95 protein-coding genes and 2 pseudogenes (1 of these 97 running past the window's edge) are annotated in these 115,343 nt (G+C 70.7%); 54 read left to right on the top strand and 43 right to left on the bottom strand.

Annotated elements, in window-relative coordinates; genetic code table 11:
* Window positions 1-794 carry the 3' end of a hypothetical protein gene (locus tag AB0I04_RS33865; protein WP_360893842.1) on the top strand. The gene continues 964 nt to the left of window position 1, outside the view, so 794 of the gene's 1,758 nt are visible here — the last part of the coding sequence; its start codon lies beyond the left edge, outside the window; it ends in the stop codon at window positions 792-794.
* 263 nt (window positions 795-1,057) lie between these two features.
* Here the strand turns inward: AB0I04_RS33865 and AB0I04_RS33860 are convergent, their stop codons facing one another.
* The 16 genes from AB0I04_RS33860 to uraD form a co-directional block, all read right to left on the bottom strand.
* On the bottom strand, window positions 1,058-1,831 hold the full coding sequence (locus AB0I04_RS33860; RefSeq protein WP_360893839.1) for an urease accessory protein UreD: 774 nt from the start codon (window positions 1,829-1,831) through the stop codon (window positions 1,058-1,060).
* Entirely contained in the window at window positions 1,828-2,481 is a 654-nt protein-coding gene (gene ureG, locus AB0I04_RS33855; protein ID WP_360893836.1) for an urease accessory protein UreG, read from the bottom strand. Before ureG ends, AB0I04_RS33860 begins: the two co-directional genes overlap by 4 nt.
* A 26-nt stretch (window positions 2,482-2,507) precedes the next feature.
* On the bottom strand, window positions 2,508-3,215 hold the full coding sequence (locus tag AB0I04_RS33850) for an urease accessory UreF family protein (RefSeq protein ID WP_360893833.1): 708 nt from the start codon (window positions 3,213-3,215) through the stop codon (window positions 2,508-2,510).
* A complete protein-coding gene (locus AB0I04_RS33845; protein WP_360893830.1) occupies window positions 3,215-4,912 on the bottom strand; it encodes an urease subunit alpha in 1,698 nt (565 codons plus the stop codon). Before AB0I04_RS33845 ends, AB0I04_RS33850 begins: the two co-directional genes overlap by 1 nt.
* Window positions 4,905-5,207, bottom strand: a complete 303-nt coding sequence (locus AB0I04_RS33840) for an urease subunit beta (protein ID WP_360893828.1) — start codon at window positions 5,205-5,207, stop codon at window positions 4,905-4,907. Before AB0I04_RS33840 ends, AB0I04_RS33845 begins: the two co-directional genes overlap by 8 nt.
* Window positions 5,208-5,262: 55 nt before the next feature.
* The gene (locus AB0I04_RS33835; RefSeq protein WP_360893825.1) at window positions 5,263-5,565 is read right to left on the bottom strand and encodes an urease subunit gamma; all 303 of its coding nucleotides are present in this window, start codon (window positions 5,563-5,565) and stop codon (window positions 5,263-5,265) included.
* Window positions 5,566-5,652: 87 nt separating this feature from the next.
* Complete coding sequence (gene alc, locus AB0I04_RS33830) at window positions 5,653-6,690, bottom strand: allantoicase (RefSeq protein ID WP_360893823.1); 1,038 nt, start codon at window positions 6,688-6,690, stop codon at window positions 5,653-5,655.
* 3 nt (window positions 6,691-6,693) lie between these two features.
* Window positions 6,694-8,028: an allantoinase AllB gene (allB, locus tag AB0I04_RS33825; RefSeq protein WP_360893820.1), complete on the bottom strand. Its 1,335-nt coding sequence runs from the start codon at window positions 8,026-8,028 to the stop codon at window positions 6,694-6,696.
* Complete coding sequence (locus tag AB0I04_RS33820) at window positions 8,025-8,408, bottom strand: gamma-glutamylcyclotransferase (RefSeq protein ID WP_360893817.1); 384 nt, start codon at window positions 8,406-8,408, stop codon at window positions 8,025-8,027. Before AB0I04_RS33820 ends, allB begins: the two co-directional genes overlap by 4 nt.
* On the bottom strand, window positions 8,399-10,708 hold the full coding sequence (locus AB0I04_RS33815) for a molybdopterin cofactor-binding domain-containing protein (protein ID WP_360893814.1): 2,310 nt from the start codon (window positions 10,706-10,708) through the stop codon (window positions 8,399-8,401). The genes AB0I04_RS33820 and AB0I04_RS33815 overlap by 10 nt, the downstream gene beginning before the upstream one ends.
* Window positions 10,705-12,066 (bottom strand): 8-oxoguanine deaminase, encoded by a 1,362-nt coding sequence (locus tag AB0I04_RS33810; RefSeq protein ID WP_360893811.1) that lies wholly within the window; start codon window positions 12,064-12,066, stop codon window positions 10,705-10,707. The genes AB0I04_RS33815 and AB0I04_RS33810 overlap by 4 nt, the downstream gene beginning before the upstream one ends.
* Window positions 12,063-12,536 carry a (2Fe-2S)-binding protein gene (locus AB0I04_RS33805; RefSeq protein ID WP_360893808.1) on the bottom strand — a complete coding sequence of 158 codons (474 nt, stop codon included), beginning with the start codon at window positions 12,534-12,536 and terminating at the stop codon, window positions 12,063-12,065. The genes AB0I04_RS33810 and AB0I04_RS33805 overlap by 4 nt, the downstream gene beginning before the upstream one ends.
* On the bottom strand, window positions 12,527-13,396 hold the full coding sequence (locus tag AB0I04_RS33800; protein ID WP_360893806.1) for a xanthine dehydrogenase family protein subunit M: 870 nt from the start codon (window positions 13,394-13,396) through the stop codon (window positions 12,527-12,529). Before AB0I04_RS33800 ends, AB0I04_RS33805 begins: the two co-directional genes overlap by 10 nt.
* Window positions 13,397-13,398: 2 nt before the next feature.
* A complete protein-coding gene (gene pucL, locus AB0I04_RS33795) occupies window positions 13,399-14,280 on the bottom strand; it encodes a factor-independent urate hydroxylase (protein ID WP_360893803.1) in 882 nt (293 codons plus the stop codon).
* Between the two features lie 2 nt (window positions 14,281-14,282).
* Window positions 14,283-14,594 (bottom strand): hydroxyisourate hydrolase, encoded by a 312-nt coding sequence (gene uraH / locus AB0I04_RS33790; protein WP_360893800.1) that lies wholly within the window; start codon window positions 14,592-14,594, stop codon window positions 14,283-14,285.
* 1 nt (window position 14,595) lies between these two features.
* Complete coding sequence (uraD, locus tag AB0I04_RS33785; RefSeq protein ID WP_360893797.1) at window positions 14,596-15,108, bottom strand: 2-oxo-4-hydroxy-4-carboxy-5-ureidoimidazoline decarboxylase; 513 nt, start codon at window positions 15,106-15,108, stop codon at window positions 14,596-14,598.
* Between the two features lie 193 nt (window positions 15,109-15,301).
* Between uraD and AB0I04_RS33780 the strand changes: the two genes are divergently transcribed.
* On the top strand, window positions 15,302-16,816 hold the full coding sequence (locus AB0I04_RS33780) for a PucR family transcriptional regulator ligand-binding domain-containing protein (RefSeq protein ID WP_360893794.1): 1,515 nt from the start codon (window positions 15,302-15,304) through the stop codon (window positions 16,814-16,816).
* A 29-nt stretch (window positions 16,817-16,845) separates the two neighbouring features.
* On the opposite strand, the gene AB0I04_RS33775 is transcribed toward AB0I04_RS33780, so the two are convergent.
* Window positions 16,846-17,724 (bottom strand): aspartate/glutamate racemase family protein, encoded by an 879-nt coding sequence (locus AB0I04_RS33775; protein WP_360893791.1) that lies wholly within the window; start codon window positions 17,722-17,724, stop codon window positions 16,846-16,848.
* A 234-nt stretch (window positions 17,725-17,958) separates the two neighbouring features.
* Between AB0I04_RS33775 and AB0I04_RS33770 the strand changes: the two genes are divergently transcribed.
* From AB0I04_RS33770 to AB0I04_RS33760, 3 genes are all read left to right on the top strand, one after another.
* Window positions 17,959-18,867, top strand: coding sequence for a LysR family transcriptional regulator (locus AB0I04_RS33770; protein ID WP_360893788.1), 909 nt, complete (start codon window positions 17,959-17,961; stop codon window positions 18,865-18,867).
* Between the two features lie 251 nt (window positions 18,868-19,118).
* Window positions 19,119-20,600, top strand: a complete 1,482-nt coding sequence (locus AB0I04_RS33765) for an MFS transporter (protein ID WP_360893785.1) — start codon at window positions 19,119-19,121, stop codon at window positions 20,598-20,600.
* A 51-nt stretch (window positions 20,601-20,651) separates the two neighbouring features.
* Window positions 20,652-21,149, top strand: coding sequence for a DUF3830 family protein (locus AB0I04_RS33760; protein ID WP_360893782.1), 498 nt, complete (start codon window positions 20,652-20,654; stop codon window positions 21,147-21,149).
* A gap of 63 nt (window positions 21,150-21,212) precedes the next feature.
* Here the strand turns inward: AB0I04_RS33760 and AB0I04_RS33755 are convergent, their stop codons facing one another.
* Together AB0I04_RS33755 and AB0I04_RS33750 are read right to left on the bottom strand one after the other, a co-directional pair.
* Window positions 21,213-22,682: an amidase gene (locus AB0I04_RS33755; protein WP_360893779.1), complete on the bottom strand. Its 1,470-nt coding sequence runs from the start codon at window positions 22,680-22,682 to the stop codon at window positions 21,213-21,215.
* The gene (locus tag AB0I04_RS33750; RefSeq protein ID WP_360893776.1) at window positions 22,682-23,686 is read right to left on the bottom strand and encodes a D-2-hydroxyacid dehydrogenase; all 1,005 of its coding nucleotides are present in this window, start codon (window positions 23,684-23,686) and stop codon (window positions 22,682-22,684) included. The genes AB0I04_RS33755 and AB0I04_RS33750 overlap by 1 nt, the downstream gene beginning before the upstream one ends.
* Window positions 23,687-23,944: 258 nt before the next feature.
* Between AB0I04_RS33750 and AB0I04_RS33745 the strand changes: the two genes are divergently transcribed.
* Together AB0I04_RS33745 and AB0I04_RS33740 are read left to right on the top strand one after the other, a co-directional pair.
* Window positions 23,945-24,709: a maleate cis-trans isomerase gene (locus AB0I04_RS33745; protein ID WP_360893774.1), complete on the top strand. Its 765-nt coding sequence runs from the start codon at window positions 23,945-23,947 to the stop codon at window positions 24,707-24,709.
* A gap of 18 nt (window positions 24,710-24,727) precedes the next feature.
* On the top strand, window positions 24,728-25,438 hold the full coding sequence (locus AB0I04_RS33740; protein ID WP_360893771.1) for a GntR family transcriptional regulator: 711 nt from the start codon (window positions 24,728-24,730) through the stop codon (window positions 25,436-25,438).
* An 84-nt stretch (window positions 25,439-25,522) separates the two neighbouring features.
* Here AB0I04_RS33740 and AB0I04_RS33735 read toward each other — a convergent pair whose 3' ends face one another.
* Window positions 25,523-26,737 (bottom strand): ROK family transcriptional regulator, encoded by a 1,215-nt coding sequence (locus AB0I04_RS33735; protein ID WP_360893769.1) that lies wholly within the window; start codon window positions 26,735-26,737, stop codon window positions 25,523-25,525.
* 242 nt (window positions 26,738-26,979) lie between these two features.
* Here AB0I04_RS33735 and AB0I04_RS33730 point away from each other — a divergent pair, with 242 nt between their 5' ends.
* The 3 genes from AB0I04_RS33730 (at window position 26,980) to AB0I04_RS33720 (ending at window position 35,546) form a co-directional block, all read left to right on the top strand.
* The gene (locus AB0I04_RS33730; protein ID WP_360893766.1) at window positions 26,980-30,606 is read left to right on the top strand and encodes a glycoside hydrolase family 3 C-terminal domain-containing protein; all 3,627 of its coding nucleotides are present in this window, start codon (window positions 26,980-26,982) and stop codon (window positions 30,604-30,606) included.
* Window positions 30,607-30,754: 148 nt separating this feature from the next.
* Complete coding sequence (locus AB0I04_RS33725; RefSeq protein WP_360893763.1) at window positions 30,755-33,865, top strand: GH92 family glycosyl hydrolase; 3,111 nt, start codon at window positions 30,755-30,757, stop codon at window positions 33,863-33,865.
* Window positions 33,866-33,881: 16 nt separating this feature from the next.
* Window positions 33,882-35,546, top strand: a complete 1,665-nt coding sequence (locus tag AB0I04_RS33720) for a hypothetical protein (RefSeq protein ID WP_360893761.1) — start codon at window positions 33,882-33,884, stop codon at window positions 35,544-35,546.
* 63 nt (window positions 35,547-35,609) lie between these two features.
* Here AB0I04_RS33720 and AB0I04_RS33715 read toward each other — a convergent pair whose 3' ends face one another.
* Window positions 35,610-39,209, bottom strand: a complete 3,600-nt coding sequence (locus AB0I04_RS33715) for a discoidin domain-containing protein (RefSeq protein WP_360893758.1) — start codon at window positions 39,207-39,209, stop codon at window positions 35,610-35,612.
* A 514-nt stretch (window positions 39,210-39,723) separates the two neighbouring features.
* On the opposite strand from AB0I04_RS33715, the gene AB0I04_RS33710 reads away from it, so the two are divergent.
* Window positions 39,724-40,923: an ROK family transcriptional regulator gene (locus AB0I04_RS33710; protein WP_360893756.1), complete on the top strand. Its 1,200-nt coding sequence runs from the start codon at window positions 39,724-39,726 to the stop codon at window positions 40,921-40,923.
* A 68-nt stretch (window positions 40,924-40,991) separates the two neighbouring features.
* Here AB0I04_RS33710 and AB0I04_RS33705 read toward each other — a convergent pair whose 3' ends face one another.
* The 6 genes from AB0I04_RS33705 to AB0I04_RS33680 all read right to left on the bottom strand — a co-directional run bounded on the left by AB0I04_RS33705 (window position 40,992) and on the right by AB0I04_RS33680 (window position 46,200).
* On the bottom strand, window positions 40,992-42,176 hold the full coding sequence (locus AB0I04_RS33705; RefSeq protein ID WP_360893753.1) for a glycoside hydrolase family 64 protein: 1,185 nt from the start codon (window positions 42,174-42,176) through the stop codon (window positions 40,992-40,994).
* Window positions 42,177-42,441: 265 nt separating this feature from the next.
* Window positions 42,442-43,419, bottom strand: a complete 978-nt coding sequence (locus tag AB0I04_RS33700) for an SDR family oxidoreductase (RefSeq protein ID WP_360893750.1) — start codon at window positions 43,417-43,419, stop codon at window positions 42,442-42,444.
* Between the two features lie 73 nt (window positions 43,420-43,492).
* The gene (locus AB0I04_RS33695) at window positions 43,493-44,140 is read right to left on the bottom strand and encodes a Rieske (2Fe-2S) protein (RefSeq protein WP_360893748.1); all 648 of its coding nucleotides are present in this window, start codon (window positions 44,138-44,140) and stop codon (window positions 43,493-43,495) included.
* A 3-nt stretch (window positions 44,141-44,143) separates the two neighbouring features.
* Window positions 44,144-44,746, bottom strand: a complete 603-nt coding sequence (locus tag AB0I04_RS33690; RefSeq protein ID WP_360893745.1) for an RNA polymerase sigma factor — start codon at window positions 44,744-44,746, stop codon at window positions 44,144-44,146.
* A 45-nt stretch (window positions 44,747-44,791) separates the two neighbouring features.
* Window positions 44,792-45,745 carry a metallophosphoesterase gene (locus AB0I04_RS33685; protein WP_360893742.1) on the bottom strand — a complete coding sequence of 318 codons (954 nt, stop codon included), beginning with the start codon at window positions 45,743-45,745 and terminating at the stop codon, window positions 44,792-44,794.
* Window positions 45,742-46,200: a plastocyanin/azurin family copper-binding protein gene (locus AB0I04_RS33680; RefSeq protein WP_360893739.1), complete on the bottom strand. Its 459-nt coding sequence runs from the start codon at window positions 46,198-46,200 to the stop codon at window positions 45,742-45,744. The genes AB0I04_RS33685 and AB0I04_RS33680 overlap by 4 nt, the downstream gene beginning before the upstream one ends.
* Before the next feature lie 249 nt (window positions 46,201-46,449).
* Between AB0I04_RS33680 and AB0I04_RS33675 the strand changes: the two are divergent.
* Both AB0I04_RS33675 and AB0I04_RS33670 read left to right on the top strand, forming a co-directional pair.
* A pseudogene (locus AB0I04_RS33675) lies at window positions 46,450-46,623 on the top strand (DUF5999 family protein); the annotation flags it as partial.
* A 92-nt stretch (window positions 46,624-46,715) separates the two neighbouring features.
* A complete protein-coding gene (locus tag AB0I04_RS33670) occupies window positions 46,716-48,650 on the top strand; it encodes a glycoside hydrolase family 15 protein (protein ID WP_360893736.1) in 1,935 nt (644 codons plus the stop codon).
* A gap of 316 nt (window positions 48,651-48,966) precedes the next feature.
* Here the strand turns inward: AB0I04_RS33670 and AB0I04_RS33665 are convergent, their stop codons facing one another.
* Together AB0I04_RS33665 and AB0I04_RS33660 are read right to left on the bottom strand one after the other, a co-directional pair.
* Complete coding sequence (locus tag AB0I04_RS33665) at window positions 48,967-49,095, bottom strand: zinc ribbon domain-containing protein (protein ID WP_360893733.1); 129 nt, start codon at window positions 49,093-49,095, stop codon at window positions 48,967-48,969.
* Window positions 49,092-49,511, bottom strand: a complete 420-nt coding sequence (locus tag AB0I04_RS33660; protein WP_360893731.1) for a transposase — start codon at window positions 49,509-49,511, stop codon at window positions 49,092-49,094. The genes AB0I04_RS33665 and AB0I04_RS33660 overlap by 4 nt, the downstream gene beginning before the upstream one ends.
* Here AB0I04_RS33660 and AB0I04_RS33655 point away from each other — a divergent pair.
* The 13 genes and pseudogenes from AB0I04_RS33655 to AB0I04_RS33595 all read left to right on the top strand — a co-directional run bounded on the left by AB0I04_RS33655 (window position 49,394) and on the right by AB0I04_RS33595 (window position 59,218).
* Window positions 49,394-49,738, top strand: coding sequence for a HEAT repeat domain-containing protein (locus AB0I04_RS33655; RefSeq protein WP_360893868.1), 345 nt, complete (start codon window positions 49,394-49,396; stop codon window positions 49,736-49,738). The genes AB0I04_RS33660 and AB0I04_RS33655 overlap by 118 nt on opposite strands.
* Before the next feature lie 137 nt (window positions 49,739-49,875).
* Window positions 49,876-51,057, top strand: a complete 1,182-nt coding sequence (locus tag AB0I04_RS33650; RefSeq protein WP_360893728.1) for a cytochrome P450 — start codon at window positions 49,876-49,878, stop codon at window positions 51,055-51,057.
* A 38-nt stretch (window positions 51,058-51,095) separates the two neighbouring features.
* Window positions 51,096-53,369 carry an FdhF/YdeP family oxidoreductase gene (locus AB0I04_RS33645; protein WP_360893724.1) on the top strand — a complete coding sequence of 758 codons (2,274 nt, stop codon included), beginning with the start codon at window positions 51,096-51,098 and terminating at the stop codon, window positions 53,367-53,369.
* A 202-nt stretch (window positions 53,370-53,571) separates the two neighbouring features.
* A complete protein-coding gene (locus tag AB0I04_RS33640; RefSeq protein ID WP_360893721.1) occupies window positions 53,572-54,198 on the top strand; it encodes a hypothetical protein in 627 nt (208 codons plus the stop codon).
* A gap of 5 nt (window positions 54,199-54,203) precedes the next feature.
* On the top strand, window positions 54,204-55,442 hold the full coding sequence (locus tag AB0I04_RS33635; protein ID WP_360893718.1) for an SRPBCC family protein: 1,239 nt from the start codon (window positions 54,204-54,206) through the stop codon (window positions 55,440-55,442).
* A 58-nt stretch (window positions 55,443-55,500) separates the two neighbouring features.
* Window positions 55,501-55,677: pseudogene (gene gvpJ / locus AB0I04_RS33630) on the top strand (gas vesicle protein GvpJ); the annotation flags it as partial.
* Between the two features lie 187 nt (window positions 55,678-55,864).
* Window positions 55,865-56,650 (top strand): GvpL/GvpF family gas vesicle protein, encoded by a 786-nt coding sequence (locus AB0I04_RS33625; protein WP_360893716.1) that lies wholly within the window; start codon window positions 55,865-55,867, stop codon window positions 56,648-56,650.
* 4 nt (window positions 56,651-56,654) lie between these two features.
* Complete coding sequence (locus AB0I04_RS33620; protein ID WP_360893714.1) at window positions 56,655-56,897, top strand: gas vesicle protein GvpG; 243 nt, start codon at window positions 56,655-56,657, stop codon at window positions 56,895-56,897.
* A 34-nt stretch (window positions 56,898-56,931) separates the two neighbouring features.
* Window positions 56,932-57,339 (top strand): gas vesicle protein GvpO, encoded by a 408-nt coding sequence (gvpO, locus tag AB0I04_RS33615; protein ID WP_360893711.1) that lies wholly within the window; start codon window positions 56,932-56,934, stop codon window positions 57,337-57,339.
* Window positions 57,336-57,815 (top strand): gas vesicle protein, encoded by a 480-nt coding sequence (locus AB0I04_RS33610; protein ID WP_360893708.1) that lies wholly within the window; start codon window positions 57,336-57,338, stop codon window positions 57,813-57,815. The genes gvpO and AB0I04_RS33610 overlap by 4 nt, the downstream gene beginning before the upstream one ends.
* Complete coding sequence (locus AB0I04_RS33605; protein WP_360893705.1) at window positions 57,808-58,599, top strand: GvpL/GvpF family gas vesicle protein; 792 nt, start codon at window positions 57,808-57,810, stop codon at window positions 58,597-58,599. The genes AB0I04_RS33610 and AB0I04_RS33605 overlap by 8 nt, the downstream gene beginning before the upstream one ends.
* A complete protein-coding gene (locus tag AB0I04_RS33600; RefSeq protein ID WP_360893702.1) occupies window positions 58,596-58,883 on the top strand; it encodes a gas vesicle protein in 288 nt (95 codons plus the stop codon). Before AB0I04_RS33605 ends, AB0I04_RS33600 begins: the two co-directional genes overlap by 4 nt.
* Window positions 58,880-59,218, top strand: a complete 339-nt coding sequence (locus tag AB0I04_RS33595) for a gas vesicle protein K (RefSeq protein WP_360893699.1) — start codon at window positions 58,880-58,882, stop codon at window positions 59,216-59,218. The genes AB0I04_RS33600 and AB0I04_RS33595 overlap by 4 nt, the downstream gene beginning before the upstream one ends.
* Before the next feature lie 92 nt (window positions 59,219-59,310).
* Here the strand turns inward: AB0I04_RS33595 and AB0I04_RS33590 are convergent, their stop codons facing one another.
* From AB0I04_RS33590 to AB0I04_RS33575, 4 genes are all read right to left on the bottom strand, one after another.
* Window positions 59,311-60,099 carry an SDR family oxidoreductase gene (locus tag AB0I04_RS33590; RefSeq protein WP_360893865.1) on the bottom strand — a complete coding sequence of 263 codons (789 nt, stop codon included), beginning with the start codon at window positions 60,097-60,099 and terminating at the stop codon, window positions 59,311-59,313.
* Window positions 60,100-60,104: 5 nt separating this feature from the next.
* Entirely contained in the window at window positions 60,105-61,028 is a 924-nt protein-coding gene (locus AB0I04_RS33585; RefSeq protein WP_360893696.1) for a hypothetical protein, read from the bottom strand.
* Window positions 61,029-61,148: 120 nt separating this feature from the next.
* Window positions 61,149-62,162 (bottom strand): LacI family DNA-binding transcriptional regulator, encoded by a 1,014-nt coding sequence (locus AB0I04_RS33580; protein ID WP_360893693.1) that lies wholly within the window; start codon window positions 62,160-62,162, stop codon window positions 61,149-61,151.
* Between the two features lie 177 nt (window positions 62,163-62,339).
* A complete protein-coding gene (locus tag AB0I04_RS33575; RefSeq protein WP_360893690.1) occupies window positions 62,340-64,835 on the bottom strand; it encodes a LuxR C-terminal-related transcriptional regulator in 2,496 nt (831 codons plus the stop codon).
* A 205-nt stretch (window positions 64,836-65,040) separates the two neighbouring features.
* Here AB0I04_RS33575 and AB0I04_RS33570 point away from each other — a divergent pair, with 205 nt between their 5' ends.
* The gene (locus tag AB0I04_RS33570) at window positions 65,041-67,425 is read left to right on the top strand and encodes a xanthine dehydrogenase family protein molybdopterin-binding subunit (RefSeq protein ID WP_360893688.1); all 2,385 of its coding nucleotides are present in this window, start codon (window positions 65,041-65,043) and stop codon (window positions 67,423-67,425) included.
* Window positions 67,426-67,429: 4 nt separating this feature from the next.
* Here the strand turns inward: AB0I04_RS33570 and AB0I04_RS33565 are convergent, their stop codons facing one another.
* Window positions 67,430-68,815 carry a cytochrome P450 gene (locus AB0I04_RS33565; protein ID WP_360893685.1) on the bottom strand — a complete coding sequence of 462 codons (1,386 nt, stop codon included), beginning with the start codon at window positions 68,813-68,815 and terminating at the stop codon, window positions 67,430-67,432.
* A gap of 233 nt (window positions 68,816-69,048) precedes the next feature.
* Between AB0I04_RS33565 and AB0I04_RS33560 the strand changes: the two genes are divergently transcribed.
* Together AB0I04_RS33560 and AB0I04_RS33555 are read left to right on the top strand one after the other, a co-directional pair.
* On the top strand, window positions 69,049-69,909 hold the full coding sequence (locus tag AB0I04_RS33560) for a haloalkane dehalogenase (protein ID WP_360893682.1): 861 nt from the start codon (window positions 69,049-69,051) through the stop codon (window positions 69,907-69,909).
* Window positions 69,910-70,118: 209 nt separating this feature from the next.
* The gene (locus AB0I04_RS33555; RefSeq protein ID WP_360893679.1) at window positions 70,119-71,720 is read left to right on the top strand and encodes an FAD-dependent oxidoreductase; all 1,602 of its coding nucleotides are present in this window, start codon (window positions 70,119-70,121) and stop codon (window positions 71,718-71,720) included.
* Here AB0I04_RS33555 and AB0I04_RS33550 read toward each other — a convergent pair.
* The 3 genes from AB0I04_RS33550 to AB0I04_RS33540 form a co-directional block, all read right to left on the bottom strand.
* The gene (locus tag AB0I04_RS33550; protein ID WP_360893677.1) at window positions 71,714-72,985 is read right to left on the bottom strand and encodes an MFS transporter; all 1,272 of its coding nucleotides are present in this window, start codon (window positions 72,983-72,985) and stop codon (window positions 71,714-71,716) included. The two genes, AB0I04_RS33555 and AB0I04_RS33550, sit on opposite strands and share 7 nt — an antisense overlap.
* Window positions 72,982-74,346, bottom strand: a complete 1,365-nt coding sequence (locus AB0I04_RS33545; RefSeq protein ID WP_360893674.1) for an MBL fold metallo-hydrolase — start codon at window positions 74,344-74,346, stop codon at window positions 72,982-72,984. Before AB0I04_RS33545 ends, AB0I04_RS33550 begins: the two co-directional genes overlap by 4 nt.
* 121 nt (window positions 74,347-74,467) lie before the next feature.
* Window positions 74,468-77,821, bottom strand: coding sequence for a hypothetical protein (locus AB0I04_RS33540; protein ID WP_360893671.1), 3,354 nt, complete (start codon window positions 77,819-77,821; stop codon window positions 74,468-74,470).
* A 142-nt stretch (window positions 77,822-77,963) separates the two neighbouring features.
* Here AB0I04_RS33540 and AB0I04_RS33535 point away from each other — a divergent pair, with 142 nt between their 5' ends.
* Entirely contained in the window at window positions 77,964-80,291 is a 2,328-nt protein-coding gene (locus tag AB0I04_RS33535) for a LuxR C-terminal-related transcriptional regulator (RefSeq protein WP_360893668.1), read from the top strand.
* A gap of 139 nt (window positions 80,292-80,430) precedes the next feature.
* Window positions 80,431-81,198, top strand: a complete 768-nt coding sequence (locus tag AB0I04_RS33530) for an NYN domain-containing protein (protein ID WP_360893665.1) — start codon at window positions 80,431-80,433, stop codon at window positions 81,196-81,198.
* Window positions 81,199-81,225: 27 nt separating this feature from the next.
* Here the strand turns inward: AB0I04_RS33530 and AB0I04_RS33525 are convergent, their stop codons facing one another.
* Window positions 81,226-81,576 (bottom strand): DUF3054 domain-containing protein, encoded by a 351-nt coding sequence (locus tag AB0I04_RS33525; RefSeq protein WP_360893662.1) that lies wholly within the window; start codon window positions 81,574-81,576, stop codon window positions 81,226-81,228.
* A gap of 412 nt (window positions 81,577-81,988) precedes the next feature.
* Here AB0I04_RS33525 and AB0I04_RS33520 point away from each other — a divergent pair, with 412 nt between their 5' ends.
* Window positions 81,989-83,293 (top strand): cation:proton antiporter, encoded by a 1,305-nt coding sequence (locus AB0I04_RS33520; protein ID WP_360893659.1) that lies wholly within the window; start codon window positions 81,989-81,991, stop codon window positions 83,291-83,293.
* A 113-nt stretch (window positions 83,294-83,406) separates the two neighbouring features.
* Here AB0I04_RS33520 and AB0I04_RS33515 read toward each other — a convergent pair whose 3' ends face one another.
* From AB0I04_RS33515 to AB0I04_RS33505, 3 genes are read right to left on the bottom strand one after another with little or no spacing between them, the layout of a single operon-like run.
* Window positions 83,407-83,817, bottom strand: coding sequence for a VOC family protein (locus tag AB0I04_RS33515; protein WP_360893656.1), 411 nt, complete (start codon window positions 83,815-83,817; stop codon window positions 83,407-83,409).
* The gene (locus tag AB0I04_RS33510; protein ID WP_360893653.1) at window positions 83,814-84,470 is read right to left on the bottom strand and encodes a hypothetical protein; all 657 of its coding nucleotides are present in this window, start codon (window positions 84,468-84,470) and stop codon (window positions 83,814-83,816) included. The genes AB0I04_RS33515 and AB0I04_RS33510 overlap by 4 nt, the downstream gene beginning before the upstream one ends.
* Complete coding sequence (locus tag AB0I04_RS33505) at window positions 84,467-85,786, bottom strand: amino acid permease (protein ID WP_360893650.1); 1,320 nt, start codon at window positions 85,784-85,786, stop codon at window positions 84,467-84,469. The genes AB0I04_RS33510 and AB0I04_RS33505 overlap by 4 nt, the downstream gene beginning before the upstream one ends.
* 1,078 nt (window positions 85,787-86,864) lie before the next feature.
* On the opposite strand from AB0I04_RS33505, the gene AB0I04_RS33500 reads away from it, so the two are divergent.
* The 16 genes from AB0I04_RS33500 to AB0I04_RS33425 all read left to right on the top strand — a co-directional run bounded on the left by AB0I04_RS33500 (window position 86,865) and on the right by AB0I04_RS33425 (window position 106,003).
* On the top strand, window positions 86,865-87,803 hold the full coding sequence (locus AB0I04_RS33500; protein WP_360893647.1) for a ParB N-terminal domain-containing protein: 939 nt from the start codon (window positions 86,865-86,867) through the stop codon (window positions 87,801-87,803).
* A gap of 95 nt (window positions 87,804-87,898) precedes the next feature.
* Complete coding sequence (gene pepN / locus AB0I04_RS33495; protein ID WP_360893644.1) at window positions 87,899-90,409, top strand: aminopeptidase N; 2,511 nt, start codon at window positions 87,899-87,901, stop codon at window positions 90,407-90,409.
* A gap of 25 nt (window positions 90,410-90,434) precedes the next feature.
* Entirely contained in the window at window positions 90,435-91,448 is a 1,014-nt protein-coding gene (locus tag AB0I04_RS33490; RefSeq protein WP_360893641.1) for an FAD-dependent oxidoreductase, read from the top strand.
* A 232-nt stretch (window positions 91,449-91,680) separates the two neighbouring features.
* Window positions 91,681-92,712 (top strand): 3-oxoacyl-[acyl-carrier-protein] synthase III C-terminal domain-containing protein, encoded by a 1,032-nt coding sequence (locus AB0I04_RS33485; protein WP_360893638.1) that lies wholly within the window; start codon window positions 91,681-91,683, stop codon window positions 92,710-92,712.
* A gap of 17 nt (window positions 92,713-92,729) precedes the next feature.
* Window positions 92,730-94,553: an HAD-IIIC family phosphatase gene (locus tag AB0I04_RS33480; protein ID WP_360893635.1), complete on the top strand. Its 1,824-nt coding sequence runs from the start codon at window positions 92,730-92,732 to the stop codon at window positions 94,551-94,553.
* 1 nt (window position 94,554) lies between these two features.
* A complete protein-coding gene (locus tag AB0I04_RS33475; RefSeq protein ID WP_360893632.1) occupies window positions 94,555-94,818 on the top strand; it encodes an acyl carrier protein in 264 nt (87 codons plus the stop codon).
* Window positions 94,819-94,996: 178 nt separating this feature from the next.
* A complete protein-coding gene (locus AB0I04_RS33470; protein WP_360893629.1) occupies window positions 94,997-96,283 on the top strand; it encodes a SidA/IucD/PvdA family monooxygenase in 1,287 nt (428 codons plus the stop codon).
* A gap of 24 nt (window positions 96,284-96,307) precedes the next feature.
* Complete coding sequence (locus AB0I04_RS33465) at window positions 96,308-96,673, top strand: cupin domain-containing protein (protein WP_360893626.1); 366 nt, start codon at window positions 96,308-96,310, stop codon at window positions 96,671-96,673.
* Window positions 96,670-98,265 (top strand): class I tRNA ligase family protein, encoded by a 1,596-nt coding sequence (locus AB0I04_RS33460; protein WP_360893624.1) that lies wholly within the window; start codon window positions 96,670-96,672, stop codon window positions 98,263-98,265. The genes AB0I04_RS33465 and AB0I04_RS33460 overlap by 4 nt, the downstream gene beginning before the upstream one ends.
* A 31-nt stretch (window positions 98,266-98,296) precedes the next feature.
* Window positions 98,297-99,541 carry an ATP-grasp domain-containing protein gene (locus AB0I04_RS33455; RefSeq protein ID WP_360893621.1) on the top strand — a complete coding sequence of 415 codons (1,245 nt, stop codon included), beginning with the start codon at window positions 98,297-98,299 and terminating at the stop codon, window positions 99,539-99,541.
* A 28-nt stretch (window positions 99,542-99,569) separates the two neighbouring features.
* Window positions 99,570-100,421, top strand: coding sequence for a dimethylargininase (gene ddaH / locus AB0I04_RS33450; protein ID WP_360893862.1), 852 nt, complete (start codon window positions 99,570-99,572; stop codon window positions 100,419-100,421).
* Between the two features lie 11 nt (window positions 100,422-100,432).
* Window positions 100,433-100,759, top strand: coding sequence for a hypothetical protein (locus AB0I04_RS33445; RefSeq protein WP_360893618.1), 327 nt, complete (start codon window positions 100,433-100,435; stop codon window positions 100,757-100,759).
* Window positions 100,760-100,772: 13 nt separating this feature from the next.
* On the top strand, window positions 100,773-102,578 hold the full coding sequence (locus AB0I04_RS33440; protein ID WP_360893615.1) for an ABC transporter substrate-binding protein: 1,806 nt from the start codon (window positions 100,773-100,775) through the stop codon (window positions 102,576-102,578).
* 40 nt (window positions 102,579-102,618) lie between these two features.
* Entirely contained in the window at window positions 102,619-103,860 is a 1,242-nt protein-coding gene (locus tag AB0I04_RS33435; RefSeq protein ID WP_360893612.1) for an ATP-grasp domain-containing protein, read from the top strand.
* Window positions 103,857-105,089 carry an MFS transporter gene (locus tag AB0I04_RS33430; RefSeq protein ID WP_360893609.1) on the top strand — a complete coding sequence of 411 codons (1,233 nt, stop codon included), beginning with the start codon at window positions 103,857-103,859 and terminating at the stop codon, window positions 105,087-105,089. The genes AB0I04_RS33435 and AB0I04_RS33430 overlap by 4 nt, the downstream gene beginning before the upstream one ends.
* Before the next feature lie 23 nt (window positions 105,090-105,112).
* The gene (locus AB0I04_RS33425) at window positions 105,113-106,003 is read left to right on the top strand and encodes a TIGR03621 family F420-dependent LLM class oxidoreductase (protein ID WP_360893606.1); all 891 of its coding nucleotides are present in this window, start codon (window positions 105,113-105,115) and stop codon (window positions 106,001-106,003) included.
* A 64-nt stretch (window positions 106,004-106,067) separates the two neighbouring features.
* Here the strand turns inward: AB0I04_RS33425 and AB0I04_RS33420 are convergent, their stop codons facing one another.
* Window positions 106,068-106,415, bottom strand: a complete 348-nt coding sequence (locus AB0I04_RS33420) for a hypothetical protein (protein WP_360893603.1) — start codon at window positions 106,413-106,415, stop codon at window positions 106,068-106,070.
* Entirely contained in the window at window positions 106,405-107,607 is a 1,203-nt protein-coding gene (locus AB0I04_RS33415; RefSeq protein WP_360893600.1) for an amidohydrolase family protein, read from the bottom strand. The genes AB0I04_RS33420 and AB0I04_RS33415 overlap by 11 nt, the downstream gene beginning before the upstream one ends.
* Window positions 107,608-107,930: 323 nt before the next feature.
* On the opposite strand from AB0I04_RS33415, the gene AB0I04_RS33410 reads away from it, so the two are divergent.
* From AB0I04_RS33410 to AB0I04_RS33385, 6 genes are all read left to right on the top strand, one after another.
* Window positions 107,931-108,983 carry a LacI family DNA-binding transcriptional regulator gene (locus AB0I04_RS33410; RefSeq protein WP_360893597.1) on the top strand — a complete coding sequence of 351 codons (1,053 nt, stop codon included), beginning with the start codon at window positions 107,931-107,933 and terminating at the stop codon, window positions 108,981-108,983.
* 225 nt (window positions 108,984-109,208) lie between these two features.
* Window positions 109,209-110,162, top strand: a complete 954-nt coding sequence (iolC, locus tag AB0I04_RS33405; RefSeq protein ID WP_360893594.1) for a 5-dehydro-2-deoxygluconokinase — start codon at window positions 109,209-109,211, stop codon at window positions 110,160-110,162.
* Window positions 110,155-111,024, top strand: coding sequence for an aldolase (locus AB0I04_RS33400; RefSeq protein WP_360893591.1), 870 nt, complete (start codon window positions 110,155-110,157; stop codon window positions 111,022-111,024). Before iolC ends, AB0I04_RS33400 begins: the two co-directional genes overlap by 8 nt.
* Window positions 111,021-111,860 (top strand): 5-deoxy-glucuronate isomerase, encoded by an 840-nt coding sequence (gene iolB, locus AB0I04_RS33395; protein ID WP_360893588.1) that lies wholly within the window; start codon window positions 111,021-111,023, stop codon window positions 111,858-111,860. The genes AB0I04_RS33400 and iolB overlap by 4 nt, the downstream gene beginning before the upstream one ends.
* The gene (gene iolD / locus AB0I04_RS33390; RefSeq protein ID WP_360893585.1) at window positions 111,857-113,713 is read left to right on the top strand and encodes a 3D-(3,5/4)-trihydroxycyclohexane-1,2-dione acylhydrolase (decyclizing); all 1,857 of its coding nucleotides are present in this window, start codon (window positions 111,857-111,859) and stop codon (window positions 113,711-113,713) included. Before iolB ends, iolD begins: the two co-directional genes overlap by 4 nt.
* A gap of 8 nt (window positions 113,714-113,721) precedes the next feature.
* Window positions 113,722-115,215 (top strand): CoA-acylating methylmalonate-semialdehyde dehydrogenase, encoded by a 1,494-nt coding sequence (locus AB0I04_RS33385; RefSeq protein WP_360893582.1) that lies wholly within the window; start codon window positions 113,722-113,724, stop codon window positions 115,213-115,215.
* Window positions 115,216-115,343: the final 128 nt, after the last annotated feature.

Genomic DNA, 115,343 nt, shown 5'->3' with positions numbered 1-115,343 from the left:
CCGGTTTTCGCACCTTCGCCGCACCCGTCGCGCTGGGCTTGGCCACCTTCTTCGTCGTGCTGTCCCAGATCAAGATCAATACGACCAACGCCTACTCCGGATCGCTGTCCTGGTCCAACTTCTTCTCCCGGCTGCTGCACTGGCATCCCGGCCGGGTGGTATGGATCTTCCTCAACGTCGGCGTCGCACTCGCGCTCATGGAAGGCGGGGTCTTCGGCTTCCTGAACACGGTCCTCGGCTTCTACTCCAACGTGGCCATCGCCTGGATCGGCGCGGTCGTCGCCGACCTGATGATCAACAAGCCGCTGAAGCTCAGCCCGTCCTACATCGAGTTCAAACGAGCCCACCTGTACAACTTCAACCCCGTCGGCTTCGGCTCCATGCTCGTCGCCTCGGCCGTCTCCATCCTGGCGTACTTCAACGCCTTCGGACCGTACGGCAAGGCTTTCTCCCCCTTCATCGCCCTGGGCATCGCGATGGTCCTCTCTCCGGTTCTCGCCGTGGCGACGAAGGGCCGGTACTACATCGCCCGAACCGACGACCTGCCCGAGCCGCTCTTCGTCGACGGACTGCCCTCCGCGGCCACCCTCACCTGCACCGTCTGCCAAGAGGTCTTCGAACGTCCCGACATCGCCGGGTGCCCATTCCACTCAGGGACCATCTGCTCGCTCTGCTGCAGCCTGGAGAAGAACTGCCACGACCAGTGCAAGAGCAGGAGCGCGGGACCCGTGGACGTCGCCATGCCCACCGTCAGCGCAAGAAGCGCACCGACCCAAGACGAGCAGAAGGACTGAGCGCGGCCACCGGCGATTCCCCCCACCCGCCGCAGCCCCGGCGTCCCGGTCGGTGCACACCATTCGCCGACCGGGACGCTCGCGCTCGACCTGGAACTCACCCGCCACGGCGGAAGCGGCCACCTCGACCACCTAATCCGCCCATACCATCGGCCGCTCGCGGAGTGGGACGCCACGCACCGCGCTCCTCGGGACGCCCGGCAGATGCCCGCCCGCGCTCCTCGCGCAAGTCGGCGTCCGCCGGGCCGACCGGAGGGCTCGCGTCAGGTGAGGAGGCGGCGGCCCCGTTCCAATCGCTCTCGCAGCCGTACGGTGTCGGCGGCCATGGCCGTCACCAGGACGCCGGGGCCGGCGAGCGGCAGCACGGCCAGCCCTTCGTCGGCGTACGGCTCCGCGGTGACGCCGGTGATCAGCAGGGTGCCGACGGCCCCCGCGTCGCCGAGCACGGCGCCGCTCGTGGCGTCCTCGTCGATCCGCAACTCGTGGCGGAGCAGCGGCTCCGCGCCGACCGTGACATCGAACCGGCCGACATAGCGGCCGGCGGGCTCACCGTGGCGGCCCAGCACGATCTCCTCCCGCCACACCAGTTCCGAGCCTTCGGCGAGCGTCACCTCCGCACGCGCCTGGTGGTCGCAGCCGGCCGCGGCGATCACGGGTTCGGGACTGAAGACGAGCCGCGCTCCGGCCGCGACGTCGGCCCGTACGACCAAGCGTGACGCTCCCGCGTTTCGGCGTCCCGGCAGGACGAGCGTTGCCGCCGCCGAGCGGACGTCGAGCCGCGCGCCTGGACCGACGTCGATGGTCAGCTCCAGGTCGTCGCCCCCGAGCGGCCCCGCCCCCGCACCGACCAGATAGACCGACTCGCCGGACTCGCGCAGTGCGAGCGGACCGTCAGAGCGCAGCCGCGTGATGCGGGTCCGCCCGCCGGGGCCGCGCTCGGCGCGCACGGCCGCGCGCGCCGCGAAACCGGTGCGGCCACCCGTGTTCCGCCCGGCGTCCGTGAGAGCGGTCGCGTGGCCTCCCGTGGCCAGAGTCACGCGGGTGCGTGTTCGGCGAGGGTGGAGCGGACCCAGGCGGTCACCTCCGGAACGTCCGGGCGTTCTCGCAGCGAGGTGAAGGCGATCGGCAGGCCGGCCCGCACGCGTTCGGCGTCGCGTGCCATGACGGTCAGGTCGGCGCCGACCAACGCCGCGAGGTCGGTCTTGTTGATCACCAGCAGGTCAGCGGTGGTGACCCCCGGGCCGCCCTTGCGGGGAACCTTGTCGCCGCCGGACACGTCGAGGACGAAGATCTGCCGGTCGACCAGCCCGCGGCTGAACGTCGCGGTGAGATTGTCACCACCGCTCTCCACGATCACCAGGTCGAGGGGACCGTGCCGGTCCTCCAGCGCCTCGACGGCGTCGAGGTTGGCGGAGATGTCGTCACGGATCGCCGTGTGCGGGCAGCAGCCGGTCCGGACGGCCGCGATCCGGTCGTCGTCCAGCACGCCGTTCCGGCGCAGGAAGTCGGCGTCCTCGGTCGTGTAGATGTCGTTCGTGACGACGGCCAGCGCGACCTCGTCGCGGAGCAGGCGGCACAGCGCGGCGACCAGGGCGGTCTTGCCGCTGCCGACGGGGCCTCCGATGCCGAGCCGCAGGGCACGGTGCGACTGCGGCTCGTGCGGGTCGTGGCTGTGGTCCAGTCCCACGGGGCCTCCGATCTCAGTGTCCAGTCTCAGGATTCGAACAGGCGAAGTTCGGCCTGCTGGTGAAGCTCGGCGAACACGTCCAGCGCGGGCGCGGAGGCCGCGGGCAGGTCACCGGCGCGTACGCCCTCGGCCGCCTCCGCCGCGACGGCGTCGATCCGTCCGGCGAGGCCCGCGAGCACCCGGTGCACGCCCAGGGGGTCGAGCCCGAGCAGGCGGACCGCCGCCGAGGCCGGACCGGTCACCGATCCGTACGCCGCGATCTGCGCCGCCCGTTCCGGAGCGCCGCCCGCGGCGGCGACCGCGGCGCCGAGCGCGACCGGATGGTGCGGGCTGCCGGACGCCGCGGCCAGGCTCTCCAGCACGGGACCGGGCCAGGTGGCGCGGGCGACGCGCAGCAGCGCCCGCCCCTGCGCCCGCGAGGCCCGCCGCTGCGCGGGCGACGGCGTGCGCGCGTCCGCCTCGGCGTCGAGCCGGGCCCAGCCGGCGAGGTCACTCGGCGACGTTTCCGCAGGTGGCGTGCGGGCGCCGGCTCCGGGCCGTGCGTGCGCGCAGGCGGCCGCCGCCAGGCTCGCCGTGACGAGTCCCGTGGTCGCGAGTCGGCCGCGCAGGAAGTCGGCGAGTGTGGCCAGATCGTGGACGACGCCGGTCGCGGCGGCCGTCTCGAGGCCGCCCGAGTGCGCGTGCCCGCCCGCGGGGAGCCGGGAGTCGGCGAGCAGCAGCAGCGCGGCGTCCATCAGAACAGGAAGTACCGCTGGGCCATGGGCAGTTCGGAGGCGGGCGCGGGCTCGACCTCGTCCCCGTCGATGCTCACCGTGAACGTGTCCGGGTCGACCTTGATCTCCGGCAGCGCGTCGTTCAGTGGCATGTCCGCCTTTGCCAGCCGCCGGGTGTCCTTGACCGCGACCAGGCGCCGCTTCACGTCGAGGCGTTCGGCGAGGCCGTCGTCCAGCGCGGCGGGGGCGACGAAGTGCACCGAGGTGGCCGGGGCCGCGGTGGCGCCCCACATCGGGCGGGGGAACACCGGCTGCGGCGTCGGGATGGAGGCGTTCGCGTCGCCCATCTGTCCCCAGGCGATCATGCCGCCCTTGAGCACGACGTGCGGCCGCACGCCGAAGAACGCCGGATCCCACAGCACCAGGTCGGCGAGCTTGCCCACCTCGACCGAGCCGATCTCCGCGTCGAGACCGTGCGCGATCGCCGGGCAGATCGTGTACTTGGCGACGTAACGACGGGCGCGCAGGTTGTCGTCCAGGCCGCCCCGGTGGCCCTTCATCACGTGCGCGGTCTGCCAGGTGCGGATGACGGTCTCGCCGATCCGGCCCATGGCCTGGGAGTCCGAGCCGATCATCGAAATCGCGCCGATGTCGTGCAGGACGTCCTCGGCCGCCATCGTGGTCGGGCGGATCCGCGACTCGGCGAACGCGAGGTCCTCCGGCACCGACGGATTCAGGTGATGGCAGACCATGAGCATGTCGAGGTGCTCGTCGAGCGTGTTGACCGTGTGCGGCCGGGTCGGGTTGGTCGAGGACGGCAGGACGTTCGGGTACCCGGCGACCGTGATGATGTCCGGCGCGTGCCCGCCGCCCGCGCCCTCGGTGTGGTACGCGTGGATGGACCGGCCGCCGACGGCGTTCAGCGTCGACTCGACGTAACCGGCCTCGTTGAGGGTGTCGGAGTGCAGGGCCACCTGGACGCCCGAGGCGTCGGCGACGCGCAGGCACACGTCGATCGCGGCCGGGGTCGATCCCCAGTCCTCGTGCAGTTTGAAACCGGACGCGCCGCCGCGCAGCGCCTCCCACATGCCCTCCTCGGACACCGTGTTGCCCTTGGCGAGCAGCGCCACGTTGACCGGGTAGGGATCCATCGCCTCCAGCATCCGGGCCAGGTTCCAGGCGCCGGGGGTCACCGTCGTCGCCTTGGTGCCCTCGGCCGGGCCGGTGCCGCCGCCGATGAGCGTGGTGACACCGGCGCCGAGCGCCTCGTCGACGAGTTGCGGGCAGATCAGGTGGACGTGCGAGTCGACCGCCCCCGCCGTGAGGATTCTGCCGTTGCCGGCCAGGATCTCGGTGGACGGGCCGATCACCAGGCTGGGATGGACACCGTCCATCGTGTCCGGGTTGCCGGCCTTGCCGAGCGCGACGATCCGCCCGTCGCGCACACCCACGTCGGCCTTGACCACGCCCCAGTGGTCCAGCACCACGACTCCGGTGATCACCAGGTCGGGCGCCCCGTCGGCGCGCGTCGCCATGCCCTGGCCCATGGACTCGCGGATCACCTTGCCGCCGCCGAAGACCGCCTCGTCGCCCGCCCCCACACCCCGGGACAGATCCTCGGTGACCTCGATGAACAGGTCGGTGTCGGCCAGGCGCACGCGGTCGCCGGCGGTCGGTCCGTACAGCTGGGCGTAGCGGGAGCGCGAGATGTCAGTCATGGCGCAGCCCCGGTACGACCGCGCGCCCGGCGAAGGGCACCAGCGACACCTCGCGGGCGATCCCCGGCTCGAACCGCACTGCGGTGCCCGCGGGCACGTCGAGCCGGTGGCCGCGCGCGGCCTCCCGGTCGAAGTCGAGCGCGTCGTTGGCCTGCGCGAAGTGATAGTGCGAGCCGACCTGCACCGGCCGGTCTCCGGTGTTGACGACCGTGAGCGTCGTACGTGGACGGCCCGGGTTCAGCTCCACCCGGCCCTCTCCGGCCACGATCTCGCCCGGGACGGATCCGGCGCTCATTCGAACCTCCCTCTGGCGGAACCCGCGTGGCCTCCCCGCCTCGGGCGAGGGGGCGTCACGGGATCGGCCGGTGGACGGTGACGAGCTTGGTGCCGTCGGGGAAGGTCGCCTCGACCTGTACGGAGTCGAGCATCTCCGGAATCCCCTCCATGACGTCCTCGCGGGTGAGCACGGTGCGCCCGGTCTCCATGAGCTCGGCGACGCTCCGCCCGTCGCGGGCGCCCTCCAGGACATAGGAGGCGATGACCGCGGTCGCCTCGGGATGGTTGAGCCGCAACCCGCGGGCGCGCCGGTCGCGGGCGAGGCCGGCCGCCACGTGGATCAGCAGCCGCTCCTGCTCGTGTGGGCTGATCAGCACAGGTGGACGCTACCTCTCGCTCGAGCCCGTGGGAACGGGCCGGTCATGGATGTAACAGGAACTTCACGTGAGCCGGCCGCCGCGGAGTCAGGCATCGAAGGCGTCCCAGCGGTCGCGCAGGGCCCGTTCGCCGTCGGCCGTCAGCTCACCCCAGACACGGAGCCGGCCCACGCCGCCGTCGGGGTAGATGTCGAGCCGTACGTGCGTCACCTCGGCCGGTGGGGCGGTGGAGTCGAGCCGGAAGTGGTGGCGGCCGTCCGGCTGGATCCGGGTGGGCGGCAGGAGAGGGGCCCACTCCTCCGACACCCGGGTGTCCCGGCCGGAGAGCGCCGCCCAGCCTGGGGCGTTGTACTTGAGATGGGTGGTGTCGATCTCGACCAGCCTCGGCCTGCCGGGGGCGGCCAGTTCCACCGTGACCCAGTCGTTGCCGTCGTCGCGCCGCCGCGCGGTTTCCCAGCCCTCGCCCTGGTGGCGTGGCAGGCCTGGGGCCAGGATGTTCTCCGGCGCGGAGTAGAACAGGTTCGAGCAGTCCGTGACGCGTGCGCCGTTCTCCAGCGAGGCCAGGTCCACCGTCAGGCCGGTCAGCAGCCGCGGATCCGGGACGACCTCGCCGTGCACGCGAAGCCGCGCGACACCGCCGTCCGGGAAGATGTTCAGGCGGACATGGGTGAACCGCCGCGCTGCCAGGACCGCGAACCGGTGCTCTGCGTCCCCGGTCAGCGGGCTCTGCGGCACGATCTCCACCCAGGCACGGGCGGCCAGTTCCTCGGCCGACGGATGGCCCTCCGCCGCGCAGGCCTCGACCGAGGCGTAGGCCGGGAAGTTCCCCCGGAACCAGGCGGTGTCGATGACGACCCCCCGGATCACGCCGGGCAGCCCGAGCCGGACCAGGGCCCAGTCGTGGCCGCGGTCGTCGACCTCCAGCCCGAGCGCGGACGGCCGCCGCCGGGCGGTCTCCCAGCCGTCGTAGACCTGGCCCTTCCGGCCAAAGGTCTCCGCCTGATGCCTGGCCGCCCAGGGGTTGATCAGGTTCTCCCGTTCCGCGAAGGACTCGTCGCTCGCGGCGAGGACGGAGCCGCCAAGGTTCCGGACCGCCAGATCCGGCAACGAGGTGAAATCGGCCATCGATCAACTCTCCGCAACTGCGGAGGGTCTCCGCAGGAGGCGCCCGCGAGGCGTGTCGCCCACGACCTCGCCGCGCAGCCAGGTGGCCCGCACGACGCCGGTGAGCTCGCGGCCCGCGTAGGGCGTGACGTGGTGACGGGTCCGTAGCGCCGCCGGGTCGACGGTGAACGTCTCGTCCGTGGCGAAGGCCACGAGGTCGGCGTCGTTGCCGACCGCGATGGCGCCCTTGCCCGGGACGCCCGCCAGCGCCGCCGGCGCGGCCGACATCCACCGCACCACGTCCGCGAGGTCGTGACCGCGGCGGCGCGCCTCGGTCCAGACGGCGGGCAGGCCGAGCTGAAGGGAGGAGATTCCGCCCCAGGCGTTGTCGAACCCGCCGCGCTTGAGTTCGGGCGGGCAGGGCGAGTGGTCCGTCACGACGCAGTCGACCACTCCGGCGGCGAGGCCCTGCCAGAGCCCGTCCCGGTTGGCGGCGTCGCGGATCGGCGGGCAGCACTTGAAGTGGGTGGCTTCCGGCCGGATTTCGGCGGCCGACAGGGTCAGGTAGTGCGGGCAGGTCTCGACGGTGATCCGCACGCCTCGAGCCCGTGCCCGGGCCAGCGGCTCGAGGCAGTCGGCGGCCGACAGGTGCAGGATGTGCGCCCGTACCCCCGTCGTCTCGGCCAGCCGGATCACCTGCTCGACGGCCTTGTGCTCCGCGCTCGGCGGCCGCGCGGCCAAGAAGGCGTCATAACCGCCGTCGGCCGGTGCCGTCAGTGCGCCCGGGTCCTCGGCGTGCACGATGACCAGGCCCTGGAAGGCCCCGATCTCGGTGAACGCCTTCTCCATCTCGTCGTACGACAGCGGAGGGAACTCCGGCACGCCGGAGTCGGCGGTGAAGCACTTGAAGCCGAAGACCCCGCCGTGGTGCAGGGCCCGCAGCTCCCGCGTGTTGCCGGGGACCGCGCCACCCCAGAAGCCGACGTCCACGTAGCACTGGCCGGACGCCGCCTCCTTCTTGGCGGTCAGCGCCGTGGCGGTGGTCACGGGTGGAAGCGAGTTGAGCGGCATGTCCACGATGGTGGTCACTCCGCCGGCCGCGGCGGCGCGGGTCGCCGTGGCGAAGCCCTCCCACTCCGTACGGCCCGGCTCGTTGACGTGGACGTGCGTGTCGACGAGTCCCGGGAGCAGCGCGATGTCGCCGAGGTCCACCCGGGTACCGGCAGGGGGAGCGTCGTCGTGGTCGCCGATCGCGGCGATCCTGCCGTCCCGAACGGCCACGGCCGCGGGCCGCTCTCCTTCGGGCAGCAGCGTGCGGCGCGAGCGCACGACCAGCTCGAAGACGGAGTCCGGGCTCATGGGGACCTCGTTCTCCGGTAGGCGGACCAGTCGCCGTGTTCGGTGATGTCGAACAGTTCGGGGAAGGACGTCGGCGGGCGGCGGAGAACCATGGCCAGGGACGACGTGCCGTCGACCAACTCGATCACGCCCAGTTCCAGCTCGGGCGGCTCGGCCGGCAGCAGACGGTCGCGCAGCACGTCCATCGGCACGTCGTAGACCTCGCCCGCGATGCGGGCCCCGCCGTGCGCGACCGGAAGAAGGGCGGGGAACCGGTCGGCGACCGAGTAGAAGCGGTATCGGGGTGCGGTCGTGGTCGCGGCGGCCAGCGGCGCGCCGTCCAGGAGGTGATGCAGCGGCCCGCCGCGCATCGCCCCGCCGTTGAGGAACATCAGCGGCATATGTGCTCCGGTCGGATCGGCACCTGGGTGAGCGCGCTTCCGGTGGCGTCGCGGACGGCCGCGACGATGGCAGGCGTGGAGGAGAGCGTGGGCGGTTCTCCCGCGCCTCGCAGTCCGTACGGGGCGGCCGGGTCGGGACTCTCGAGGATGTCCAGCCGCATGGGCGGCATGTCGAGGATCGTGGGGATGAGGTAGTCGGTGAAGGACGGGTTCCGGACGAGGCCGTCCTGGACGACGATCTCCTCCATCAGCGCCAGACCGAGGCCCTGCGCGGAGCCGCCATGGATCTGGCCTTCCAGCGAGAGCCGATTCATGATCTTTCCGACGTCCTGGACGGCGGCCAGCTCCACCACCTTGACCAGGCCGAGCTCCACGTCGACGTCGACCACGGCGCGGTGCACGCAGAGCGCGAGCTGGACATGGGTGTCGCCCTGTCCGGTGACGGGGTCCATGGCGACGGTGGGCCGGTGGTGGTATTCGCGGGTCTGCTCGACGACCCGATCACCGAGGACGTCGGCGATCTCGGCCAGCGCACCCGCCGACGCCGACACGACCTTTCCGCCGATGAGCGACAGATCGCCGAGGGCCGTACCGAGGTGTTCCCGGGCCAGCGCGAGGACGACCGCGCGGACCGCCTCGCAGGCCGCCTTCACCGCCCCACCGGTCATGTAGGACTGGCGCGAGGCGGAGGAGGAGCCGGCGTCGCCGATCCGGTCGTCGGCGGGCCGCACGGTCACCCGGTCGACGCCCAGCTCGGTACGGGCGATCTGCTCCTGCAGCGTGACCAGGCCCTGGCCGACCTCGGCGGCGGCGGTGTGCACCACCGCCGTCGCCTCGCCGCCGACGACCTCCAGCCGCACCCGGGCGGTCGAGTAGTCGTCGAAGCCCTCGGAGAAACAGATGTTCTTGATGCCCACGCCGTAGCCGATACCGCGGGCCACGCCCTCGCCGTGGGTGGTCTGCGAGACGCCGCCCGGCAGGTCACGCAGGTCGGTGGTGCCCGACGGCGCGGGCAGTGGCATGGCCTCCAGCCGGGTGAGCATCTCCTTCAGCGGGGCGGGCGAGTCGATGACCTGGCCGGTGGCCAGCTTGGACCCCTGGCCGGCGGCGTTGATCCGGCGGATCTCCACCGGCCCGACGCCGCAGGCCTCGCCCAGCCGGTCCATCATCGACTCATAGGCGAAGCAGGCCTGCACCGCGCCGAAACCCCGCATCGCGCCGCACGGGGGGTTGTTCGTGTAGACGCCGTACGCGTCGATCTCGAGATTGGGGATCTCGTACGGTCCGACGCCGAGGGAGGCCGCGTTCGCCACCACCGCGAGCGTGGAGGAGGTGTAGGCGCCGCCGTCGAGGACGATCTCGGCGGCGACGTAGAGGATCCTGCCGTCGCGGGTCGCGCCGTACTCGTAGCGCATCAGCGCGGGGTGCCGGTGCACGTGGCCGAAGAACGATTCGTAACGGTTGTAGACGATTTTGACTGGCCGGCCGGTGTGCAGCGCCAGCATGCCGGCGTGGATCTGCATCGACAGGTCCTCGCGGCCCCCGAACGCGCCGCCGACGCCGGCCACCGTCATCCGGACCTTCTCGTCGGGCAGACCGAGGCAGGGCGCGATCTGCCGGAGGTCGTTGTGCAGCCACTGGGTGGCGACGAACAGGTCGATCCCGCCGTCCTCACCCGGCACCGCCAGGCCGGACTCCGGCCCGAGGAACGCCTGGTCCTGGATGCCGACGGAGAAGTCACCGGACACGACGACCTCCGCCCGCGCACGGGCGGAGGCCACGTCTCCCACCCGGACCGGCTGGTGGCGGGCGATGCCGCCGCGGTTCTGGACTTTGAGCCGGTCCGGGTCGGCGATGACGGCGCGGGCGTCGGTGATCGGTTCCAGGACCTCCCACTCGATCCTGATCTGCTCCGTCGCGTGCCGGGCCGTCTCGGGGTGGTCGGCGGCGACGACCGCGATCGGCTCGCCCTGGTGGCGGACCTCGCCGATGGCGAGCACGGGCTGGTCGGAGTGCTCCAGCCCGTACATTTTGCGCCCGGGCACGTCCTCGTGTGTGAGGACCGCCTCGACGCCGGGCACCGCGAGCGCGGGGCCGATGTCGATCGATCGGATCCTGGCGCGAGCGTGCGGGCTGCGCAGCGTTACGCCGAACAGCATCCCGTCGATCCACAGGTCGGAGGCGTAGGCGAACTCGCCCGTGACCTTGAGCGTGCCGTCGGGCCGGAGCACGCTCTCGCCCACCCCGCCGCGGCCGGGGGCGACGACGTCCTTCTCCCCGCGTGCCGGAATCGTCGTCACAGGACCTCCTTCGCCAGTTCCATCAGGCGGCGGCCCGCGGCGGCGCCCGCCTCGGCGATCTCTTGCTGCGGCGCGGAGACGAGCACGTCGTCGGCCACCACCGTCCGGCCGCCCACCAGCAGCCTGGCCAGCGGCGGGGACTGGCCGTGGACGAGCGCGACCATCGGGTCGCAGACCGCCGCGTGGAAGCCGTCCACCCGCCAGACGGCGACGTCGGCGAGCTTGCCGACCTCCAGGGAGCCGATCTCGTTCTGCCTGCCGAGGAGCCGGGCGCCGCCGAGAGTGCCGAGTTCCAGGGCCTGCCGGGCGGTCAGCGCGCTCGGGCCGTACCGGGCCCGCTGGAGGTACACGGCCTGCCGGAGCTCGCCGACCATGGGGACCATCTCGGCCGACGCCGCGCCGTCCACTCCCAGGCCGACCGGGACGCCGGCGCCGAGCAGGTCGCGGACACGGGCGATGCCGGCGCCCAGCCGCGCGTTGGAACTGGGGCAGTGTGCCGTACCGGTGCCCGTGTCCGCCATCGTGGCGATGTCGAAGTCGCTCAGGTGGACGGTGTGCGCGAACCACACGTCGTCGCCGAGCCAGCCGACCTGCTCCATGTACTCCACCGGAGTGCGGTTCAGCTGCTCGCGGCAGTACTCCTCCTCGTCGAGGGTCTCGGCGAGGTGGGTGTGCAGCCGTACACCCTTGGCCCGCGCCAGGCCGGCCGACTCGACCAGCAGGTCCTTGCTGACGGAGAACGGAGAGCAGGGGGCCACCGCGATCCGCAGCATGGAGGAGAACGAGTCGTCGTGGTAGGCGTCGATCGCGGCGGCGGTGGCCTCGAGGATGTCGTCGAGACTCTCCACCACCTCGTCCGGCGGCAGTCCGCCGTCCGATCGACCGCGGTCCATCGAGCCCCGGCAGGGATGGAAGCGGACGCCGATGCGCCGGGCGGCGTCGATCTCAGCGGCGAACAGGTCGCCGCGCCCCTTGGGGAAGATGTAATGGTGGTCGGTGGTGGTCGTGGCGCCCGACCTGGCCAGCCAGCCGAGCCCGGCGGCGGCCGCTCCGCTCACCACCTCGGCGTCCATCCGCGCCCAGATCGGATAGAGCGTCACCAGCCAGTCGAACAGCGTGTCGTCCTTGGCCAGACCCTGAGAGGCCCACTGGTAGAGGTGATGGTGGGTGTTGACCAGCCCCGGGGTGACCAAGCAGCCCCGGGCGTCGATCCGCTCCGCCCGGTCCGCGCCGGCGACGATCGGCGCCGGGCCGGCTCCGATCGCGGTGATCCGGTCGCCTTCGATCACCAGATGGCCGTCGGGGATCTCGGCGCCGACGACCGGCGCGAGGTAGGCGCCCTCGATGATGACGGTCATCGGTCGGCGGCCTTCAGCTCGGCCGCACGGCGTACGGCGTCCAGGATCTTCTCGTAGCCCGTACAGCGGCACAGGTTGCCGGCGAGCGCCTCGCGGATCTCCGCGTCGGAAGGGTCGGGCACCCGCGTGATCAGGTCGTCGGCCTGAACGAGCAGGCCCGGGGTGCAGAAGCCGCACTGCACGGCTCCGCACTCCACGAACGCCCGCTGGACGGGCGTGAGCCCGTCGGCCGAGGCCAGGCCCTCCACGGTCCGCACCTCCCGGCCCTGCGCCTGCCCCGCGGCGACGAGGCACGCACAGACCGGAACACCATCGAGGTAGACCGTGCAGGAGCCGCACTCGCCCTGCTCACAGGCGTTCTTGGCGCCGGGCAGGCCCAGGCGCTCGCGGAGCACGAACAGAAGGCTCTCGCCCTCCCACACGTCGTCGGCGACCTGTTCCCGGTCGTTGACGCTGAATCTCACGCGCACTCCAGGGCTCCCTTCCGGTGGTCGTGCCACGCCCAGGTCAGGGTCCGGCGCGCCATGACGCCCAGCGCGTGCCGGCGGTATTCGGCCGTGCCGCGCACGTCGTCGATCGGGTTCGCCGCCGCGCCGACCAACTCGCCGAAGCGCTCGGCGACCGCCTCGTCCAGGTCGCCGTCCCAGTCCGCCTCACCGGCCAGGAACTCCTCCGCCGCGTACGCGCGGAGCGGGGTCGGAGCGGCGGAGCCGACTCCGGTGCCGACGCGCCGCTCGCCCGGGAAGAGCGCGATGGAGAACGAGCAGACCGCGATCACCATCGCGTTGCGGGTGCCGATCTTGGAGAAGTACTGCGGGCCCGCCACCGGCGGCAGCCGGAACGCGCGGATCAGTTCGTCGGGCCGCAGCGCGTTACGCTTGACGCCCAGGTAGAACTCGGTTGCCGGAATCGTCCGGACGCCCCGGGCCGCCGATTCGACCTCGTACACCGCGTCCGCCGCCAGCAGCGGCGGATGCGCGTCGCCGGCCGGAGACGCCGCGCCGAGGTTGCCGCCGACCGTGCCGCGGTTGCGGATCTGCGGCGAACCGACCGTACGGGCGGCCTGCGCGAGACCGGGCAGCCGGTCGGCCAGCTCGGTGATCAGCCGGGCGTACGAAACGCCGGCTCCGACGCGCACGGACCCGTCGCGCAGCGTCTCCCAGGTCGCGAGCTCGCCGACCGGGCCGAGGTCGAGAAGCGCCGCGGGACGGTGCACGCCGAAGTTCAGCTCGACCATCACGTCGGTGCCGCCCTGGATGGGCAGGGCCTCCGGGCGCTCGGCCTTGGCGGCGAGCGCCTCCTCCCAGCTCGTGGGGCGCAGGAAGTCCATGCTCACTCCCAGGCGAATCCGGCGTCGGGTGCGTCGTCGGCGAGGACGGCGCCTTCGATCAGGCCGTACGGGCGGTCGGCCGCGAAGAACACCTCTTGCGGGTTGTCCAGGCCGAAGGGCTCCAGATCGACCGTGAAATGGTGCTTGTTCGGCATCGCGAGGCGGATCTCGCAGATCTCCTCGCGGGCGTTCAGGACCCGGCATCCCATCGCGTACAGCGTCTGCTGAAGCGAGAGGCTGTGGGTCCCGGCGAACGCGTCGAGCATGGCCCGGCGCGCCCGCTCGTACGACGTGCCGAAGGCGTCGTGCTCGGCCCGATGCCGCCACGCGGCGCTGACCTCGGTGGCCAGGACCCGGTCGTGGGTCGGCTGGAGGGTGGTGTACTCGTCCTCGATGAAGCCGTGGAACTCCGAGCCGGTGGAGTTGAGGACGGTCAGTCCCTTCAGCCCGGACACGATCGTGGCCTGGCGCGACGGCCCGTCGTGGTGCACGACGCAGGTGCGGATCTCGCGGCCGGACCGGACGAAGGAGTGCTGCCCCTGGTCCGTCGCCTCCTCCGCCCGGATCCGGTCCCAGAAGTACTCCTCGACCTCGACCCGCGCGTGGTGGACGGTCGGCTGCGAGTCGACGAAGTGCCGCGCCAGTAGCAGCGCGAACTCCTCGATTTCGGTGATGCCGTATTTTCTGGCGAAGGCGAAGATCGTGTTCTTCTGGCTGTCGGTCGGCAGGACCGCCGCGTTGTCGCCGTTCAGGTGGGCCGCGTCCATGTCCCCCGAGAGGGAGACGCTGACGTTGCAGTCCTTGATGTGGTGGACGCCGCCGTCCCTCGTGACCCGAACGACCCGCGTTTCGGCCTTGCCGTACCTGTTCGGACCGAGCAGCACGGCTAGCTCCCCCGGTAGGTGGAGTAGGCGAACGGGCTGAGCAGCAGGGGAATGTGGTGGTGCCGCTCGGGCTCGCTGATCGTGAAGGCGACCGCGACCTCGGGATAGAAGGCGGAGATCCGCTCCGTCTCGAAGATCAGCCGGTGGACGCCCGCGCCGGGGGCGGGCCAGTCCCCGAACCGCCCGTCGGCGTCGGTACGGCCTGCGGCCACCGGCTTCCAGGATCCGTCGGCCGCGCGGCTCTCCAGCCGTACGGGCACGCCCTCGGCGGGCCGTCCGACCGCGGCGTCCAGGACGTGAGTGGACAGGGACATCTCAGCGGGCTCCTTCCGTGACGAGCCTGGCGAGACGAAGATCGACGATCTTGGCCAGCTCGGTGCGGACGACGCGGCGCTCGGTCTCGACGTCGTGGTCCAGTCGGGCCTGCAGCTCGGCGAGCAGCTCGGCGGCGCTCCGCCCGGTGGCGCAGATCAGGAAGACATGGCCGAAACGTTCCTCGTACGCAAGGTTACTCTCGGCCATCGCTCGCCGGATCTCCGCGGCGGCCGCATCCATCCCGGACTGCTCACCGCGGGACCATCGGGCCTCGCGCCCGGCTCCGCCCGGCCGGTCCCCGATCCGGGGATGGGCGGCCAGCGCCTCGAGGACGTCGTCCCAGCCCAGCCCGGCCAGGGCGCGGGCCGAGGCGGCCCGCAGGGCGGCCAGATCGCCGTGGTGCCCCGCCGCGACCGCGCGGGCCCATCGGCGGGAGGCGCAGCAGGCCAGCAGCTCCGCTTCGGACGGCGCTCGCGTAGACTCATCCGGCCTCCCTTGATCGGACCGTGCCACCACCGCGCCTCCTCACCCGTTCGCCCATTTCCGGCAAGTACACATAGGCCGGATGGGGTAGGTCGAGACGCAGGACCTCCGAACAGTGACCGCCGGCCTCTGCGGTGTTCCGTAGGTTCCTCCAAACTCGGCCGTTCCGCCGCGACACCGCCCGGTGTCCACTGACCGGAGACGATCGACGAAGGGAGCCTTCATGCGGCTGCGGAGTCTCCTGGCCATCCCCGATCTGCGGCTGGAACTCGTCACCGGACACGGTGAGCTCGACCGGACGATCCGCTGGGTGGTCACCACCGACCTGAAGGACCCCGGCCGCTACCTGAGCGGCGGTGAGCTGGTCCTGTCCGGCCTCGTGTGGCGGGTCCGTCCCAGCGACACCGAGATCTTCGTGCGGGCCCTCACCAAGGCCCGGGTCTCCGCGCTGGCGGCCGGGGACGCCCAGTTCCACACCATTCCCGCCGACCTGATCGATACCTGCCGCCGTCGCGGCCTGCCGCTGTTCCGGGTGCCGGAGGACGTCGCCTTCGCCAGCGTGACCGAGCAGGTCATGCGACGTCTGTCCACCGCCCGCGCCGCCGACCTGACCGCCGTGCTCGGCCGTCACCGCCGCCTGGTCGAGGGCGTCACCGAGGGCTCCGGCCTCGGTCCTCTTCTCGATCTCATCGGCCGTGACCTGGGCATGCGCTGCTGGGTGCTGGCACCTCCCGGCCGACTGGTCGCCGGCTCCCACGACCTGCCCGACGCCTTTTCACCCGCCGATCTGGTCCGCGCCTTCCTCACCGCCCCTCGCCTGCCGGTCCCGCTCCCGGGCCGGGATCTCTCGATCCTTCCCGTCGCCGGGGACACCACGTCACGCGTCGCCGATTGGCTCCTCGTCTGCGAGGGTGACTGGACCGAGTGGTCCGCCGAACGCCAGGCCCTGATCTCCGAGCTGACCGCGATCGTGGCCATCGAGCGGGCCCGCTCGGACGATCGCCTGAGCGCCGGGAGCCGTCTGGCCCAGGAACTCGTACGTCTCGTCGTGGCCGATGCCGCCACCACCGAGATCCTTCCCCGCCTGGAACTGGCCGGGCTCGACCCCGCCGCCGTCATCGCCGTGGCCGCGAGCGCCGAGCGCGCACCGCGCCCGGACGAGCTCTGCCGCCTGCTCCGCGAGATCCTTCCCATCGGGTCCGCCGTGGGACTCGTCGATGACGAGGCGGTCGCGCTCGTCCCGGCCGCCGGGCCCGACCTCGCCGGAGAGATCCGGCAGGCGCTCCTGGTCCTGGCCCCCGGGCTCACCGACGGCGGCCTGGCGGTGGGTGTTTCCAAGGCCACCACCGCAGAGGGACTGCGCGGCGCCGTCAAGGAGGCTCGCCACGCCCGCTCGCTGGCTGCGGACGGCACCGACCCGGTCCGGGTCGTCGGCCCCGGCGAACTCGCCACCCACGCCCTGCTGCTGGCGAATGTTCCCGACGACGCGCGGACCATGTTCAGGGATCGCGTGCTCGGACCGCTGCGCGCCTACGACGAGGCGCACCGCACCGACCTGATCCGCACGCTGGAGGTCTTCCTTCAGGTCTCCGGCTCCTGGACCAGATGCGCCGACCAGATGCACCTCCACGTCAACTCGGTGCGGTACCGCATCCAGCGCATCGAGGAACTCACCGGCCGTGACCTCGCCTGTCTCGAAGACCGTGTCGACCTTTTCCTGGCCCTCCGCCTCCGCTGAACGGAAGCAGGCCGCGGTCGTGGATGTGCTCAGTTGAGGAGCGGGTCATCGGGTGGGGGAGGCGGGTCCAGAGCCTCGAGCATCTCCCCGTCGCCGAGGGCCTGGCCTGCCAGCGCGACCTCGGGGAACGTCTGGCCGGTGGGCAGCTGCGTCACAGGGCCGATCCCGAGGCGGGCGGCCGGGTCGATCAGCGTCTGATCCGGCCCGACCGCCGATACGTTCATGCGCCGGAGTGCGGCCCACATCGTCACCTGGTTGGCGGAGAGCACCGGACGTTGCAACTCGGCCTCCAGGTGCGGGATCACGTCGTAGGTGGGGAGATTCGTGCAGCTGATGAACAGCGCGTCGGCGGCGCCGACCATCGCCTGGCGAGCCATCTCCGTGACGTCGCGATACGGGACCTTCCATATCTCCCGGGTCAGGCCGAGGTAAGCCCGCCCGGTCACCGCGACGCCTGCCTCGCCGAGAAAGTCCTCCAGTGAGTCGGTCACCGATTTGGTGTACGGGGTGACGATCGCGATATTGCGCGCACCGATCTCCGCCAGCGCTTCGAGGAGCGCGCCCGAGGTGGTCACCGCGGGTAGCTCCGCGGCCTCGCTCATCGCCGCGGACATCGCCCGTTCGCCCGCCGTCCCGCCGACGAAGCTGCCGGAGGTGCACGCGTAGGCGACCACCTCGGGCCGCACCGCGTGGAGCGCGCGGACGGCCTCACGCAGCGTCTCGTGCTCGCTGACGATCCGCGCCATGTCGAGGCTGACCTCGACCGGGACGAACGGCGTGCGCGTCAGATACAGCGACGTGTCGTCCGGTACCCATCGCCACAGCTCGCGGTCGAGCGCGAAGTCGAACGGCGCGACGATGCCGATGCCGCGCTGCGGGATCGGACCGCCGAGAAAGGTGAGCTGCAAGAGGACCCCCTTAGGGGCGAAGGGTGCAGGGCGAGATCAAATGTTGCTGACTGTCGACAATCTTCTACCGTCAGGGCGCACGGCAAGGCGTACGGCCGGAAGTGGTCGAAGCGAGAAACACGAGGCCAGCAGGGTGAGCCGCCGGTAAGAGCTCGGGTGTCACGGGATCAGTCTGCGATGCGGCCCGTCGTCGCACCAGCAAGATTTTCCAAGGTCTGGCATTAGCATCCCTACATGTTCGAGGTGCGTCGGCTCAGGCTGCTTTGGGAGTTGGCCGCGCACGGGACGATCGCAGCGGTGGCCGAGGCCTGCGCGCTGTCTCCGTCGGCCGTGTCGCAGCAGTTGTCGTTGCTGGAGCGGGAGGTGCGCACCCCGCTCCTCATCCGGGATGGCAGACGCCTGGTACTGACCGAGGCGGCCCGCATACTCGTCGCGCATACCGAGCGCGTCCTGGCCGAGCTGGAACAGGCGCGCGCGGAGGTGGCGGCGCTCGACCACAACGTGCGGGGGACGGTGGGGTTGGTCGCCTTCCCGAGCGCGGCGGGCGTGCTCGCCGCGCCGGCCATCGCCGAGTGCCAGACGACCTATCCGGATCTGCGCGTCCTGCTCGGCGAAGAGGAACCCGAGCAGAGCGTGGCGGGCCTCCGGGCCCGCCGAATCGACGTCGCACTGGTGTACGAGTACAACGTCCTGCCACGGCTGCATGACGCCGGTATCGAGCTGCAGCCACTACTGCACGAGCCCCTGCTGCTTGCCCTGCCGCCGAGACGCGCCACCCAGATGGGGGACGGTGGTTCCGGCAGCCTCGAAGGGCTCAGCCAGGAGCGCTGGATCGCGCCGGGCAGCGACAGCGCGCTGCGGGCCGTGCTGGTGCGGGCCTGTAACGCCGCGGGGTTCGATCCTCAGCTGGACTACATCAGTGACGACTACCGGGTGATCATGGCGCTCGTGCAGGCCGGAGTCGGGGTGTCACTGATCCCTCGTCTCGCGGCGGAACAGCTGGCCGCCGAGGTGCGTCTGCAGCCGGTCACCGACCTGCGTCTGAGCCGCACCGTGTCGGTGGCCGTGCGGTCGGGTAGCGGCGGCGACCCGGCGATCGCAGCGCTCGTCCGCGCGCTGCGTCGCGTGGCCGGGTGCGAGTGAGCGCCCATCGGCGCGCGCGTCCGTTGCGTGGGCGCATTGGTGGGAGATTCCGCTCGGTAACCGCTGTGCTACTTGCCAAATGATCGTCAAGCTGTTCTCATATCCGGATCGTGTCGACATTCGATTGTCGACAAGAGGGCAGTCGGCTGCGGCGGGGCTCCGGCTGCTGCTTGTCCGGCCTGTCGTAAATCAACGACATCGGATGTGGGCAGCTGACGTTTCTGGACAGACAGGCGGAAGGGATCACCGCGATGGAGCCCCACCAGAAGCCCGACAGCCCTGCTGCATCACACAGCGCAGCCTCCGCACACTCGGGCGTCGAGGATCCCGAGCAGACGCCCAGAGCGTCCCCCGTAGTCGACAAGAAGCTGCTGCGCCGCGTCGTCGCCGCTTCCGCGATGGGCAACGCCATCGAGTGGTTCGACTACGGCATCTACGGCTACCTGGCCAGCTACGTGGGGAAGGCATTCTTTCCGGCGCATGACTCCACGACCCGTCTGCTGTCGACCTTCGGCGTTCTGGCGATCTCATTCGCGATCCGCCCGTTCGGCGGGATGTTCTTCGGGCCGCTCGGCGACCGGCTCGGGCGGCAGCGCGTGCTCGTGCTGACGCTCACCCTGATGTCGCTGTCCACCTTCGTGATCGGCGTCCTGCCCACCTACGCCGTGATCGGCGTCTGGTCTCCCATCCTGCTGATCCTGGCGCGGCTGCTCCAGGGATTCTCCACCGGCGGTGAGTACGGCGGTGCCGCCACCTTCATGGCGGAGTACGCGCCGGACGACAAGCGCGGCTTCTACGGAAGCTTCCTGGAGTTCGGCACCCTCATCGGCCTGAGCGTCGGCGCGTCGATGGCCACGCTGATGTCGACGCTCTTCAGCGACGCGACCGTCTCCTCCTGGGCCTGGCGGGTGCCGTTCCTGATCGCGCTGCCGCTGGGCGGGATCGGCCTTTACCTGCGGACACGGCTGGAGGACACCCCGATCTTCGAGGAACTGGCCGCCCGCGGCGAGACCTCGAGGGCGCCCTTCCGGGAGACCCTCAGGTACTGGCGGCCGATCCTCATCCTGATGGGCTTCGTGCTGCTGCTGAACGTCACCGACTACGGCATCCTCACCTACATGCCGACCTACCTGAAGGACGTGCTGGGTCTCAGCGAGGTGGCCGGCGACGCGATCCCGCTGGCCGTGATGGTCGGCATGATGGTGGTGATCGCGCCGATCGGGGCGCTCTCCGACCGGATCGGGCGCAAGCCGATCATTCTCACCTCGTGCATCGGCTCGATCCTGCTGTCGGTGCCGCTGGTGGCGCTGATGGGCGTCAAGAACATGGCCGCGACCGTGGCCGGCCTCATGCTGCTGGCGTTGCTCCTGGTCCTGCTGCTGGCCTCCATCGCCTCCACCCTGCCGGCGCTCTTCCCGACGCACGTCCGGTACGGTGCCTTCGCGATCGGTTACAACCTCAGCACCTCGCTGTTCGGCGGAACGACTCCGCTGGTCGTCACCGCACTGATCACCGCCATGCACAACGACCTGGTGCCCGGCTTCTACATGTCGCTCGCCGCCCTCATCGCTCTCGTTCCGCTCCTGCTTATGCCGGAGACGGCCGGGCATTCACTCCGCGGACGCCGTGACCCGGCCGCGACCGAGGCGGCCTCGGGCATCTTCGAGGATGGACGCGGCGTGGTGCCGAACCCGACCGTGGGACTGGCCGGATCCGAAGCCGCCGGCGGCTGACGACGAGACCGTCCCACCAAGCCGAATCGCCGAACGATCGGAGGATCGACAGTGGATCGCTACATCGAGATCACGCTTGAGAAGCGCGGCGTGAGCTGCGTCGCGAAGCTGCTGGACGACAGGGCCCCGCGTACCTGCGAGGCGGTCTGGAACGCCCTGCCCCTGGGCAAGGACGTCTTCCACGGCAAGTACGCCCGCAACGAGATCTACACGCTGGTGCCGGCGTTCGCCGAGGTCGAGCCGGGCACCGAGAACCCAACGATCACCCCGATTCCCGGCGACGTCGCCTACTTCTCCTTCGCCAACTGGCAGCTGAACACCAGCTCGCACGGCTATTCGCAGGGAGGCCGTCCGCAGGAGCACGAGAGCATCGTCGACCTCGCGTTGTTCTACGAGCGCAACAATCTGCTGCTCAACCCGGACACCGGCTTCGTACCCGGCAACATCTTCGCCACCATCACCGAAGGCCTGGACCGGATCGCCGAGGCGGCGCAGGATCTGTGGCTGTCCGGTGTGATCGGGGAGTCCCTGACCTTCAAGCGCGCCTGACCGGTTCCCTCCGGAAGTGGGGCCGGGTGAACGCCCGGCCCCGCCCCTTTCCGCCCTGCTCGATCAGCCGTGCGGCCGGACCGGGCCCGCGGATACGACGCCATCGCTCACCAGCGCCTCGAAGAGAGTGTGGGAGGCGCGCAGCACCAGCGCGTCCTGGTGCCGGGCGGCGACCAGTTGCACACCTACCGGAAGTCCCTCCGCGGTCGTTCCACAGGGCACGCTGGCCGCGGGCTGCTGGGTGAGGTTGAAGGGGTAGGTGAACGGTGTCCAACCGGTCCAGCGCTCGAGACCGCTGCCCTCAGGGACCTCCCGGCCGGCTTCGAAGGCGGGTATCGGCAGGGTCGGGGTCACCAAAAGGTCATGGCGTTCGTGGAACGCGCCCATCCGCCGGCCCAGCGCCATGCGCTCGTCCACCGCGCCGAGGTAGTCGAGGGCGCTCATGGCCGCTCCCTGCCGGCATACCTCCCGCAGCGCGGGGTCGAGCCGCTCCGACTGCTCGGCCGTCAGGTGCTCGACCACCTTGGCCGCGCCGGAGAACCACAGGGTGTGGTAGGCCTGCACCGGATCGGCGAATCCGGGGTCCACCTCCTCGACGTGCGCACCCGACTCGGCGAGAAGCGCGACCGCCCGTCGCACCCGGGCGGCCACCTGCGGATCCACCGGCGTGCCCACCAGGGTCGGGCTGTAGGCGACGCGCAGGCCGCGCACCCCGTCGGCCCCAGGGGCGATCTCGGACCGGAAGCTGCCCGTGTACGGTGCGAGAGCCGACCAGTCGCGGCTGTCGGCGCCACAGATCACGTCCATCATGAGGGCCGCGTCCGCCACGGTACGGGTCATCGGCCCGGCGTGGGCCAGCGTGCCGAACGGGCTCGCCGGGTAGAGCGGGATCCTGCCGTAAGTGGGCTTGAGGCCGAAGATGCCGCAGAACGCGGCGGGGATGCGCACCGAGCCGCCGCCGTCGGTGCCCACCGACAGCGGGGCCAGGCCCAGCGCGACGGCCGCCGCACTGCCCCCGCTGGATCCTCCGGAGGTGCGCGAGGGATCCCACGGATTACGCGTCACTCCGGTCAGTGGGTTGTCGGTGACTCCCTTCCAGCCGAATTCCGGAGTCGTCGTCTTGCCGACGAAGACCGCGCCGTGCTCGCGCAGCCGGGCCACGCTCGGCGCGTCCTCGTCCCAGTCGCGGTCGGGGTCCACGCTCAGCGAGCCGCGCAGCGTCGGCCGGCCCTTGGTGAGGAACAGGTCCTTGATGGAGACCGGAACACCGTCGAGCAGTCCCTGTGGTTCACCTCGGCGCCAGCGCTCCTGCGCTTCCCGCGCCTGCGCGCGCGCCGTGTCACCGTCGACCAGGCAGAAGGCGTTCACCAGGGGATCGAGCCGTTCGATGCGGTCGAGCACGGCATCGACCACCTCGACGGGGGACAGGCTCCGGTTCGCGTACGCCGTGACCAGCTCTGTCGCGGTGTACGCACAGAGTTCGTCGGCGCCGGTGCCCTCCGTTGCGGTTCTGCCGTCGTCGAGCTCGGTCATCAGATGCCCTCCTCGATCTTCGGGGTGTCCGCCGTGGCCACGGGCACGTATCCCAGCTTCTTGTCCACGATGTTGTGCAGGGGCCGACCGGTCACCCAGCGCTCGAAGTTGCTCAGGAAGACCTCGGCGAGATCTTCCAGCCAGCCGTGCGTGTCAGCCGACATGTGCGGGGAGACGAGCAGCCCGGGGGTCTGCCACAGCGGGCTGTCGCCGGGCAGCGGCTCCTCCCGGAACACGTCCAGGGCCGCCCCTCCCAGCCGGCCCTCGCGCAGCGCCGCCACCAGGTCGTCCTCGACGACCAGCGGGCCGCGGCCGACGTTGATGAAGCGTGCGCCCCGCTTCATCCGGCCGAACGCCGCGGCGTCGAACATGTCGGTCGTCTCGTCGGTCAGCGGCGCGGCACTGACCACCCAGTCCGCCTCCGGAAGCAGCCGGGGCAACTCGGCGAAGCCATGGACGCGGCCGAAGTCCGGATCGGCCTCACGGGCGGTGCGTGCCACGAGTGCCGTTCGCAGGCCGAGCGCGGACAGCAGGTGAGCCGTGGCGCGCCCGATGGGGCCGCCGCCCACCACCACGGCACAGGTGCCGGCCACCCGTTCCGTCTCCCGATGCCGCCAGACGCGCGAGCGTTGCAGGTCGTACGTGCCGGCCAGATCCTTGGCCATGGCCAGTACGAGGCCGGCCACGTACTCGGCGATCGGCCGCTCGAAGACCCCACGGGAATTGGTGATCGTGGCGTCCGAGTCGATCAGCGCGGGGAACATCAGGCGATCCACACCGGCGCTGGCGGTGTGCACCCACCGTGGTCCGCCGTGGTCCGGCCAGGCCTCGGGCAGAGCATCGGTCAGGAAGTCCCACACCAAGAGGACGTCGGCCTCCGCCAGTGCCTCCCGCAGGCCCTTCTGCGTGACCTGCCGTAGCCGGGCCGCCTGACCTATACGTTCCAGGAGCGGTGGTCTGTCGTCCCCGAGAACCACGACGACAGGGGGTCCGGTCTCGCTCATCAGGCGCCCTTCAGATCGCTGCGACGTGCTGGGGTCCCGAATGCCCGGGCAGGGAGCCTTCCGGGCATCCGAAAACGCCGCCTCGTCATGGTGTTGACACGCTAGGTACCCGTTCCTACTGTTGTCAACAATCTACATATTGATGCCGAGGTGGTTCGGCACGCGCCACTCTCCTCGGCCACGGCCCGACTTATTGCCGAATGTCAACAGGCTGCAAGGCGACTTAGACTGTCCCCTGCTTCGAAAGGGCGCTGACGCATGACTGACCGGACCGCGACGGTGGGATTCCTTTACCCGGGATATTCCGCGGAGGACGACTACCCGCTGCTGGAGAGCAAGGTCGCGGGCGGGGTCCGGCTTCCCCTCGTTCATACGGACATCGGGGAGGACGCCCACCGTGTGGACGCTCTGCTGGAGATGGGGGCGATCCACCGGTTGGCCGACCGGGTGGGACGGCTCAAGGAACACGATGTCGACGCGGTGGTGTGGGCCTGCACCAGCGCCAGTTTCATCTACGGATGGGACGGCGCACGGCGGCAGATCGAGGAGCTCTCGCGGGTGAGCGGCCTGCCGGCGTCCAGCACCTCTTTCGCCTTCGCTCACGCGGTGCGGGCACTGGGCGTGCGCCGCCTCGCGGTGGGCGCCACCTATCCCGAGGACGTCGCGGCCTATTTCGTCCGCTTCCTCGAGGCCTCGGGTGCCGAAGTCATCCAGGTCTCCGGCCGGGGCATCATCACCGCGGCGGAGGTGGGCACGCTCGGGCGCGAGCAGGTGCTCGAGTTGGCGCGTTCGAACGATCACCCCGACGCCGATGCCGTGCTTCTTCCCGATACCGCGCTGCACACCGCCGCATGGCTCGACGAGCTGGAAGAGGCCGTTGGCAAGCCGGTCTTGACGGCGAATCAGGTCAGCGTGTGGGAGGGCCTTCGGTTGGCGGGCGACACCCGGCCGCGGGATGGGCTCGGCTCCCTTTTTCGAAGCACCCACATCACCGCTCCTGTGGGAACTGAGGAGCGGCCTTGACGAAGGAACGAACGCACCATGGCGGAATCGAGAACGCTGCGGCCGCTCAAACGAGAACCGGCGGTGACCATCATCGCTTCTCGGCTGACCGACGCGATCATGGACGGCACGCTTCCACCGGGCGTTCAGCTCGGTGAGGCGGAGCTGGCCGCGCAGCTCGGCGTCAGCCGCGGCCCGTTGCGCGAGGCCATGCAACGCCTCGTGCAACAGGGCATCGCCCGTAGTGTGCCTCACCGTGGTGTGTTCGTCATGACCCTGAACGAAGACGATGTACGCGACATCTACCTCGCCCGGACGGCCATCGAGTCCGCCGCCTGCCGTCTGGTGCTGCAGCAGAATCCGCAACGTACCGCCGACCGTCTGGCCAAGGTGCACCGCGCCATGGCCACCGCTGCTCGCAAGGGAGACCCGGCCGCCCTCAGCGCGGCCGACATGGAGCTGCACCAGGTGCTCGTCGAGGAGTCGGGCAGCGTCCGGCTGAAGCGGATGGCGGAGACCTTGTTCGTCGAGACCCGGATGTGCATGACCGCGCTGGCGGGGGAATACCCGATGCCGGTGGAGCTGGTCGAGGAGCACGCCGCGATCATCGAGGCCCTGCGCGCGGGCGACGAGGCGCGGCTGTACGCCCTGCTGGACGAGCACATGCAGGACGCCGTCCGTCGCCTGACCGGTCACGGCCAGATCACCGATCCGTCCGGACCGATCGCGGCGGCCGACCGGACGGCCTGACGGGGGCCTTGGGTCAGGCCGCCATCGACGGCGATGCTCCCACCCGAGTCTCAATCGACGGCCCACCCTGTGCCGTGGGCTGGTTCACCGGGCGAGGGCGGCGGTGAGGAGGCGAGGGGCGTCGGCGAGGACCATGCCGGCGGCACCGAGGACCTCGGCGTGGTCGCCGAGTTGCCCGCTGGTGATCTGGACGGCTTCGGCGGCCGGGGCGAGCGCGTAGCGGCGGATGGCACGGGTGATCGGCTCGATGAGCCGTTCGCCGGCACGGGCGAGGTCGCCGCCGACCACGATGAGCTCCGGATTGAGCATGGTGACGAGGTTGGCGAGGACGCGGCCGATCTCTTCGGCCGCGTCCTGCAGCGCGTGAACGGCGCCCCGGTCGCCGGCCTTGATGAGGGGGAGCAGGTCGGAGACGGCGACCGGGTACCCCCAGCTGTTCTCCAGGAGACGGGCGATGGCGACCGGGCTGGCGACGGTCTCCAGGCAGCCGCGGTTGCCGCAGCGGCAGACGCGCCCGTCCGGGGCTGACCGGATGTGGCCGATCTCGCCGGCGAGCCCGCCGGAGCCGTGCAGCGGCTGGCCGCCGGAGATGATTCCGGCGCCGATCCCGGCGGACAGCCGGATGTAGATCATGTCCTCGACGTTGCGGCCGGCGCCGTATCTGCGTTCTGCCAGGGCACCCGCGTTGGCGTCGTTGGCCAGTTGCGTGGGCAGGCCGGTGCGCCGCTGAAGCTCGGCGCCGGGCTGCACGCCGACCCAGCCGGGCATGATGCCGTGGGCTTCCAGGACGCCGCTGGGGACGCGGACGGGAGCGGCGATGTCGACGCCGAGGCCGAGCACGCGCTCTTGGTCGATGTTCCGTTCCCGCAGTGCTCGCTGGATCAGGTCGGCGGTCAGGTCGAGTGTTTCGCCGGGGGCGCGGTCGACGTCGGTGACCACGGCGTCGTTCCAGATGGGGGCGCCGTTCAGGTCGCACAGCGCCACCCGGACGTGCTGGTGGCCGATATCGGCGCCGATGGCGTACGCCGCGGGCGCGCGCAGGGTCAGGGACTGCGCGGGGCGGCCGGTGGGCCGTGTCTGGCCGTCCGGTTCGCTCTCCTCGGCCAGATCGGCCGCGAGCAGGTCCGCGACGAGCGAGGAGACGGTGGCCCGGGACAGGCCGGTGATCTGGACGAGTTCGGAGCGGCTCGTGCTGTCGGTGTCGAACAAGGCCTGCAGCACCCGGAGCCGGCCCACCTCCCGCAGGTTCAGTGGGGTGTCGATCGCTGACTCCTCGTCTCGGATTTCGTTCGGATTCAACCTAATGGAGCCGTCCTCAGCCGGACCTTGCGCTGACTTGTGCTTAATGTCATCGTAACTATGCCCATGTCAGATAACCATCCCGCAATGTACGCCTAAACCTGGCATCGCAGGGCGGTCTTGTACGTACGGGGGATTCGATCTGGTCCGGTCGGGGGCTCGACCCGCGAAGGGAGGACGCAGCGCCGTCGGCAGCGGCGCGTGTTTCACCTCCGTCAACTTCATGATCAGGGAGCCTCCTGATGGCACGACGCCCCTCCCCGCGGCGGCGCTCCTTCCTCGCCGCACTGTGCTCGTTCGCCTGCGCGCTCGGTCTGGCCGGTGTCTCGGCCTCGCCGGCGCACGCGGACACGACGCCGATCTACCTGGACCCCCACTACTCCTTCGAGGAACGCGCCGCGGACCTGGTGTCGCGGATGACGCTGGACGAGAAGGCCGCCCAGCTGCACACCAACGACGCACCAGCCATCCCGCGGCTGGGGGTGCAGCGGTACACCTACTGGAACGAGGGCCAGCACGGGGTGAACACGCTGGGCGCCGACACCGACCACGGCTCGGCCTCGGGTGGGGTGCACGCCACGTCCTTTCCGACCAACTTCGCCTCCTCGATGTCGTGGGACCCGCGGCTGATCTACGCCGAGACGACGGCGATCTCCGACGAGGCACGCGGCTTCTTGGACAAGTCGCTGTGGGGCGTCGGGCAGAACAACCTCGGGCCGGACAAGAACGACTACGGCTCGCTGACGTACTGGGCGCCGACGGTCAACCTGGATCGGGACCCGCGGTGGGGCCGGACCGATGAGGCGTTCGGGGAGGACCCCTACTTCGCCGGGCAGCTGGCCGGCGCGTTCGTCAACGGCTACCAAGGTCAGAGCCAGAGCGGTAAGTCCACGACCGGCTATCTGAAGGTCGCCGCGACGGCCAAGCACTACGCGCTGAACAACACCGAGAACAACCGCACCGGGATCAGCTCCGACACCGACGACCGGACGCTGCGGGAGTACTACACCGCCCAGTTCCGTGACCTGATCGAGAAGGACCATGTTTCGGGGCTGATGAGCTCCTACAACGCCATCAACGGCACCCCGGCGGTCGCGAACACCTACACCGTGAACCAGCTCGCCCAGCGGACGTACGGGTTCAACGGCTACATCACCTCCGACTGCGGCGCCGTCGGCACGACCTGGCGGCTGCCGTACGGCGGCCACGACTGGGCGCCGCCGGGCTGGACCACGGACCACAAGGACAACCCGACCTGGACGAATACCGCGACCGGGACCACGCTGTCCGGTCAGGCGGGCGGGCAGGCGTACGCGCTGCGCGCCGGGACCAATGTCAACTGCACCGGTGACGAGGCCACCGCGCAGAACATCCGCGACGCGATCGACGCCGGCGCGCTGAGCGAGGGTGTCGTGGACACCGCGCTGGTGCACTTGTTCACCGTCCGGATGCGGACCGGGGAGTTCGACTCGCCGGACCGGGTCAAGTACACCAGGATCACCAAGGATGTCATTCAGAGCCCCGAGCACCAGGCCCTGGCCGCCAAGGTCGCCGACAACTCGCTCGTCCTGCTCAAGAACGATGACGTACCGAGCACGAAGAACCCCCTCCTGCCGCTGAACGCCTCGAAGCTGGACAAGGTCGTGATCCTCGGCGACCAGGCGAACACGGTGAACCTGGGCAACTACTCGGGCGAGCCGACGCTGCAGGTCAGCGCGGTCAAGGGCATCACCGACGCGGTCAAGGCCGCCAACCCGGGCGCCTCGATCGTCTTCGACGACGCCAAGACCTCGACCACGGCCACCACCCCGGCGGTGCTCGGCGACCAGACCAAGGCCGACATCAAGAGCGCCGATCTGGTCATCGTGTTCGTGGGCACCGACCACGGAGTGGCCGATGAGGGCAAGGACCGGACCACGCTCGCGATCCCGGGCAACTACCACTCACTGATCGACCAGGCCACCGCGCTGGGCAACGGCAAGATGGCGCTGGTGATGCAGGCGGGCGGCCCGGTCAAGATCGACGATGTCGCCGCGAAGTTCCCCGCGATCGTCTTCAGCGGGTTCAACGGCGAGAGTCAGGGCACGGCGCTGGCCGATGTGCTGACGGGCAGGCAGAACCCGAGCGGGCACCTGAACTTCACCTGGTACAAGGACGACTCCCAGCTGCCGGCCATGTCCAACTACAACATCACGCCGGCGGGCACCGGCGGGATCGGCCGTACCTACCGGTACTTCACCGGTACCCCCACCTACCCCTTCGGCTACGGCAAGAGCTACACCGGCTTCGCCTACTCCCACATCCGGGCGAACACCGGCTCGGTGAACGCGAACGGCAAGGTCACCGTCCGGTTCGACGTAAAGAACACCGGCCACGTCGCCGGCGCCACGGTCGCTCAGCTGTACGCCGCGACCCCGTTCAGCGTCCCGGGCGTCGAGATGCCCAGGAAGCGGCTGGTGGGCTTCAAGAAGACCGCGGTGCTGCGGCCCGGTGCCACCGAGCACGTCTCCCTCACGGTCAACGTCGCCGACCTGTCGGTGTGGGACGCCAAGGCGATGCGTTCGTTCGTACCGGATGGCACCTATCGGTTCCAGGTCGGGGCCGACTCGGCCGACATCGCCGCCTCCTCGTCGGTGCAGGTCACCGGGCGGATCACCCCGAAGGTCCAGTACGTCACCGTCCAGCCCGAGGCGGTCCAGTACAAGGTCGGCGACACCCTCGACCTGACCGGCAAGAACCAGTGGATCAAGGACGACACCGACCACTCGAAGGAGCAGCGCAACCTGGCCGTGACCGCCGACAACATCGTCGAGGCCGTCAACAACGACCAGTCCTTCGTCGACCTGACCCACGCGAACGTCCACTACGGCAGCAGCGACCCGCACGTGGCCACGGTCGATCACGCCGGACACGTCAAGGTGGTCGGTTCCGGCGTCACGACCCTCACCGCGAAGGTGGGCGGCGTCACCGGCTCGGCCGTCATCAGCGCCAAGTACCCCTTCTCGGTCACCGCGCCCTCGACCGTCGAACCGGGCGGCTCCATCACCGCCACGACCGCGTTCACCAACTCCGGCCCGAACGCGCTGAGCGACGTGACGGTGGCGCTGTCCACGCCGAACGGCTGGACCGCGGAGGCCACCTCGCCCGCCACGTTCGCGCAGGTCGCGGCCGGTCAGACGGTCAAGACCACCTGGACGGTCAAGGTCCCGGCCGACGCGGCGCGCAACGGCTACGACCTGCAGGCCAAGGTCACCTACACCGCCCAGGGCGGCCAGGGCAGCGGCGCCGCGGCCACCAACGTCGGAATCCCCTACGCGTCGCTGGCCGCCGCCTACAACAACATCGGGATCACCGATGACGGTAACCCGTCGGCGGGCACCCTCGACGGCGGCGAGTTCAGCCTGTCGGCCCAGGCCCTCGCGGGCGTGGGCATCACGCCGGGCGGCAAGGTCGACCACGGCGGGTTCACCTTCACCTGGCCGGACGTCCCGGCGGGCAAGGCGGACAACGTCCTCTCCAGCGGGCAGGCGTTCGACTACTCCGGATCGGGCGCGAACCTCGCCTTCCTGGGGACGGCCAACAACGGCACCGCCTCGGGCAGCGGAGTGATCACCTACACCGACGGCACCACCCAGCCGTTCTCGATCAGCTTCCCCGACTGGTGGTCCAGCGGCGGAGACACGGTCGCCACCCTTCCCTACATCAACAGCAAGAACAGCGGGCGAAGGGACCAGACCGTCCACCTCTACATGGCCACCGTCAAGCTGCAGGCCGGCAAGAAGGTCCAGTTCGTGACCCTCCCCAACGTCAGCCAGGGCGGAAGCGGCGCCAACGCGCTGCACGTCTTCGCCCTCGCCACCGACGGATAGCGGCCAGGGGCCGGGCGGTCGGCACCACCCCCCGACCGCCCGGCGCGGTCACCAGCGCGCCCGCTGATGACAACGCTGTCGTCCTTCGTTGCTCCATTTCGCGCACTCCGCCCCGGGCGAGTGACGCGGCCGAAGACCAGGGAGGCTCGTGGTGCAGCCACGAAACGGGATCGTGGCGATCGGACTGGCGGCGTGCGTGCTGGGCGCCCCGTCCGCGGTCGCCGCCATGCCCGCGCGATCCGCACCGGCCACGCCGGTGTCCGATCCGACCGACTACGTCAATCCGTTCATCGGCACCAAGAAGGGCGTCGACTGGGAGAACACGTTCCCCGGCGCGACGGCGCCGTTCGGGATGGTGCAGTTCGGCCCCGACACGCCGTCCGGACCGACCGGCTACTCGTACACCGACGACGCCATCAAGGGCTTCAGCCTCACGCACTTCTCGGGTGGCTGCTCGTCGTTCGGCGACATCCCGATCCTGCCCGTGACCGGCGCGGTCGGGACCGACCCGGCCGCCCGCACCGAGCACTTCTCGCACCAGGACGAGCACGCCGCGCCCGGTTCGTACTCCGTGCGGCTCACCGACTCGAACGTCCAGGCCGACCTGGGCGCGACCGCCCGGACGGGGATCGCCTCCTTCCACTATCCGGCCGGCAGCCAGGCCCAGGTGCTGGTCAAGTCGGGCACCAGCCTCGGCGGTGACCTGGCCGCCGACGTGAAGGTGGTGAACGACCACGAACTGGCCGGCACCGCCACGGCGCACGGGCTGTGCAACAACGACAAGTACACGGTGTACTTCGACCTCACGTTCAACCGGCCGTTCACCGCGCACGGCACGTGGCAGGGCGGCACGGTCACGCCCGGCTCGTCGAGCGCGACCGGCTCGGGTTCGGGCGCCTACCTGACCTTCGACACGTCCGCCGACAGCACGGTGACCGCCAAGATCGGCCTGTCGTACGTGAGCACGGACGGCGCGGCGAAGAACGCGGCGGCCGAGGTACCCGGCTGGAACGCCGGGCAGGTGCGGGCCGCCACGCGCAGGGCATGGCGCACCCTGCTGCGCAAGGTCGCCGTCGGGGGCGCGTCCGCCGACGAGCTCACCGTCTTCTACACCTCGCTGTACCGGAGCTTCCAGGCGCCGAGCGTGTTCAACGACGTGGACGGCCGCTACATCGGCTTCGACGGCGTCATCCACCGGGTGCCCGCCGGGCACACGCAGTACGAGATGTTCTCCGACTGGGACATCTACCGGTCGCTGGCGCCGCTGCAGGCGATGCTGTACCCCGACCGTGCCGGAGACATGGCGAACTCCCTGCTTCGCGACGCGCAGCAGCAGGGCGGCTGGTGGCCGAAGTGGCCGGCGCAGAACATGACCGGCAACGTGATGAACGGCGACAACGGCGTACCGCTGTTCGCCCAGTACGTCGCGTTCGGCGCCCGTGGTGTGGACGTCGCCGGCGCGCTGCCCATCATGAAGAAGGCCGCGACCAAGTCGCAGAAGGTCGGCTGGGGCTGGGTGGAACGGCCGGGCGTGGAGGACTACGTCCGGCTCGGCTACGCACCCAACAACGCCGCCTCCCAGGGCGACCACGGGTTGCAGGGCGCCTCGGAGACCCTCGAGTGGGCGATCGACGACTTCGCCATCTCCCGGCTCGCCGAGGCGGTCGGCGACCGTACGACCGCGACCGAGTACGCCAAGCGCGGCCAGAACTGGCAGAACATCTTCGACCCGAGCACCGGCTACCTGCGGCCGCGCGACGACCACGGCTCCTTCCCGGCCGGTCCCGGCTTCCAGAGACCACCGGCCGGGGTCTTCGGCCAGGACGGCTACGACGAAGGCAACGCGGCGCAGTACAACTGGCTGGTCCCGCAGGACCTCGCCGGCCTCGTCACCGCGATGGGCGGCAAGGACAAGGTGATTCCGCGGCTGGACGACTTCTTCAGCAAGTTGAACGTCGGTGGCAACGACCCGTACGACTGGGCGGGCAACGAGATCGACACCGCCGCGCCGTGGGTGTACGACTACGTCGGGCAGCCGTGGAAGACCCAGGAGGTCACCCGGCGCTTCGAGACCGAACTCTTCACGACCGCGCCGGACGGGCTCCCCGGCAACGACGATCTCGGCGCGCTGTCCTCCGAATACGTGTGGGCGGCGCTCGGCATGATGCCGGCCACCCCCGGCACCCCGGCCCTGGCGCTCAACAGCCCGCTGGTGAAACGCGCCGTGATCAGCCTGGGCACCGGCCGGAAGATCACCATCAACGCGCTGAAGGCCGCCGACGACGCGCCGTACGTCACCGGCATGCAGCTGAACGGCCGGCCGCACGAGTCCACCGGCCTGCCCGCGTCGTTCGCCACGAGCGGCGGCGCGCTGGACATCGACCTGTCCACCCGGCCCGACACCCACTGGGCCACCGGCGACGAGGCCGCGCCCCCGTCCTACCGGGCCCATGAGGTACCGGCGGTCGGCTACGTCACCCCGACCGGCACCCAGGTGATCCGCGGCGGCACCGGCCTGCCGGCCACCGTCGGCGTCTCCACGCTCGCCGGGCACGCCGGCCAGGTCCGCTGGACGGCCGCCTCCGACGTCGCCGGGGTGAGCGTGACCCCGTCGTCGGGCACCTTGGACCTCACCCACGCCGACACCGTCCACGTGCCCGTCACGATCGCCGTCGCCCAAGGCACGGCGTCCGGCTACCACCCGGTGAAGGTCTCCTTCCACACCGCCGGCGGGCAGGCGCTGCCTGGCGGCGCGGTCGTGGTGACCGTACCGGCGGACGACGGCGCCGCGACCGCCTGCGACACGCTCGGCACCACCGACACCGAGTGCGGGCTGCGGTTGCGCGACAACGGCGACGGCCACACCGCGCCCGTCACCGTCGGCGGTCGCTCCGGACGCTCCACGACCGACGGTTCCCCCTACGAGTACTTCGACGTCGACAACACCATCGTCCCCGGCGGCCACTACACGGTGAAGGTGACGATCGACTATTACGACCACGGCACCGGCGATTGGAGCCTGCAGTACGACTCCACCGACGGCGCCTACAAGCAGAGCGCCCCCGTCGCCAAGACCGGCACCGACACGTGGAAGACCGCGACGTTCACCGTCGACGATGCCGCCTTCGGCAACCGCGAGAACGCCGGGAGCGACTTCCGGCTGGCCAACGGCGGCGACACCGGCACCATCGGGCGGGTCCACGTCACCGTCACGGGCGACAACGTCCTCGCCCTCCACCTCTGCCCTGACGACAAGTGACCTGAACGGAGCCACCATGGAACTGTCCCGCCGCACCTTCATCCGCGGCTTCGCCGTCGGTGGGTCGGCCGCCCTCGGCCTGGCCGCGCTCGGCCTCGAGGCGAGACCTGCCTCCGCCGCCGGCGCCGCCGCCAGCGGGCCCGGCGACGTGGTCGGCAAGATCACCGTCGGTTATCAGGGGTGGTTCGCCTGCGCGGGCGACGGGGCCCCGATCAACGGCTGGTGGCACTGGAGCCAGAACTGGGGCCAGGCACCCTCGCCGACCAACAACGCCATCAAGGCGTGGCCGGACATGCGCGAGTACGCCAACGCGTGCCCGACCGCGTACGCGAACCTCAACGGAGGCGGGGCCGCCACCCTCTTCTCCTCCTACGACCAGCAGACCGTCGACACCCACTTCGCGTGGATGAAGCAGTACGGCTGCGACACCGCCGCCCTGCAGCGGTTCAACCCCAACGGCGGCGAGGGCGCCACGCGCGACGCGATGGCGCAGAAGGTGCGCAGCGCCGCCGAGTCGCACGGCGTGAAGTTCTACATCATGTACGACGTCACCGGCTGGACGGACATGCAGTCGGAGATCAGGACCGACTGGACGAACAAGATGTCCGCGTACACGGCCTCGTCCGCGTACGCGCGCCAGAACGGCAAGCCGGTCGTGTGCATCTGGGGCTTCGGCCTGAACGACGGCAACCATCCCTGGAGCGCGTCGGCCTGCCTCGACGTCGTCAACTGGTTCAAGGGCCAAGGCTGTTACGTCATCGGCGGGGTCGCGCGCGAATGGCACGTCGGCGGCATCGGCGCCCGCTCGGGGTACGACGACGTCTACCTGGCGATGAACATGGTCAGCCCCTGGATGGTCGGCGCGATCGGCAGCGCCGCCGAATCCGACAACGCCTACAACACCTACACCGTGCCCGACCAGGCGTACTGCAACGCCCACGGCATCGACTACCAGCCGTGCGTGCTGCCCGGGGACGTGTCCGCGCCGCAGCAGCGCGCGCACGGCGACTTCATGTGGCGCCAGTTCTACAACATGGTCCGGGCCGGGGTACAGGGCATCTACATCTCCATGTTCGATGAGTACGGCGAGGGCAACCAGATCGCCAAGACCGCCGAGAACGCGTCCATGGTCCCGTCCGGTTCCGGCCTGTACGCACTGGACGAGGACGGCACGGCCTGCTCGTCGGACTACTACCTGCGGCTCACCGGCGACGGCGGCCGGATGCTCAAGGGCCAGATCGCCTTGACCGCCACCCGGCCCACCCAGCCCGTCGTCACCGGCGGCACCAAGGTCATCAGCCTGCGCTCCCGCGCCAACAGTGACTACGTCACCGCGGAGAACGCCGGTGCCTCCCCGCTGATCGCGAACCGCACGTCGATCGGCCCGTGGGAGCAGTTCGACATGGTCGACGCGGGCGGCGGCAACATCGCGCTGCGCGCCCACGCCAACGCCCAGTACGTCTGCGCCGACAACGCGGGCGCCTCCCCGCTGATCGCCAATCGCACATCGGTCGGCCAATGGGAGACATTCCGGCTGATCAACAACGCGGACGGCACCGTCAGCCTGCTCGCGCTGGCCAACAACATGTACGTCACGGCGGAGAACGCCGGGTCCTCCGCGCTCATCGCGAACCGCACGTCGATCGGCCCGTGGGAGCAGTTCGATCTGATCACGAACTGACGGAGCGTCCGACGCGAACGCGCCCCCGGCCGGGACCCGGCCGGGGGCGCGATTCCGTTTCTGCTACGGCTGGACGTTGATCGTGAAGGTGGACGTCGTGTTCCTGATGTCGACGGCGTTGTCGCTCATCTTGAGGTTGTGGAAGGTGACCGAGCCGACCGCCGGGCCCTGGCCGGGCTCGGGCAGCTCATTCGCCCAGAGACCGAACCCCGACTTGGCGTCATAGGCGTCGCCGCTCTTGTGCGCACCCGTGATGGTGACGTTGGTGAGCACGGTGTCGGCGACCGGGTTCAGCGGCGCCCCGTTGACGTAGTCGGTCTGGAACATGATCCCTGAGTACGTCGGGTCGATGATGTCGACGTCACTGACCCGGATCGCCCGGAACTGCTTCGAGGCCGAGAACATCCAGATCGCGGGGAAGGTCTGCGCGCCCCAGAAGTGGCCGCCGGCCCGCACGATCGAGATGTTGCCGAAGGTGGTGGGGTCCGGTCCGAAGTCCTCCATCGGATAGCCGAAGTCCAGCGAGCTGATCGTGATGCCGGAGTAGGTCAACGTGTCGGCGATGTAGATGTTCTTGACGGTGTTGTCCTGCCCGCCGTACACCGCGACGCCCGCCGCACGCCACGGCAGGATCGCCGTGAGGTTCTGGAAGGTGTTGTTCTTCTCGCCGGTGCCGCCGGAGTCGGTCGCGGCGAACAGCGCGAAGCTGTCGTCGCCGGTCGCGCGGGCCTCGTCGTTGGACACCAGGTTGTCCGAGCTGCCGTTGGTCATGTTGATGCCGTCGGCGAACGTGTCCCGGATCCGCGAATTGGTGATCGTCATGTGGTCGGTGTTGTTGCCCCAGTACATGCAGACCATGTGCTCGACCCAGAGGTTGTCGATCGTGTCGTTCGCGACGTTCTGGAGGTCGAACACCTTGCCCGGCCCGTCGATCCGCGACGTGTAGTTGCCGAAGTAGGCGAAGCCGGAGAAGGCCGAGCCGTTCGCCGTCGCGTCCGCCCGGATCCCGATGTCGGTGTTCTCCTGGCCGGTGGGCGCCTGGAACTGGGTGTACCACGGGCCGGCGCCGATCATCTTGATCGCCTTGCCGTACACCTGGAGCTTGCCGGACGTGTCGTACGTGCCCGCGGGCAGGTACACGCCGACCAGGGTGGAGTCCTGTCGCACCTTGTCCAGCGCGTTCTGCACGTCCTGCTGGGTGAAGCCGGCCGGCACCGCGTACTTGGCCGGGTCGGGGTTGGCGATGGGGGAGACCTGCTCGGTGTTGATGAAGTCGATCGAGTAGTAGGCCGCCGTGTTGGCCGCGTCCTTCTGCAGCCTGATCTTGTGCCCGGCCGGTACGGTCGTGCCGAGCATGACGTGCGCCTCGTCGTAGATGTGCCGCGGCGAGGAGTCCGGCGAGTTGCCCGGGCTCGTCTCGCTGCCGTAGAGCCACGCGAAGTGCGAGGTCAGGTCGATGGCCTTGAGGAACGTCCCGTCGACGTAGACGTCCAGCGTCGAGTTGATCCCGCCGCCGCCCGAGGCGTCGGGGATGGCGAACCGGGTCACGAGCGTGTTGGTGCTCGCCCTGGTGGTGAACTCCACGCTGCTGCCGGTGGTGGCCAGCTTCACCGCGCGGCGGCCGGACGCCTCACCGGCCAGGTCGCCGATCGTACGGTTCGGCCCGACGGTCGTCGCTCCGCCGGCCAGGACGCCGTCCTCGGCCTCGTACATGTCGTACGGCATGTTCGCGCCGCGTCCGACGAAGAACGGTGTGCTGCTGGTGTTGTTGCCCTGTTTGACCGGCAGTTCGTTCGTGTCATTGGCCAGCACGACCTTGACGGTGTACTTGCCGTTCACCGCCGTCCACGAGCCGAGGTCCACAGGCACCGCGGTGGCGCCCGCGGCGAGGGTCCCGCTGACCGAGCCGGTGAACGTCTTCACGGTCGCGTTGTTCGCGTCGAGGAGTGTGAGGGTGATGCCGTGCGACCCGGAGCCGGAGGCCACGGTGCCCTGGTTCTTCACCGTGACGCCGAACGCCACGGTGTCGCCACTCGAGGGGTTGCCGGGTGTCCAGGTCACCGACGACGCGATCAGGTCGGAGCTGGCGACCGGCGCCACCGTCAGCGACGTCGGATTGGTGTAGGAGTTGTTGTCCTCATTCAGCTCCAGGACGTTGTCGGCCTCGTCGACCTTGCCGCTGAGCTGGTAGGTCCCCGCGTCACGGGTCCCCGCCGACGCGGTCACCGTCGTCGAGGCCCCGGCTGCGAGGGCGCCCACGTCCGCGGTGCCGGCCTTCTGCCCGGCCAGGTAGAAGTTGACGTTGGTCGGGTCGGAGGCCGCCGTCCCGATGTTCTTCACCGTCGCGGTGAGCGAGACGGCGTCGGTCTCGGTCGGCGACGCCGGGCTCCAGGACATGCCGCTGATCGTCAGGTCGGGTGCGGGGGCCGGGGTGCCGATGACCTGGAGTTCGGCGACCTGACCGCCGGTGGCGCCGGAGTTGGCGGTGAACTTCAGCTGCACCTCGGCGGCCGTGGTGGTCACCGGGATCGTCACCGTGTTGCCGGACGCCGGGTCGAAGGTGTACGTCTTGGCCGCGACGACGCTGGTGAAGTCGCCGGAGTGCTTCGGCCGGGCGAGCACCTCGATGGTCTGGGTGCGCCGGCTCCAGGAGGCGTCCGGGTTGAGCTTGACGACGACGGAGCTGATGTCGGCCTTCACCCGAAGGTTCACCGCGAGGGTGTTCGGGTAGCTGTTCGCGGCCGCCTCCCAGTACGTGCCGACGTTGTCGTCGTTCGCGTTCGTCTCCACGAAGTCGAAGATGTGGGACGAGGCCGTGATCGGCTTACCGGCCGCGAGGTTGGTGCCGGTGCCGCCGCTGCCCGTACGGGTGACCGAGCCGCTGTCGGGTGACTGGTTGCCGGCGGCGTCCCTCGCCCGGACGAAGTAGGTGACGGTCGCGGTGGCCGGCTGGGTGTCGGTGTAGGTCAGCACGTTCCCCGCGACGCTGCCGCGCAGTGCGCCGTTGGCGTACACGTCGTAACCGGTCACGCCCACGTTGTCCGTGGCGGCGTTCCAGGTCAGCCTGATCTGACCGGAGCCGGGCTCGGTGTAGGCGAGGTTCGTCGGCGCGGTCGGCGGCTGCTGGTCGCCGGTGCTCGGTCCGTACACCTCGAACTCCGACACCTGCCCGGCCGGCCAGCCGGTGTTGGCGGTGATGTTCAGGCGCAGATACCGCGTGACGACGGTGTCGAACCCGATCGTCACCGTGTTGTTGCTCGCGGGGTCGAACGTGTGACCCGCCGAGCCGACGATGTCGGTGTAGTTCGTGCCGTTGGTGCTGCCCTGGACCGCGAAGGTCTCGGTCCGGGTGCCCCAGTTGGCGGTCGGCAGCTTCAGCACGACCTTGTCCGTGCTGACCGCCGCGCCGAGGTCGATCTGGATCCACTGCGGGAAGGCGTTGTTGGCACTCTCCCAGTAGGTCGACTGGTTCCCGTCGTTGGCGTTGGCAGGGGTGTACACGTCGGTGTAGCTGCTGGCGGAGACGGTCTTTCCCGCCGCCAGGTTGGGGCCGTCCGCGGCGGACGCGGGCGATGCCAACCCGAGGACGGCGGACGCGGAGGTGAGGAGGCTGATGACAGCGCTTCCGGCGAGGAACCGCAGCCGTGCGTGCTTCGGTCTCATTGCGCCTCTCGTTTCGAACAGCGCCGCCCCGAAGGGCGGGCGCCTGGGCGGGGGCCACATGCCAAGGCGGGACATGTGGGGGGCACAACATCGAGACTAAATTTCCTGACAATTCATTGCAAGAAGAGAGCAGGATGCCGAAATCGCGCTCAGGTGAAGGCGACCCGGAGTGAACCGGACCGATAAGCCGGGTATCCCACAACAAAGAATTTCGTGGAGATCATCAAGGACGGCACCTGGCCGGAATGATGCGCCACGACCGCTCGCCTGACGCGGCGCCCCTGCCGGCCGGCGTCACCACGCCGGTCCACAGTATTGATCGATCTCGGACGAAGTGTGGGGTCGTCCGGCGTCAGGCGGGCCAGATAGGGGAGAGTTACGCTGATTTTGCGCCTTAAATAAAGTCTTGATCAGCCATCTAGCCTGGGGTTTCGTCAATCGCGGCTGCTAGTCTGAGCTCTGGGAATGCCGAGCCGAGGAGCCAGCGATCGATACCCCACTGAACCTTCGCGAGGTGGGGCGGCTCCGGGTTCTCGAGGCGCTTCACCACGTGGGCCAGTCGAGCCGTTCCGAGCTCACCAGACTCACCGGACTGTCCCGGGCGACCGTCTCTTCGATCGTCACCGACCTGCTGTCCGCGGGCCTGATCAGGGAGGGCGCGGACACGGCGGATCCGCGGACCCGGCCCACCGGACGGCCGGCGCAGTCGTTGACGCTCATTCCCTCCGCCGCCTTCGCGGTCGCGGCCGACATCGGCCATCACCATGTCCGTGTCGCCGTATGTGATCTTCACGGAAACCCGATCTGGGACACCGCCGTGGGCAACGACACCGACCGGGCCCCCAGCGAGACCCTCGACCTCACCGCCGACCTGATCCATCAGGCCCTCCGCGAGAAGGGCATCGCCATCGCCGACGTGCTGGGGCTGGGCGTCGACATCGCCGTTCCGGTTCGTGCCGCCGACGGCGTCCTGGAAGCGCACGGCATCATGCCGGGCTGGGTCGGGCTGCGGCCGGGCCGTGAGCTGGAACAACGGACCGGCCTGACCACCTGGATCGCCAACGACGCCGACGCCGGCGCCCTCGCCGAGCGTCTCTACGGCGCCGGGCGTGGCACGTCCGACATGATCTATATCCGGCTCTCCACCGGCATCGGCGCGGGAATCCTCAGCGGCGGGCGACCGCTGACCGGCGCCGGGGGTCTGGCCGGCGAATTCGGCCACATCCTCGCCGACCCACGCGGTCCGATCTGCCGATGCGGAAACCGCGGATGCCTGGAGACCGTGGCAGGCTCGGCCGCCATCGCCAGGCTCCTGGAGCACAGCTGGGGCCGCCGCGTCACGGTGCCCGATCTCCTGCGGTTGATCGACGAGGGCGAGAAGGGGGCCGTCCGAGCGCTGGAGGACGCGGCCGAACGCGTCGGCTTCGTCCTGGCCAACCTCGTCACCGTGCTGAACCCCGAATTCATCGTCGTCGGCGGTGATCTCGCGGCCGCCGGCCCGAAACTGTTCGAGCCGATGGAGCGGGCGATCCGGCGCTACGCCCTGGCGCCCGCCGCCGAGGACGTCACTGTCGTCCCGGGCGAACTCGGTGACCAGGCCGAGGTGCGAGGTGCCGCCGGCATGGTCCTCGCCCACGCCCCCCGGATACTCGCCGGCCGACGCGTCGCCGCGGAACGCGGCGACGACCGTCACGACCCGATCGGCGCCGACTGAGGCTCCAGATCGGAGACCGGCCGGGAAAGGCCGCCGCCGACTGCCCGGCGGCGACCCTTCCTATCGGCTCAGCCGAGCGGGTCCAGCGTCAGGTATGCCGTCGCCGGGTTGGAATCGTTGACGAGCGACTCGAAGTTGCCCACGTCGTCGAAGGCGAACGCGTACGCCTTGCCGTCCTGCATCTGGGCGTGGATCTTGCGCGCGTAGTGGTTGGTCACCACGTCCTGGTAGAAGTCCGCGGCGTTGGTGTCCGGTTGGGTGGTGCTGGTGAGCAGGGTGCTGCGGTTGAAGCCCGCGCACAGGGTCCGGGAGATCGGGCCGCGGACCTGGTCGTTGGGCGCGTCGAGCAGCTTGTAGCAGCCGAAGATGCTGTCCGAGTCGGGCTTCTGGAAGCTGGTGACGACCTGGCCGGCGCCGTTGGTGAAGTTCATGACGTTGCCGGAGACGCGGCCGTAGTACCGGACGCCGGGCTGGTCGGCGAACGGCTGCACGGTGAGGGTGGCCGAGCCGTACTTGGACCAGACTCGGTTGACGTAGTCGTTCATCACGCTCGCCGGCAACGCGCCGGCGGCGATCCCGTGGCCGGGCGCGATGGCCCGGAGGATGTTGCCGCTCGGGTCGCGCTGGATCAGGTTGGCCCAGCCGCCGGGCTGTCCGGTGAGAGCCTTGAAGAAGCCCTGGTAGCCGCCGGACTTGAGGTGGCCGGTGTTGCGCACCGTCCCGCTCGTGTTCTTGAGACCGACGGCGTACGGCGCGGAGAACATGTCGACCTGCGTGCTGTTGATCCACAGGCCGGAGTCGTTCAGCGTGTACTCGCTCCAGTTGAACAGGATGTTGCGGTTCGGATCGGTCGGGTTGTTGACGTCCGGCTGGACCAGTCCACCGGTCGTCACGAAGAACTTGAGCTTCTGGCCGTAGGAGAAGTACACGCGTCCGGAGAACTTGGGCAGCCGGATGGTGATCGACTGGCCGTTCGCGGGTCCCGGGATCGACGCGTCGGGCGCGGGCGTCGGCGGCGTACCGCCCGCCGGCCACGCGTGGAACCCGCCACCGGAGTCCGCCCATCCCTGCTGACCGGTCGCCAGGTTGGTGCCCAGCACATAGAGGTAGACGGCGTCCGTCCGGCCGGAGTTGTTCGCCACCTGGAGCGGAACGGTCGCGGCGGTGACGGTGGCCTCCGCCGCGGGCGTGACAGTGCTCGAGCCGCCTGCCACGAGCATGGCTGCGATCAGCAGTCCATGCAGTTTGCGCATCCTCATGTTCCTCTTCTCTCGTCTGGAGAGCAGTAAGAAGCAGTCCCGGCATGCGATTCGCTGCCTCGCGGGCTGATGGCCTCCGCGGTCGGCCTCAGATTCGGTTCGTCCGCGAGCGATCGAACCTTTCCCTCGTGAGAGCGCTTTCAGAATGGCTTCTTTACTATTTCCCGTCAATAGCAAAGTTGGTTTTCTGTTAGCTCCTCCGCCTTGCGAGGCACCACCTGGACACCGCTCGCTACGGACGGGGACTCTGAGACGGGCCCTAGGTCAGGCCGCCGTCGACGGCGATGCTCTGGCCGGTGACCCATCGTGCGTCATCGGAGGCGAGGAACCCGACGACATCGGCGACATCCTCGGGCCGGCCGATCCGGCCCATCGGAATCCTTCGGGCGATCTCCTCGGTGGGGAGGCCCAGAGTCGCCCTCAGCCCGTCGGTGTCGGTCAATCCGGCCAGCACGCTGTTGACGGTGATGCGCCGAGCGGCGACCTCGCGGGCGAACGTGCGCACCAGCTGCTCGCCGGCCGCCTTGCTCGCCGAATACAGCGCGGGTGGGTTGCTCGTCCGAGTGAGCGACGAGGAAATGAACACGATCCGGCCATTGTCCCGTAGCCGGGTCGCGGCCTCCCGGAGCGCCATGAATGTGGCGCGGGCATTGGCGCTGAACGTACGGTCATAATCGTCATCGTCGGCCTCGGCGATGGTGCTGTAAGCGGCTCCGTAGGCGTTGTGCACGAACACGTCGAGTCCACCGTAATGCTGTTCGGCGGCCTGGAAGAGCGTACGCAACTGCGCTGGATCGGTCACGTCCGCCTGCACGACGGTGGCCCGCTCGCCGGACTTCTCGATGGCCGAGGCGACATCTTTCGCGGCGTCGAAGTCGTTCTTGTAGTTGATGATCACGTGCATTCCGTCCGCGGCCAGTCGCGAGGCTATGGCTCGGCCGATCCCTCGCGAGCTCCCCGTGACCACGGCGACCTTGTGCGTCATGACGCCTCCCCGATAGTTTGAACTATTTATGATATGTGAACCATACATCATTTGATCGACGAGCGAATCCGGGGGAGACCAGAACGGTCCGGCGAAGGAGCCGGTCATGGAGGCACTGCTGGTCGCACCCGAGGAGATCGCCGCGAGCCACCTCCTGGACGCCGAAGCCAGCGCTCGGGTCAGCACCGGGAATTTTGCGCATCGCGCCGCGCTCATCACGCGACACGCCCGCGAACCCGTCTTCAGGCTCACGGGCCGGCCGGAACCCACGGATGACAGTGCGGGCCTGGCGCCTCACTCGTCACCACGGTGGCGGCTCGGCCCGTCAGGCGGAGGAGACGTACACCTGGACGATTCCGGCCGCCACTCGTACGGCGAGCCGGGGCAGAGCCGGAATCGGTGCGGGAAGCCGGTGGTGGAGGACGGCGCCGTCGAGCGCGAAGAGCGCCTGATGGCAGGGGCAGCGCAGCCGTGCGCCGCCTTCCAGATGCAGGCGGCATCCCTGGTGCGTGCACACGCCGGATATCGCGCGCAGCCGGCCGCCGTCGCGGGTCACGAAGCCGGTGGTACTGCCGGCGTCGAAGGAACGCACCGCGCCCTCCGCCAGGTCGGCGGCGGCGACCACGGGGTGCCACCTGCCGCTGTCGGGGATCATCGTCCCGTCACCCGCCGGCGTCCCACCATGGGTGAGCGCGCGGTCGACCGACACTCCCACCACGGCGCCGCTCGCGGCGACCGCGCCGCCCAGGACCAGGCGGCGCCCGACCGGCATCGGCGCTCGCGCGATCTCCGGCTCCGCCAGGCGACGGTGCAGGTCGGCGACGAACTCCTCGCGCGGCGCGTCCGACCCCGGGCGCGCGGCACGTAGCTCGATGGCGAGGCGGAGCGCGTCGGCGTCCGCCTCGTCGACCGGGAAGGTACGCGGGCGGCGGCCCTTGAGCAGATCCTCGACGTAACGCCGTAGACCCTTCATGGGTCACCTCCCCGTCCTGTCGTCCCGTTGATCCTCTCGCAGAACCTCGGCTGCGAGCCTGAGCGCACGATGCTGGAGGACCTTCGCGTTGCCGACGCTGACTCCCAGCTCCCGTGCCGCCTCACGGATCGAGTAGGACCGGAGGAACCGCAGTTCGAGGACGCGCCGGTAGCGGTCGGGCAGCGCCGCGAGGATCCTGGCCACGCGTTCGGGCGAACGACCGTCCTCGGGCGGCCGGCCGAAGTCGGCCGCCACGCGTTCGATGTCGATGGCGGTGATCTCGTGCCCGAGCGTCCGGCGCCAATGCGCGGCCAGCACGGAACGCGCGGTCGCCAGCAGGTACGCGCGGACCTCGCCCACGCTGGCGGAGGTCCGCAGCGGGCGCAGGGCGGCGAGGAAGACCTCGGCGGTGAGGTCTTCCGCGTCCGGCCGGTTACCGACCTTGGAGAACATCAGCCGGTAGATGCGCTGCACATTGTCCAGGTAGATGGCCTCCCAGCCGGTATAGGCCTCACCCTCCACCAGCCGGAGCGGCTTCCGGGGCTCAGAAGAAGTCTCGGCATCCGGCCCCGGGCGCTCGCGTCGGCCCGGGATCCAGCGATCCATGACCAGCCCCCTTCACCATTTTCACATGGCGGTGCGGCCGGGACCTCAGCCGAGTTTCTCGTCGCGGATCGCCAGGGCATGCCGACCTCGTACGTAGCCGACCTCGCGGATGCCGAGGGCGTGCCGCAGTTTGCCGGCCGGCAGGGTGACCGGAGCAGGCGCCGGACCGACCCCGGGACGTGGCAGCGGGTAGGCGGTGGTCGTGGCGCTGTGGAAGGTGACGTTGCCCTCGGTCTTGGTGAACAACTGGTGGATGTGGCCGTTGAGGCAGGTCACGGACGCGAAGCGGCGCAGGAGGCTCAGTGCCTGTACCGAGTCGTCGGTCGCCCAGCCCCAGTTCGGGTACAGCGCGAACATCGGGATGTGGCTGAACACGACGATCGGTGTGTCGCTCGACAGGCCGGCCACGTCCTTGCGGATGAAATCGAGCTGCTCGGTGCCGAGATGGCCGAGCTTGCTCATGTGAAGCGTGTTCACCAGCGCGATGAAGTGCACGCCGCGCACGTCGAAGCTGTACCAGCCGTCCCCGCGGGCACCGACGCCGAAGACCCGGCGGTATTTCTGGCCCGCGTCGTCGATGGAGTCGTGCTCGCCCGGCACCGTGAAGACGTGACCCGTCTTCAACCCCGTCATCATCTGCTTGACCTGGTCGAACTGGCCCGGTGTGGCCAGGTGGGTCAGATCCCCGGTATGGATGACGAAGTCCGGCCGGTGCTCCAGCGCGTCGATCCGGTGGAGCGCGTCGGAGAACGAGTCGGCGACGTCGGTGTTCGCCGGTCCGTGGAAGCCGATGTGGCTGTCGCTGATCTGCGCGAACCGCACCGTGGCGTTCGAGGGCAGCGTGTCGCTCGAGTCGGCGACACGGCTGACCACCTCACCGGCGGCGACCGCGAGGACGACCGCGCCGCCGAACCACGCGCTGTGCCGGAGCAGCTGACGTCGGGTCATGCCGGCCGGGTCGTTCTGGTCTTCGGGCGGTGTCATGTTCGGCGCGTTCATGGCCGCACCACCACCGTTCCGCGCATGAACGGGTGGATCGTGCAGGAGTACGGGTAGCTGCCGGGCTTGGTGAACGTGAACCGGAACGTCTTCCCGGATGCCAGTGTCGAGGAGCGGAACGCGCCACCGTCGGCCGTCACCGTGTGCGGTTCCTCGTCCTGATTCGTCCAGGTCACCGTGGTGCCGACCTTGACGGACACCGACGCGGGCCCGAACGCGAAGCTCTTGATCGACACCGCGTTCGCGGCGACGGGAGCGCCGCGTGGCGCGGCGCCGGAGCCACCGGGCATCTTCATCCCGGGCATCGCGTTGCCGGGCGCCTTTGGCCGCGGGGCGGGCTGAGAGCCGCCGGCCGCCGGCCCCCAGCCGCAGGCGGCCTGCACGGCCAGCCCGCCGATGGCCACGAGCACCGCGGGCCGGCGTCGCCCGCGCGCGAAGTATGTGTACAGGTTCATCTGTCGTCCCATCCGTTCCGCCGGGGCGGACGTCGTTGCGTAGCCGCTGTTCGCGGACCTTTGACCACAGATAGGACCGGGGGTTACACCGTGATCTCCGAATACCTGCCGTAACCTCCGCGCCTATCTCCTTTCGAGGGCGTTCGCCGCCCGACCTGGCCGCCATTGCCAGAGCCCCGGCGGCACGTACTCGACAGATCACCTTGATGCCGCGGATCGCGTCCGTGGCCCCGTTTCCGGAGGTAAGCCATGTGCCGCCATCGACCGCACTGCCCACCGGCCGACGCCGTCGACCGGGACGCCGCGCACACCGTCGCCTCCCATCCCGAGCAGGGATGGAGCCTGCTGTGCAACGGCGTCATCGTCTTCGACGACACGGGAGAACTCCTGCCGGACGGCGGCGTCGTCCCGCCGCACCGGCCGACCGATGTCCCTCGCGGACCCGTACGGCGGCCTGCGTGGCCTCGTCCGGCACCGCGAAGTGTGCGCTGCGGCCGTGACCGAGGAGGTACGGCGTGAGCACCCGGCCGATCAATGATCACGGCCTCTTGTCGGACTGCCGTTCGGCCGCGCTGGTCACGTCGGACGGCTCAGTGGACTGGCTGTGCTCGCCGCGTTTCGACAGCCCGGCGACCTTCGCCAGGCTGCTGGACGAGGACGCCGGCCACTGGTCCATCCGTCCTCGCGGCCCCGCGCGGGTCACCCGCAGGTACCTGGAGGACACCCTCGTCCTGGAGACGACCTTCCACACCCGAGGCGGCACGCTCGTGCTCGTGGACGCCCTCGCCCTGGGCGACCGCGAGCGCGGGCACCGCCTGGGCGTGTCCTCGCCGGGTGTCCTGCTGCGCGAGGCGATCTGCGTCCAGGGACGCGTCGCCCTCGATGTGACGTACGCTCCCCGTCCCGAGTTCGGGCTCGTCCATCCGCTGCTGGAATCCCGCCCTGGTGCGCTGGTCGCCCGCGGCGGTGCCCAGGTGCTCACGCTGTCGACGCCGATCGACCTTCGGGTGAGCGGTTCGATCGCGCACGGCACGGTCACGCTCCGCGCCGGCGAACGCCTCGGCATGGCCCTGCACGCCCGCCCGTGCTGGGAGGAGGAACCGGAGTGCTGGAGCCCGCGCGCCGTCCACCGCCGCATCATGGACACCATCGCCGGCTGGCGCTCCTGGTCCCGGCTGCACGCCGACTACCACGGGCCCTGGCAGAACGAGGTGGGGCACAGCGGACGAGTGCTGCGCGCGCTGACCTTCGCCCCCACGGGCGCGATCGTCGCCGCGGCCACCACCTCCCTGCCCGAACGCATCGGCGGAGAACGCAACTGGGACTACCGCTACACCTGGATCCGCGACGCCAGCCTCACCGTCCAGGCCCTCACCACCGTCTCCTCGTGCGACACAGAGCAGGAGGCGTTCTTCGCCTTCCTCGCCCGTACCGCGGCCACCCAGCTCGACCGCGGCGTGGACCTGCAGATCATGTACGGCATCGGAGGCGAATGCGACCTGACCGAGCGGTCGCTGCCCCACCTGACCGGCTGGCGCGACAGCGCACCCGTGCGCGTCGGCAACGACGCATGGCGCCAGCGCCAGCTGGACGTCTACGGCGAGATGCTCGACGCGGCTCACCGGCTCTCCGGTCACACCACCGAGCACCGCCTCGACGCCGTCACGCGCGCCTTCCTGCTCGGCGCGGCCGACGCGGCGGCCCGCCGCTGGCGGGAACCGGACCAGGGCATCTGGGAGGTCCGCGGGCCGAGCCGCCACTTCCTGCACTCGAAACTCATGTGCTGGGTGGCGCTCGACCGCGCCATCGCCCTGGCACCCGCCCTCGGCGCCACCTGCCGCGTCGACGACTGGAAGCGCACCCGCGCCCAGATCCGCGCCGCGATCCTGACGGAGGGTTGGAACCCAGAGACCGGCACGTTCACCCGGGCGTTCGGCGACACCGACCTCGACGCGTCCGCGCTGACCATCCCCATCGTCGGCTTCCTGCCCGGCGACGACCCTCGCGTCCGCGCCACGGTGGCGGCCGTCGCCACCCGCCTGACCGACACGCGAGGCCTGGTACGCCGTTACGACGCCGCCGACGGGATCGCCGGAGATGAGGGCGCCTTCCTTCTGTGCACCTTCTGGCTCTCCCACGCACTGGCCCTCACCGGCCGGCGCGCACCCGCCGAGCAGGCGTTCCGGACGGCCACTTCCTACGCCAACGACGTCGGCCTCCTCGCCGAAGAGGTCGACTCCGTCACCGGGGAGCCCATCGGGAACTTCCCCCAGGCGTTCAGCCACGTCGGCCTGATCAACGCCGCACGCGCCATCCGTGACGCCGCCCGCGGACGGCCCACGGCCGGCTTCGGCCGGTGCGGCCATGGCGTGCTGCGCCAGGACGCTCACGCCGTAGTGCCCGCATCGCTGTCCCGTACGGCCGAAGGCGGGGCGCGGCGAGAGTCGTGATACGCCGCGCGAATCCTGTGAAAGCGGATGAAAGGCCATTGCGGCTTGATCGGCGGATTGTTGTGCTTTTCGCAGCCCCGCGAAGCCCTCCGCCCGCGACCGGTCCGAACCGTCGCGGGCGGATTCCGGTGATCGGAGATGGTATGCGAAGGACCCTGGCCGCCTGCGCCGCCCTGCTCGCCGCCCTCGGCGCGGGCTGCGCGACCAGCGGCACGTCCGGTCAGAAGCAGGCCGACCAGCACGCCCCGGCCACCCTCACCTACTGGTCGACCGGAGGCGACGACGACACCGCCATCTTCCAGGGAGCGGCCGATCTCTACCTGTCCCGGTCATGCCGGGTGCGGCAGCCCGGACACGTCCAGTGCCGGGTGGAAAGACTCAGTTCGGCGAGCAGATGCCCGCAAGCCGAGCAGGTCTTGGACGAGGGATACCAGCGGTCGATCACCACCAGGCGCCGCCCGGCACGTTCGGCCTTGTACTCCAACTGCCTGCGGAACTCCCCCACCCCGCATCGGAGATCACCCGCGCCAGTGCGCGGTTCTTCACCATGTTCTTGACCGCGAGGTCTTCGATCACGATGCTGTCGGCCCGGCGCACCAAGTTCGTACTGACACGGTGCAGGAAGTCGGCGCGGGCGTTGCGGACCTTGCGATGGGCGCGGGCGACCCGCCCACGGGCTGGGAGCGATCGGCTCGCCCCTGTCGGCCGGCGCCCGGCGCGAACTCGGCGCCGATCCCGACCCGCTGGTCCGGGCCGCTGCTCTCGAGGCGTTCGCGCCGATCGGCTGCCCGCCTCCCCTGGACGCCGACGCCACGGCCGCGCTCGGCGATCCGGCCTGGCAGGTGCGGACCGGAGCGGCACGCGGCCTGGCCGGCGCGGACGGCGCGGTCGCGATCGGCCCGCTGGTCAAGGCCCTGGCAGACCCGCACCTCGACGTCCGCAAGGCGGCGGTGATCTCACTCGGCCGGTGGGCCGCCGACCCGGACGCCGCCGAGGCGCTGCGGAGAGCCCTGGACGACGGTGACACGGACGTACGCGGCTACGCCCGCCACGCGCTGGGCGTGCGGGGGGTCGGAACGTCGCACTGACGGCCGGCCGGGCCGGACCGGGAGGTGGCGATCACGGCTCCTCGCCCGGCCCGGCCGACGGGCGCGCAGAGGTCGGGCAGGCGGAACGGTTCCGTCCTCGCCGGCGGCCACCCGGTACATTCAGGGCGGTGCAGCCGATGAAGATCGACAGCGAGTTCGTGACGGATCCACGCGCCGCGTACGCCCGCCTGCGCGAGCAGGGACCGGTGCATCGCGCCCTGGCCCCGGACGGCACGCAGGTCTGGCTGGTCACCCGGTACGAGGACGTCCGCAAGGCGCTGGCCGATCCGCGGCTGTCGCTGGACAAGGCCCGGTCCAACGGCGGGTACAAGGGGTTCTCGCTGCCGCCCGCCCTGGACGCGAACCTGCTGAACATGGACCCGCCGGCCCACACGCGGCTGCGCCGGATCGTGGCGAAGGGGTTCACCCCGCGCCGGATCGAGGGGCTCCGGCCCCGCGTACGGGACGTCGCCGAGGAGTTGCTGGACGCTCTCGACGGGCGCGAGGAGGTCGACCTCCTCCCCGCGTACTGCGCGCCGCTGCCGATCATCGTGATCTGCGAGCTCCTCGGCGTCGACGCGGCGGACCGGCCGGATTTCCGCTCCTGGACCGATGGTCTGCTCGCGCCCGAGACCCCGCAGCACGCGCGCGAGTCGCTCGGCTCGTTGTACCGCTTCATCCTCGACCTCATCGCGGCCAAGCGGGCGTCGCCGGGCGAGGACATGCTCAGCGCGCTGATCCAGCTCCGCGACGAGGAGGACCGGCTCAGCGAGGACGAACTGACCTCCGCCGCGTTCCTGGTCCTGTTCGCCGGCTACGAGAACACCATGCACCTGCTGGGCAACGGCCTCGTCGCGCTGTTGACCCGGCCGGAGGCGCTGACCAGGGCGCGCGCGGAGCTCACCCCGGCCGTGGTGGACGAGCTGCTGCGGTTCGATCCGCCGCCACAGCTCGCGATCCGGCGATTCCCGGTGACGGACGTGGAGATCGGCGGGGTGACGATCCCGGCGGGGGAGACGGTCATGCTCTCGCTGGTGTCCGCCCACCACGACCCGGACCGGTTCCCAGATCCGGACCGGCTCGACCCGGGCCGCACCGACAATCCGCACCTCGGCTTCGGGCACGGCCCGCACTACTGTCTCGGCGCGTCGCTGGCGCGTATGGAGGTCGAGGCGGGCATCGCCGCGCTGCTGCACCGGTTCCCGCACCTCGCGCTCGCCGTCGCCGAGAAGGATCTGGAGTGGCGCGACTCCTTCCGTAACCGTGGGCTCCGCGCCCTCCCTGTCACCCTGTCCGGATCCGGGGGATGTCATCCTTGACCGGGACGGGCGCCGAACCCGGGAACAGGAGAACAGCGATGCCATCGCGCAGGCCCGCTACCGACGATGCCGACGACGCGGGGATGGAGGTCACTCCGCCGGAGCGCGCCGCGGCCGGTCTCCCGGGCGTCCGAGCCGGCCTGGGCGAAGCGCTGCGGGAGATGGGGCCGCGCCGTACGGCTCTGACTCTTCTCCGCGTGAACCAGAAGGACGGCTTCGACTGTCCCGGCTGCGCCTGGCCGGAGGGCGACCACCGGCACGTCGCGGAGTTCTGCGAGAACGGCGCCAAGGCCGTCGCGGAGGAGGCCACGACCCGGCGGGTGACGCGGGAGTTCTTCGCCGCCCACCCGGTGACGGAGCTGGCGGAGCGGAGCGACCACTGGCTGGGTAAGCAGGGCCGGCTCACCGAGCCCATGCTGAAGCGGGCCGGGAGCGACCACTACGAGCCCGTCTCGTGGGACGAGGCGTTCGCGCTGGTGGCGGCCGAGCTGACCGCGCTGTCGTCCCCGGACGAGGCCGTCTTCTACACCTCCGGCCGTACGTCCAATGAGGCTGCGTTCGCCTACCAACTCTTCGTCCGGGCGTTCGGCACGAACAACCTGCCGGACTGCTCGAACATGTGCCACGAGTCGTCGGGTTCGGCGCTGACCGAGACGCTCGGCGTCGGCAAGGGATCGGTGCTGCTGGAGGACCTGCACACCGCCGACCTCATCTTCGTGGTCGGGCAGAACCCGGGGACCAACCACCCGCGCATGCTGTCCGCGCTGGAACGGGCCAAGAAGGCCGGGGCGCGGATCGTGGCGGTCAACCCGCTGCCGGAGGCCGGGCTGATCCGCTTCAAGAACCCGCAGAAGGCGTCCGGGCTGGTGGGGCGGGGCACGCCGCTGGCCGACCTGTTCCTGCAGATCCGGGTGAACGGCGACCTGGCGCTGTTCCAGGCCCTGAACCGCCTGCTGCTGGACAAGGACGAGGTCGACCACGAGTTCCTGGCCGCCCACACCGACGGGTTCGACGAGCTGGCCGCCCATCTGCGCACGCTCGACTGGGACCAGGTCCTGGAGGCGACCGGGCTGTCGCGGGAACAGATCGACGAGACGCTCGCCGAGGTGCTGCGGGCCGAGCGGATCGTCGTCTGCTGGGCGATGGGGCTGACCCAGCACAAGAACTCCGTGCCGACCATTCGTGAGGTCGTGAACTTCCTGCTGCTGCGCGGCAACGTCGGCCGGCCCGGCGCGGGTGTGTGCCCGGTGCGCGGGCACTCGAACGTCCAGGGCGACCGGACGATGGGCATCTACGAGAAGCCGGCCCCGGCGTTCCTGGACGCGCTGGGCGCAGAGTTCGGGTTCGAGCCGCCGCGCGAGCACGGCGTGGACACGGTCGCGGCGATCCGCGCGATGCGGGAGGGCCGGATCAAGGTCTTCTTCGGCATGGGCGGCAACTTCGTCCGGGCGGCCCCGGACTCGGCGGTGACCGAGGCGGCGATGCGTACCTGCCGGCTCACCGTCCAGGTGTCCACCAAGCTCAACCGCTCGCATGCCGTCGCGGGCGAGCAGGCGCTGATCCTGCCGACACTCGGCCGTACGGAGCTGGACGTCCGGGCGGGCGGCCCGCAGATCGTGTCGGTCGAGGACTCGATGGGGATGGTGCACGCCTCGCGCGGCCGGCTGCGGCCCGCCTCCCCGGAGCTGCTGTCGGAGGTCGCGATCGTGTGCCGCCTGGCCCGGGCCGCCCTGCCCGGCGCGGGGATCGACTGGGCGCCGCTGGAGGACGACTACGACCGGATACGGGACCACATCTCCCGGGTCGTCCCGGGCTTCGCGGACTACAACGCCCGCGTCCGGCGGCCGGGCGGGTTCACGCTGCCGCACGCCCCGCGCGACGAGCGGCGCTTCCCGACCGCCTCGGGGAAGGCCCGGATCACGGTCAACCCCCTGGAGGTGCTGCGGGTGCCGGAGGGACGCCTGCTGCTGCAGACCATCCGGAGCCACGACCAGTACAACACGACCGTCTACGGCCTGGACGATCGCTACCGGGGCGTACGGGCGGGACGCCGGGTGGTGTTCGTCAATCCCGCCGATCTGGAGGCGCTCGGGATCGCCGACGGCGCCCTCGTCGACCTGGTCGGCGAGTGGGCCGACGGCGTGGAGCGCCGGGCGCCCGCCTTCCGCGTCATCGGATATCCGACCGCTCGCGGCTGCGCGGCGGCCTACTTCCCTGAGACGAACGTCCTGGTCCCCCTCGACAGCACGGCCGACGTCAGCAACACCCCGACGTCCAAATCCGTGATCGTCAGGCTCGAACCGGCGGGGTGACGGACGGTCGCCTCCGGCCGCCTGCGCAGCGTGTTTTGGGGTCGACCCTGCGGGTAGGGCGAAGCGTGTTAGACGGACGAATTGATCGTATTCGCGCCTGATTTCGACATTTTCGGCATTGGGGGATGACCGAGGTCGAGATCGGTCCAGGGCGGTGCGGGGCACGGTACCCGTCCTGGCGACGGCGCTAAGGGGGACGATCATGAAGGACGGACTGCGGATTGCCTTGGCCGTCGGCGCCGGCTATCTGATGGGGCGCAGACGCAAGATGAAGCTGGCGTTGACGCTCGCGGCGGCGGGGGCGTCCGGCCGTATCGCCAAGAACCCGGCCGGCCTGGTCAAGCAGGGCACCAAGCTGCTCAGCGCCTCTCCCGAGGTCAAGGTCCTGACCGAGACCGTTCGCGGACGCCTCGTCGAGGCCGGCAAGGCTGCCGCCGTCACGGCGGCGAGCAGCCAGATCGACGCGCTGAGCGACCGCCTCCAGCGCCGGACCGACTCTCTGCTCCAGCCGCGGACGCCCGGAGGCGCGCGGGAGGACGAGGAGGCCTACGAGGCCGAAGGCTACGACGAAGAGCGCGAGGAACGCCCGAGGCGTCGGCCTCCCGCCGGCCGCGGCCGGCCTCGCGCCTCCCGGGAGGACGCCGAGGAGCGGCCACGGGCCGCACGGCGCGGGACCAGGGCGGAAGCCGCCGACGAGGATGAGGACGTCGAGCGGCCGCGGGCCGCCCGGCGCGGTGCGGATGCCGGGGACGAGGTCGACGAGGAGAGCGAGCGGCCACGCCGGGCCGGCCGGTTCGGCGGGTCGCCCGTACGGCGGACACGGAGGTGAGCCCCGTGACGGAGGCGACACGCTCGGCCAGGGAGGCGGCACGCTCAGCGACCCGCCCGCTGGAGGAGGCCACCGAACGCCTCCCCGGCGGCGAACTGCTCAAGAGCCTGCACACCGACCGGCTGCTCAACGAGGTACAGGGTCTGATCACCGCCATGGGCACGCGAGCCCTGCTCCGCCTCATCGCCCGGGTCGAAGGCGCCGCGGACCGGCTCGGCGACTACTCCGAGCACGGTGCGGGCGGCCTGCTGTCGGCGCTGACGGGAGGCGCCGGCGGTGGTCTGCTGTCCGCGGTGACCAAGGGCGAGGGCGGCGGCCTGCTGTCCGCGGTGACCAAGGGCGGCGGCGGTCGCCTGCTGTCCGCCCTGGCCGGAGGAGGCGACGGCGGGTCGCTGAAGGACCGGCTCGCCCCCGGCTTCAACGCGCTGAAGGCGTACGCCAAGACCAAGATCGAACAGAAGGCGCGCGGGGGCAAGGGCGGCAAGGGCAAGAAGCTCAAGGTCACCAACATCGTCGAGACACTCGACGTCGGCGTGCCGCTTCGGCTGGCCTACGACCAGTGGACCCGGTTCGAGGACTTCCCGTCGTTCACCAAGAAGGTGGAGGACGTCCACCAGGAGTCCGACGAGAAGGTCCGCTGGAAGGCCCATATCCTCTGGTCGCACCGCGACTGGGAGTCGACCATCATCGAGCAGGTCCCCGACCGGCGGATCGTCTGGCGATCCAAGGGCCCCAAGGGCTACGTGGACGGCGCGGTGACATTCAGCGAGATCGGGCCGGACATGACCCGCATCGCGCTCGTGCTGGAGTACCACCCGAAGGGGTTCTTCGAGTACACCGGCAACCTGTGGCGCGCCCAGGGACGCCGTGCGCGCCTGGAGTTCAAGCACTTCCAGCGGCACGCCATGACGCAGGCGATCCTGCGCCCGGACGAGATCGAGGGCTGGCGCGGGGAGATACACGACGGTCAGGTCGTCAAGGACCACGAGACCGCGCTGCGAGAAGGGCAGGAGGGCGAGGGCCGGCCGGCGGAACGCGAGCGCGCGGAAGGGCCGGAACGCGCGGGGCGGCGCGGACGTGGGGAACGGTACGCGGAGGAGGAGTCGGAGTACGAGTACGACTACGAGGACGAAGAGCCCGGCGAGGAGTTCCGGAGCCGCGAGGCCGTGAGTTCCGGGCGGCGGGGCGAGACCGGGCGCGGGGACCGGCCTGAACGCTCGGCACGCCGCGAGCGCCGAGGCTGACCGAGGACACATTGGGGGGACCATGACCACGGCAGTACAGCCGGCGGGTGGGGGTGGCATGGGGCGGCCTTCGGGGGGCGGCCTGGCCGACGTCATCGACACGATCCTGGACAAGGGCCTGGTCATCGACGCGTACGTCCGGGTTTCGCTGGTCGGTATCGAGGTGCTGGCCATCGACGCGCGCATCGTGGTGGCCAGCGTGGAGACCTATCTGCAGTTCGCCGAGGCGGCCGGCCGCCTGGACCTGACCCAGACCGAGGAGCAGGGGATCCCCGGACTGATGAAGGACATTCAGGAGGGCGGCGCCAAGCACAAGACCCGGGGCGCCATCGAGGGCGTCGGCGAGAAGCTCCGTGAGTTCGCGGGCGTCGATGACGCCGAGCGGGCCGTACGGCGACGCCGCCGTACGGAGGGGGAGTGAGATGGCAGCGCCCGAGCAGACCCAGGACGCGCAGGAGGAGCGCGCCGTCGGCTGCTATGTGTACGGCATCTTGCCCGGAGACGTCGAGGTGAGCCCCGACGCGCACGGCCTGCGGGACAGCGACGTCGACCTGGTCCGCCACGGGCGGATCGCCGCCCTCGTGAGCGAGATCCGGACCGGAGCCCCGATCGGCCGGCCGGAGGACCTCACCGCGCACCAGCGGCTGCTGGACGAGGCGGCCGTGGAGGTCCCGGTGCTGCCACTGCGCTTCGGCGCGGTGCTGACGAGCCGCGAGGCCGTCGAAGAGGAGCTGCTGGCCGCCAACCACGACCAGTTCCTGGCCGCGTTGAACGAGATGGAAGGACGCGTCGAGTACGTCCTGAAGGGCCGTTACGAGGAGCGTGCCGTGCTCCGCGAGATCCTGACCGAGGTCCCCGAGGCCGCCCGCCTCCGCGAGGAGATCCGCGACCGGCCCGAAGAGCTCACCCGCGACGCCCGGATCCGCTTGGGCGAGGTCATCAACCAGGTGATCTCCGCCAAGCGCGAGGCCGACACCCGGCGGGCCGTCCAGGCGCTGTCCGGCCACGCGGTGGCGAACGTCCTGCGCGCGCCGACGCACCACGAGGACGCCGTCCAGGCCTCCTTCCTCGTCGAGACCCCGCAGCGGCAGCAGTTCGAGAAGGCCGTGGAGGAGCTCGCCCGAGAGTGGCAGGGCCGCGTGAGCCTCCGCCTGCTCGGCCCGATGGCGCCGTACGACTTCGTCATCACGCCGAGGCCTGGAGGGTGATCCGGTGGGGCTGATCTCGTCGATCCTCACGTTGCCGGTCCTCCCGGTGAAAGGCGTGGTCAAGCTGGGCGAGGTGATCCAGCAGCAGGTCGAGCAGGAGCTCACGAGCCCGATGGCGATCCGCGCCCGGCTCGAGGAGCTCGAGCGGCAACGACAGGCCGGCCTCATCTCGGAGGAGGAAGAGGCCGAGGCGCAGCAGGAGATCCTCGGCCGTCTGATCGGCGGCCGGGCCACCGGCGCCCCGTAAGGGGTCCCGGCCGTCCCGCCGGAAGGGAGAAACCGTGTCCGCCAGCCGCAGAGACCGGCCGGAACGCGCGCGCGGGCGGCGACTCGACGAGTCCGACGAGGACTACGCGGCCGAGTACGAGGACGCCTACGAGGAGGACGAGCCGGAGACGCGGCCGAGGCGTCGCCGCGCGGCCTCGGCCGGGCGGCTGTCCGCGGCGGAGGCGGCGAAGGCCGCGCTGCGGGAGATCACCACGCTGACCGGCAAGAACGCGGAGGGCGTGACGTCCATACGCCCGGCAGAGGACGGCTGGGTGGCCGGCGTGGAACTGCTCGAGGCGCGCCGCATCCCCTCCTCCTCGGACACGCTCGCCCTCTACGAGGTCGAGATCGACGACGGCGGCGACATGACGTCGTACCGCCGGATCCAGCGGTACCCGCGCGGCCGCAGTGAGGCGTCATGACCCCGGGCGAGCCGCGCGGTGGCTACGTCACGCCGTACGGGGCGGGGCAGGGCGGCGGACGCGAGCCCGCCAACCTCGGCGACATCCTCGAGCGCGTCCTGGACAAGGGCATCGTGATCGCCGGCGACATCCAGGTGAACCTCCTCGACATCGAGCTGCTGACCATCAAGCTGCGGCTGCTGATCGTGTCGGTGGAGACCGCGCGGGAGCTGGGCATCGACTGGTGGGAGCACGACCCGTGGCTGACGGGCGACCGGCGCGGCCTGGAGGAGGAGAACCGTCGGCTGCGGGAGCGGGTCGCCGACCTGGAAGAGGGCCAGGGCAGCCAGCGGGCCGGCCTGGGAGAGAAACGACGAGCCGCCGGCCTGGAGGAGGGCCGGGGCGGACGGCGAGCCGTCGAGGCCCCGTACGAGGAGTCGCCCGGCCGCCCGGACCCGGAGCGCCGCCGTACCGACCCGGAGCGCCGTCGTGACTGAGTCCGGAACGTACCTGTACGCCATCGCCCGGGACACCGGGGCGGCCCTGCCGCCGGGGCTGACGGGGCTGCTCGGCGCGCCGGTGCGGACGATCACGGAGGCGGGGCTCGTCGCGTACGCCGGGACCGTGCCGCTCGAGCAGTTCGGCGAGGAGGGCCTGAAGCGCAACCTCGAGGACCTGCCGTGGCTGGAGGCCACCGCCCGCGCCCACCACCAGGTCGTGGAGGCGGCCGCGGCGGTGGGCCCGGTCGCTCCCGTCCGGCTCGTGACCGTCTACCGCGACGACGAGCAGATACGCCGTCTGCTGGGGGAACGCGCCGAGGAGTTCACCGACGTGCTCGCCCGGGTGACCGGACGCCGGGAGTGGGGTGTGAAGGTGTACGCGACCGCCCAGCGCACCCCCTCCGGCGACGTGCGGACGCCCGGACCTTCGGAACAGGCCGGCGGACGGCCCGGCACCGCGTACCTCAAGCGACGGCGGACGGACCTGCACACGCGCGAGGAGGCGTGGCGGAAGGCGGCCACGCGCGCCGAGCGGATCGACGCGGCCCTGGCCGAGATCGCGGTGGCGCGCCGCTACCACCGGGCTCAGGACCCCCAGCTGTCCGGCCGTGACGACTGGATGGTGCTGAACGGCGCGTACCTCGTCGACGACGATCGAGGCGATGAGTTCGCCGCCACGGTCGCCGCCCTTCGCGAGCCGGAGCTGGAGGTGCAGCTCACCGGGCCGTGGGCGCCGTACTCCTTCACGATCTCCGAACCCGGCGCGGGAGGGACCGCGTGACGGTCGACCGCCACACCGGGTCCCCGCCGGCCGCGCGGAGCGGCGTAGACCGCTCCACCGGGCACCTTCCGGCCGCGCGGAGCGGCGTCCCCGCACAGCGCGTCGCGCTCGTCGACCTGCTCGACCGCCTGCTGGCGGGCGGTGTCGTCATCAGTGGCGACCTGGTCCTGTCCATCGCCGACGTCGACCTCGTCCGGATCTCGCTGCGGGTGCTGATCGGCTCGGTCGGCGGGGACGACGTCATCGCCCCGCGCGACCCTGATCGCCGGAGGTCGGCACCGTGAACGATCCCGTTCACGCCCGTCCGCTCGACCCGGCGGGCACCCCGGTTCGCCGCGGGGGCCGGCGCATCGAGGCCGACTCCGAGACCGTCCAGCGCGACCTGGCCCAGCTGGTCCTCACCATCGTCGAACTCGTACGGCAGCTGGTCGAACGCCAGTGCATCCGCCGGGTCGACCAGGGCGACCTTTCCGACGAGCAGGTCGAGGAGATCGGCGTCACGCTGATGCGCCTGGAGGAGGCCATGGAGGAGCTGTGCGACCGGTTCGACCTCACGATGTCCGACCTCAACCTTGACCTCGGCCCGCTCGGCACGCTCCTGCCCACCGACGGCGACTGATCGTCGTGATCCCGTCCGCCGTCATGCGGGCGGCGCATGGCACTCACGCGAGGACGCTGCCGCCTCCGGGTGAGCACGCGCCGCCCGCGCGGTCAGACGGCGTTCATGCCGCCGTCCACGACCAGGCTCTGACCGGTGATGTAGGACGCGCGGTCGGACAGCAGAAAGGTCACGGCGTTCGCCACCTCCCACCCGGTGCCCTGCCGACGGAGCGGGATGCGCTCGAATGAGGCGGTACGCGACGGTCGTCGGGCCGAAGCGTCGCGGCCCATCGGAGTGTCGATGAGTCCCGGGACGACCAGGTTGGCGCGGACGCGGCGTGCCGCGCCCTCCTTCGCGACATGCCGGGTGAGGCCGAACAGACCGGCCTTCGAGCTGTCATAGGCGGGGGAGCCGGTCGCCGCGCGCAGGCCCGCCGCCGAGCCGATGAAGACGAACGCGCCGTCGTCGGCCAACGCGGGCAGGCCGTACTTGGCCGCGAGGAACGGTGCCCGCAGGTTCAGTGACAGCACACGGTCCCAGTCGTCGGGGGAGCAGCCCGCAAGCCCGAAGCCCAGGCCGATGCCGACGTTGACCACGATCGCGTCGAGGCCGCCGAGCTCGCGCGCGGCCTCGGCGATCATCCGCGCGGACTCCTCGGCGTCGGTCGCGTCGCCGACGATGGTGACGCCGGTGACTCCTTCCGCGGTGACGAGTTCGGCGGTGCGGGTGGCGGCCGGCTGGGAGACGTCGGCGCAGGCCACGCTCGCCCCCTCGCGCGCGGCGGTGATGGCGATCGCCCGGCCGTTGCCGACCGGGGCCTCCGGGTCGTCGTACGGGCGGGTTCCGGCGCCGATCACCAGGAGCGTCCGGCCGGCCAGCCTGCGTGCGGCGTCATCCATGCCGGTCACCGGTCCTCCCTTCCCGGGAAGCCCGGATCCAGTTCCACGCCCGCGGAGTTCAGGAAGAACGCGACCATGTGGTCCTGCCCCACGAGCATGACGATCTCTATGAGGTCCGCCTCGTCGTGGACCTCGGACAGCGACGACCGATGGATCTGTCCCAGAGGCGTCGGCGGCCCCAGGCCCGCCGTCACCGCCAAGCCTTCGGCCACCGGCTTCGTCTCGACGACTCCGGCGATCGCGTCGTCGACCACCCCGATCATGGCGGTCCGGCCGTGGGTCCGGCAGAGGCCGTCCAGCCGCCGCGCCGGCCGGTCGACCGCCGCACCGGTGCCGGCGGCCGCCCTGATGGCGCGATACGGCCGCGACGGGTCGAGGCCGTAGACCACCGCACCGCTGCGGATCTCGGTCTCGCTCAGCGTCCCGTACAGCAGGCCGCGGAGGAAGTCCGCCCGCCGGCGGGCGTCGAAGAGGGCGGCGGAGATCTCGGCTTCCCGATATATCGCGGCGATCCGCAGACTCTCCACGTCGGTGAGCTCCCACAGCGCCGTGGTGCGGTCCACGATGACGCGCGGATCGAGTCCGTGCCGGGTCGCCTCGGCGATGAACAGGTCCCTGATGGCGCGGAGCGCTCGCCGGAAGGCGCTCAGCCCGTCGCTCAAGGACACGCCGCGGGCGACGCGATCGCGGGCGACCTCCGCCTCGTCGATCTCCTCCGGCGGGGGCACCCGCCCGTCGCGCAGCACCGTGACGGCGCGCTCGAAGTGCCTGGCCCAGACCTGGTCGAGCAACTCACGTGGTACCCCGCGATAGGACGACGCCTGGTCGAAGAGCTCATCGTGGACCTGGTGACCGATGGACGCGTCCTTCGCGCGCATCTCGGCGATGACCCTCTCGAGGGCGGTCACGTCACACTGTGGGTCTGTCATGGTCGTTTTCTCCCGCAGCAGGCAGGAACGAACGATATGACGTCGACATCAGGGCCCGCACGATGGGAACGCCAGGTACTCAACGCCTCGGCCGGAGCCGCGGGGCCGAAAGTCCTCTGATCAGGCCGGAGCCGTGGAGTCGCGGATGACCAGGCGGCACGGCATCCGGTGGACGCCCGGGGTGGCGCCGCCGTCGATCGCGGCGAACAGTTGCTGCGCCGCCGTGCGGCCGAGACTCTCCAGGTTCATGTCGACGGTGGTCAGCGGGGGCCTGGTCTCGGCGGCCAGAACCTCCCAGTTGTCGTAGCCGACGACCGCCACGTCGTCGGGCACGCGACGGCCCCGTTCGCGGGCCGCGTCGATGAAACCGGCGGCGATCTGGTCGTTGCCGCACACCACGGCATCAGGCTCCGGGTCGATCCGGAACACCATCTCCGCGGCCTGCCGCCCCCACCGCTGGGACCACACGCCGTGCCACGCCTGGCCGCGGAGCGTCAGTCCGGCGTCCTCCAGGGCCGCTCGCACGCCGGCGGCCCGGTCGAGGGCGGCCTGGTAGTCGACCGGCCCCGTGATGTGGGCGAACCGGCGGCGTCCCAAGGCCAGCAGGTGCTCGACGGCGAGCCGCGCGCCGCCGACGTCGTCCGGCACGAACGAGACGTCGTCGGGGTCCTCGGACGGGGCGTAGGCGTAGACGACGGGGACCGGCAGGCCCCGGCTGAGCGAGGGACGAGGGTCGGTGCTCTGGCCGACGACGATGAGCCCGTCGACCCGGTGACTCAGCAGCGTGCGCAGGTGATGCTGCTCGCGGATGGAGTCGCCGCGGGCGTCGCAGAGCAGAACGGCCATCTCGCCGACCCCGAAGGCGTCCTCGGCGCCGAACAGCACCGGGATGCCGAATCGCCCGACACTGTCGCTCGTGAGCAGTCCCACCATCCGGCTCTGACCGGACAGGAGGCTGCGGGCGATCGCGTTGGGCCGGAACCCCAGCTCCTCGGCGGCCTGGAGAACGCGCTCCCGGGTCTCGGCGCGGACCTGCGCCCGGCCGTTGATCGCCTTCGAGGCCGTCGCGATGGACACCCCGGCCCGGGCCGCGACATCCGTGATCGTGACCGCTCGTGGTCGCTGAGCTGGCAAGGAGAAACCCTTTTCGGTAGCCGCCGAGATGATCACTCATGAACGTCGTTGACAGGCCGAGAGTAAAAGCTTACGTCACCGAAAACGTTTCAGGTCAGTAGGTCGGTCGCCCGGCTCGGACGACGAGGGCGGCTCCCGCGGTCGTACGGGGGGCGGGGCCACCGTTGAACCGCGACTTCACGGTGGCGTCTCGTCCCCTGGACGGCCGGCGGCATCGTGCCGGTGTGCCGTGACCCAGGCGGCGATCTGGGAGCGCGAGGTGAAGCCCAGCTTCTTGAGGATGTTCTGAGTATGGCCCTCTGCGGTACGGACGGCGATCACCAGTTCCGCGGCGATGTCACGGTTGCGCATGCCGGCGGCGACGAGCTCGGCGATCTGCCACTCGCGCCGGGTCAGGGGGCCGACGGTGGCGGCAGGCCCGGGCACGGTCTCCCCGCCGGCGGGAGGCCGGGGGTGGGCCTCCGACAGGGACGGCGACACGTCGCCGGTGCGGGACGCACCGGCCTCGGAGCGAGTGACAGGGCGAGGGCGCTCCTGGGCACCGTGCCGGTCGGCCGTGGCCTCCAGCGCGTAGTCGAGCGCCTCCTCCCTCGTGCGCTCCGCGCCCTCGCGGAAGGCGGTCTCGTAGGCGGCGTCCCCCAACGCGTGGCGCGCCGTCGCCACCGCCTTCTCGTGCCCGGCGACGAGATGCTCGAACGTCGACAGGCGTGCCCCGATCGCTCGCAGGATCGCCTCCGCGGCGCCCAGCAGGCGCGCGCCGCGCTCGGCCCGGCAGTCCGCGACGGTGCTCCAGGCCATCACCTCGACGGCCAGGCCGCTGACGACGGCGTCGTTGAACGGCCGTTTGAGCAGAACGCTCTCGTGCGCGGCGGCGATGGCGCGCCGATGCTCACCCTGACGCGACAGCGCGATCGCGAGAGCGTACAGGGCCAGGCACCGGAGCCAGCGCTCGCCGCAGGCGACGCATTCGGCCAGGCACTCCTCGTACAGCTGCCGGGCGTGGTCATGGTCGTCCAGCAGGGACAGGGCCTGGCCCAGCTCGATCTTGTCGTGGATCACCCCGGCCGCGTCCCCGGCGACCTCGTGATGGGCGAGCGCCTGCTCGCAGAGCGGCGCCGCGTCGGTGGAATCGCCGCCGAACAGCGCCACGAGGCCGAGGACCTGCGCGATATAGCCGGCATCGGCCTCGGGGAGGGAATCGCCGCCGAACTCCCGTACGAGCGTGTCGACCTCGCGCATCCGGTCGCTCGCGGCGGCCCGGTCGCTGAGCAGCAGGGCCAGGTAGGCGTCGACGTAGAGGCCCTTCAACCGGGCCGAGCCGGATGCCGTGTCGGCGGCGAGCAGGCGGCCGAGCCAGTGGCGGCCTTCGTGGAGCAGGCCACCGCCGACCCAGTAGAAGCGCAGGGCGGCCGCGATGGTCAGTCCCGCCGTCACATCGCCGCCCTCGGTGAGGCTGAAGTTCAGCGCGGAGCGCAGGTTGGCCAGCTCCGACCGCAGGCGGGCCAGCCATTCCAGCTGTGCCGGACCGAACCACTCCCGCTCGGAGCGCTCGGCGATCCGCTGGTACCAGTCCCGGTGCCGCCGCCGCAGCATCGGCAGCTCACCGGACTCGGCCAGGCGTTCCTGCCCGTACTCGCGGAGCGTCTCCAGCAGCACGAAGCGCACCTGATCCCCGTGCGGCTCACGCAGCACGATCGACTTGTCGACCAGGGAGGACAGCAGATCGTGCAGCGTTTCCGGCGGCAGCGTCTCGTCGGCGCACACCGCCATGACGGCCTCGATGTCGAAACGCTCGGCGAACACCGACAGCCGTGCCCACAGCACCTGCTCCGGCACCGAGCACAGCGTGTGACTCCAGTCGATCAGCGCACGCAGGGTCTGCTGGCGGGGCACCGCGGTCCGGTAGCCGGACGAAAGCAGCTCGAACCGGTTCGTGAGCCGGTCGAGGATCTGCTGGGCCGACAGGGCGCGCAGCCGTACGGCCGCGAGTTCGATCGCGAGGGGGATCCCGTCCAGGCGCCGGCAGATCCGGGCGGCCGTGACGTGCGATCGCATGTCGGCCCGGAAACCGCCCACCACGGCTTCGGCGCGGTCGAGGAACAGCGCCACGGCCTCGCTCTGGGTGAGGTCGGCCGCCTGCGGCTCGTGATCGAGCGGGGGAACCGACATCGGCGGCACGATGAGGATGTGCTCTCCGGCGATGCCGAGCGACTGACGGCTGGTGGCGAGGACCCGCACGTCCGGGCAGTGCCGGAGAAGGACATCGACCACCGAGGCGCAGGTGGCGTGGAGGTGCTCGCAGTTGTCCAGGACCAGGAGCAGCCGCCGGCCCTCGAGGTACTGCGTGAGACTCGCGAGGGGCTGCCGGGTCGAGTGGTCACAGGCGCCCACCGTGACGGCGGCCGTCAGGGCGACGAGCTCGGGGTCCTCCAGCCCGGCGAGCTGGACCAGCCATGCGCCGTCCGCGAAGGATCGATCGAGATCGGCCGCGACCCGGAGCGCCAGCCGGGTCTTGCCGACCCCGCCGACGCCGGTAAGTGTCACCAGCCGTGACTGCGACAGCAGACGCCGGACCTCGGCCAACAGGTCCCTGCGTCCGACGAAACTCGTCACGTCGGCCGGAAGATTGCCCTTGTGGCGGCGTGTCGGTCGTTCCCACTCGGCGCACGTCATGGACACACGATCGATCGAAGTGCGCAATCCCGTTGATCACTCACTGTACGGTACAATTTACCAGGCGTGATCCGAGACCCGCTGCGGCGTTCCGCAGGGATGAACGACGTGGTCCGCGCCGAGTCCCGCACCCCGGCCGTGCGCTCCGGTGCCGGGGCGTCGCCGGGCGACACGCCTCGGTCGCCCGGTGGCCGAGGAGGACGCCATGACCGATGCGCGCTCGGCGGGACCGTCCGTCTCGTCGCGGTCCCGGTACGGCATCGGCGCCGCGCGCCTCCGCGTCGAGGACGCCCGCCACCTTCGCGGCCAGGCTCGCTTTCTCGCCGACATCGCGCTGCCCGGCATGCGCGACGCGGTCTTCGTGCGCAGTCCCGTGGCGCACGGCCGGCTGCTCGACGTGCGGCCGCCCCCGGACACCCCGTCCGGCGCCTGCTGGACCGCCGCGGAGCTGGGCGCGTCAGGTCGTCCCGTGGCCGCCACCGCCGCGCTGCCGGGCTTCCGAGCCGCCGCCTATCCGCCGCTGGCGACGGGCACGGTGCGTTACGTCGGCGAGCCGATCGCGATGGTCCTGGGCGATGACCGGGCGGCCGCGGCGGACCTCGCCGACCGCGTCGACGTGCGGATCGAGGCACTCCCGGCCGTCAGCGGCCTCGACCAGGCCCTCGCCGAGCGGCCGGCGCTCGTGCACGAGTCCTGGCCCGACAACGTCTACGTCCGCGTCGCTCGCTCCTTCGGCGACGTGGAGGCCGCCGTGCGGGCGGCGGATCTGTCGATCACGCGGGAGTACCGGATCGCCCGGCAGTCCTGCGCGCCCCTGGAGTGCCGGGGCGTCATCGCCCACTACGACCCCGGCATGGACCAGCTGGTCGTCTACTCCGCCACGCAGTTCCCCCACGTCCTCCGTGACGCTCTGGCCGAGCGGCTCGAGCCGGAGGTTCGGCGCCTCCGGGTGATCGCGCCGGACGTCGGTGGGGGCTTCGGCGCCAAGGTGTCCTTGTATCCGGAGGAGCTGGCGATCGCGGCCGCCGCGCTTCGGTGCGGCCATCCGATCCGGTGGGTGGAGAGTCGCCGGGAGCACCTCGTCGCCGCGACCCAGGCGCACGGCCACCGCATACGGGTCACGGTCCACGCCTCCTCGAGCGGTGCGATCCTCGCCGTCGAAGCGGACATCGTCGCTGACGCCGGCGCCTACTCCATCTGGCCCTGGACCGCGGCGATGGACGCGACCATGGCCGCGGCGATGATCCCCGGCCCGTACCGGATCCGCGACTACCGGTTCACGAGCACGACGGTCGCGACGAACAAGGCCCCGCTGGGCCCGTACCGCGGAGTCAGCCGTCCGGTGGCCTGCTTCGCGATCGAGCGCACCGTCGACGAGCTGGCACGCCGCCTGGGCGCCGAGCCGTACGACCTGCGCGTCTGGAACATGGTGCGCCCGGAGCAGATGCCCTACACCTCGGTGGCCGGCAGGGTCTACGACAGCGGTGACTACCCCGAGGCCGTACGCCAGGCGACGAAGCTCATCGGGCACGGTGCCTGGCGACGCCGGCAGCGGCTCACGGACCCGCGGGAACGCACCCGGATCGGCATCGGGTACGCCGCGTTCACCGAGCAGACGGCGCACGGCGTCGCGGAGTGGACCAGCCGGGGCATGCCGATCACGTTCGGGGCGGAGAGCGCCCGCGTCGTCCTTGACGCCATCGGAACGCTCACCGTCGCCTGCGGGATCAAGGAGCTGGGCCAGGGACTGGAGACCTGTCTCGCCCAGGTGGTGGGGGAGGTGTTCGACGTCGATCCGGGTGCCGTCGCCGTCGTGCAGGGCGACACCGCCCTGACTCCGCGCGGGGACGGGACGTTCTCCTCGCGCAGCATCGTCATGGCCGGCGGCGCCGCGCACCGTGCGGCGACCACGCTCGCGGCGAAGGTACGCCGGGTCGCCGCGGCCATGCTCGACCGCCCGGCCGGCGAGCTCCGGTTCACCGACGGCCGGATCGCCGGCTCCGACGCGTCGATCACCTTGCGGGAGCTGGCCCGGACCTTCCTGCTCCGCCCCGACCGCGTCCCGGCCGAGATCGAGCCGGGGTTGGAGGCCACCTGCCATTACCGGCCGGACGTGCAGACGGGCGCCTTCACGTACGCGACGCACGCCGCCGTGGTCGAGGTGGACCTCGACACCGGGCTGGTCCGGCTCCTCGACTACGCGGTCGTCGAGGACTGCGGGACGGTCGTCAATCCCCTCATCGTGGACGATCAGATCGTCGGTGGAGTCGCCCAGGGCATCGGCACCGCGCTCCTGGAGGAGCTGGTCTACGACGGCGACGGCCGGCCCCGGGCGACCTCACTGACCGACTATTTCCTCCCAGGCGTGTCGGACGTCCCGCGCATCCGCGTTCATCACCTCGAGACGCCGTCCCCGCACACGGTTCACGGCGTGAAGGGGGTTGGTGAGAGCGGGGCGATCGCGCCGCCGGCCGCGATCGCCAACGCCGTCAGCGACGCTCTCGCCGAGTTCGATGCCTTCATCGGGGAGGTCCCGCTGACCCCCGACCGGGTCTGGACGGCCCTTCGCGACGCCGGCAACGGGCCCTGAGGCGTCATCGCCCGCGCCACCAGCCGACCAGGGAGCCCCACCATCGGGGGCGTTCCGCGCCCGCCGCGGCGGCCTGTGGCGGTGCACCGGCCGGCGGTGTCGGCGCCGGCGGGGCGGGCGTCTCCGGTCGGCTCATCGCCGGGGCCGGGACGGGCCGGGACGACACCGATGTGGGCGGGAAGCGGACCGGCAGCGCGGTCAGCGCGCGGTGGAACATCCCCGGCCGCCATTCCAGCCGGTCGGCGGGAACCGCGAGCTCCATGTCGGGCGCGCCGTCGAGGAGGCTCTCGACCGCGATGGAGGCGATGAGGCGTCCGTGGCCCTGCGCCGGGCAGGTGTGCGGCCCGGCGCCCCACGCCAGGTGCGCCCGGTTGCCCGCCCGGCGGTCCGTCATGAGCGACGGGTCGGTGTTCGCGGCGGCGAAGCTGATGACGACGGGCTGGTCCGCGGGCAGGCGGACCCCGGCGAGCTCGGCGTCCTGCCGGGGATAGGTCGCCGCGTAGTTGGCGATGGGCGGGTCCGTCCAGAGCACCTCGTCGAGGGCGTCCTCGACGGGCAGGCTGCCGCCCGACAGGTCACCGGCGAAACGGTCGTCGGACAGCAGGAGCAGCATCGTGTTCGCGATCAGGTTCTGCTCGGGCTCGGTCCCGCCCCCTAGGAGAAGGGCGAGCTGGTGCAGCATCTCCTCGTCGGTCAGCCGCGCCGGATGGGCCATCAGCCAGGAGGTCACGTCCGCGTCCGGCCGGGTGCGTTTGAGGGCCACCAGCTCCATGAGAGCCTCGCCGAGGATCGCGTCCGACTTCTCCGGTTCGAGGCCGTCGAAGATCCCGCTCATGCCCTCCACCAGGCGGTCGCCGAGCGCCGGCGGGCAGCCGAACAGCGAGTTGAACACGTACAGCGGCAGGACGCGAGCGTACTCGGTGATCAGATCGGCCTCGCCGTTCGGTGCGAACCGCGCGATGAGAAGCTCGGCGCTGCTCTCGACGTAGCCCCGCAGGAGGTTCGGGTCGACGCGTGCCAGGCTGTCGGTCACCGCGGCCCGCAGGCGGGCGTGGACGCTGCCGTCGGTGAACAGGGCGTTCGGCCGGTAGCCCATCATCGGCAGGAGCGGGCAGCCGGGCGGGACGGTCTCCTGCCAGCGGCGGGGGTCCTTCGGGAACGTGATCGGGTCGCGCAGCACCTCCAGCGCGGCCTCGTAGCCGATGACGAGCATGCCCGGCACGCCGGACGCGAGCTCGACCGGGGCGACGGAGCCGTGCCGGCGCAGTTGGGAGTACGTCCGCGCGGGGTCGGCGGCGAACTCCGGCCCGTACAACGGGGCGGAGCCGGAGTGGGCCGGGCAGCCCGGCGGTGGCGACGAGGTACCGGTGGCGAAGGAATCGGAGGTCACGCGGACTCCTGTTCGGAACGGGGGCGGGGACTCGGCGAAACAACCGGCGCGCCTGCGTCCGCCGGGCACGGGGGATCGGACGGCGAGGATCCCAGGGGGCTCTCGTGAGGCCAAGAGATTACAGCTGGTGATCGTTATCTACCAGTGCGATGTCGTATTCCGGTCGCGCCGTTTTCGTGTAAGTTAGTCAACTGACTCAGAAGAGTCGCAACCGATGACAGAGAGGCCCTGCCATGCCCACCCAGCGCGTTCTCGACTCGACGATCTTCTACCGGGAGATCGGAACGGGCGTCCCGATGGTGTTCCTGCACGGGAACCCGACATCGTCGTATCTCTGGCGGAACATCCTGCCCGCGGTCGGTGACCGGGGCCGGCGTCTGGCACCGGACCTGATCGGCATGGGTGACTCCGGCAAGCCGGACATCGACTACACCTTCGATGATCACGCTCGGTACCTGGACGCGTGGTTCGACGCGCTCGACCTCGACAGCGTCGTGCTGATCGGACATGACTGGGGTGGCGCGCTCGCCTTCGACTGGGCCACCCGTCATCCCGACCGGGTCCGCGGGGTCGCCTTCGCCGAGACGATCCTGAAGCCGATGTACGGACCGGAGTTCCCCGAGGACGGTCGCGCGCTGTTCGAGACGATCAAGACTCCGGGGGCGGGGGAGGCCTTGATCCTGGAACAGAACGCCTTCATCGATGAGCTGCTGCCGAAGAGCGTCGTCGGCTCTATGAGCGAGGAGGACCTCGCGGAGTACCGCCGGCCCTATCCCACGCCGGAGAGCCGTCGGCCCCTCCTGCAGTGGGCGCGGGCGATGCCGCTGGACGGACGGCCCGCCGACATGGTGGCCAGAGTCGAGCGGTACGACGAGTGGCTGGCGACCAGCGCCGACGTTCCCAAGCTCCTGCTCGCCTTCGAGCCCGGGCCTGGCGCGATGACCGGCCCCGGCAGCGTCGACTGGGCCGCCGCGAACATCGCGAACCTGGAGATCTCCTGGCACGGGATCGCCGGGCATCACGTCCAGGAGGACCAGCCCGAGGCGATCGCCGCGGCCATCTCCGCCTGGGCGGACGAGCACGGCCTGCGATGAGCCGCCCGCCCGCCGGCAGGGCCGTTGTTGATCACTCTTCGGCGGTGTCGGTCAACCCACGGTGACGGCCCAAGGTATGCTCGGGGCGACGTCAAAGAGTTACACACCCCCACCCGATGACGTCGCCCCCTTGCACGCCGGACGTTCCCCCGTTCCCCGGCGCGCGTCGCCGAGCAGGTGGGCGGCCGTTCACAGGAGCCTTCCCCCAAATGGAGATTCACACCGATGTCCTCGTCGTGGGCGGAGGACTGGGCGGCGTCGCCGCCGCGCTGGCGCTGCTGAAGGCGGGCCGTTCGGTCGTGCTGACCGAGGAGTACGACTGGCTGGGCGGTCAGCTCACCAGCCAGGCGGTGCCGCCGGACGAGCACACCTGGGTCGAGCGCTTCGGCGTCACCGCCGGCTACCGCGCGCTGCGCGACGGGATCCGCGGTTACTACCGCGACCACTACCCCCTCACCGGGCGGGCTCGCGCCTGGGGCGAGCTGAACCCCGGCGCGGGCTGGGTGAGCCGGCTCTGCCACGAGCCCCGCGTCGCGGTCGCGGTCATCGAGGCCATGCTCGCCCCCTACCGCGGCTCGGGCCGGCTGCGCGTTCTCCAGCCGTACCGGCCGGCCGGGGCGGACGTCGACGGCGACCGCGTGACCGCCGTGACGCTGGCGCACCGCGACACGGGCGCACGGGTGACCGTCTCCGCCCCGTACGTACTGGACGCCACCGAGACCGGCGAGCTGCTGCCCCTGACGGGCACCGAGTACGTCACCGGCTTCGAGTCGCAGGCCGAGACCGGGGAGCCCAGCGCGCCTGCGGAGGCCCAGCCGCAGAACATGCAGGCCATCTCGGTGTGCTTCGCCATCGACCACGTCGACGGCGACCACACGATCGAGCGGCCGAGGACCTACGACTACTGGCGGGAGTACCAGCCGGAGTTCTGGGGCGACCGCCTGCTGTCCTGGCGGGCGCCGGTGCCGCGCACGCTGGAGCCGGTCGAGCGGTCCTTCACCCCCAACCCCGACGGCGACCCGATGGACGTCCTCGGCGACCAGCGGCGCTTCGGCGGTGACCTGGACCTGTGGACGTTCCGCCGGATCGCCGCGCGGCGCAACTTCGAGGACGGCGCCTACGCCAGCGACATCACGCTCGTGAACTGGCCGATGATCGACTACTTCGACGGCTCGATCATCGACGTCCCGGACGCCGATCGGCACCTGGAGGCCGCGCGCGAGCTGTCGCGATCGGCGCTGTACTGGATGCAGACCGAGGCGCCGCGGCCGGACGGCGGCACCGGATACCCGGGCCTGCGCCTGCGCGGCGACATCACCGGAGGCGCCGACGGTCTCGCCCAGGCCCCGTACATCCGGGAGTCGCGCCGTATCCGCGCCCTCTACACCGTCCCCGAGCAGGACCTGTCCCTCGCCCTACGCGGGACTGAGGGCGCGGTCCGCTACCGCGACTCGGTGGGGGTCGGCATGTACCGGATCGACCTGCACCCCTCGACCGGCGGCGACAACTACATCGACGTGGGCTGCTCGCCGTTCGAGATCCCGCTCGGCGCCCTGATCCCGCGGCGCATGGACAACCTCCTCGCGGCGGCCAAGAACATCGGCACCACCCACATCAGCAACGGCGCCTATCGCCTGCACCCCGTCGAGTGGAACATCGGCGAGGCGGCGGGGACCCTCGCGGCGTTCTGCCTGGACACGTCCGCGACGCCGCACGCCGTCCGCAAGAAGGACGAACTGCTCGCCGACTACCAGGACCGGCTCGTCCGGTCGGGCGTCGAGCTGCACTGGCCGCAGGTGAGGGGCTACTGATCGGACTCTGCGGGCCTGGGCCGCGGGTGGGTTTCGTACATGCGCGCCGCCACGGTCAGTCCGGAGGCGGCGGTGAGGGCGGCGACGGCCCAGATGGCGGTGGTCAGGCCGTAGGCGTCGGCGAGGGCTCCGGCGAGTAGGGCGCCGACGGCGAAGCCACCGTCGCGCCAGAGGCGGTAGACGCCGACGGCGCGGGCGCGCCAGGCGGGGTGGGCGACGTCACCGATGGCGGCGAGCAGGGTGGGGTAGACCAGTGCGGTGCCGGTGCCGAGGAGGACCTGGGCCGCGGCCCACAGGGGGAAGGCGGTGCCGACCGCCACCAAGGCGATGGCGGCGGCTTGGATCAGCATGCCGGCGGTGATCAGGTGCTTGCGGCCGATCCGGTCGGACCACCAGCCGGTGACCAGTTGCCCGAGGCCCCATACCGCGGGGTAGAGCGCGGCGAGCACGCCGATCGCGGCGACGGACTGGCCGTGGGTGGCGAACAGCAGGGGGAAGATGCCCCAGGCGAGGGCGTCGTTGAGGTTGTTGACCATCCCGGCCTGGCTGGCCGCCGACAGGGCCTTGTCACCAGCGCTGGTGATCCAGGCGACCTGGCCTGTGGTGAGCTCACCGTCGGTCGGCGCGCGGTGACGGGCGGCTTCCGCGCGGGCGTGGGCTCGGGTCTCGCGGACGGCCAGGGTGGACAGTCCCAGGGCCAGGGCGGCATAGGCGGCGCCGAGCAGGAACGGGCCGGGCCGTAGCCCGGCGTGGGCGGCGATGGCGCCGGTGGCCATGGCGGTGGCGGCCAGGGCGACGTAGCCGGAGGCTTCGTTGCAGCCCATCGCCAGCCCGCGGCGGGCCGGCCCGACCAGGTCGATCTTCATGATGACGGTGGTGGACCAGGTCAGGCCCTGGTTGATGCCGAGCAGGACGTTGGCGAACACGATCCAGCCCCAGGCCGGTCCCCAGATGAGCAGGACCGGCACCGGCAGGGCGACCAGCCATCCGGCGACCAGGACGGGCTTGCGGCCGTAGCGGTCCGACAAGGTGCCGGCGAAGAAGTTGGTGATCGCCTTGGTGGCCCCGAAGGCCACGATGTAGGTGAGGGCGGCGGTGTAGGCGGACAGGTGGAAGACCTGGCGCGCGAGCAGGGGCAGCACGGTGCGTTCTTGGCCGAGCATGCCGCCGACCAGGGCGTTGACCGCCACCAGGAGGGTGAACTGGGCCAAATTGGCGCGCAGCCCGAGCCGGACGCCGTGGCCGGGCGCGCCGGTCGTGGTCACCGGCCCTCCTCCAGGGGGTGCCCGGTGGCCTGCGCCCAGTCGGCGGGCCCGCCGACCAGCACGGCCACGTCGCCGGTGCCGCTGCGGGCCAGGAGGCTGGCGGCGGTCACGGCGCGCTCGCCGTGCCCGCACATCACCACGGCCCTGGCCGGGGCCGCCTCGGGCCACTGGGGCAGGGCGCCGAGTTCGGCGTGCCGGGCGTGGGGAATGTGCCCGGCCCTGTACTCGGCGTCCTGCCGCACGTCGAGGACGAGGCGGTCGCCGATGCGGTCGGCCGTGACCAGCTCCAGCGTGCGTACGAGCCCGCCGCTCGCCCGCCAGGCGTCCATGCCGCCGTGCAGCCGACCGGCGAGGCGGTCGTAGCCGATCTTCGCCGCCTGCCACGCCACCTCCGCGCCGTCCTGGCCGGGGCCGAGCAGGAACACCAGCGGCACGTCCGGCGGGAGCAACCAGCCCAGCCAGGTCGCGAACGACTCACGCAGCGGGATCGAGACGGCCCCGGGAATGTGCCCGGCGGCGAACCGCTCGACCGGGCGGACGTCGACCAGCCGCGCGCCCTGGGCCGTCAGCTCCCGTACGGCCGCCGCGGTCAGGGGCGTCAGCTCCACGGCGGCGGGGAGCAGGGCGGGTCCGCGCCGGTTGATCTGTGCGAGCCGGTCGAAGTACGCGGGGTAGGAGCCGAGGCCGTCCAAGAGGCGCTGGACGAAGGTGTTCTCATCCGGCGCCGCGAGCAGCGTGTTGGTCCTCTTCTGGTCGCCGATGGTGGTGGTGCGCTCGGTCCCGGGCGGGGCCGAGCAGAACGAGCCCGCCCCGTGGGTGGGCCACACCGCGACCCGGTCGGGGAGGGCGGCCAGGCGCTGGAGGGAGCGGTACTGGGCGCGGGCGAGTTCCTCGGTCCGGTCGGCGCCGAGCAGGTCCGTACGGGCGGCGGAGTTCACGATCAGCGAGCCGCCGGTGAACACGCCCAGCTCGCGGTCGCCGTCCAGCAGCAGATAGGACAGGTGCTCGTCGGTATGACCGGGCGTGGCCAGGGCTCGCAGCCGCAGCCCGCCCAGGTCGACCTCATCACCGTCCGAGAGCGGGGTGTGGGCGAAGGACCGCCGTCCGGCGGCGGAGGCCAGCACGGTGGCGCCGGCATCGTGGGCGAGCTGGACGGCGCCGGACAGGAAGTCGGCGTGCAGATGTGTGTCCGCCGCGTAGGCGACGTCCAGGCCGCGCCGCCGCACGGCGGCGTGCAGGCTGCGCAGATCGCGCCCGGCATCGACGACCAGGGCGCGGCCATCGCCAAGGTCGAGGAGGTAGGCGCTGTTGCCCAGGCCTTCATCGACCAGCGGTATCAGGTGGTCCTTTGCGAAGCCCACGAAGTCCTCCACCAACTAACCCGAGGTTAGTGCGGCAGGAGGCGTTTCGGGCGGAACGCCGGCGGCGACCGCTTGCCGGTGTTCACCTCGGTACCTTCGGCGGGCCGAGTCCCGAATGGCGTCATTCCCGGGCGGTGCGGATCGTCCTCGCGACGAAGGCGACGTCCGGTGCGGTGTGGGCGCGCAGCCCGCGCAGCAGATCCCGCCACGCCTGCGGCCACCCCGCGCGGGGGCCGTGGCGCTCGGCGAGCGCGCACGCGAACAGGCCACCGGCCAGGTCGCCGCGCGCGGCGAGCCGGGCGGCGTGCGGGTACACCTGGTCCGGCTCGGGTAGATCGTGGCGAGCGAAGACAGCCTGGGGTTGGTGCCCCTCGATCGGTCCGTCGGCCAGCGCGTCCGCGACGTGCCGGACGGCCAGTGGCGGCCCGCCCGTGCACCGGTCGGCCAGCGCGTCGACGGCCTCGGCGGCGCCGGGGGAGTCCCACCGCAGGGTGGCGGCGGTGAGCTCGCCCGCGAGGGGTTCCGGCAGGCGCCCGTCCACGGCGCGGACGGCGCGATCGGCGCCGCGGCGGTCGTGCGCGGCGGTGCCGCGGACGACGCCCACCAGCGCGGTCAGCCGCCGCAGGGCGGGCAGGTCGCGGTCGGCCGCGGCGTCGGGCAGGTCCGGTGCGGCGGCCAGCTGGGCCGCGACCGTGCGCAGCTCCGCTGCGCCGGCGCCCTCGGCCACGCAGCCGACGAGCGCGGACAGGGCCGCCCCCCAGCTCCGCGTCTCGCCGAGATCCGTGATCAGGGCGGCGAGCACGGCCGGGGCGTCCGGCGCCCAGGGCGCCCACGCCGGGACGGCGGTCAGTGCCGCGTCCCGCGCCTCTGGGTCCGCGGACCGGGCCACGCGCACCACCAGCGCGGCGTACTCCGTCCGGAACCGTTCGTCGACCTGCAGCGGCGGCGCGCCGAGCACCTGGCGGGCCAGGTCCCGTGGCCCCTCGGCCGCCTCGGCCAGGATCCGCCGCGCGGCCGGCTCGGCCAGGTGGTCGCGGACGGCCGAGACGATCGCCGCCCGCACGTCGCGGTGCTGGCCGGGGTCCTCCCACGCCGCCGTGACGAGGTCCATCGCCTCCGGCACCCGGTTGCGCAGCAGGATCCGCAGCGCCTCCTTCCGCGCGGTGATCTTGCCCTCCGTCAGGACCGGCCCGAGCGCGCCCGCCAGTGCCGACGGCGGCACGAAGCGCGCGGCCCGGCTCGCGGCGTACACGGCGACGTGCGCGTCGTCCGAGGAGGCGTGCGCGAGCAGGTCCGGCAGGACGTCCTGCGGGGACGCCGTCCATGCGACGGCGGTGAGCGCCACCCGGCGGATGTAGCCCTCCGATGCGAAGTAGGGCCGCAGCCGCGTCGCGGTCGTCCCGGGGACGTTCGCGATGGCCGTGACGGCGGCGGCACGCCGGCTGTCGGGCACGCCCGGCGAAGCCGCGGCGCGTTCGAGGAGCGCCAGGTAGGTGTCGCGCTGCCGGCCCGTCCAGCGCCGGACCCACGACCGCGTCGCGATCGGCACGTAGGTCACGTCCGCGCGCTGGAACCGGCCCGCGGGGGTATTCCGGGTCAGTACGAGGTGCAGCAGGTCGGTGCGCCCGAGCGCGATGGCGGCGAGGACCGCGGGGATCGCGACCGCCGACGGATCTCGTTCGACGACCGCTGCGACGCGCTCGTCGCGCGTGCGCGGTGGGGCGAGCCAGAGCTCGATCGCCCGGCGCAGGACGAAGTCGCTGGTGGCCTCCAGCGCCGCCCGCAGCGCGTCCTGGATCGGGTCGACGTCGTAGGCGCGGCGGCCGAGTGACCGGGCGAGGATCAGCGCGAGGCGGTGGTCGTCGCGTCGTGCCGCGTCCCGCAGGTAGGGCGCCAGCGTCGCGGCGAGGCGGTGTTCCTGGCCGCGCCTCAGCACGTGGTCGAGCCGGCCCAGCGTGAACATGCCCGCATGGCCGGTGAGGCGCTTGAACAGGTCGAGCCCGAACAGCAGCAGGTCGCCGTCGTCGCGGATCGCGCCCTGACGGCAGAGCACGGTGGCGATCTGGGAGATCGTGTGGCGGGTGGCGTGGGAGCAGTCGCGAGAGTCCAGTGCGTCGTCGGTGAGTTGTCCGACCGCCGCCGCGTGGAGGGGCAGCAGCAGGTTCTCCGGGACGGCGACGAGCGCCCGCAGCGCGGTGCCGCGGACCGGGTCCTGCTCGTTGCGGAGCCGCCCGAGCGATTCGAACATCCGCGTCAGCACGTCCGGATCGCCGGTACGTCCGGCACAGTGGATCAGCAGCCGGTATCCGGCCGCGCGCTCGTCGGCGTCCGGCCTGCGCGTCAGCTCGCCCAGCACGGGCAGCGCCTCGTCGTACGGCAGATGGGCGGTCAACTCCCGCACGCGTGCGGGCGTCTCGGCGACACGGCGCCGACCCAGCATCCGGCGGGCCTCCCTGATCCGGACGGCGCGTGGCAGCACGTCCAGCAGGGCGTCGCCGAGCTCCGCCTCGCTCAGGTCCACGCCGCTCATCGCGGCGTCGAACAGCCGTCCCCGCCGCGAGGGCGCGAAGGCGCCGAGCAGCTCGCTCAGCGCGTTCTCGTCCTCCCGCACCGTCCGCGCCACGACGGCCAGGTCGGCGTCGTTGAGCCGGGCGAGGCGGTCCCGTAGCGCCCGGCGGCCCAGCAGGTATCGCAGGTCCGCGCGGTGCCGTTCGGACAGCAGCAGGGACAGCATGCGGTCCGGCTCGGCGGCCAGCAGCAGCCCGGCCCGCCTACCCAGGGCGTACGGCAGCCCAGGGGTGTGGCAGTGGCGTTCCAGCAGCGTGACGACCCGCCCGGGGTCATGCGGCACCGCCGCCGCGATCCCGTCGCCGTGCCGGTTCCACCAGGCGTTCCGGGCCCCCTCGGGAAGCTCGGCGAGCCGCTGTTCCGCGTGGTCCAGGACCGGGCCGGGGTGCGCGTGGCCGAGCCGCTTCCAGCTCGGCACGGCGTGCGCCAGCGCGTCCAGCCGCGCCCGTACGACCGCGTCGCCGCACGCCGGCAGCAGCGCCGCCGCCTCCTGATCGCCCCACCGGTCGGCGACCGGGCCGATCAGCGCGTCGGCGAGGTCCGTCCGCCGCCGCTTGCGGACGGCGTCGTAGATCACCGTGCGAACCGCGGCTGGAGCGTCCCGGAGCCGTTCTTGGAACGGCTCCGGGCCGATCCCGTACTTCACGCCGTGCCGGATCGCCTCGCACGCCAGCTGCGCGTCCGGGTCCCGCGCGGTCCGCGCGATGTACGCCAGCGACGCGTCGTCCCGTACGGCCGCCGCGATGAACAGCGCGAGGGACCGCTCGTAGTTTCCGTGCGCACCCAGCCCGTCCAGCAGGCCGGCGAGTGCAGGGTCGCCCGTCAGGCGGCGCAGCCGCGCCAGCCGCTCGCAGCGCCGCTTGTAGGTCAGCGGCTCGATCTCGTCCAGCAGATCATCGACGCGCATGGCGCGCCATCTTGCCGCATGGACGGTCTGGCTTCACCGGGATTACCTGCTGGTGGCGCGCGGGATATGAGGAAGATTAGGGTGTTCATGTCGGCTTGTCGCAGTCGACGGCGAGCGCGGCCGGAGCCGATACGAGGCGTCGATGACCACTGTCATGTCGAGCACCTCGAGGCGAAGGAATGATCTCGGCCTTCCCTCCGAGGTGACCAGCTTCATCGGACGTCGGCATGAGGTTGCCGAGGTCAAGCGCCTCCTGTCCGCTTCACGGATGGTGACCCTCACCGGTCCGGGCGGCATCGGGAAGACCCGGCTGGCGCTGCGCGTCGCCACCGAACTGCGGCGCGGCTTCCCCGACGATGTCTGGCTGGTCGAACTCGCGGAGCTGGACAACCCCACGCTGCTGCCCCAGGCACTGGTCGCCGCGCTGCAGATCCAGGATCACTCGGCACAGCGGCCCACCGACGTACTGGTCGAGCGGCTGCGCGACGATCGGATGCTAGTGATCTTGGACAACTGTGAGCATGTCCTCCACGAGTCCGCCGTACTGGTGCAGCGGCTGCTGCCTTCCGTTCCAGGGCTGCGGATCCTGGCCACCAGCCGGCAACCGTTGGGGATCTTCAGCGAGCAGACGTTCACCGTTCCCACGCTGTCCCTGCCGGACGGACCGCGGCACGACGCGGCGACGACGTCCGACGCCGTCCGGCTCTTCGCCGAGCGGGCCGAGGCGGTGCTTCCCGAGTTCGCCGTCACGGAGCAGAACCGGGATGTCGTCGAACGGATCTGCCGGCGTCTGGACGGCCTTCCGCTGGGTATCGAGCTCGCCGTCGCACGGCTGCGCGTGCTGTCCGTCGAGCAGTTGCTGGACCGGTTGGACGACCGTTTCCGGCTGCTCAGCGGTGGATCGAGTGCCGTCGCGCCCCGGCACCGGACACTCCGCGCCCTGATCGACTGGAGTTACTCCCTGTGCACCGAGAACGAGCGCTTGCTGTGGGCACGCGTCTCGGTGTTCACCGGCAGTCTGGACCTGGACGGGGCCGAGGAGGTCTGTTCCGGGGATGGCATCGCCCGCGACGAAATCGTCGGCCTGGTCATCGGCCTGGTGGAGAAGTCCGTTCTCGTCCGCGATGAGTACCCGAGCGGGGTCCGCTACCGGCTGCTGGACACGATCCGGCAGTACGGCCGGGAGCGGCTGGCCGCCTCGGGGGAGGAATCCGCGGTGAAACGGCGGTACCGCGACTACTACCGGCGCCTCTCGCGGGAGGCGAAGGCCCAGCTCTTCGGCCCGGGGCAGGTCGAACAGCTCACCCGGCTGCGCGTGGAGCACCCGAACCTGCGTACCGCCCTGGAGTACTGCCACGCCGAACACGCCGGGCTGTGCATCGACATGGCCAGCGACCTCCTGCACCACTGGATCACCAGCTGCCACATGGGGGAGGGGCGTGTCTGGCTCGAACAGGGGCTCGCGGACGGCGGCGGCGGCTCCGAGGTCAGGGCCCGGGCGCTGTGGGCGTGCAGCTGGCTCGCCATCATCCAGGGCGATCAGGCCTCGGCCACGAAGATGCTCGCCGAGAGCAGGGCCCTCGGCGAGCGGCTCGGGCTGGAGCCGGTCCTCGGGTACGTCGCCCTGTACTCCGGAATGGTCGCCATGCACCAGGGAGACGGCACGTCGGCGGTCCGGTTCTTCGAGGACGCGGTGGCCCGCCATCGCGCCACCGAAGATCCTTTCGGCGAGGTTCTGGCCCTGACCCGGCTGTCCCTCGCGTACTCCTTCCTCGGGCACGCGGAACGCGCCATCGCCGCCGCCGAGGAGAGCATGTCCGTCTGTGACGCCCACGGAGAGCACTGGCAGAAGGCGTACACGATGACGGCGCTCGGCATCGAGGCCTGGCGCGAGGGCGACACTCGGCGCGCCGCCTACCTGGAACGGGAGAGCCTGCGGTTCAACCGTTCGCTCGGCGACTCGCTCGGGGTCGGTCTGAACCTCGAGGTGCTGGCCTGGATCGCCGCCACCGAACAGGAACACGAGCGGGCCGCCGCGATGCTGGGCATCCTGCGGAACGTCTGGGAGGCGGTCGGCGTGCCGCTGCCGGGATATGCCCATCTCGCGGGCTACCACGATGAATGCGAGGCCCGTACGCGCGAGGCCCTCGGCCGGTCGGCCTTCCGGGCGGCCGTCGAACGAGGCGCCAGGCTCTCCGATGACGAAGCGCTCGCCTACGTCCTCGACGAGCCCAAGCCCACGCCCGCCCGGTCCGGCGGGACCGACCGGTGGTCGCCCTTGACCCGACGAGAGACGGAGATCGCCCGGCTCGTCGGTCAAGGAATGAGCAACAAGGAGATCGCGGCGTCACTGGTGATCGCCCAGCGCACCGCCGAAGGTCACATCGAGCACATTCTCCGCAAGCTCGGGTTCACCTCCCGCGCCCAGATCGCCACCTGGGTCGCCGAGCAGACCGCGCTCGCGGACTGACGGACGCCGTCGTCGGCGGGATCCGGCACGTGGTCGGCCATTCCATGCCCGAGCAATGCGCGCCGACCTGGCGTGCTGCCACACTGGCTGCAGGTCCGACCTTGGCCTCCCGGTACCCCCGAGACGAGGAGAAGCGCCTGTGGTCAGCGAGAATGCTGCCAAACTCGCCGTGCTCATCGACGCCGACAACGCCCAGTCCTCGGTGATCGAGGACCTGCTGGCCGAGGTCGCCAAGTACGGCACAGCGCATGTCAAACGGGCGTACGGCGACTGGACGGGCACGAGCCTGAAAGGCTGGAAAGAGCAGTTGCTGACCCAGTCGATTCAGCCGATCCAGCAGTTCGCGTACACCACGGGCAAGAACGCCACCGACGCCGCGATGGTCATCGACGCGATGGACCTGCTGTACACCGGGCGGTTCGACGGCTTCTGTCTCGTCTCCAGCGACAGCGACTTCACTCGCCTGGCCGCGCGTATCCGCGAGTCCGGTCTGACCGTGTACGGGTTCGGTGAACGTAAGACGCCCAAGCCCTTCGTCTCGGCCTGTGACAAGTTCATCTACATCGAAAACCTCAGCTACGCCACGAGCCCGGCCACTCCCACCGACGTCTCGCTGAGGCCGGCTCCGTCGGCATCGGCCGCGAAACTCAAGGCGGACACCGCGCTGGTGAATCAGTTGCGCAACGCCGTGGAGGCGGCCTCCGACGACGACGGATGGGCCCCGCTCGCCAATGTCGGGCACATCATCACCAAGCAGCGCCCCGACTTCGACTCCCGCAACTACGGATATGCCAAGCTCAGCGACCTGATGACCGCCACGACCCTGTTCGCACTGGACCGCCGTAGCCCCGGCGACGGAAAACAGGCGGTCATCTACGCCCGGGACAAGCGCCGCCAGGGCGGCTGACCTCCCTCCAGGCCACGGTCCGTGGCGTCATGCCCGCACGATTCGGTAGGCCACGGCACGCCAGCCGAGCATGACCAGCCCGAGAAAGACCAGCGCGACGAGAACGAAGGTCACCGCGGTCCCCTGACCGGAAACGACGCGCAGGGCCATACCGGCGGCGACGGTCACCAGCCAGACGCCGATGCCGGTGCTCGCAAGCGCCGTGGGTCGCCGCCAGGCCCGGGTCACCGCCCAGCCGATCAATAGTCCCATCAGGAACGGCCAGGCCGTCTTCGCGATCCCGGCGATGGTCTCGCCCTCACTGTGGCCGGCCCGCCCGATCACCACGAACGCCATCACACAACACAGGTCAAGGACCACCGCGGTTACCGAACGCATGTGCGTCAGCGTACCGACGGGCCTTGATGATCGGCTTCGCCACCCCAAGCGAACGCGACCGCGCGTCCAACTGAATCGATACCGCAGTTGAACACATGGGTCGGTAGGGGCGGCCGAGCGCGGGCATTTCCGTGGCCACCGCCGGGGCGATACCGTCATTTGACCGCAGAGTCATTCGTCAGGAAAACGAGAAGTCGTGTCAGGCGCGACGTGAGCGCGAGGTTGTCATCTGCCTATGTGCGGAGCCTTTTCCTTGACTCGCTCGACATTTCCGGGTGAGGATTCGCCCTGTCGATCAGAACGGTAAGTCGCGGTGAAATTAGACACCGCGACACCGGACGCGAATTCATTTCTCGAGGTCGCGCCGGACACGCGGCGTTCTGTGACTCTTCTGAGGAGTGAGGAACTGCTCATGGCGCCTGTCGCCCCTCTCAACAGTCACCAACTCTTGGTGTTCCTTCTCCAAATCGGGTTGCTCCTGGGTTCCGCGCTGGTGCTGGGCCGGTCGGCGCGGCGGCTGGGAATGCCCGCCATCGTCGGCGAACTGTTCGCCGGGGTGCTCTTGGGTCCCTCGCTGCTGGATCACGTGGCGCCCGGGTTCGCGGGGTGGCTGTTGCCGCAGCGGCCTGACCAGCAGCATCTGCTGGACGCGGCGGGGCAGTTCGGTGTCCTCCTCCTCGTCGGCATCACCGGCATGCACATCGACCTGGACCTGGTCAAACGCCAGGGCATGACGGCGGTACGCGTCAGCGCCGGCGGCCTGCTCGTACCACTCGGCATCGGGGTCGGCGTCGGTTTCCTCCTCCCCGGCTCACTTCTGGTCGCCGGCGAGGACCGTACGGTCTTCGCCTGGTTCCTCGGGGTCGCCCTGTGCGTGAGCGCGATCCCCGTCATCGCCAAGACGCTGCTGGAGATGCGGCTGCTCCACCGCGACATCGGCCAGCAGATCGTCAACTCGGCGGTGGTGGACGACGCGGTCGGATGGTTGCTGCTGTCGGTCGTGTCGGCGATGGCCACCACGGGAGTGCACGCCTCCGGCGTCGCGAGGTCCGTGGCCGGCCTGGCCGGTGTGGTCGTGTTCACCATCGTCCTCGGGCGCCCGCTCGTGCGCGTCATCATGCGTCTCGCCGGTCGATCGGAGGGGGACGGGTCCGGCGTGGCGGCGGCCGTGGTGGTGATCTTCCTTTGCGGGGCCGGCACCCAGGCCCTGGGGATGGAGTCGGTCCTGGGCGCCTTTCTCGGCGGCATCCTGCTCAGCTCGGCGGGCTGGGGTGCCGGCTCGGAGCGGCTCGCGGCGCTGCGGACGTTCGTGATGGCCGTGCTGGCGCCGCTGTACTTCGCCACCGCGGGCCTGCGCGCGGACCTCACCGCACTCACCCGGCCCGCCGTCGCGGTCACGGCCGTGGCGGTCCTCCTGGTCGCGGTGATCGGCAAGTTCGTCGGCGCCTACACCGGGGCCCGGGCCAGCCGGCTCGGCCACTGGGAGGCGCTGTCCCTGGGCGCGGGGATGAACGCCCGGGGGGTCATCGGGCTGGTCATCGCGATGGTCGGACTGCGGCTCAACGTACTGTCCACGGCGATGTACACGATCGTCGTCCTCGTGGCGATCGTGACCTCGGTGATGGCGCCGCCGATCCTCCGCTACGCGGTGCGCCGGATCGAGGTCACCAGTGAGGAGGAGCACCGGGAGCAGGTGCTGCTCGGCGGATATCGCTGATCACCACCCCCGTGCCGATCCGAAGGCAATGACCATCCCTGTGCCGATCCGAGGCAGCCTTCCCGCGGGCGTACGCTCGCGGGAAGGCTGGTTCCAGACCTGGGTTCGGAGGGTCAACGGTCCCGGTACCGGACGAGTTCGATCAGCAGGGCGGCCGGGCGGCGCGAGTACATGAACGCGACCTCCATGCCCTCCTTGGCGCCGGCACACGGCCGCGCGTCGACCGGGACGAACCCGTGTCCGCGCAGCCGGCCGAGCTCGGCCTCGATGTCGTCCACGACGAAGGCCAGGTGGTACAGCCCGGGTCCGCTGCGCTCAAGGCGACCGGCCACCGAGGAGTCGTCGGTGACCGGGGAGACGACCTCCACGGCGGGCTGGCCCGGGTACTGCCAGAACTCGCAGGCAACGCCGTACGCGTCGGCGATGCCCGCGTCGGCCTTGGCCATGCCCAGCGCGGCCAGGAAGACGCCGACTCCGGCGGGGTCGTCGCTCGCGAGTCCAATGTGGTCGATGCCGAGGATCATCCGGACTCCAATCTCGTGAACCGCAGGTAGCAGTAGTCGTCCAGCATCTTGGCCAGCGGCCGGCCGGGCCGGCCGAGCCGGTCGGCCAACTCCTCTTCGTCCACGCCGGCTTCGGCGAGTAGTCCGGTGGCCCACGCGCGGCCGAGGCGCTGGTGCGCGGTGTACGCCGCAGCGTCACGAGCCCCGTGCAGGTGGTCGGCGATCGCCTCGTCCCAGGGCATGAGCGCCTTGGGGCGCAGCGCGTGGAGCAGCTTGGACGCCGCGGTCGGCCCGAGCGCACGCGGCCGTGCGGGGCTGCCGACCTGCGCCGCGGCCAGATCCTCGTAGCACTCGCCGAGCTCGGCGATCGCCTCGTCGGTGAGAGCGGACAGAGCGGTGTCCTCGTCCGGCAGCGCGTGTCGCCGGCGGGTCCACCACGCGCCGACGCTGAGGTCGAACAGGTCCGGTTCGCCAGGACGCGGGTATCTGATCCGGCAGCCCCAGGAGTTCAACCAGGCCAGCAGCGCACGCCGGTGCGCGGGCACGGTCAGGTCCGGTCGGGGTGCGGTCGCCAGCGCGAGTGCCGCGGAGGCGCGGTCCGCCCCGGTGAAGCCGCCGAAGGCCGTGACTGCGGCGCGGAGGCTCTCCAGGTCGGGCCTGAGGTCGGTCGTCACGGGCTGCTGCTCTCCGGTGCGTCGAGGGCGGGTACGGGTGGTGGCGCGATCTCGTGGCGACGCCGGCCCATCCGCAGGTACAACAGTGCGGCGCCGGTCACGAGCAGCGGCCAGACGAGGTAGATCCCGGCCATGACGAGCAGCGCGACGACCCCGGCGAGCGACACCAGAGCCGCGATGTGCGCCTTGCCGCCGCGGGGGAGGAGCCTGATCGCCGCGGCGACGCCCACGGCGTACACCGTCGTGAACTGGCCCGTGGCCAGCAGCACGAGCGGCCGGGTGCCCACGCCGGTGCCGATGACGATGAACAGTGCGAGGAAGTAGAGGGCCGCCACGACGACGAGGCTGCGTCGCGGTACCTCACCGGCCATGCTTCCCCGCGACAGGCCGCGAGGGAAGGCGCCGTCGCGGCTCAACGCGGAGCCGAGCTTCGCGGCGGCGGCGCAGTAGACGTTCATGGTGGCGAGCGTGACGAGGGTCGCCACGACCGCGGCGAGCACGCGGGCGTTCCCGCCGAGTCCTCGCGCCATCAGCTCGCCCAGTGGCGCCTCGCTGCTGCCCGCGGACGCGCCGAGCACGGCGATGATCGCGAAGGCCAGGGCGACGTACAGCGCGCCCACCGTCACGACGGCCACCGCGGTCGCCCGGGGCAGGTCGCGACGCGGACGCCGGAACTCCGCGGCCAGGTGCGTGATGGCCTCCCATCCGGCGAAGCTCCACACCAGCAGCGCCGCCGCCGGGCCGATGGCCGTCCACCCGTGCGGTGCGAACGGCGTCAGGTTGTGGAGCCGGGCGTGGGGGAGGGACAGGGCGATCGAGACGAGCAGGAGGCCGACCAGCAGCCCGGCGAACGCGAACTGCAGCCGCCCGGTCAGCTGCACGCCCACGGCGTTGGCCACGGTGACCACGACCGTCATCGTCACCGCCGTGATGACCGTGGTCGTCGTCCCGCCGCCGAGGGCGGCGGAGACGTACGCGCCGCCGAACAGGGCGGCGGCCGACATGCCCGGCGGCACCGCGAAGAAGAAGCACCAGCCCACGACTGCCGCGGCACGTTCTCCGAACGCCAGGCGCGCGTACGTCGAGACGCCTCCGGCATCGGGATGGCGGGCGCCGAGGGCGGCGAAGACCGCGGCGAGCGGCGCGGAAAGGACGACGAGGGCGAGCCACGCGAGCAGCGACGCCGGTCCGGCGACTCTGGCGGCGAGAGCGGGGAGGGCGATGACACCGGTGCCGAGCACGGCGCCCACGTACATCGCGGTCCCCTGAGCCAGGGTCAGCCGGCCTGCGGGATTCTCTGGAATTGTGTCCGCCACGATCGCCTAGCCTTCCATATCCGCACCCCGCCATCCAGGGAGAAATGAGCCGTCCCATTTCGCCGTGTGTCACGGAGCGCTGACATATTGTCCTGCCGGATGCTGCGCGCACGGTGCCCGGTATGAACGATTTCGATTTCTCATCGGCTCATGAGATTTCAGTTGACGGGCGGCTCACCTGCCTGTTCGGCGAAAGTGACTTGTGGACACCGGGTCGTGGATCTGACTCATGCCTGACTCGTCCGGGCCCCGGGGCGGCACGGCTCGGTCCGAGATGGCTCGGTCCGGGTGCTGCTCGTGGATCGGTACGCGTGGCCGCCGGCCCGCGTCGGTGTCCCGCGGCGTCGATGCTCCGTGTCCACTCGCCCGCGCCTGGCGTTGCGTCCGGGGCCCGCTGCCCAGGGCGCGTCGGGTCCGAGGCTGTGCGTGTCGCGAGCCGCCGGGCCGGCGTCGGTGCGGATGCGTGCTCGCGGGAGCTGTGCACAACACCTATTCCGGAAAGTGCGAACGTACTTGAACTAACTTGCGTCACATCTGACTATGAACTTCACTCCAGTAACAACCTTAACCATGTGCCCCCCGTGGGATCGGTCTCACCGGTCACTCCGGTTGGGTCCGTGCGCACTGGTGACATCTGACTCACTGATCAGATCGACAACATGCCTGCTCATCGGTCCCAGGCGTGGGTTTCGGCTGTCCGATCAGATTGCTTCGGGTTGCGTAAAAAGGCAACTTTCTATCTCCGAAAAGGCCAAGAATCGCTTCTCCAAGAGTGGGCCGTGTCCGTCGCTGACGGCGCTCCGTAAGCGATCGTCGTCGGTCGGTAAGCGTTCGAATAATTGCGCATCTGCGAAGGCTATGGCAGCCTACTTTCGAGCTACAAAGGCCGTAGATCCATTTCGTCTGCCGTGGCTACCTTCCGGATCTTTCTGCATTGTTTCATGGTACGGAGGCGGGGTCGTTGTTCGAAGTAAATGAGCGGGGAAGGGCGCACGATGGAAGCAATGAATCCATTGCGCACTCACACGATGACCTCCTATCCGACGCGCCGGAAACCGGCCCGATCACCGTCGTGCCGGTGGATTCTCTGCTGCCGGCCGACTCGCCCCGACTGGCCGGGGAGGACGCGGCGCACACGCGGGTCCTGGCCGGCCTCGAATCAAGACTTCCCCCTATTCTCGTCCATCGCGAAACCATGCGGGTCATCGACGGAATGCATCGCCTCATGGCCGCGAAGATGTGCGGAGCGAGGACCATCGAAGTGCGGTTTTTCGACGGCACCGAGGCGATGGCGTTCCTGCTGGCGGTCAAGTCGAACATCACCCATGGCCTACCGCTCTCGCTGGCCGACCGGGAGGCCGCGGCGGCTCGGGTCATCCGCTCCCAGCCGGAGTGGTCCGATCGGGCGATCGGCGCCGCGACCGGACTCTCCGCCAAGACCGTGAGCGCGATCCGTCAGCGTGCAACTGCGGATTCCCCGCAGTTGCACGCCCGGATCGGCAGGGACGGGCGCGTCCGCCCCCTCGATGCCAGTCAGGGACGGCTGCGGGCCAGCGAGATCATCCGGAACCGGCCCGACGCGGCACTCCGGGAGATCGCGCGAGAGGCGGGCATCTCTGTAGGGACGGCGCGTGACGTGCGCGAACGCATAAAGGACGGTCGAGATCCGCTCCCGCTCAAGCAGCGCGCGACGGAGCGGAAGGCCGCCGCCCCCGCCGCTGCGCCGCCGGCCGTCCGGCCACCCCTGCTGCGCCGCACCCGGCGGAGCATCGAGGTCATCGACTGGGGCTCGACGCGGGAGAAGCTGAGGGCCGATCCCGCGTTGAAGTACGCCGAGTCGGGTCGGCAATTCCTGCGCTGGTTCGACGCCCACGTCGTCGGCCTCGACGACTGGAAATTGGTCGTCGATGCCGTCCCTCCGCACTGGGCGAATGACATCGTCGTGCTGGCTCGTTACTGTTCTGACCGATGGCTGGATATCGCTCGACAGGTCGAGCAGGATTGCAGCACTTTGTAGGACGTTCATCAGGCGCTGACCAGGCCAGGCATCCGAGATCAGCCTTTACCGGCGGCGTCAGGTGACTTGACTCAACCGTCATGGAGGGTAACCGAATGCGCAGTCTCACTCGTATCGAGGCCGCTGGACGAAGTGCGTTGCTCAGCGTTCGCTCGTACCACGTCGACCTTGATCTGACGACCGGACCGAGCATCTTCCGCTCCACGACGACGATCGCGTTCGACGCCACCGATCCGGATGAGACTACATTTCTCGATATCAAGCCGGAGAAACTGCATTCGGCGTACCTGAACGGCATGGCATTGGACGTCGGCGCGCTCAGCGACGGACGGCTGCCGTTGACCGGGCTCGCGGCGCGGAACGAGATCGTCGTGACCGCGGACATGAGGTACTCCCGAGAGTGCGAGGGAATGCACCGCTATGTCGACCCCGCCGACGGCCAGGTGTACCTCTACACGTTCGTCTACGTCGACAACGCGCCCCGCGTGTTCGCCTGCTTCGACCAGCCGGATCTCAAGGCGCCGTACACCTTCACCGTGACGGTTCCGGACGACTGGAAGGTGCTGGGCACCAGCGCGGCGGTCAAGACCGGTCCGGGCCGCTGGGAGCTGGCCGAGACGCCGCCGCAGGCGACGTACCTCACCGCGCTGGCCGCCGGGCCGTACGCCTCCTTCCACACCGAGCACGGCGGCACCACCCTCGGCCTGCACTGCCGGGCCTCGCTGCGGGACTCCCTCGCCCCCGACATCGACGAGGTCTTCGAGATCACCGGGCAGTGCCTGGACGCGTGCGGGCGGTTGTTCGGCGTGGAGTATCCCTTCGGGAAGTTCGACCAGCTGTTCGCTCCGGAGTTCAGCGTGCTGTCGCTCGACCATCCGGGCCTCGTCCTGCTCAGGGAGCTGTACCTGTTCAGCTCCGCGGCGGCCGTCAGCGAGCGTGAGACGCGCGCCGTCGTCCTCGCGCACGGCATCTCGCTCATGTGGATGGCCGGCCTGGTGACGAACAGATGGTGGGACGACCTGTGGCTCGGCCAGGCGTTCGCCGACTACCTGGCACACCGGGTGTCCAGTGAGGCCACCCGGTTCCCCGGCCCGCCGACGACCTTCGCGGTGCGCCGCAAGGCGCAGGCGTACGTCGCCGATCAGCGCCCGTCGACGCATCCGATCAGTCTCGAGGGGCCGGACGTGCAGACCGTGCTGCTGGAGATGGACCGGATCTCCTATTTCAAGGGCCACTCGGCGTTGCGCCAGCTCGCCGCGCGGGTCGGCGACGACGCACTGCGCGCCGGCCTGCGGATCTACTTCGAGCGGCACGCGTACGGCAGTGCGACGTTCAGCGACTTCATGGCCGCGCTGAGCACGGCCGTGGGCACCGACCTCAGCGGTTGGGCGGACAAGTGGCTGAAGTCGGCGAACGTGAACACGCTGTGGCCGGAGATCACCGTCGCGGATGGCCGGGTCCGTACGGCGGCGATCTGTCAGTCCGCGCCTGACACCCACCCGACCTTGCGGCCGCACACGCTCGACATCGGCCTGTACGGCCCGGGCGAGGCGCGGACGACGCTGCGCGTCGAGGCCGACGGGGACCGCCGCCCGCTGCCGGAGCTCGCCGGCCGGCCCGCGCCGTCGCTGCTCCTGCTCAACGACGGCGACCTGACGTACGCGAAGGTCAGGTTCGACGCCGCGTCGCTGGCCGCCCTGCCGGACCTGCTGCCGACGCTGTCCCCGATCAACCGGGCGATGGTGTGGTGCGCGCTCCTGCTCGGGGTCCAGGACGGCGTCTTCCCGCCCGCCGACCATCTCGCGCTGGTCTGCCGGATGATCGCGGTGGAGACCGAGCCGTCCATCCTGGCCGAGGTTCTCGAACAGGCCCGCGACGACGTCGCCGACCGCTTCCTCCTGCCCGAGGAGCGCCCGGCGGCACTCGACCGCATCGCCGAGAGCCTGCGGGAACGCCTCGCACGGACCGGCGCCGGCGACGAACGCCAGATCACGCTGTTCCGCGCGCTGATCGGCTCGACCGCGGAGGCCGGGGAGCTGCGCGGCTGGCTCGCCGGCACCGGGCTGCCGGCCGGGCTCACGCTCGACGCCGACCTGGCCTGGCGGGTCCGCTACCGGCTCGCGATCCTGGGCGCGCTGACGGAGGCGGAGATCTCCGCCGCGTACGACGCCGATCCCACGAGCGAGAGCGAGCGGTTCGCCACGAAATGCCGTTCCGCGCGCCCCGATCCGGCGGCGAAGGAAGCGGCCTGGAACGCGATCATCAACGACACCAGCCTGTCCAGCTACACGCTGTGGGCCCTCGCCGAGGGGTTCTGGCAGCCGGAGCAGGACGAGGTCACGGCGCCGTACGTCGAGCGGTTCTTCGCGACGATGCCGGAGGCGGCCGAGCGGCGCGGCGACCTGGTGCTGGATGTCCTTCTCCGCTTCCTCTACCCCCGGTACGCCGCGACGATCGAGACCCTGGAGCTGGCCGGCGCGATGCTCGCCCGCGACGACGTTCCGCTGCCCCTGCACCGCCGGGTGACCGACTTCACCGACGATCTGCGGCGCGTGGCCGAGGCGAGGGACCGGCAGGTCCGCCGGACGACCGCGATGTCGCGGTGAGCCTGGGTTCCGGTGAGGAGGAGTCATGCGGATAGCGATCATCGGCGGCGGCATCGCGGGCGCCCTGCTCGCGCTCCGGCTGCGCCAGGCGTCCGGGCGGGTCGAGCCGGTCGTGTACACCGGCTCGTCCGCCGACGCCTCCGGCGCTTCGGGCGGTCTGACCCGCGCGTTCGAGAGCGACCCGGAGGCGTGCCGGGCCGCGGCGGAGAGCCTCGCCGAACTCCGGGCGAGCGCCACGCTCCGCGACTGGGCCGGATTCCGGGAGATCGGATCGCTGTACCTCCTGCCCGCCGGCGCCGACCCGGCCGGCCCGGTCGCGGTGGTCGATGAGCTGCTGCCCGGGTCGGCCGCGGTCCTCGACCGGGAGCGTCTCCGGCAGGCGTACCCGTTCCGCGACTTCCCGGGCGGCACGCTCGGCGTCGCCGAGCGGCACGCCGGCCACATTCACCCGGACCGGCTGCGCGCCGCCGCGCTCCGCGATCCCGGGATCTCGGTACGGCGGACCCCCGTCCTGGCGGTCTCACCGAAGGCGGAGGTGCGGCTGCCCGACGGCTCGGCGCCCGGTCATGACGCCGTGGTCGTGGCGGCCGGTGCGTGGACGGCCGGCCTACTGGCCCGCAGCGGCCTGCCCGCCGGCGGTCTGCGCACCAAGCAGATCCAGTACTCCGTGTGCGCCGCGGACATCCGCGGCCTCGGCGCCTTCGTCGACGAGTCCACCGGTTTCTACGGCCGTCCCGCCGGACCCGGGACGTTCCTGCTGGGGCTGCCTGGTGACCGGTGGGACATCGATCCGGACGCGGTGACGCCCGACGCGGACCTGATACGCCGGACGGTCGCGCACGCACGCGACACGTTCGGGGTCCCCGTGGAGTCGATCCGTACCGTCGCGTCGTTCGACTGCTACCACGATCCGGCCGGGCTGCGGCTGCGCCCGGTCGCGGCCGGCGCGCCGGTCTTCACCTTCACCGGGGGCAGCGGCGGCGCCGCCAAGACGATCTTGGCGACGAGCCGGATCGCGGCGGCGGCACTGCTGGCCTGAGCCCCGACGGCGCGGCCGTCAGCTCCCGTCGGGAGCTGACGGCCGCGCCGTTCTTGCTCGCAAGCGGCATTCGGTATGGCGCCGGACGCATTCGTTCACCTGTCAAGGCTGCCCGATCGTACGCCTTTTCGCGGTTGATGATTATTTGCCGCCGTTCAATATCAGCGGCTATTGCCGCTGAATGCCTCCACGGGACAGAATTTCGGCGTATCGGGCAAAAGAAGGAGTGGTGATGGCGAGTCCATCGGTAGATTTCGGAATTGTTGGATTCGGATATGCCTTCGGCGAAGACCAGGACGTGGAAAAGACCGTCGGGTCCTATGTGACCGACCCGGAACGGGTACTTCAGTGGGGCTATCACACCTTCCACCGGGCCGCGGACGGCGTCACAGCCACCGATCTGGCGGCCGAGGCCGCCCAGGACGCGCTCAACCGCACGGAGCTGAGCGTCGACGACATCGACCTCGTGGTGCTCGTGACCTCGGAAATGCCGGAATACCCGCACTGGGACTCGTCGGCGGCCCTCGCCAGAGGGCTGAAGATCCGCCAGGCGCAGACGCTCCTGCTCAATGAGGGATGCGCGTCAGGCGTCACCGGCCTGGGCATCGTAGCCGGAGTCCTCGCCGTTCAACCAGAGATCGAGACCGTTCTCTTCACCGCGGTCAACCGGGTCAGCGAGTACCACCGGAACCGCATGAAGGTGAACAACGCCGTCCACAGCGACGGGGCGGTCGCCGCCGTTCTCCGCCGGGGCCACCCCCGCAACCGGTGGCTGTCGACCGACCAGTTCACCGACCCCGACCTGTGCGACTGGTTCCGCACGGACTACGGCGGGGCCGTCGCGCCGGTGGCGCCGGAGGGATGGTCCAGCCTGACGGCCCCGGCCGGGCACGAGCGGGTCCAGGCGCACTTCCAGAAGGACCCGCGCCGGCTGCGGGAGTTCGCCGGGCAGGCCATCGCGCGCTCCGTCGAGGTCATCGAGGGGGCGTGCCGCCGGGCGGGCGTGAGCCGCGACGACGTCACCCAAGTGATCTACATCAACGACAGCGCGGACTCCATCGAGGACATCGCCCGGCCGTTCGGCGTCCCGCTGGAACGGACCAACGCCGCGATCTCCGTCGCGCACGGGCACATGGGCGCCGCCGACCAGCTCGTGTCCCTCGGACAACTGATCGAGCAGGGCGCCATCGCCCCCGGTGACCTGGTCGCGCTGACCGGGATCTCCATCGGCATGCGCTGGTACTGCACGCTCGTCCGGCACTGAGGGCGGTGACGAACCCGATGGGTGACATCACCCTGAACGAACTGCGGACCGCCGTCGCCGAGCACCGGCTGCCGGCACCGGCCGTACGCCGGGCGCTGGCCGGGTCCGCCGACGCCGCCCTGATGCGGAAGGCCGGCCGGCTGCTGGCCGGGCTGGAGGCCGAGGACGCCCCGGCCGTGACCGTGGCGGTGCACGCGACGTTCACCGCCGGCTCCTTCGAGCCGCTGCTGCGCGCCGCGCTCGTCGGCACCGGGCTCGTACCCGCGATCGAGCACGGCGAGTACGGCACCTTCGACCTGACCCTGGCCGCGGCCGCCTTCACCGCCGACGTCGTCACGCTGCTGCTGGACGCGGCGTACTTCCTGCCCCACGACTGGAGCGCCGATGTCGAGACGCTGGAGAAGCACGTCGAGGCGCGCCTGGCGGAGTTCCGCGGCCTGCTCGCGGGGGCGCGGGAACGCACGTCCGCACTCCTGGTGCTGCACACCGTCCCGCTGACGGCCGAGGTGCGCGACGCCTTCATCAGCGTGCGGGCGCGGGCCGGCGTGGCACGCCTGTGGTGCGAGCTCAACGCGTCCCTGCTCCGCCTCGCCGAGGAGGACGCCCAGGTCGTGACCGTGGACCTGGCCGGGGCGCTGGCCGAGGCGCCGGTGCCCGTACGGGACGCGCGGCTGCACCGGTACGGGGACATGCCCTACACCGACGGCGCGCTGCTCGTCCTGGCCCGGCAGGTACGCCGGGTCGTGCAGGCGAAGCGGGGCCTGTCGCGCAAGGTGCTCGCCCTCGACCTCGACAACACCCTGTGGGGCGGCGTCGTCGGCGAGGTGGGTGCGCAGGGCGTCCAGCTCGGCGGCCTGTACCCGGGCAACTGCTACCAGGAGCTGCAGCGCACCGCGCGACGGCTCCGCGACCAGGGCGTCATCCTGGTACTGGCCAGCAAGAACGACCCGCAGGTGGTCGAGGAGGCGCTCACCGGGCACCCGGAGGTGCTGCTGCGGCCGGACGCCTTCTCGGTGAGCGCGGTGAACTGGTCCCCGAAGGCCGGCAACCTGCGTGACGCCGCACGGTCGCTGGGCCTGTCCACCGACGCGTTCGTGTTCATGGACGACTCGGACTTCGAGCGCGGCCACGTCGCCGACGAACTGCCCGAGGTCGCGCTCGTCCCGGCCAACGGCGATCCCGCGTACCTCGTGGGCGCGCTCCTGGACGACGGCTGGTTCGACGTCATGGCGCTCACCGAGACCGACCGCCGGCGCCCGGAGCTGTACCGGACCCGCGCGTTGCGCAGTGACTTCGCCACCGGCTTCGGGTCCTCCGAGGAGTACCTCGCGGAGCTGGGCATCGCGATGGAGATCGCGCCGGCGACCGGCTTCACCGTGGCCCGCCTGGCGCAGCTCGCCGCGCGGACCAACCAGTTCAACCTGACCGGGCTCCGCTTCGACGAGGCCGAAACCGCGGCCATGAGCGCCGACCCGGGGCACCTGGTCGCCTCCATCGTGGTCGCGGACCGCTTCGGGGACGACGGGATCGTCGGAGCCGTCTGGGTGGACCGCCGGGCCGGCGTCTGGAAGGTGCTGAACCTGGTGCTGAGCTGCCGCGTCCTCGGTCGCGGCGTCGAGCTCGCGATCGCCGGATGGCTCCTGCGGACGGCACGGGACGGCGGCGCCGGAACGGTCGAGGGCCGGTTCACGCGCTCGCCGAAGAACGGCGTGGCCGCCGACTTCTGGACTAGGGCCGGATTCACCCAGGCCGGTGACGGCGAGGTGTTCGCCTTCGACCTGAGCGACGAGCTCCCCGACATCCCGGAATGGATCACATTGCGCGAGCGGAGTGACGACTGAAATGAGCGCCTCATCCACGGTCGAGCCGACCGTGCTGGAGATTCTCGGCGACGTACTGAGCGAGACGCCCGACGACCTCTACGCCGAACCGGTCCTCGCCGCGCACGGGTGGGACAGCATCGCCTCCCTCGAAGCCCTCGCGCAGCTGGAGGACCGCCTCCAGATCACGCTGGACCTGCGGTCCTTCCACGCCGCGCACACGGTTCCCGACCTGGTCGCCCTCGTCACGGAGACGGTAGTGGCCGACAAGGCGCGCATCCCTTGACGTCCCCTCCCGCCTGAAAGCGAGAGATTCCGGCCTCTCACGAAGGAGAAGCCAGTGGTTCGCGGTTCACAGCCCCGCCCAACGGCTGGAGGGCTCCCCGCGCTGTCACGGCCCGCCCGGCCGCGAATCCGCTTGGCTATCGCGAACTCACACACCGTAGCAGAAATTGGAGGACAGAGTGGAGCGTCAAGAAGTCGAGCTACTCGCGATCGGCGCCGGTCCGGCGAACCTCGCCCTGGGCGTGGCGCTGGAGGAGATGGCGCTCGAGGAGATCGCCCACGACACGCTGATCATCGAACAGCACGACAGCGTGGAATGGCAGCGGGGAATGCTGCTGCCCTGGACCCAGAGTCAGGTGTCGTTCCTGAAGGACCTGGTGACCCTGCGCAACCCGCGGAGCCGGTTCTCGTTCGTCAACTACCTGCACTCGGTCGGCCGCCTCGACGAGTTCATCAACCTCGGCAGCTTCACGCCGTACCGGCTGGAGATCTCCGGCTACCTGCGCTGGGTCGCCGAGTCGCTGCGCGCCGTGCGAATCGAGCACGGACGGCGCTGCGTCTCGATCAAGCCCTGCCATTCGAGCGACGGGCAAGTGGAGGAGTGGCTGGTCGAGCTGGCCGACGGCGGGCAGATCGTCTGCCGGAACCTGGTCATCGGCGCGGGGCGGGACGCGCACATCCCCGCCGAGTTCTCGGGACTGCCGCGGGCGCGGGTGATCCACAGCACGGAGTTCTCGATGCGCGTCGCCGAGCTGGACACGGACGCCCCGCTGCGGGTCGCGGTGATCGGCGGCGCGCAGAGCGCCGCGGAGATGCTGTGGGCGACCTACCAGGGCTTCCCCAGCGCGCGGTGCACGATGGTCATGCGGTCGATCGGCCTCAACGCCTACGAGACCAGCAAGTTCACCAACGAGCTGTTCTACCCGTCGTTCATCGACGAGTTCCACGCGGCGCTGCCCGAGGCACGCGAGCAGCTCCTGCGCGAGATGCACCGCACCAACTACGCCGGCCTGGCGCCGAACATGCTCGATTCCCTGTACCGGGCGATCTACCAGGACCGGCTCACAGGCACCGAGCGGCTCCGCATGGTCACGATGGCGGAGGTCACCGACGCGCGCATGGACGGCGGTGACGTCGTGCTCACCCTCGCCGACCGCAAGAGCCACAGCGTCGACGAACTGCGCTGCGACGTCGTGATGCTCGGCACCGGCTTCGTCCGCGGAATGCCGCGGATGGTGCGCGACCTGGCGGCGACGGCCGGCGTCGGCGAGCCGCGCGTGAGCCGCAACTACCGGATGGACCTCCCGCCGTCGTTCACCGCGGGCTGCTACCTGCAGGGCGTGAACGAGGCCACCCACGGCATCGCGGACTCCCTGCTCAGCGTGCTGGCCGTCCGCTCCCAGGAGATCGTCACCGAGCTGCTCGCCAGCCGTCACGACCCCGAGCTCGTCCTCAACACCCACTGACTCAACGCACGGCAAGGAGCCACCGTGGAGATCCGCAAACTCGACCGGGACAACCTCAAACAGGACAACGGGCTGATCGCGCAGCGGCTGATGCCGTGGCCGGTCCTCAACGCGCCCTTCGAGGGATCGTGGTGCGTCGTCAAGCCCGGCGCGTCCTCCGGCGCCCACGGGCACCACGAGTACGAGATCTGGGTCGCGATGAACGGCGCCGCCGAGATCATCAGCGAGGGGAAGCGGGTGCCGTTCGTCGCCGGCGACATCGTCCACTTCCCGCCGGAACAGCGCCACCAGGTCGTCAACGACGGCGACGCCGACTTCGAGATGTACGCCGTGTGGTGGGACGCCGACATGGCCGAGCGGTTCAGCGCACGCCACGGCGGGCCGGCGTGACCGCCGGCGGGCGCCCGGCGATCGTCGTCGCCGCGACGCCGACCTCCAACGGCGACCTGCACGTCGGTCACATGGCCGGACCGTACCTCGCCGGAGACGTCTACAGCCGCTACCTGGCGGCCACGGGCCGCCCGGTCATCTACACGACCTGCACCGACGACAGCCAGAGCTATGTGATCACGACGGCGCACCGGAAGGGCGTCCCGCCCGAGCGGCTGTGCGCGACGTCGACCGAGGCGATCGGGCGGACCCTCACCGCGATGGGCATCTCGATGGCCGGGCTGCCGCCGATCGACGACCGCTACCGCGAGACCGTGCGGGAGTTCTTCGCGGCCCTGCACGAGGCGGGACGGCTCCGGCTCCGCACTGTGCGCCTGCCGTACGCGAACGGCGCCTACCTCTACGACGGGCTGCTGACCGGCACCTGCCCGACCTGCCTGAGCGGGAGCAGCGGCGGCGTCTGTGAGGGGTGCGGGCACCCGAACAACTACGACGAGCTGCTCGATCCCCGCTCGACGCTCGATCCCGACGCGCCGGTAACGTTCCGCGAGCAGACCATCCTGGTGCTGCCCATGGAGGAGTACCGCGACCGTCTCACCGCCTACTTCGCCGCGCGGGAGGGGCGCTGGCGGCCGCACGGCATGCAACTCATCCGCGAGCTCCTTGAGGGCCCGCTGCCGGACATCCCGGTGACGTTCCCCGGCACCTGGGGTGTCGCGGCGCCGTTCCCCGAGACCCCCGGGCAGATCTTCTATCCGTGGGTCGAGGCCATGCCGGCCGTGATGTACAGCACGTGGTGGTCGGCGGCGCAGCGCGGTGAGCGCGCCGAGTCGGCCGACGGGCACTGGCGCGCCGAGCAGGGCGCGGAGCTCGTCTACTTCCACGGCTTCGACAACGTCTATCACTGGGGGCTGCTGGACCTGGTCCTGCTGATGGCCCACGGCGACCGCTACGTCCTGCCGGAGACGAACGTCTGCAACGAGTTCTACGAGCTCGAGGGGCAGAAGTTCTCCACCAGCCGGGACCATCTCATCTGGACCGCGGATCTGCTCGCCGAGGTGCCGCGCGACCTCGTGCGGTTCCACCTCGCGCTGACCGCGCCGGAGTACCAGCGCACCGACTTCAGCGTGGCCGCGCTGCGCGAGGTGACCACCCGGCGCCTGGTCGAGCCGTGGAACGCCCTGGCCGACGCGCTCTGGCTCGCGTCGGCGGGTACCGGCGACGCGCCGCTGCCGACGTCGGAGACGGGACGGCGGCGGGCGGAGATCCTCATCGAGCGCGTCCGGCTCGGGTACGAGCTGCCCAGCCTCAGCAGGGTGGCGGACACGATCGCCGGTCGGCTGGAGGGGCTGGCGGAGGAGGCGGCGGTCGCGGGCGGCGATCCGGTCGCGCTCGGCGACCTGTTCCTGCAGGTCCGCGCGCTCCTGGCCTGCGCCGCGCCCATCCTCATCGACGTCGCCGGCGAGGCCGCGGACGCCGGCGTCGACCTGAGCCTCGCCGGCGCGCAGCCGGCCGAGATCGGCGCGTTCACGCTCCCGCGCCTGCGGACCGCGGACGCCGGCGAGACGACCGGCGTACGGGCCGGGGCCTGATCCCGATGACCCACTCACGGACGGGTACGCCATGAAGCTGCTCACCATCGAGACGCGCCAGTATCTGAACTACTACCACTCCCGCTACAAGCAGGTGCAGGACCTCGGCATCGACCTGTACGTCCTGAACGGCGAGGGCACCGAGGACTTCTGGCCCGCCGACCACTACCGGTTCGTCGGGAACAAGAAGATCGACGACATCGTCGCCACGGCCCGGGAGTGGCACGCCGTCGAGAAGTTCGACGGTGTGATCACCTTCTCCGAGTCCGCGGTCATCACCGTCGCGGCGGTCGCCGAGGCCCTCGGGCTGCCCGGCATCGGGGTCGACGCGGCGGTCCGCAGCCGCAACAAGTACCTGATGCGGCAGGCGTACGAGAAGGCCGGCGTGCCGATCCCGTCGTACCGGCTGGTCCCCGAGCTGTCCGACGCGCTGCGGGCCGCCGAGGACTTCGGGTACCCGGTGATCCTCAAGCCGACGCTGGGCGCGGGCAGCCACTTCGTCTTCCGCGTCGATACGCCGGAAGAGATGGCCGAGCACTTCGCCCAGGCGGCCGACGGCATCAAAGAGATGTTCTGGGTGAACTCCGAGGCCGACGGCGTCGACCTGGGCCCGAACGGCCTGCTCGTCGAGTCGTTCCTCGACGGCAAGGAGTACCTGATGGAGGCCGTCGCCTGGGACGACGAGGTCTATCTCGGTTCGGTCGTGGACCGGATCACCCCCGAGGGCGGGACGTTCGACGACGACGTCCACCACGCGCCCACCTCGCTCAGCCCGGAGGACGTCGCCAAGGTGCAGCGCACGGTCAGGGCGGCCGCGCACGCCCAGGGGCTGCGGCGCAGCGTGATGCACGCGGAGGTCCGCTTCCACGAGGGGGAGCCGTACCTCCTGGAGATCGCCGCCCGGGTCGGAGGCGGCGGTCTGGACATGATCGCCCGGCTGACCGCCGACCACGACCCGATCGCCGCGGTCGTCGACATCGGGCTGGGACGACGCCCCGAGGTCCGGCACTTCCAGCCGACCGGCGTGCACGTCACGGCGATGTGCCTCATCTGCGACGAGGGCGTCGTCGAGCACGTCGAGGTGCCGTCCGAGGTGAGCGAGTCGGACCAGGTGTTCCTGCTCAAGATCACCGCGCGGCCGGGGGACGTGATCAAGAGGCCGCCGAACGGCAACACGATCCTCGGCTTCCTCGGCACGACCGGCAGGTCCGAGGCCGAGGCCTTCCGGACCATGAACGAGTTCGCCGACAAGATCACGGTCACGTTCGCGAAGTAACGGGGGAGCAGTGTCCGTTCCAGAACAGATCGATGACACGCGTGCCGGCCGCCCGGCGCGCGTGTCCCGGCGCCGTCGTTTCCTGATGTGCCCGCCGACCCACTTCGACGTCCGCTACTCCATCAATCCGTGGATGGACCCCGGCAAGCCGACCGACGCGGCCCTGGCCGTCGCGCAGTGGGAGCGGCTGCGGAGCCTGTATCTCGGGCTCGGCCACCAGGTCGAGGTGGTCACTCCGTCGCCGGGCCTGCCGGACATGGTGTTCGCCGCGAACGGCGCGACCGTCGTCGACGGCAGGGTCCTGGCCGCCCGGTTCCGGTACCCCGAGCGGGCCGCCGAGGCGGCGGCCTACGCGGACTGGTTCCGCGAGCGGGGCCATGAGGTGTACGAACCCGCGTACGTCAACGAGGGCGAGGGCGACTACCTCGTGGCCGGCGACCGGATCCTGGCGGGCACCGGATTCCGTACGGACCGGCGGTCGCACGCGGAGGCGCAGCGGTTCCTCGGCCGCCCGGTGGTCGCCCTGACCCTGGTCGACGCGCGCTTCTATCACCTCGACACCGCCCTGGCCGTCCTCGACGACGACCAGATCATGTACTACCCGGCGGCGTTCTCCGCCGGCAGCCGCGCGCTCCTGGGCGAGCTGTACCCCGACGCGATCCTGGCCACCGACGCCGACGCGGAGGTGTTCGGGCTCAACGCGGTCTCCGACGGCCGTTATGTCGTGCTGGCCGAACAGGCGACCCATCTGATCGACGAATTGTGGGCACGTGGATTCGTGCCCATCAGCGTGGACCTGTCGGAACTGAAGAAGTCCGGCGGTGGCGCCAAATGCTGCACGTTGGAATTGCGTGCGCCGGTCAATCCCGTCGATTCGTGAAGGTGTGGAAAATGATCGATTATGACGGCCGCCGGTTCCGTCCGGCGGAGGCCGCCGAGAGCGGCCGAGTGGCGATCTACCGGCAGGACGGCGACCTGCTCTGGGGCGAGTTCACCGGGGGCAGGGCGCGGCGCGGCTCGCTCGCCGGGCGATGCGCTCCCGACGGCTCGCTCGACTTCGCCTACTGCATCGTCCTGGACAGCGGAGAAGTGATCTCCGGGCACTGCCGGAGCACCCCGGAGTTCCGCTCCGACGGCGGCGTCGACCTGCGCGAGGAGTGGGAGCGCTTCGGCGCCCACGCCTCCACGGGCGTGTCGTACCTGACCGAGATCCGATAGCGGGAGGGACCCGATGACGCAGCAGACCACCGCCGTGGCGACGGCGGGCGGCCGGCCGAAGAAGGGCGGCGTGGTCACCTGGGCGATGGCCCCCGGCTTTCCGCCCGCCGTGATCTTCCCGTTCACCCCGGCGGAACGCATGGGGATGCGGAACAACTACGAGTTCCAGATGCTGATGTACCGGCCGCTGTACTACTTCGGCAGCCACGGCACGCCCGAGGTGGACTACGAGCAGAGCATCGGCGAGCCCCCGCAGTGGAGCGAGGACGGCCGCACGGTGACCATCAGGATCAAGCCGTGGAAATGGTCGAACGGCGAAACGTTGTGCGCGGACAACGTGCTGTTCTGGGTGAACCTCATGAAGGTCAAGGGCGAACGCTACGGCGAGTACGTCCCCGGCTATTTCCCGGACAACTGCACCTCGTACGGCAAGCTGGCCGAGGACGTCGTCTTCTTCACCTTCGACAAGCCGTACTCCAAGAAATGGGTGCTGATGAACCAGCTCAGCACCATCACGCCGCTGCCGAAGGTGTGGGACCGTACCGCCGACGGCCCGGCGAACGCCTCCGGTGGCACCGCGGACGTCCTCGCCGTCTACGACTACCTGATGGAGCAGCAGGGCAACATCGTCGACGAGGGCAACGCGCACCGGACCCGTTGGCCGGACAGCCCCCTCTGGAGCGTCGTCAGCGGACCCTGGCGCCTGAAGAGCTACACCCTCGACGCCGTGGTCACCTTCGTGCCCAACGAGCACTACTCGGGGCCGAACAAGCCGTACCTGGACGAGTTCCGGCAGATCCCGATGCCCTCCGACGAGGCGGAGTACGAGATCCTCAAGCGCGGGCCGGACGGGCCCGGCTCCGTCCAGGTCGGCTACCTGCCGCTGAGCTTCTCCACGGAGCCGACCACCGACCCCACCCAGGGCGGCCCGAACCCCCTCGACGAGCACTACCGGCTCGTTCCCCAGGTGGCGTACTGCATCCGGTACACCAGCCTGAACTTCAACAACCCCACCGTCGTGGGGAAGATGTTCAAGCAGACCTACATCCGGCAGGCCCTGCAGCGGACGCTCGACCAGGACTCGGCCGTCCGCGACATCTACCACGGGTACGCCTACCGCCAGGACGGCCCCGTGCCGGTCATCCCGGTGAGCGATCTGGTCGCGCCGGAACTGGTCGGTGGGAGGGGACCGCTGCCGTTCGACCCCGAGGCGGCGCGCGCGCTGCTCGAGGCCAACGGCTGGGACACGAGCACGACCCCGGCCGTGTGCGTGAACCCCGGCACCGGGCCGGGCCAGGCGGGAGAGGGCATCCCGGCGGGCACGCGGCTCAGCATCCTGCTCCGGTACGTCGAGGGCCGGCCCGCCCTCACGCGGTGGATGCGGAAGTACAAGGAGGACGCAGCCAAGGCCGGCATCGAGCTCCGCCTGGAAGAGGTGTACGGCTCGATCCTCGTCGCGGAGGACGCTCCCTGCGTGCCGGGCCCCGGCGTGCCGTGCCGGTGGGAGATGTGCTGCTGGAACGGCGGCTGGGCGTACCACTATCCGAGCGGCGAGATCCTGTTCAAGACCGATGCCGGCGGCAATTTCGGGCACTACTCCGACCCTCGCTGCGACGAACTGGTCGAGCGCACCGTCACCAGCGACGACCTGGACGCGCTGTACGAATTCCAGCGCTTCATCGCCGAAGAGGTGCCGGTCATCTTCAGTCCCAATTTCCCGATCCGGCTTTTCGAGGTGGACAGGAGACTCGGTGGCTTCGAGCCGGTGAATCCGTTCGGGATGCTCAACCCCGAGAACTGGTACTACACCGAGGACTAGGGGGTGTCCGGTGGACACCCCCTAGCGGAAAGGGCGGAAAATGGCTGAGCGACATGACCCTCTGCTGCTCGTGGTCGCGACGGGCATGCGCACGTACCGCGAATACCTGCTGCGCTCCATCGGCACCCGATTTCGCATTCACCTCTTCCACGTCAGCGAGCCGACCTGGGAGAAGGAGTACATCAGCGGCTGGACGGTTCTGCCGAGCACGATCGACGGCCCGGCCATGGCCGAGGCGGCCGTGAAGGTCCACGCACAGGACCCCGTGGCCGGAGTCCTGTGCTGGGACGAGGGACGGATCCACGCGACCGCGTACGTCGCCGAGGCGATCGGAGCCCGCAACGGCGACCCGGCGGTCATCTGGCGGCTGCGCGACAAGTGGCAGACACGCGTCGCGCTCGACGCGGCCGGTGTGCCCCAGCCGCGATCGGTCCCGGTGAAGACCCTCGACGAGGCACTGAAGGCCGCGGAGCGGGTCGGCTATCCGGCGATCCTCAAGCCGCGCGGGTTGGGCGCGAGCCTCGGCGTCGTCCGCGTCGACGACGCCGGCGAACTCCGCGACCGGTTCGCCTTCTCCCGCGACACCAAGGCGCCGGACCCGGTCGTCTACAGCACCGACCAGCCGCTCCTCGTCGAGGAGCTCGTGACCGGCGAGGAGATCAGCGTCGACGCGCTGGTGCAGGACGGCAAGGTCACCCCGCTGTACGTCGCGCGCAAGGTCGTCGGCTACCCGCCGTACGCCGAGGAGGTCGGTCACTTCGTGGACGCCGCCGACCCGCTGCTCGGCGACCCGGCGCTCCTCCAGTCGCTGCAGGACACCCACACCGCGCTGGGCTTCCTCGACGGCTGGACGCACACCGAGTTCATGCTCACCGCCGACGGGCCACGGCTCATCGAGGTCAACGGCCGGCTCGGCGGCGACATGATCCCCTTCCTCGGGATGCTGGCCACCGGCGTCGACCCGGGCCTGGCGGCGGCGTCCGCGGCGTGTGGCCTGGCGCCGGACACTCATCCGGTGCGCCGGCGCGTCGCGGCGATCCGCTTCTTCTACGTCGACGAGGAGGACACGACCATCGGATCCGTCGCCTTCGACGAGGACGCCCTGCCGGCCGCGATCGAGCGGGCGGTCGCGGTCGCCACGCCGGGTGCCGTGGTGTCCCCGCCCCCCAAGGGCACCGTGTGGGGCCGGATCGCCTTCGCCATCGCCATCGCGGACACCGCCGAGGAGTGCCTGCGCGCGCTGGACGGCGCGGAGGCCGCGCTCACCGTCACGACGGGATGACCATGGCGATCGACATCAAGGCCGAGGAGAGGGGGACCGTCGCCGTCTGGAACACCTTCCGTGAGTCACAGCTCGCGGTGAAGGTGCTCCTCGTCGGCGTCTTCCTGAGCCGGCTCGGCGGATTTCTCAACATCTTCATCGTGCTGTACCTCGCGGCCAAGGGGTACTCCACCGAACGGTCGGCGCTCGCGCTGAGCGTCTACGGCGCCGGCGGGGTGGCCGGGCTGCTCCTCGGCGCGACGCTGGCCGACCGGCTGGGAGCGCGGAACTCCGCCGTGCTCGGCATGACGGCGACCGCCGTGCTCACCGCCTCACTGCTCTACCTGCCCGGCTATCCGGCCGTGCTCGTCGCGGTGGGCCTGGCGAGCGTGGCCGCGCAGATCTACCGGCCGTCCTCGGCGTCGCTGCTCTCCGAGCTGACGCCCGAGGACCGGCAGGTGATGATCTTCGGGATGTACCGGTTCGGGCTGAACCTCGGCGCGACGGCCGCGCCTCTCCTCGGCTTCGCGCTGTTCTACCTGGGCGGCCGGGAGTACACGCTGCTGTTCTGGGGCGAAGGGCTGATCGCGCTCGCGTACGCGGCGCTGGCCCTCGTCGCGATCCCGGCGCGCTCACGTCCGGCGGCCGGCCCGGACGCCTCGGCGGAGTCCGGGCCGGCCCGTTACGTCGCGATGTTCCACGACCGCCGGTACCTGCTGTTCCTGTTCGCCACGATGCTCAACGCCATCGTCTACGTGCAGTACCTGTCCACCCTGCCGCTCGAAGTGAAGGCCGCCCACGTCTGGGTGCTCTGGTACACCGTCGCGGTCTCGCTCAACGGGCTCATCGTGGTGGTGTTCGAGCTCCCGCTGACCAAGATCTCGCAGCACTGGCCCACCCGGTTCACGGTCGGCCTGACCCTGACCCTCGTCGGCCTCGGCAACGCCTGTTACGGATTCCCGATCTCGCCCGTCGTGATCATCGGGGCCACGCTGGTGTGGACGCTGGGCGAGATCCTCGGCGGGCCGTCCGTCTTCGCCTATCCGGCGATGACCGCCCCGCCACCGCTGAAGAGCCTGTACATCGGCGGCTTCCAGTTCATGCACACGCTCGGCACGGCGGTGGGCCCCATCATCGGCGGCGCCCTGTTCGTCCGGCTCGGGCACGGGGTCTGGCCGGTGATGGCCCTTGTCGGGCTGGCCGCCGCCGTGCTGGGCGTCGCCGCCATCCGACCCACCGATTCCCCCTGATTCTCGTCACTAGGAGGAGACAAATGCGCGACTTCCGATTCGGCTTCACCTTGGGAAACGTCCCGTCATACCGGCAGGCCAGGGACACGATGGCCACCGCGGAGGAGTACGGCTTCGACATCGCGCTGGCCGTGGAGCACCTGGGCACGGGGCGGACGTCCCCGTTCCAGGGCCTGCTGGCCGCCGCGACCACCACGGACCGGCTGCGGATCGGCACGTACGTGCTGAACAACGGCTACTGGAACCCCACGATCCTCGCGCGTGAGGTCGCCACGGCCGTCCGGCTGAGCGGCGGCCGGTTCGAGCTCGGCCTCGGCGCCGGCATCGTCAAGGAGCAGTACGACGCCGCGCGGATCCCCTGGCACCCCTTCGGCGAGCGCATGGACCGGCTGGCGGCAACGATCGAGGAGGTCGACGCGCTGCTCGCCCTGGAGGAGGACGTCGAACGCCCGCCGCTGCTGCTCGGCGGGGCCAGTGAGCGCGCGCTCCGGCTCGCCGCGGAACGCGCCGACATCGTCAGCTTCGGCGGGCGCTTCCAGCTGCCGGGCGAGCCGCCCGGCACCATGAGGATCATCAAGGCCGCCGAGGCGGACCGGCGCGTGGCGTTCTTCCGCGAGATCGCGGGACCGCGGGCCGATGAGATGGAGTGGAACGCCTTCGTCCTGGTGGTCGAGGTCACCGACGACCGCCGCGCGGTGGCCGAGCGGATCGCGGCCGAGAAGGTCCCCTACCTCCAGCTGGACGACGTACGGGACGCCCTGGAGAGCCCCTTCATGCTGATCGGCACGGAGGAGGAGATCGCCCGGCGGATCCTGGAGAACCGGGAGCGCTACGGCTTCTCCTACATCTGCGTGCAGCGCCCGCACATGGACGTCCTCGGCCCGATCATCAAGCGCGTCCGCGACCTGGCCTGACGAGTACGACGAAAAGCGGCCCGGCCCCTTTCGGGGACCGGGCCGCTTTTCGTCGTCGGGCCCGTCATCCGGTGGCGGACCACTCCTCGATGACCCGACGGGACACCGGCACCAGCGTGGTGTGGTACTCCTGGATCATCTTCATCACCGGCTCTTCGTACTGCTCCTCCCACTCCTTCGTGGCGTAGACGGCCGGCGCGAGCTCATTCCGTAGCTCCACCGACGGGAACGCACGGATCAGGAAGTAACCGTCGTCGTCGGTCGGAGAGGGGCCGTGCGCCAGCACGGTGATCCCGCATTCGCGCATCAACGGAATCGTGCCGTCGCGGCTGATCCGGTGAAATTCCGGCCGTGCGTCGGGGCTCACCGTGAAAAGCCGGATTTCAAGGATCCAGTCGTCGTTATTTGACACGCCGGCCGCCCTTCCAGACTCCGGTGATGTGGTCCGGTTCGGCCATGATCGCCATGTCCGCCAGGGGATCGGCGTCGAGGGTGATGACGTCGGCGTCGTACCCGGGCTGCAACTGCCCGGAGCGCGGCGCCTGCGGGCCCAGAGTCGCCGGGCCGTTGGCCGTCGCCGCCTCGATGATCTCCAGGGGAGTGAGCCCGATCTTGGCGAGCAGGGGCAGCTCGCGGCCGTTGCGCCCCCAGGAGTTGAGCATGTCCGGACCGCTCGCGGAGATGTCGGTGCCCGAGGCGATCGTCACGCCCTGCTCCCGGGCGATGGCGATGGCCTCCGCGTGCCGGCCCATCGTCTCCTCGAGCTTGCGCACGGCGTACGCCGGCACCTCGTCGCTGTGGTCGAGGAGCTCCTGGAAGATGGTGCGGGTGGTGACGAGGATGGCGCCGCACTCCCGCATGGCCACGGCCGCCTCTTCGTCGAGGAAGGTGCCGTGCTCGATCGTGGCGACGCCGGCCTCCAGCGCCGCCATGATGCCCGGCTTGCCGTGGCAGTGCGCGGCGACGATCCGGTCCGCCATGCCCGCGACCTCGACGATCACGCGCAGCTCCTCGCGGGTGAACTGCTGGTGGATCGGATGGTCGACCTCCGACAGCACGCCGCCGGAGGCGTAGACCTTGATGACCTTGGCGTTCTGGCGAAGCTGCTCGCGCGCGCCCCGTACGCATTCGGCGGGCCCGTCGACCAGGGTCAGCTCGCCGCCGAGGTGGCGGTAGTCGCGCATCCACGACAGCGGGTAGCTGTGCATGTCGCCGTGCCCGCCCGTGGTCGACAGGGTCGACCCGGCCGCGTAGATCGACGGCCCTTCGACGGTGCCTTCGGCCACCGCGCGGGCCATGTGGATGCCGAGGCCGCCCACCTCACGGACCGAGGTGACACCTGCGTTGAGGGCCGCCCGCAGGTCGCTGCTGACGCGTGCGGCCCGCAGCGCGATGGGCTCCTGGAGCATCACCGTCATGTCGGCGGACCGCAGGCCCATGAAATGCGTGTGGCTGTCCCACAGCCCCGGCATCACGGTGGGCGTGCGGACGGCGGTGACTCCGGGCGTCGCCGGAGCTTCCGCGGCGGGTCCGGCGTAGCTGATCGTGCCGTCGTTGAGAATGACGACAGCGTCGCCAATGGGGTTGCCTCTTCCTGGAATCAATTGATCCGCTTCGATACGCTGCAACATATTCGCAGCCAATCAAGATTCCCGATGGATAACAATGAATCCACGCACTCGGAATGTTGAACACAACAGCGAAATGGCGCATTCTAGAATGCGGCGCACCGGTCAGCACAAGAGCGGTTCGATGAACCGGGCGGCGTTGGTGACGCCTTCGACGGCGTCCTTGACGGGAGTGCCAACTAGCTCGAATGACTGTGTTGTCCGTATCCCTTCGTCAAGGGTCAACTTAGATCGATCTACACTGCTAGTGAGGCGGTTGAGCGAGAAGCCCCTGCCATAGCCGAGGTCACGGAGGTCGCATGTCCACCCCTAAGGTGTCCCGCCCCTCGGGCTCGAAGGGTGACCCATCGGATGCGGGCGCGGGGCGACGGCCGACCCTGCTGGACGTCGCGCGACGTGCGGGCGTGTCGCGGGCAACGGCATCGCTGGTCATCCGCGATGCGGCCGGGCCGAGTGCCGAATCCCGCGAGCGCGTGCGGAAGGCGGCCGCCGAGCTCGGCTACCGCCCTGATCAGGCCGCACGGTCGCTTCGGCGCCGGAACAGCCGCCTGATCGGGGTGATGTTCACGGCGCAGGAACCGTTCCACGCCGATCTGATCGAGAGCATCTACGCCGCCACCGAAGAGGTCGGCTATGACGTGGTACTCAGCGCCGTGGTCCCGAGTCGTGGCGAGCGCCGCGCCCTCGAGGCGCTCATCGCCTCCCGCTGCGAAGCGGTGGTCCTGCTCGGCGCAGGCGAGGCATGCACCACCGACTTCGGCAGCCGGCTCCCGGTGGTGGAGATCGGCCGCTCACCGAACGAAACGGTGTTCGACGCGGTCCACACCGCCGACGACGAGGGCGCCCGCCTTGCCGTGGACCATCTTGTCTCGCTGGGTCATCGCGACATCGTCCACGTCGACGGCGGCGACCAGCCCGGTGCCGTCGAGCGGCGGTCGGGCTACCTCGACGCGATGCGCCGCCACGGACTGCAGCGCCGGGCGCGAGTGCTGCCCGGCGACTACACCGAGTCATCCGGTTCCGCGGCGGCACGCACCCTGCTGGACGACGGCGAACTCCCCACCGCAGTCGTCGCGGGCAACGACCAGTGCGCCATCGGACTGCTCGTGGAACTGCGACGCGCCGGAGTCGTCGTCCCCGGTCAGGTCTCGATCGTGGGATACGACGACAGCCGGCTCGCCCGGCTCGCACACATCGATCTCACCACCGTGCGCCAGGACGCCAAGCAACTGGCCCGGCTCGCCGTGCAGGCCGCCGTCGAACGGCTCGACAAGGGACTGGACGGCGAGACATGGGTCTTCCGGCTCGCCCCCCACCTGGTGGTCCGTGGATCGACCGGCCCGGCGCGCTGACGGACGCAGCGCGGCAGCACCCTTCTGGCGGGAATGCGCAGGGAGCTCCGCCGAGAGTCGGTGCCTACCGGCTACACGCGGTTGACCAGGGCGAACGGCTCGGTTCGAGTACCTGTATCGACGATATGTATGTATGTGCCTATGTCTGTATGTCTTGACAAAGTCACGTACCATCGAAAGTGTTCGGCTCAAGCCGGTGAGAGCATCGCGGAAGGCGGCGAGCACATGACCGCACAGTTCGACCTTGTGACGATGGGCCGGATCGGTGTGGATATCTATCCGTTGCAGACCGGCGTGGGCCTGGAGGACGTCACCTCGTTCGGCAAGTACCTCGGCGGCACCGCGACCAACGTGGCGGTGGCGGCCGCGCGGTACGGCCGGCGCTCGGCGGTCGTGACGAAGACGGGCGCGGACCCGTTCGGCCGGTTCATCCACCGCGCGCTGCGGGAGTACGGCGTGGACGATCGCTTCGTCGGCACCTCCGAGCACCTGCCCACGCCCGTGACGTTCTGCGAGATCTTCCCGCCCGACGACTTCCCGTTGTACTTCTACCGCTTCCCGCAGGCGCCCGATCTGGACCTGCGCGAAGAGGACATCGACTTCGACGCCGTACGCGAGGCGAAGATCTTCTGGGTCACCGGCACCGGCTTCTCGGAGGAACCCAGCCGGACGGCGACCATGGCGGCGCTGGAGGCGCGTGGCCGCAGGGGCATCACCGTGCTGGATCTGGACTACCGGCCGATGTTCTGGGAGTCGCGCGAACAGGCGCGGGAGCGGGTGAGCAAGGCGCTCGACCACGTCACGGTGGCCGTCGGCAACCTCGACGAGTGCCTGACCGCCGTCGGCACCGACCGGCCCCGCGAGGCGGCGAAGGCGTTGCGCGACAGGGGGATCTCGCTCGCCGTGGTCAAACAGGGCCCTGAGGGCGTGCTCGCGGTGGACGACTCCGGTGAGGTCGTGGTGCCGCCGGCGCCGGTCGAGGTCGTCAACGGGCTGGGCGCGGGCGACGCGTTCGGCGGCGCGCTGTGTCACGGGCTGCTCTCCGGCTGGGACACCGAACGGGTCATGCGCTTCGCCAATGCCGCGGGCGCGCACGTGGCCGGGGAACTGGCCTGCTCGGACGCCATGCCGACCGAGGAACAGGTACTGCGCAGACTGGAAGGGACACAGGGTGTCTGACACCGTGCGGCGGATCGTCGCGAAACGGGTGCACGAACCGGAGGCGATCGCCGAGGCGGCCGCGAACCGCGTGCGGGCGAAGTCGCCCTTCAACGACAAGGGCCGGATGATGATCATCGCCGCGGACCACCCGGCACGCGGCGCCAACGCCGTCGGCGGCGACCCGCTCGCGATGGCCGACCGGGGCGACCTGCTGGAGCGGCTGTGCCTGGCGCTGGAGCGCCCCGGCGTCACCGGCGTGCTGGCGACCCCGGACGTCATCGACGACCTGCTGCTGCTCGGCGCGCTGGACGGCAAGACCGTGATCGGCTCGATGAACCGTACCGGCCTGGCGGGGTCCACCTTCGAGATCGACGACCGCTTCGCCTGCTACGACGCGGAGTCCATCGAACGCATGCGCTTCGACGGCGGCAAGACGCTGACCCGCATCTGCCTCGACGATCCCGCGACGCCGGGCGTACTGGAGAACACCGCGGCTGCGGTCAACGACCTGGCCGCGCGCAGGCTGATCGCGATGGTGGAGCCGTTCGTGTCGGTGTGGACCGACGGACGGTTGCAGAACGACCTGTCGCCGGAGGCGGTGATCCGTTCGATCACGATCGCCTCCGCGCTGGGCAGGACGTCGGCCTACACGTGGCTGAAGCTGCCCGTGGTGGCCGACATGGAACGGGTGCTCGCCTCCTCGACGCTGCCCGCCGTACTGCTGGGCGGCGAGGTCAAGGACCCGGACGCGGCCTTCGCCGCCTGGCAGCACGCACTGTCCCTGCCGACGGTGCAGGGGCTCGTGGTCGGGCGATCGTTGCTGTATCCGCACGACGGAGACGTCGCCAAGGCAGTCGACACGGCAGTGGGGTTGGTATGACGTTGCATCGGGAGGCGGGCAGCACCGCCGAAGGTCCGTTCAGCACGGTGGTCACGCCGGAGTCGGCGGGCTGGGGCTACTCCGGGCTGCGGGTGCTCGAGCTGAACGGCACCGAGACCGTCGGCACTGGTGACGCGGAGGCGCTGGTCCTGCCGCTGTCCGGTTCCTGCACGGTCAGCGTGGACGGGCAGACGTTCGAACTGGCCGGGCGGACCGGGGTGTTCGACGCGGTCACCGACTTCGCCTACCTCCCGCGCGACGCGGAGGCGACGATCACCGGCACCGGCCGCTTCGCGCTGCCGAGTGCGAAGACGCGCAAGCGACTGCCCGCGCGGTACGGGCCGGCGAGCGGCGTGCCCGTCGAGCTGCGCGGTGCGGGGAACTGCAGCCGCCAGGTCAACAACTACTGCCTGCCGCACACGTTCGAGGCCGACCAACTGCTGGTGTGCGAGGTGCTGACGCCGAGCGGCAACTGGTCGTCGTACCCGCCGCACAAGCACGACGAGGCGCGCGAGGGCGAGAGCGAGCTCGAGGAGATCTACTACTTCGAGGTCGCCCGCGACGGCATGGGCTACCAGCGCGTCTACGGCACCGCCGAGCGGCCGATCGACGTGCTCGCCGAGGTGCGCAGCGGCGACGTCGTACTGATCCCGCACGGCTGGCACGGACCGTCGATGGCCGCGCCCGGCTACGACCTGTACTACCTCAACGTCATGGCCGGGCCGGGTCAGGAACGCGCGTGGCTGATCTGCGACGACCCCGCGCACGGCTGGGTGCGCGGGCTATGGGAGTCGCAGGACGTCGACCCGCGCCTGCCGTTCGGAGGCGCGCGATGAGGCTCACCACGGCGCAGGCGCTCGTACGGTTCCTGGCCAATCAGTACTCCGAACGCGATGGCGTCGAGCAGCGGCTCATCCCCGGCGTGTGGGGCATCTTCGGGCACGGCAACGTGGCGGGCATCGGCCAGGCGCTGTTGCAGTACCGGGACGAGATGCCGTACTACCTGGCCCGCAACGAGCAGGGCCAGGTGCACGCGGCGGCGGCGTTCGCCAAGATGCGCAACCGGCTGCAGACCTTCGCCTGCACCGCCTCGACCGGTCCCGGCTCGACCAACATGATCACCGGTGCGGCGCTGGCGACCACCAACCGGCTGCCCGTGCTGCTGTTGCCGTCGGACATGTTCGCCACCCGGGTCGCGGATCCGGTGCTGCAGCAGCTGGAGGACACGCGCGGCGGCGACGTCACCGTCAACGACGCGTTCCGCCCGGTGTCGAAGTACTTCGACCGCGTCACGCGCCCCGAGCAGCTGATCCCGGCGGCGCTCGCGGCCGTGCGCGTGCTGACCGATCCGGCGGAGACCGGCGCGGTGACGTTGTGCCTGCCGCAGGACGTGCAGGCCGAGGCGTACGACTGGCCCGAGGAGTTCTTCCGCCGCCGCGTCTGGCACATCGGCAGGCCGGTGCCCGAGCCCGAGGCGATCGAGCGGGCGGTCGAACTGCTGCGCGGAGCCGAGAAGCCGCTGATCGTCGCGGGCGGGGGAGTCGTGTACTCCGAGGCCGAACGCGAACTGCGTGCCTTCGCCGAGGCGACCGGCATCCCGGTGGCCGACACACACGCCGGGAAGGGCGCCGTGCCGTGGGACCACCCGTGCGCGGTCGGCGGCATCGGCTCCACCGGCACGTCGGCGGCCAACGCGCTGGCCGCCGAGGCCGACGTCGTGCTCGGCATCGGCACGCGCTACAGCGATTTCACCACCGCCTCGCACACGGTCTTCGGCAACCCGGACGTGCGATTCGTCAACCTCAACGTGGCCCGGCTCGACGCCGCGAAGCACTCCGCACAGATGGTCGAGGCCGACGCGAAACGCGGCATCGCAGCGCTGCACGAGGCGTTGTCCGGCTGGCAGGTGGACGACGCGTACCGCGCGCGGACGCGCACGCTGGCCGACGACTGGAACCGCAAGGCCGACGAGTGCTTCCACCTCGGCCACGGCCCGCTGCCCGCGCAGATCGAGATCCTGGGCGCGCTCAATGAGGCGCTCGACGACCGCGACGTGGTGATCAACGCGGCCGGTTCCATGCCCGGCGACCTGCAGATGCTGTGGCGGGCACGGGATCCGAAGGCCTACCACGTCGAGTACGCGTACTCGTGCATGGGCTACGAGGTCGCCGCCGGCGTGGGAGCCAAGCTGGCCGCGCCCGATCGCGAGGTCGTGGTGCTGGTCGGCGACGGCTCGTACCTGATGATGTCGCAGGAGATCGTCACGATGGTCTCCGAGGGGCTGAAGGTGATCATCGTGCTCGTGCAGAACCACGGGTTCGCCTCGATCGGCTCGCTGTCGGAGTCCCTCGGCTCGCAGCGGTTCGGCACGTCGTACCGCTACCGCGCCCAGGACTCCGGGCAGCTCGACGGCGGCAGGCTGCCCGTCGACCTCGCCGCCAACGCCGAGAGCCTCGGCGCCACGGTGCTGCGCGCGTCCACCGTGGAGGAGTTCACGGCCGCGATCGCCACCGCCAAGGCGAACTCCACGACCACCGTCGTGCACGTCGAGACCGACCTGCTGGGACCCAACCCGCCCGGGAGCGCCTGGTGGGACGTCCCCGTCAGCGAGGTGTCCGAGCTGGAGTCCACGCGGAAGGCCTACGAGACCTACGCCGCCACCAAACGTACCCAGCGTCATTACCTGTAGGAGTAGGCGTGAAGACCATCGAACACTGGATCAACGGCGCCGCCACCCCGGCGAACTCGACCCGCACGGCGCCCGTCTACGACCCCGCCACCGGAGCCCGCCAGGCCGACGTGCTGCTGGCCGAAGCCGCCGACGTGGACTCCGCGGTCGCGGCCGCGAGTAAGGCCTTCGTGGCGTGGAGCGACTCGTCGCTGTCCCAGCGCGTCAAGGTCATGTTCGCCTTCCGTGAGCTGCTGGTGAAGCACGAGGACGAGCTCGCGCGCATCATCTCCAGCGAGCACGGCAAGGTCATCGACGACGCGCGCGGCGAGATCGTACGGGGCCGCGAGATCGTGGAGTACGCCTGCGGGATCGCCGACGCGCTCAAGGGCGACTTCTCCGACCAGGTTTCGCGCGGCGTCGACGTGCACAACTTCCGGCAGCCGCTCGGCGTGTGCGCCGGCATCACGCCGTTCAACTTCCCGATCATGGTGCCGCTGTGGATGCACCCGATCGCGATCGCCACCGGCAACACGTTCGTGCTCAAGCCCAGCGAACGCGACCCGTCCGCGTCCGCGTTCGTGGCCGAGCTGTACGCCGAGGCCGGGCTGCCCGACGGCGTGTTCAACGTCGTCAACGGCGACAAGGTCGCGGTGGACGCGATCCTCGACCACCCGGACATCGAGGCGGTGTCGTTCGTCGGCTCCACCCCGATCGCGAAGTACGTGCACGAGCGCGCCACCGCGAGCGGCAAGCGGGTGCAGGCGCTCGGCGGCGCGAAGAACCACGCCGTCGTGCTGCCCGACGCCGACCTGGAGTACGCCGCCAACCACCTCACCGCCGCCGCCTTCGGCTCTGCGGGCCAGCGCTGCATGGCCGTGTCCGTCGGCGTCGCGGTCGGCCCGGCTGGCGACGCGCTCGTCGAGGTGCTGGCGCGCAAGGCCCGCGAGGTCAAGGTCGGCCCCGGCTCCGACGTGAGCAACGACATGGGACCGCTGGTCACCGACGCCGCCCGGCAGCGGGTCGTCGACGCGGTCGCGACCGGTGCCGAGCAGGGCGCCACCGTCGTGGTCGACGGCCGGGACCTCACCGTCGCCGGGCACGAGGACGGTTTCTTCGCCGGCCCGTCCCTGCTCGACCACGTCACCACGGACATGAAGGCCTACACCGAGGAGATCTTCGGCCCCGTCCTGTCGATCGTGCGCGCCGACACCCTCGACGAGGCCATCGAGATCATCAACGACAACCCCTACGGCAACGGCACCGCGTTGTTCACCTCGAGCGGTGAGGCGGCACGCCGGTTCCAGCGCCAGGTCCGGGTCGGCATGATCGGCGTCAACGTGCCCATCCCGGTGCCGATGTCGTACTACTCCTTCGGCGGCTGGAAGGACTCGCTGATCGGCGACAGCCCGATCCACGGCGCCGAGGGCGTGCGCTTCTACACCCGCCCGAAGGTGGTCACCACGCGCTGGCCCGAGACGGACGGCCACACGGCGGCGTTCAACTTCCCCACCTCGAACTGAGGTCGTCTCGGACGAGTGGTGGGGGGGGGGGGGGGGGGGGGGGGGCCCCCCGCCCCGCCCCCCCCCCCCCCCGCGACACCAAAACGAACGAAAGGGCGCGGCGCGAGACCGACCGAGGGGGGGGCCCC

Origin of the sequence: Actinoallomurus sp. NPDC050550 (assembly GCF_040655075.1) — a bacterium.
In the GTDB taxonomy this organism is placed as follows: domain Bacteria; phylum Actinomycetota; class Actinomycetes; order Streptosporangiales; family Streptosporangiaceae; genus Actinoallomurus.
The sequence above is the reverse complement of the archived record's forward strand: the minus strand, read 5'-3'. Positions and strand labels throughout refer to the sequence as shown.

Coding starts and splice junctions, on each gene's coding strand:
- AB0I04_RS33850 (WP_360893833.1), bottom strand. CDS start 3,215: ATGGACGCCGCGCTGCTGCTGCTCGCCGACTCCCGGCTCCCCGCGGGC.
- AB0I04_RS33845 (WP_360893830.1), bottom strand. CDS start 4,912: ATGACTGACATCTCGCGCTCCCGCTACGCCCAGCTGTACGGACCGACC.
- AB0I04_RS33840 (WP_360893828.1), bottom strand. CDS start 5,207: ATGAGCGCCGGATCCGTCCCGGGCGAGATCGTGGCCGGAGAGGGCCGG.
- alc (WP_360893823.1), bottom strand. CDS start 6,690: ATGGCCGATTTCACCTCGTTGCCGGATCTGGCGGTCCGGAACCTTGGC.
- allB (WP_360893820.1), bottom strand. CDS start 8,028: ATGAGCCCGGACTCCGTCTTCGAGCTGGTCGTGCGCTCGCGCCGCACG.
- AB0I04_RS33820 (WP_360893817.1), bottom strand. CDS start 8,408: ATGCCGCTGATGTTCCTCAACGGCGGGGCGATGCGCGGCGGGCCGCTG.
- AB0I04_RS33810 (WP_360893811.1), bottom strand. CDS start 12,066: ATGACCGTCATCATCGAGGGCGCCTACCTCGCGCCGGTCGTCGGCGCC.
- AB0I04_RS33800 (WP_360893806.1), bottom strand. CDS start 13,396: ATGGACTTCCTGCGCCCCACGAGCTGGGAGGAGGCGCTCGCCGCCAAG.
- uraH (WP_360893800.1), bottom strand. CDS start 14,594: ATGTCCCTGTCCACTCACGTCCTGGACGCCGCGGTCGGACGGCCCGCC.
- AB0I04_RS33780 (WP_360893794.1), top strand. CDS start 15,302: ATGCGGCTGCGGAGTCTCCTGGCCATCCCCGATCTGCGGCTGGAACTC.
- AB0I04_RS33770 (WP_360893788.1), top strand. CDS start 17,959: ATGTTCGAGGTGCGTCGGCTCAGGCTGCTTTGGGAGTTGGCCGCGCAC.
- AB0I04_RS33765 (WP_360893785.1), top strand. CDS start 19,119: ATGGAGCCCCACCAGAAGCCCGACAGCCCTGCTGCATCACACAGCGCA.
- AB0I04_RS33755 (WP_360893779.1), bottom strand. CDS start 22,682: ATGACCGAGCTCGACGACGGCAGAACCGCAACGGAGGGCACCGGCGCC.
- AB0I04_RS33750 (WP_360893776.1), bottom strand. CDS start 23,686: ATGAGCGAGACCGGACCCCCTGTCGTCGTGGTTCTCGGGGACGACAGA.
- AB0I04_RS33745 (WP_360893774.1), top strand. CDS start 23,945: ATGACTGACCGGACCGCGACGGTGGGATTCCTTTACCCGGGATATTCC.
- AB0I04_RS33740 (WP_360893771.1), top strand. CDS start 24,728: ATGGCGGAATCGAGAACGCTGCGGCCGCTCAAACGAGAACCGGCGGTG.
- AB0I04_RS33730 (WP_360893766.1), top strand. CDS start 26,980: ATGGCACGACGCCCCTCCCCGCGGCGGCGCTCCTTCCTCGCCGCACTG.
- AB0I04_RS33720 (WP_360893761.1), top strand. CDS start 33,882: ATGGAACTGTCCCGCCGCACCTTCATCCGCGGCTTCGCCGTCGGTGGG.
- AB0I04_RS33715 (WP_360893758.1), bottom strand. CDS start 39,209: ATGAGACCGAAGCACGCACGGCTGCGGTTCCTCGCCGGAAGCGCTGTC.
- AB0I04_RS33705 (WP_360893753.1), bottom strand. CDS start 42,176: ATGCGCAAACTGCATGGACTGCTGATCGCAGCCATGCTCGTGGCAGGC.
- AB0I04_RS33695 (WP_360893748.1), bottom strand. CDS start 44,140: ATGAAGGGTCTACGGCGTTACGTCGAGGATCTGCTCAAGGGCCGCCGC.
- AB0I04_RS33690 (WP_360893745.1), bottom strand. CDS start 44,746: ATGGATCGCTGGATCCCGGGCCGACGCGAGCGCCCGGGGCCGGATGCC.
- AB0I04_RS33685 (WP_360893742.1), bottom strand. CDS start 45,745: ATGAACGCGCCGAACATGACACCGCCCGAAGACCAGAACGACCCGGCC.
- AB0I04_RS33680 (WP_360893739.1), bottom strand. CDS start 46,200: ATGAACCTGTACACATACTTCGCGCGCGGGCGACGCCGGCCCGCGGTG.
- AB0I04_RS33650 (WP_360893728.1), top strand. CDS start 49,876: ATGAAGATCGACAGCGAGTTCGTGACGGATCCACGCGCCGCGTACGCC.
- AB0I04_RS33645 (WP_360893724.1), top strand. CDS start 51,096: ATGCCATCGCGCAGGCCCGCTACCGACGATGCCGACGACGCGGGGATG.
- AB0I04_RS33640 (WP_360893721.1), top strand. CDS start 53,572: ATGAAGGACGGACTGCGGATTGCCTTGGCCGTCGGCGCCGGCTATCTG.
- AB0I04_RS33625 (WP_360893716.1), top strand. CDS start 55,865: ATGGCAGCGCCCGAGCAGACCCAGGACGCGCAGGAGGAGCGCGCCGTC.
- AB0I04_RS33610 (WP_360893708.1), top strand. CDS start 57,336: ATGACCCCGGGCGAGCCGCGCGGTGGCTACGTCACGCCGTACGGGGCG.
- AB0I04_RS33590 (WP_360893865.1), bottom strand. CDS start 60,099: ATGGATGACGCCGCACGCAGGCTGGCCGGCCGGACGCTCCTGGTGATC.
- AB0I04_RS33585 (WP_360893696.1), bottom strand. CDS start 61,028: ATGACAGACCCACAGTGTGACGTGACCGCCCTCGAGAGGGTCATCGCC.
- AB0I04_RS33575 (WP_360893690.1), bottom strand. CDS start 64,835: ATGACGTGCGCCGAGTGGGAACGACCGACACGCCGCCACAAGGGCAAT.
- AB0I04_RS33570 (WP_360893688.1), top strand. CDS start 65,041: ATGACCGATGCGCGCTCGGCGGGACCGTCCGTCTCGTCGCGGTCCCGG.
- AB0I04_RS33560 (WP_360893682.1), top strand. CDS start 69,049: ATGCCCACCCAGCGCGTTCTCGACTCGACGATCTTCTACCGGGAGATC.
- AB0I04_RS33555 (WP_360893679.1), top strand. CDS start 70,119: ATGGAGATTCACACCGATGTCCTCGTCGTGGGCGGAGGACTGGGCGGC.
- AB0I04_RS33540 (WP_360893671.1), bottom strand. CDS start 77,821: ATGCGCGTCGATGATCTGCTGGACGAGATCGAGCCGCTGACCTACAAG.
- AB0I04_RS33535 (WP_360893668.1), top strand. CDS start 77,964: ATGACCACTGTCATGTCGAGCACCTCGAGGCGAAGGAATGATCTCGGC.
- AB0I04_RS33525 (WP_360893662.1), bottom strand. CDS start 81,576: ATGCGTTCGGTAACCGCGGTGGTCCTTGACCTGTGTTGTGTGATGGCG.
- AB0I04_RS33520 (WP_360893659.1), top strand. CDS start 81,989: ATGGCGCCTGTCGCCCCTCTCAACAGTCACCAACTCTTGGTGTTCCTT.
- AB0I04_RS33515 (WP_360893656.1), bottom strand. CDS start 83,817: ATGATCCTCGGCATCGACCACATTGGACTCGCGAGCGACGACCCCGCC.
- pepN (WP_360893644.1), top strand. CDS start 87,899: ATGCGCAGTCTCACTCGTATCGAGGCCGCTGGACGAAGTGCGTTGCTC.
- AB0I04_RS33490 (WP_360893641.1), top strand. CDS start 90,435: ATGCGGATAGCGATCATCGGCGGCGGCATCGCGGGCGCCCTGCTCGCG.
- AB0I04_RS33485 (WP_360893638.1), top strand. CDS start 91,681: ATGGCGAGTCCATCGGTAGATTTCGGAATTGTTGGATTCGGATATGCC.
- AB0I04_RS33480 (WP_360893635.1), top strand. CDS start 92,730: ATGGGTGACATCACCCTGAACGAACTGCGGACCGCCGTCGCCGAGCAC.
- AB0I04_RS33475 (WP_360893632.1), top strand. CDS start 94,555: ATGAGCGCCTCATCCACGGTCGAGCCGACCGTGCTGGAGATTCTCGGC.
- AB0I04_RS33455 (WP_360893621.1), top strand. CDS start 98,297: ATGAAGCTGCTCACCATCGAGACGCGCCAGTATCTGAACTACTACCAC.
- AB0I04_RS33445 (WP_360893618.1), top strand. CDS start 100,433: ATGATCGATTATGACGGCCGCCGGTTCCGTCCGGCGGAGGCCGCCGAG.
- AB0I04_RS33440 (WP_360893615.1), top strand. CDS start 100,773: ATGACGCAGCAGACCACCGCCGTGGCGACGGCGGGCGGCCGGCCGAAG.
- AB0I04_RS33435 (WP_360893612.1), top strand. CDS start 102,619: ATGGCTGAGCGACATGACCCTCTGCTGCTCGTGGTCGCGACGGGCATG.
- AB0I04_RS33430 (WP_360893609.1), top strand. CDS start 103,857: ATGACCATGGCGATCGACATCAAGGCCGAGGAGAGGGGGACCGTCGCC.
- AB0I04_RS33425 (WP_360893606.1), top strand. CDS start 105,113: ATGCGCGACTTCCGATTCGGCTTCACCTTGGGAAACGTCCCGTCATAC.
- AB0I04_RS33410 (WP_360893597.1), top strand. CDS start 107,931: ATGTCCACCCCTAAGGTGTCCCGCCCCTCGGGCTCGAAGGGTGACCCA.
- iolC (WP_360893594.1), top strand. CDS start 109,209: ATGACCGCACAGTTCGACCTTGTGACGATGGGCCGGATCGGTGTGGAT.
- iolB (WP_360893588.1), top strand. CDS start 111,021: ATGACGTTGCATCGGGAGGCGGGCAGCACCGCCGAAGGTCCGTTCAGC.
- iolD (WP_360893585.1), top strand. CDS start 111,857: ATGAGGCTCACCACGGCGCAGGCGCTCGTACGGTTCCTGGCCAATCAG.